We start from the raw sequence: 114,188 nt of genomic DNA on the forward strand, positions 1-114,188 counted from the left end.
CAGTAAATTCCATGGTGGTCTCCGTGTATTTGTTGCTGATGCTGTTCTTGTCATTTGTGCCGGTCAGAGCCGTGCGACGCCGAATGAGTTGGGGCGTAACGGGCGGATCTCGGCTTCGCGGCAGACTGATAGTGCCAGGGCCAGCACTCTGCGGGTGTCGCGGGGATCAATCAGGCCGTCGTCCCACAGCCGGGCGGTGCCAAACAGGGCGGTGGAGCCGTCCTCCAGTTTCTTGGCGGTGGCCTGTTCCAGGAACGCCAGGGTTTTCTCGTCGGGTTCAACACCTGCTCTGCGCTGCTTGTCCTCGGCGACAATGCGCATGACCTTGCCTGCCTGGGCCGGTCCCATAACCGCAGTGCGGCTGTTGGGCCAGGCAAAGATAAAGCGGGGGTCGAGGCCGCGTCCGCACATGGCGTAGTTGCCAGCGCCGTAGGAACCACCGACCACCACCGCAAGCTTGGGTACCCGGCAGTTGGCCACCGCCTGGATCAGCTTGGAGCCGTGTTTGATGATGCCACTCTGCTCGGCATGGGTGCCGACCATGAAGCCCGTGGTGTTATGCAGGAACAGCAGGGGGGTGCCGGCCTGGTCGCAAAGCTGGATGAACTGCGCCGCCTTGACGGCACCTCCGGCGGTGATCGGGCCATTGTTTCCGATGATGCCGACAGCGTGGCCTTCAATACGGATGGTGCCGCACACCGTCTGGTCGTCGAGCTCGTTCTTGAAATCCATAAAGCGGGAGCCGTCAGCAATGCGGGCCAGGATCTCGCGAACGTCGTAGGGCCGCTTGGCATCAGCCGGTACTACGCCGATGAGTTCGTCCGGGGAGTGCAGCGGTTCATCCCAATGGAGTTGCCGGGTGGGCGGGAGCTGATCGTTCCAGGGCAGGGCGGCGAGAATGTTGCGGGCGTAACGAATGCCGTCGGCGTCGTCCTCTGCCAGGTATTCTGCGGTTCCGGCAACCTGGGCGTGCATTTCAGCGCCCCCCAGTTCTTCGTCCGTGGCGACCTCGCCGGTGGCGGCCTTGAGCAGGGGTGGCCCTGCCAGGAACATCTTGGCCTTGTTGCGTACGGCAATCACATAGTCAGACAGGCCGGGCTGATATGCGCCGCCTGCAGTGGCATTGCCGTGTACCACGGTCACCTGAGGGATACCCGCTGCGGACATGCGAGCCTGATTGGCAAAACCGCGGGCGCCCAGTACGAAGATGTCGGTGGCGTAATTGAGGTTGGCGCCGCCACTTTCTGAGAGCGACACCACCGGCAACTTGTTCTCCATGGCGATCTGCTGCAGGCGCAGGGTCTTGTCGAGACCGGCCGGGGTGATGGTGCCACCCTTAATGGCGCTGTTACTGGCGACCACCAGGCAGCGAATGCCGCTGACCATGCCGATCCCGGCTATGATGCCACCGCCGGCCATGGAGCCGTCTTTATCATCGTGCATTTTGTAGCCGGCCAGGGAACACAGCTCCAGAAACGGAGTGCCCTGGTCCAGCAGTCGGTTGATTCGGTCCCGGGGCAGTAACTTACCGCGTTTGGTGAACTTCTCACGTGCCGCCTCGGCCAGATCAAGGACCTTCTGTTCAACCTCGCGCCAGGTCTGGATATGGTTTTCCATCACTTCGCTGTTGGCGCGGAAGTCGTCGGATTGCGGGCTGAGTGTGCTTTCGATTACGTCCATTGGGCGGCTCCTCAGTTATCCTGCAGCACCTTGGGCACGCTGCTGCGATGGAAACCATCGTAAGGTTCGTTGTTTTTGGCGTTGGGCAGCGGCCAGATAGGTGATCCCTGGGATGCGGCCCCGTCAATGCGCAGGGTGTCGCCGCTGATAAACGCTGCGCCGGGGCTGAGCAGGAAACAGATCGCCGAGCTCACTTCGGCTTCGGTCCCCATACGCTTGCGAGGGATGTGGTTGGCGAGGTTGCGAATCCATTCCTTCATGGTTGTCGGGTAGTTGTCCATGCCGCTGGAGGCAATCCAGCCCGGGGCCACTGCGTTCACCCGAACGCCGGAGCCGCCCCATTCGTAAGCGGCGGTCTGGGTAAAGTTGACCATGCCGGCGCGGGCGGCGCCGGAGTGGCCCATGCCGGGCATGCCACCCCACATATCGGCAACAATATTGACGATGGATCCGCCGGTTTTTGACAGCGCCTGGCTGTAAGCCTCGCGGGCCATCAGGAATCCGCCGGTCAGGTTGGTACGAACCACGGTTTCCCAGCCCTTCTGGTTGATGCCGGTCAGGGGCGAAGCGAACTGTCCGCCGGCGTTGTTGACCAGGCCGTGCAGGCCGCCGTGCTCTTCGAGGATGGCCCTGACGGTGGCCTTGACGGCCTCTTCTTCACGAATATCGCAGACATGGGCAGTGGCGGTGCCGCCGTCTTCGGTGATTTCCGCTTTTACCGCCTCGACTTTCTCCACTTTGCGCCCCACCAAGGCCACCCGGGCCCCCAGCGATGCCAGTTCGTGTGCGGTGCAGCGACCGATGCCTGAGCCGCCGCCGGTAACAATAAAGGTCTGACCTTCAAACAGGCCGGGGCGCAGAACGGACTGGTAACTCATGACGTTTTTCCTGATGTTGAGTGGGAGTTGGCAGCAAGGACTGACGACGAAATGGCGATCGGCATGTCCAGCAGTTGTTGGGCGAACGCCTTGCCCTGAGGGTCAATGCGCAGACTGGCGACGCCACCGCCACCGAGACTGTGTGCCAGCAAAAAGTTAAAACCGTGAATGCCGGGCAGCGACCAGCGGGTCACGCGTCCGGTGTTTGGATCGAGGGTGTGAGCCATCCATTGTGCGACGGCGCTCTCGGTCAGGCTTGCGGCCAGATACGGCTCGAACTCCGGCTTACGCGCGATTACCCCAATATTGCTGTGGTCACCCTTATCGCCACTGCGAGCCCAGGCCAGCTCAATCAGCGGGACCGTGGTGTCAGTGGTAAGCGATGGGTTGTCCGGCTTTTCCGCAACCAGGGCCGACGGATCGAATTCACCTTGAGTATTGATCGCCACCGTCTGGCACGCTCCGTCCAGGTCGACGGAGACGGTCACCGCCGTTTTGGGCGCCAGGCAAGAGAACAGCCGGATCTTGGGCCAGACCGTTGGCCGGCCTCCGACGATGCCGGTCAGCCCGGGCGCCATGCCGGTGGCTGCCTGGGCGATCTCGCGGGAGAACAGCACCAGGGCATCCTTCTTCGGGTGTGCAACGCTGATCTTGACCACCACCTCGCGGCAGTCATTACCCCGGCCATGGGGGCCGTAGGTGGCTTCGGTTCCTAGCAGCTCGATGCTGGTTTCGGAGTAGGGCGGCAGGCCCCGCTGATCAAACATTCGGCCGGTTTTGGTCAGAATGGCATTCGCCACGCGGTCGCCTTTGGCTTTGGCATCCCTGCCGGCCAGCAGGAAGGTCACGGTGCACTTGAATCCGTCGGGCCAGGTGCCCGACACCTTATAGCTGTTGGTGGGTTGTTGGCCACGGGCGCCGCGGACCAGCACCTGGTTTGTACCGGTTTCCTCAAGGGTGACCCGGGTAAAGTCGCAGCTGACGTCGGGCAGCAGATAGGCGCGGGGGTCACCGATTTCATAGACCAACTGCTCCGCGACAGTGCCTCGGGTGACCTGGCCGCCGGTCTGTTCCGGCTTCGTGATGAGGAAGTCGCCCGAAGCGCTGACCTCGGCAATGGGGAATCCCATATCGTCATATCCGTCGGCCACGTCCTGCCAGTCGGTGAAATTACCGCCGGTCGATTGAGCGCCGCATTCCAGCAAGTGCCCGGCCAGACTGCCCTGGGCGAGTCGGTCGTAATCGTCCCAGGCCCAGCCGAATTCATGAACCAGCGGCGCCAGCACCAGGGCGCTGTCGGCGACCCGGCCCGTGATCACAATATCTGCACCCTGTTCCAGCGCTGCGACCAGTCCCGGCGCACCCAGGTAGGCATTCATGCTCACCATCAGCGGTGGCATCGAAGCGCCGGTGTCCAGCTCGGTTATGCCGGCTTCAGCCAAGGCTGACTTCTGAGGTAGCAGGTCGTCACCCAGTACCAGGGCAATCTTCAGGTCCACACCGGCTTTTTTACACAGGGCCTGTAAGGCATCGCGGCAGGCCGCAGGATTGACGCCGCCGGCATTGCTCAGCACCCGAACACCGTTGGCTTTTATGTCGGTGAGAAGCGGCGCCATCACGGTCTTGACGAAATCGCTGGCATAGCCGGCGGCAGGGTCTTTCATCTTCTGACCCGCCATGATCGACATGGTGATTTCAGCGAGGTAGTCCGCCACCAGGTAGTCGAGATTGCCTTTGTCGATCAGTTGGCGTGCCGCGGTTTCGGTGTCGCCCCAGAATGCCGCGGAGCATCCAATGCGGATGGCGCGGTGATTGGGTTGTTGGTCTGCCATGACGAATCCTGTTGGTGGTGCGCTGCTTTTTATGGTGAGGGGCAGTCGCGGTTGAGGTCATGAAGTGACGATACCAAGCAAGCGCTTGGTTTGTAAATAGGGGCAAACGGGATAGAATGGGCCATTATTGGCAAACAACCGGAAAATCCAGTGAATCAAGAAGCCATATTGAAGTCTCTTGTTGCCGACCAGTGTGTATCTGATCCGGCCAGCGCCCGCGGCCGATTGCTGAAGGAAGCCGCCCGGCTGTTTCGGGATAAAGGGTACGAACGGACGACGGTGCGGGACCTGGCCGCCGCCGTCGGTATCCAGTCGGGTAGCCTGTTCCACCATTTTCGTTCCAAGGAAAAGATCCTTGAGGCGGTGATGGTTGAAACCATCCTCCTGAACACGGCGATCATGAGGTCGGCGGTTGAGGAAGCGGGCAGCAGCAGGGACAAACTGCGAGCGCTCATCCGGGCGGAGCTGGAGTCTGTCATCGGACAGACGGGCGAAGCGATGGCTGTTCTGGTGTATGAGTGGCGGAGCCTGTCAGAAGAGTCGCAGGCCAAGGTGTTGGCTTTGCGTGATATTTACGAGCAGCTTTGGCTGGACGTTCTGGCCGCCCTTAAAGAGGAAGGGGTGTTGTTGGCGGATCCCTTTATTGTGCGACGATTGCTCACCGGTGCGTTGAGCTGGACGGTGACCTGGTACCGTGAGGGGCGGGGTATGGACTTGAGTGAATTGACCGAGCAGGTTATGGCTACCCTGGGATTAATGGATTGACTGAGGTGACACTTTGTTTGAAACAGATGTACCACCTCTGGCATTTTGTTAATTTCATGTAAATCAATGGACTACCTTCATTTCCGGGCGTCTGCAAGGGACCATTGGCCTGATCGGCATGATTTTCGGGCAATAGAGCCATGTTTGTTTTGCGACGTTCGTCGCATTCTTCGTCTTGAAAAAAGTGAAACCGGAAAGCGGTCGGCAACGTGTCATATATAGACTAAAGTGGCATGCTTCCGTGAAGCATTACGGATTCAATAAAAACAAAAGACTACAGGGCGAATTATGACTTCCTCCTTGTTTAACACGAGCAAAATCCTGCGAAACCTGAAAGGCAAGCTGCTCACCATTTCTGCGTTGGCACTGCTGGCTGGCTGTCAGGCCAACCCTATCTACACCACGACGGGCGTTGTTCTGTCCAATTACGCGGAAGGGGAGGCTACCCCTTACGTCCTGCAAATGACTGATACCCGTATGGCCTGCAGCCTCGGGGAAAGTCTTGATCCCTTGCTGTATTCCTTCTCCCGAGTGACTTCGGCTCCGGATGCCACAGGTGCAATGCTGATGCTGCTGGCGGCTAACTGCAGTGAGCAACAGGCCTGGGAAGAGGAGCTGCGTTACCTGCGTGCCGATCACCAGGGCAATGTCAGTGCTGCAAAAGATGCTCGTGAGAGCATGAAACGTCTCAATGCTGAAGTGGCCAAGCGGCGCTACCTGGCGTTCCAGCGCGCAATGCGGGCTTACGACTACGACCCCAATGAGGCAGATGCGGAATGTCCGTTCCTGTATGAGGATCAGGACGAACTGACCTTTATGGTTGGTCTGGTCACTGGCATGCAGGCCATTGTCAACGATGCCAACTCGGGCTCGATGGCTGGGGTTCCCCGCAATATCGCCCCACAGGCAGAGCGTGCGGCTCAGTGTCTCGACAATGAAAAGTGGGCCGGGCTGCCCAACGCAATCCGTGCCCTTGTGTGGCTGTTGATCCCGGATACCCAGCCGGCACTGGCGCCTGATCCCTGGAGAGTTTTCGACGACAGCGCCCGACTGGGTGTTGAAGGCGGTATTCGTATCTCCATGGCATTGCAGGCAGTTGCCGCTGAGACCTTTGGTCGCCCGGATGTTCTGGAAGCGACTCTCAAGCGCTTCGTCGAGTCTGAAAGCACCTTTGAGGTCGATGAAAATTATCCCTTGGTGGACGCTATCGCCGGTGAGGTGTTGATGTTCTCCTCGGATAAGTACTGGACGGCGAATTATGGCTACCGTACGCCAGCGCGTTTCTTTGGTCAGCTGAGCGAAGAGCGGGCAGGCGAGGATACGCCGGTCATGAGCCTGGACGACCTGCTTTAAAGCAGGTCGCATCCCCTATTACTGAGTTAACAAACATAAAAAATGACCCGGAGGTCTAACATGTTTCGTAAATCCCTTGCAGCGTTGACACTTTCTCTGGCCGCCCCGATGGTAGCTGCCGAACCTGTAAAAATGTGTGTGTTTGACGTTATCGGTGCCAATGGCGACGTCTTCAACATGGTCAAGGACTACGCCCTGGAGATGAAAAGCCACGGTGTCGACTTTGATTTGCGTCCATACACCGACGAAGGTGTAGCGGTCGGTGATTTCAACTCCGGTCAATGTGATGTCGTAGCTGCCACCGACCTGCGTACCCGTCCTTTTAACCGGTTTACCGGCAGTATCAGTGCGGTAGGTGCTATTCCGAACTACGACGACCTGCGTACTGTGCTGGCTACCCTTGCTCAGGAGCGCGCCGCGCCGCTGATGAAGGAAAACGGTTACGAAGTTCTCGGTATTGTTCCGGTCGGTGCTGGTTACCTCTTTGTTAACGATCGTTCGATCGACACGGCGGGTGAATTGGCCGGCAAGCGAATGGCGACTCTGGACTACCAGAAAGATGCGATTCACATGGTGAACTATGTGAAGGCCACGGTTGTACCGTCCGACATCACCAACTTTGCCGGCAAGTTCAACAACGGTTCTGTTGATACCGCCTACGCCCCTGCGTTCGCCTACGAGGCTCTGGAGCTGTACAAGGGCATCGGCGACAACGGTGGTATCGTAGCCTACCCGCTGGCCCAGCTGACGATTCAGATCATCGCCAAGGATGATGTGTTTGACGACGCACTGGCGCAGGCCTCCCGTGAAGTGGCCTGGGGCATGTATGGGCAGGCGATGGACCTGATTAACCGCTTGGAGCAGGCGATTCCGGAGGAGAAGTGGATCCGTATCGCTCCGGCCGAAATCGAGGGCTACCAGGAAATGTTCCGTGAGAACCGTCTGCAGCTGCGTGACGGTACCGGTGGTGCTGAGCAGGTCTACAGCGAGAAGATGATGGGCCTGTTGGCTAACATCCGTTGCGCCAGTAATCCGGGTGCTTCCGAGTGTACTGCTGGTAACCGCGAATAACGCCCTGACCCTCTCAAGGACTGACGCTCATGATTACTCGTGTCTTGTCGTCAGCAAGGACTGTTTCCACCCTATACCCCGTGCATCGTCTGCACGGGGTTGTCCTGCTGATGCTTCTGCTTTTCACTTTGCTTCTCGGAATGGGGAACTCCCTGCACTCGCGCCTGCTTTGGGTGGGGGAGCAAACCTGGCCTAATTACTATCTGCTGGATCCGGCTGCCGTCGCCCCTGACTGTGAGCTATCCATGGATGTGGAGGCCGAAGTTCAGCGCCGTCTGGCGGCTTACCAGCCAGATCCAAACGATCTGTTCAGTACGCCCCCGAATCCGGAAGCCCTGCGTCAGTCCCTGCAGCGGAATCTCGCCATGTGCGAGCAAAAATTCCAGATCTACGAGAACAATCAGAAGCACGCCACTCCGGCGCTGGCTGTCTTCAAAGCTGTTGAGCAGGGCTTCGCCCGCTTCCTGCTCGATAACATTGATCTGATGAAGTTCCTGTTCATGGGCATGTTTGCCATGGCAGCAGCCATTTCGGCTTTGGATGCCGATCATATTTCCCTGCGCCTGCCCCACAACCGCTCCGAGTGGCGTTTGAACCAGGGCGTTCAGTTTGCCGTCAATGGTTTGATGGTGCTGTCGCTGCAATCCTACGTCGGCAAGCTGGCGGTGGCGCCGGACTCTGACGATCTTATTCTGATGCAGAATGCCTGGAGTCTGGTGTTCGGCCTATTCATGCTGATCAATGTCATCCGTTTCCTGTGGATTCCTGAGCGCATCAAACCGGGCAGTCTCAATGCCTCGTCGCCGCTGGTGGTGCCGCTGTATTGCACCATGGGCCTGATCGCGATGAGTTACTTCTTCTTCGTCGATGGCTATAACTCTGGTCTGGCGATCTACTTCGGCATGATGAGTAACCTGTCTTCAATGTTCATCAATATCGGCCTCTATGTGCTGGTGGGGATGGCGTTGAAACAGACTCGGGTACCTGAGCTGCTGATCAATGTGATTAAGCCGTTCCAGCTTCCTGCGCCGATGCTTGCGTCGGTCATGATTTTCGCCACCGCGTTCCCAACCGCCTTTACCGGTGCGTCGGGTATCTTCATCCTTGCGGTCGGTGGCGTGGTGTATGACGAATTGCGCCGGGCTGGTGCGGGGCGTCAGCTGTCGCTGGCGACGACCGCGATGTCGGGCAGCCTGGGTGTGGTGCTTAATCCGTGCCTGCTGATTGTTGTGGTTGCGGCCCTGAACAAGGAAGTAACGACCTCAGAAATGTACGGTTGGGGTATCTGGGTATTCCTGATGTCCGCGACGCTGTTTTCGTTCATTGTCTGCAAGACCGAGGGTAACTGGAAACCGCGTCCGGTACCGGGTGCTTTCCGTGAGGCGGTGGCCCAGCTCAAGCCGCTGATCCCCTACGGCCTTGTTGCCGGTGGTGTAATCTTTGCGGTCTGGCTGATTCTGGGGCTGGGCTTCAATGAATACAGTGCACCGATGATTCTGCCACTGGTCATGCTGGCCCTGGTGTTCCTGGATGCCGGCAAGGATAACCGTGACGAGGGAGTTTCCCGTTCCAAGGCGTTCTGGACTCGCAGCACCTCAGCAGCCAGTGACTCAGCCGTTCACATTGGTGCGCTGCTGGCTCTGATCGGCTTCTCGATTTGCCTTGGTGGTATTCTGGAACGCTCGGATATTATGCATGTTGTCTTCCCGGAGACCCTCGACAGCCCATGGCTGGCGATGCTGGTGGTGGTGTTCATGTTGACCTTCATCGGTATGGTGATGGATCCATTTGGTGCGGTCATCCTGGTGTCGGCAACCATTGCTCAGGCTGCTATCAGCATGGGTATTGATCCGCTGCACTTCTGGATCGTTTGTCTGGTCGCGTTTGAGCTTGGCTACCTGTCACCGCCTGTGGCCCTGAATCACCTGCTCACCCGACAGGTCGTGGGTGAAACAGAGGTGTTGGCCGCCGATCGTACCGGCTCGTTCTGGCAACGTTATGAGCGCCTGTTGCTGCCGCTGGTTGTGATGGCGACGACATTGCTGCTGGTCGCGTTTGTTCCGATGCTGTTCTACGCCCTGTAAGCGCATCGATGTTGACCAAAACCGCCGGTAAGTGGGAACTTTCCGGCGGTTTTTTTATCTTCATTTGCAATGCCTGGCGGATAATGACGCTATTCTTTGATATAGAGTGAAACGTCCTGCCAATGGAATATCGGTTCCGGTAGGCGGCTGATTGCGAGTCCCGGTGCCTGGGTGCCTCCGGGCTAATGGAAGCAGTAGAAGGCTTTGAAATGGGTTTCAGACAGTTAGGATTACGCTTCGGCGTCGCAGTGGTAGCTATGGGTCTTGGGGCCTGCAGTGGTGGCGGTAGTTCCTCCAGTGAGGTCAACAACGATGCGTTGAGTGGCACGATCACCATTGAAAGCCGGACCCGGGTTGATTCCGACACTGCCGACGACAGCCGGGTGGGTGCTGCGGTCTCCAATAATTCTCCAGCAGAAGCGCAGTTATTACCGGAATCGGGTGTCGTCGGGGGTTACCTCAGTGCTTTCTCCGGTACCTATCCCCGTTCAAGTTCCTCTGACCCGGTGTTCAACTTCAGTGCTGATGACACGGATGTCTTTCTGGTTCAGCTCAGCGACGGCGACAGGGTAAGCCTGCAAACCTTCGCCTCGACCGCGGTTGATCCTGTCGTCAGCATGACCATTGCCGAGCCTGGCGGCCTCGATGTTTGTGGCGTGGACTGCCTGGGTACGCCACCGTTCACTCATGTCATGAGTATTGCGGGTTCCGACCCGGTAACCCACCTGATTACGGTGTCCGCTGAAGGCGGTGGTCCTTTTCGGTATGTGTTGACCATTACGGCCCGCAACTCGGCCAGTGTCAGCCATCTGGAGTTTGATCAGCCAGAGCTTGTGCCTGATCAGGCGGTTATTGTGATGGCGGCCGGAACGCAAGGTAGTGAAGCTCAGCTTCGTGGGCTTTCATCCTCCCTTGCCGGCGCCGGATTGAGAAACCTGGGCGGGGGCATGTGGCGGGCGTCTCAAACGCCGGCTGCGATCGCCCGCCCTTACAGTGACCAGGAACGTCCGGAGGCCAGTCGGCAGACCCTGCAATGGATTGAATCCTTGCGCGAGCTACCCGGAGTGGCTTCAGCAGAGCCTGACTGGGTGGTGCGGAGCCTGGCGGTGACCCCGGATGATGACGGTCTATACAGTCTGCAATGGAATCTTCCGCTGATCAGCGTGCCCGTGGCATGGCTGGCAACGCCTGCTGCCGGGGCCGGTGTGGGGGTTGCCGTGATGGATACCGGGATTTTCAGCAGCCAACCGCTTACCTATGGCAACTGGCACCCTGACCTGAATGGCAACGTGCTGTCTTATACCGGACAGATTGTCGATTTTGTCTCCGGAGAGCTGGATAACGATCAGGAAGACGTTGGGCTACGGGATGACAACCCGGCGGACCCAGGCAGCGATTCGATTCAGAGCAGCAGTTTTCATGGCTCTCATGTCGCCGGTATTGCGGCGGCGGTGGATAACACCCAGGGCATCGTAGGCGTGGCTCCGGAAGCGACGGTTTACCCGGTACGGGTGCTCGGGCGCAATGGCGAGGGGTCACTGTCAGACCTGCTTGCAGCGATTAACTGGGCCACTGCGCAGCCAGGTATTGATGTGATCAACCTGAGCCTTGGCGGGCTGCCTCGTAATGACACCCTGGAAAGCGCCATCAATCAGGCGTACGACCAGGGTAAGCTGATTGTCGCAGCGGCAGGAAACGAGGGGACGGACACACTCACCTATCCGGCGGCCTATAATCGTGTCGTCGGTGTGGGAGCCGTGGATGCCGGGCGTGTCCGGGCTTCCTACTCCAATATTGGTGGTTCGGTCGATCTGGTGGCGCCCGGTGGGGATGCCAGTCGCGACGGTAACGGGGATGGCAACTCCGACCTGATTGTCAGTGCCTGGGGGAGCAAAGCCAGTGGCAACTACGTGCCAGCCTATGCGGGCTTGCAGGGAACGTCCATGGCCGCTCCTCACGTATCGGGTGTCTATGCGCTGATGAAAGGCGCTGCTGACCAGGCGGGGCGGAGTCTGGGCCCCGGTGATTTCTTTGCCCTGATGAATGCCGGCTCCATCACTGATGATGTGGGCAACATCACCGAATACGGTGCCGGTCTGATCAACGCAATCAAGGGCGTAGACGCCGCGCTGGATGGCAATGTGCCTACAGTGCTGGCCGCGTCACCATCGGCCCTGCAGTTTTCCGACCTCCAACCCCGGCAAGTGCTTGAGCTGATGACCTATCCTGAGAGCCAGACGGTCACCATCGACAGTGTGGGCAGTCTGCCGTCCTGGCTGAGTCTGAGCCCGATGCCGCAGGCAGGCTCGGCGCCCCCGGCGCAGGTGGCGGTCTCGGTGGACGTCGACCAGCTCGATCTGGAAAGCAGTTATGCCGCTGATATTGTGCTGACTTATACCGGCAGTGCCTCTGGCCAGAAACTGTCTGTTCCGGTCACGGTGCTGCGCCAGGATGAACAGGAGCAGCGTAACGCCGGCCGCCATTATGTCCTGCTGGTGGATCAGCAGAGTAACGATGGCAGTGCTGCTGCCCAGGCTGTTGTGGAGGTCCGTGATGGCTTGTATCACTTTGCGTTCAGCGAGGTAGAGCCAGGGAATTACCTGCTGGTAGCGGGTTCCGATCTGGATAATAACGGCAATATCTGTGAGACCGGCGAAGCCTGTGCTGAATACCCGGTAATCGGGCTGCCAGAGCCCATTTCCCTGGGTATTGCGCCGGTTTCCGGCGTCACTATGACGACCAGTTTCCGACGCCCAACCCTGTCTCAGCTTGGTGGCCCTCGTTATGGTTTCTCGGGCTACCGGGTCAAATCCGAAGGCGATCATGATGTCGACGGCGTTCGCCATTACGCCGGAGAGGCTCAATAATGACTTTACGTATCGTATTCCCCCGGGCCGCGGTCATGGTGTCGCTGGCGACGTTCCTGCTCACCGGTTGCGCCACCCAACGCGAAGCTACTGCAAGCGGCGCTCCGCTGGCTCGTCAGGTGACCGCCTCCGAACACTGCGGGCTGACGGCGCCAGGACTGGTTTACCTGGCGTCTGCCGATGAGGTTCGGGCGCTGTCCGGGTTGCCTGCACAGACGATCAACCTGAGTGCCCTCACGGCGCTCGATTTCAGTCGAGAACATTTGTTGCTTGTGGCGCTTGGTCAGCGCAGCACCGGTGGCCACGGGTTGACCCTGGCGGATTCCGAACAGCAGGGCGGCACACTACAGTTGGAAATGGACGTACATCGTCCCGCCCCCGATGCGATGGTGACTCAGGTGATGACCACACCCTGCACTGCGTTGGCAGTCACGGCCAGCGGTTGGCGCACGGTAACGGTGCATGGCGAGGGTTTGCCAACCCTGAGTCGCAGCCGTTAAATGCCCCGCCAGCTTTCTTGCGGGCGGCAGGCAAAACAACCGTTGATCTTTCCCGTTGATTCCCTAAGCTATGGGGCTTCTGAACAAGTTCTCAAAGCCCTTGGAGCCGTGCCTCTTCTATGAGCCAGAAACAATACAACGCTGATGCCATTGAAGTCCTGAGTGGTTTGGATCCGGTCCGCAAGCGCCCGGGTATGTACACTGAAACCAGTCGCCCTAACCACCTCGCACAGGAAGTCATTGATAACAGTGTCGATGAGGCGTTGGCGGGACATGCTCGGCGTATTGATGTGGTGTTGCACAGTGATGGTTCTCTCAGCGTGGAGGACGATGGTCGCGGCATGCCAGTGGACATTCACGCCGAAGAAGGCGTGCCGGGTGTTGAGCTGATTCTGACGCGCTTGCATGCAGGCGGGAAATTTTCTGAAGGCAACTACAGTTTTTCCGGCGGCCTGCATGGGGTAGGGGTATCGGTGGTCAATGCGTTGTCCACAACTCTGGAAGTGCGTATCAAGCGGGATGGCCAGTTGCACCGTATGACCTTTGCCAATGGCGAGAAGGCTTCGGACCTGGAAGTGATTGATACCGTCGGCAAGCGCAACACGGGCACCCGGGTCCACTTTTTGCCCGACGCGTCCTACTTCGACAGCCCGAAATTTTCTGTCAGCCGGCTACGCCACAACCTGCGGGCCAAGGCGGTGTTGTGCCCAGGTCTGACGGTGACTTTCCTGCAGGAGGCAACCGGCGACAAGGACGAGTGGTTCTACGAGGATGGCCTGCGCGATTACCTGCGCAGCGCACTGGCGGATATTGAAGCGGTGCCTCTGGACCCGTTCACCGGCAATTTCTCCGGCAATACTGAAGAGGTGGACTGGGCGCTGCAGTGGCTGCCTGAAGGGGGCGAGGCGGTCGTTGAGAGCTATGTCAACCTGATTCCCACGGCCCAGGGCGGGACCCATGTGAATGGGTTGCGGACCGGGCTGCTGGAAGCCATGCGCGAATTCTGTGAGTTCCGGAATTTGCTGCCGCGGGGTGTCAAGCTGTCGCCGGAGGATGTCTGGGACCGCTGCAGCTATGTGCTGTCGTTCAAAATGCAGGACCCCCAGTTCTCGGGACAGACCAAGGAACGGCTGTCTTCCAGGGAAGCGGCGGCGTTTGTCTCCGGTGTGGTCAAGGACGCGTTCAGTCTGTGGCTGAACCAGCATACCGATGTGGCCGAAGTCCTGGCAGAACTGTTTATCAGCAACGCCCAGCGCCGTTTGCGGGCCAGTAAGAAAGTGGCCCGCAAAAAGGTGACCTCCGGACCGGCATTGCCGGGCAAGCTGGCGGACTGTTCCGGTGCCGATACCAACCGTTCGGAGCTGTTTCTGGTGGAAGGGGACTCGGCGGGAGGCTCTGCCAAGCAGGCTCGTGACCGGGAGTTCCAGGCGGTGATGCCGCTGCGAGGCAAGATCCTCAACACCTGGGAGGTGGATTCCGGCGAAATCCTGGCTTCTCAGGAAGTCCATGATATTGCGGTGGCCATTGGGGTGGATCCGGCGTCCGATGATCTCGCCGGACTCCGTTACAACAAGATCTGTATCCTCGCCGATGCTGACTCCGACGGGCTGCATATTGCAACTCTGTTGTGCGCCCTGTTCGTCAAGCACTTCCGCCCCCTGGTAGCGGCGGGACATGTATTTGTGGCCATGCCGCCGCTGTACCGGGTGGATCTGGGCAAGGAAACCTTCTATGCCCTGGATGAGCATGAAAAACAGGGCATCCTCGACCGGCTGGAGGCGGAGAAGCGCCGTGGCAAGATTCAAGTGACCCGCTTCAAGGGGCTGGGTGAGATGAATCCGCTGCAGTTGCGCGAAACCACCATGGCGCCCGATACCCGACGTCTGGTCATGCTGACCCTGGAAGAAGGTGATGAGACCGATGAGCGCATGGACATGCTGCTGGGTAAGAAACGCGCGGCCGATCGCAAGGTCTGGCTGGAGAGCAACGGCAACCTGGCGGACCTCACGGTGTAAAGAATAAGCCGCCTGCAAAGGCGGCTTATTCTTTTAAGCGATTTAAAAATTATTCTTTATTCTTTCTAATAATCTGCTGCCTCCGATATTCTTCCGGTTTTAATGGTAGGACCGTCGAATGGATTGGCAGGGCTGGTTTGCACTGAGTCTCGCGGGGCTCGCACTGTTGCTGATGAGTATTGGTCGTTTTGGCCCGCATCTGGTGATGCTGGCCGTGATGGTCATTCTCAGTGCGACCGGCATTATTGATTCCGCTCAGGCGTTGTCCGGCTTCAGCAACAGTGGCTTGATCACTGTGGTTGCCATGTTTGTCGTGGCCGCTGGAATCCACCATTCCGGTGGCGTTGATCTGGTGGTTCATTATCTGCTGCGTAATCCGAAGAGCGTTCGTTCAGCGCAGGCCCGGATTGCTTTACCGGTTTCCCTGCTGAGCGGCTTCCTCAACAACACCCCGGTGGTTGCCACCATGATACCGGCGGTGCACGCCTGGTCCCGAAAGATCGGTATCTCGCCGTCCAAACTGATGATCCCCCTCAGTTACTCCGCTATTCTGGGCGGTACCCTGACGTTGATTGGGACCAGCACCAACCTGGTGGTGAACGGTCAATATCAGACCCTGACCGGGAGTGCGGGCTTTTCTGTGTTTTCCATCACCGCGGTGGGCCTGCCGGTAGCTGTGATAGGTCTGGGCATCATGTTGCTGTTCCTGCCGCGGTTGTTGCCGGAACGCAAGGACCAGCAGAAATTCGGTTCAATGCGGGAGTTTACCCTGGAAGTGGCCGTCGCTTTCGATGGCCCGCTGGTGGGCAAATCGGTGGGTGAGGCTGGCTTGCGGGAACTGGAGCAACTCTATCTGGTGGAGATTGAGCGAGACGGCAGCGTGGTAACCGCGGTGCCGTCGGAAGAACGCCTGCGTGGCGGTGACCGTCTGGTTTTCGCTGGTGACACCCAGGCCATTTCCGACCTGTTGCGGATCAACGGTATCGTGCCGTCGGTGCACGACGATGAACCCAGTCTCAGCCAGGACCGGGCTGAACGCTGCCTGGTGGAGGCGGCACTGTCGCCGCAGTCCGAAGTGTTGGGACTGACCATTCGTGATGCCCGTTTCCGTGACCGCTATGGTGCCGTGGTGCTTGCGGTTGCCCGGGGCGGCGAGCGGGTTTCCGGCAATCTCGGCAATATCCGGCTCAAGCCGGGGGATGTCCTGTTGCTGGAGGCTCGGCCTGCGTTTGTGAGCCGTCAGCGTTACAACAAGGACTTTCTGTTGATCAACGACCTGGATACGGAAACCCCGCGCCATGATCGGGCTTACGTATCCTGGGCGATTCTGTTGGTGCTGGTGGGGGCGGCGGCGCTGGGTGCCCTGAGTATGCTGAATGCGGCGTTGCTGGGGGCGGCGCTGATGATCATCACCGGATGCTGCTCAGTAGGTCAGGCTCAGAAGGCGGTGGATGTGCCGGTGGTACTCACCATTGCCTCGTCGTTCGCGTTGGGGGCGGCGCTGGATGCGACCGGTGCGGCCGGATTCCTGGCAAGAGAGATTCTGGATGTCAGTACCGGTCATCCACTGCTGACCCTGCTGCTGATCTACCTGGTGGTGTCGATCCTCACTGAAGTCATTACCAATAACGCGGCGGCGGTGCTGGTGGTACCGATTGTACTGTCAATGACCGCCTCCATGGGGGTTCCGGCGGAGCCCTTCATCATCGCGGTGATGATGGCTGCGTCAGCCAGTTTTGCAACGCCTCTGGGCTATCAGACGAATATGATGGTGTTCGGCCCTGGTGGCTACCGGTTCATGGATTTTGTGCGCGTGGGGGTTCCGTTCAACCTGATCATCGGTCTGGTGACGGTGGCGGTCATTGGCGTGGTTTACGACATTCCCTTCAACGGCCACTGATAGCCTGGGAATAGGGCTGGCGTGTTCGGTGGAGGAGCGTTCAGGCCGCCGTCAGGCGCGATAAACGTATGCTGATGGCGGCCTGAAGGCAGACTGCCAACCTTGAAGGTTGGCAGTGCTGGGAATCAGTTGTTGCTTGGAACAACGACGCGTTCGTCGAATTCGATTTCCATGGTCACTCCTTGCTTCTGTCTGGTGGGCCGCTAATGGTTGCCTATTCTACTGGTTTCGTTTTTTTCAACTATCCGTATAAGCCGTATGCGACCAAAGCCTAGAAGGCCCGGTGAGCACGTTCGGCCTCTTTTTCTCTTCATCAGAAAATCTGATCTTTCTCTCCAAAACTTTCCGTTTTTAAATTCAGCGGGGCCGGTCTAGACTCGTCGCCAATGTTCAATTTTTCCGCCCCAACGCCCGGGGTTCAGAGTCTGGAGAGTCATGGAACTGCGATCTACCCATTCACGCTACGGGCTTGCCCAGATAGCGATGCACTGGCTGGTGGCCATCACCGTTTTCGGCTTGTTTTTTCTCGGCGATTACATGGTTGACCTGGGTTACTACGACCCCTGGTATCGTAGCGCCCCACATGTGCACAAGAGCATCGGATTGTTGTTGCTGCTGCTGATGGTCGTTCGGCTGGTGTGGCGCTGGCTGAACCCTGCGCCCGCTCCGTTAGCCAGCCATCGGCAATGGGAGGTGAAGCTGGCTCACATTGCTCACGCTGTGCTCTACCTGCTGATCTTTACGGGGCTGGTTAGCGGCTATCTGATCTCAACGGCGGACGGGTCGTCTATTGCAGTCTTTGACTGGTTCGAGGTTCCGTCAGTGACCGGGCAGGTCAAGCAACTGGAAGAGCTTGCAGGTAAGGTTCATCGCTGGTGCGCCTGGTCCCTGGTGGGGCTCGCCGTGCTGCATGCCCTGGCCGCGATCAAACATCATGTTGTTGATCGTGATGAAACTTTGCGGCGGATGCTCGGTCTATCCGCACGCTAACGGAACTATGGGGGAGTTTCCCTCTGCCAAATCGAGCCTTTCAGGCACTACCCGGTAACTAACCAAGGAGATGATCATGAAAAAGCAATTGTTGGCGTCTGCTGTCGCGCTGTCTCTGGCCTCGACCAGCGCCTTCGCCGAGAGCGGCAGCGGTAGCTACAAGTTTGATGACCAGGGTGAACATCAGTTCATCATGTTCAAGATTTCACACCTGGGCTATAGCTGGCTCTACGGCCGCTTCAATGAATTTACCGGCGAGTTCAATTACAACGCTGAGAGTCCCGAAGCCAGCTCCGTGTCGGTGTCTATTGACACCGACAGCGTCGATTCCAATCATGCCGAGCGGGACAAGCATCTGCGCAGTGAAGATTTCCTGTTTGTGGATGAGTTCCCTCAGGCAACCTTTACCAGTAAGCGGATCGTTCTGGACGATGATAACGGCGAAGCCGAGATCATTGGTGATCTGACGCTGCGTGGTGTCACCCGTGAGGTGACCCTGGAGGCTGAACTGCTTGGCCACGGTGATGATCCCTGGGGCGGCTACCGCATGGGATTCGAGGCAGAAACCGAGTTGCGTCTGGCAGACTTTGGTATTCCGATGAATCTGGGGCCCGCCTCAGAAAAGGTGGAAATGATTATCTCCGTTGAAGGTGTTCGCCAGTAAATCGGCGAGGCTCCCCGGCTGGCACAAAGCTGCTGGCCGGGGTCCGAAGTTTGCCCGTAGGCACTCGCTTTACGGGCTCTTGTTCCAACGGGTACTTGTATTTGTGACCACAGTATCGAGCGGGACAATTCACCGGGCCGGTAAGGGCTGGATGATGGTTTGGGTTTAAGGCTTGGAAGGGTTGGTGAGGTCAGTGTTTGCAGGCGCGGCAGAGATGGCGCTGGCGCAGGAACTGGGCGACGAATACCACCAGGCACACCAGCAGCCCGGCCCAAAGGTACGGCTCTGTGATATGCAGGGTGCCGCTCACGCCGAACTCAACCAGCAGCATCAGGGCGAAGGCCAGAACGCCATTGATCAGTGCTGTCAGCAGCGCCTTGGAACAGGCTTTCATGGTTGGGCTCATAGTATCTTCTCGAAATGCCTCGGGGGTCCTTCAGGAGCCGTAGACGGCTGGAATCAGATCCATTGAGGATGTGGAGCGAGAATACGGCCATGGCTGCACGGGCTCCATTCGTGAATTCCGCTATTGGAAATCTGCCGGACGAGGCTTTTTCTCGGGCATGTCAGAGCCAAAACACGGTACAACCCTTGACGCCAGCCGCGTGATCTGAAGTTTTCCCAACAATATATAAGGTTGGTGTAACCGTCACTGCGTCCATATAATGGTCGGCCAAGTGTGCCGCTGCAGGCGGTGAAGGGAAATCATTTCAGTCACAAGAGGCATTCATGCCAGAGTTCCAGACGACGGATGAAGGTTTTGAGCGTGTATCGCTGAAAGAATACACCGAGAAGGCCTACCTCGATTATTCCATGTACGTCATTCTCGACCGGGCCCTGCCCAATGTTGGTGACGGTTTGAAGCCGGTCCAGCGGCGTATTGTTTACGCCATGTCAGAGCTGGGCCTGAAATCAACCGCTAAGTACAAGAAATCTGCACGAACCGTGGGTGATGTGTTGGGTAAGTTCCACCCTCACGGCGACAGTGCCTGCTACGAAGCCATGGTGCTGATGGCTCAGCCGTTCTCGTACCGCTATCCGCTGGTGGACGGCCAGGGCAACTGGGGGTCGCCGGACGATCCCAAGTCCTTCGCGGCCATGCGTTACACCGAATCCCGTCTGACTCCATTTGCCGATGTTCTGCTCAGTGAGTTGGGTCAGGGAACGGTGGACTGGGTGCCCAATTTTGATGGCACGATGGACGAGCCGTCTATTTTGCCGGCCCGCCTCCCTCATGTGCTGCTCAACGGTACTACCGGCATCGCCGTGGGTATGGCGACCGACATTCCTCCCCATAACGTGCGTGAAGTGACGGCTGCCTGCATTCGCCTCCTTGATGCGCCGGAGTCGACCGTTGCCGAGCTCTGTGAACACGTTAAGGGTCCGGACTTCCCGACCCGGGCGGAAATCATTACCCCCCGCCACGATTTGCTCAAGATGTATGAAACCGGGCGAGGTTCGCTGCGTATGCGAGCGCGCTGGATTAATGAATCCGGAGAGATCGTGGTGACCGATTTGCCGCACCAGGTGTCCGGTAACAAGGTGCTTGAGCAGATCGCCCAGCAGATGCAGGCCAAAAAGCTGCCAATGGTGGCTGACCTGCGGGATGAATCTGATCACGAAAACCCGACCCGCCTGGTGATCGTGCCGCGTTCCAATCGGGTGGATCTGGAGGGTCTGATGGCCCACCTGTTTGCCAGTACGGACCTGGAACGGACCTATCGGGTGAACGTGAATGTCATCGGTAATGATGGCCGTCCCGGGGTCAAGGATCTGCGGACTTTGCTGGGTGAGTGGCTGAGCTATCGCCGGGTGACCGTACGTCGGCGCTTGCAGTACCGTCTCGATAAGGTGCTGTCGCGGCTGCATATCCTTGAGGGTCTGTTGATTGCCTACCTCAATATTGACGAGGTGATCGACATTATCCGCAACGAGGACAAGCCGAAAGCGGAACTGATGGCCCGTTTTGGGCTGTCGCCCGATCAGGCCGAGGCGATCCTTGAACTCAAGTTACGTCATCTGGCCAAGCTTGAGGAAATGAAGATCCGTGGCGAGCAGGATGAGCTGGCTCAGGAGCGGGACGAACTGCAATCCATTCTGGGTTCCGAAGAACGTTTGCGTGACCTCATCAAGTCCGAGCTACAGGCCGATGCGGAAACCTATGGCGATGACCGTCGTTCGCCCATTGTGGAGCGAGACGAGGCGCGGGCCTTCAGTGAAGCGGACCTGGTGTCCAATGATCCGGTCACTGTCGTACTGTCGGAAAAGGGGTGGGTTCGGGCCGCAAAAGGTCATGACATCGACCCTGAAGGGCTCAGTTACAAGTCCGGCGACAAGTTTGCCCTGGCGGCACGCGGTCGCAACAGTCAGCCGGCGATCTTCCTTGATTCCACCGGGCGGGCCTATGCCTTGATGGCGCATTCTTTTCCGTCAGCGCGGGGGCAGGGCGAACCGCTCACGGGCCGGATTAATCCGATTTCCGGTGCAACCTTTGCTGGCTTGCTGATGGGTGAGCCTGGCCAGAAGGTCCTGCTGGTGACCGATGGAGGCTATGGTTTTGTTACCTCTCTGGGCGACATGATCAGCAAGAACCGTAACGGTAAGGCGGTGGTTTCCGTACCCAAGGGCGCGTACATCATGCCGCCGGTCTTGGTGCCTGCTGAGTCGGCATCCCAGTACCTTGCCGCCATTTCCAACGAAGGCCGGATGCTGGTGTTCCCGTTGAGCGAATTGCCGGAACTCTCCAAGGGCAAGGGCAACAAGATCATCAGTATCCCTTCGGCCCGGGTGATGAACCGGGAAGAGTTCGTCGTCGCCACCGCCGTGTTCAGTGACCAGGATTATCTGGAGATCAGGGCGGGCAAGCGCAAGATGGGACTCAAGTTCAGTGATCTCGAGCACTATCTGGGCGAACGTGGCCGGCGCGGCCATAAATTACCCCGCGGCCTGCAGCGGGTGGACGGTATAGAAGTTGTCAGAGCAGCCGGCCCTGAGCTGGATGGTGACGATGTGAATGCAGAGGAGCAAGGCAGCGGTGAGTGAGCTTGTCCTGATCAACGTATCCGGGCGCGATAAGCCCGGACTGACCTCGGAAATTACCGGGATCATGGGGCGTTATGATGTCCGGATTCTGGATATTGGCCAGGCTGTGATCCACGATCACCTGACCTGGGGAATTCTTGCCGAGATTCCGGACGAGGCCAATGCGCCCCCGGTGATCCGTGACCTGATGTTCCGCTTGCACTCTCTTGACCTGCAGGTGCGGTTTGCTCCGATCACGGTCGAGGAATACCAGCAGTGGGCTGAGGGTCGCAACCGGGCCCGTTACATCGTTACCCTGCTGTCGCGGGACATCAAGGCTGAGCAGATTGCACGGGTATCGGCCATTACCGCACGCCATGGTCTGAATATTGACAATATTACCCGGCTGTCGGGGCGTCCGTCGCTGGACCCGAGTGCGAACCGGATAGCGTGCCTGGAATTTTCCGTTCGTGGTACGCCGTCTGATTTGGCTCAGCTGCGATCCGATTTTCTCCACATCGCTGCTGAAATGAACGTCGACATCGCCTTCCAGGAAGATTCCATCTATCGCCGGAACCGCCGTCTGGTGGTGTTTGATATGGATTCCACGCTGATTGAGGCCGAGGTGATTGATGAGTTGGCCCGTGAGGCGGGTGTCGGTGATCAAGTGGCTGAAATCACCGAGCGGGCGATGCAGGGCGAGCTCGACTTCGGCCAGAGCTTTGCAGAGCGGCTGGCGCTGCTTAAGGGGCTGGATGAGTCGGTGCTGGAAGGCATTGCGGCTCGCCTGAAGATGACCGAAGGGGCCGAACATCTGATCAGCCGCCTCAAGTCTCTGGGCTATCGCACCGCAATCCTGTCCGGTGGCTTCACCTATTTTGCCCGGCACCTGCAGAACAGGCTGGGTATTGATTATGTCCACGCTAATGAGCTGGAGATCGTTGACGGTAAAGCCACGGGCCAAGTGTCAGGCGCAATCGTGGATGGCAAGCGCAAGGCCCAGCTGTTGCTGGAAATTGCCGAGAAGGAGCATATCTCCCGCGAGCAGGTTATTGCCGTCGGTGATGGCGCTAACGACTTGCCGATGCTGAGTCAGGCCGGTCTTGGCGTTGCGTTTCGTGCCAAGCCACTGGTGAAGGAGTCAGCCCGTCACTCGATCTCGACTCTGGGGCTGGATGCAATTCTGTACTTGATCGGATTCCGCGAAAGCGAAAACCGTTAAGCGGGTTGTTGCGATGCAGACAATAAAAAACGCGGCCTATGGCCGCGTTTTTTATTGTTGATGCCGCTTACTGATCGCCAAAATCGTAGTTCATTTCGGCCACCGGCGCCTGGACATAATAGCCCTGGATGTAATTCACTCCGGCTTGCCAAAGGGTTGACAGCACCATGGCATTCTCGACCATGGGGATGATGGTCAGTTTGCCCGCCTCTTGCAGGCTCTTGACCATCTCTTTGACCTGCTCCTTGGTCTCGTCTTTTTTCTGCAGTTCCTCGGTGAACGAGCCGTCGATTTTGACATAGTCGACGTCGACGTGTTTGAGGGTGTTGAAAGGGTTGATGGCCCCGCCAAACTGGCTGAGTGACACCTTGCAATGCAGCTGGTGGAGGCTCTTGACGAACTCCTTGGCCTGCTTGAGGTGGTTGGTGGTATCGCCTTCGCGCATCTGGAATATCAGCGCGTCACCAGGCAGGCGGGCGGCCTTGAGAGCGACGCTCAGCCAGCTGGTGAAGGTCTTGTCCTGAATGGTCTCTGCGCTGACGTTCAGGAACAGTTTGGTGTCATGGCCCCGCGAGCGGTGAGTGGCCAGCTGCTTGACCGTTTGCAGGATCACCCAGCGATCGATTTTGACGGCCATTTCCGAGGGACCTGCCGGCGGCAGGATGTCGTACGGCGAGACTTCCTCGCCGTCCTTGTCGACCATCCTGACGGTGGCCTCGTAGTGTTCCTCACCTTCTCCGCGGAGATTGATAATGGCCTGGTACAGCATCCGGAAGCGGTCATCGTCCAGGGCTTTCTGAATGGTCTCAGTGGCGTTGCCTTCGCCCAGCCCTTCAATCTCGACCGGATTGTAAGCAACCACGCCATTGCCACCTTCGTGGCCTTCCAGTTTGCGTACTTCTGCCGCGGCGGTATGCCCGCGACCCAGAAGATCGGGGGCCTTTGGTGCATTCTCGGTGATGGCCGCAACGCCAATGCTGACGGTCAGCTGCAGGGTGCGTCCGTCAATCTCGAACAGATGGTCTTCAATGGTCTTGCAGAGCTTGCTGCAGACCTCAACGAGAGCCTTCTCTTCACAACCAGGGGCGAGAATGCCGAAGGCCTCATCGCTGAGGCGGGCAAGCACCATCTCTTCACTGGTCTGGGCCTTGAGGATGGCTGACAGGTCGCCAAGCAGCAGATCTGAGCCGGCAATGCCCAGCTGGCCCTTGATGGCCATGAAGTTGTCGAGCTCGATGTAGGCCAGAGCTGCGGATTCGTTGTGTTCCTTGGCGCGGGTAATGACGCTGCCAAGCTGGTCCATGAAATGCTGTCGGTTGTAGAGTCCGGTTAACAGATCCTGGCTGCTTATCTGGCGGAGCTTTTCTTCCAGCTCAGCGTCGCTGTGCTCGGGCTGGAGGACCAGTTGGGTGCAAGGCTCACTGTCGTAGGTCGCAGAGGACACCGACATGGTAATGCTGAGTTCCTGATCGTCACTGCGTCTGGCAACACAGTTCAGGGTCATGCCATCTTTGCGGGTTTCCGCAAAGCTCTTCATGAACTCTTTGTACTTGCCCTGGCTTTCAGGGGATAGGGTGTCGAGGATCGGGACGCAGATCAGGTCGTCGATATCGTCGTAACCCAGGAATTCCATATATGACTGGTTGGCGTAAATGTGCATGCCATCGTTGATGTAGGCGATGGCATCCTTTGAGCTTTCCAGCAACAGGCGGCAACGTTGTTCGGCTTCCCGCAGGTGAGACTCCAGAGCCCGTCGTTTGCGGCGTTCTTCCAGTGCGGCGAGTTCACGCTTTACCACCAGTACCAACAGATCGGTGTGTTCTGACAGTACGGTATCCTGGGCGCCGGCCTTTAGGAACTGGATGGTGCGGTCGTGATCCTGGCTCTGAGTCAGCAGCACGAACGGCACGTCTTTGTCCATGCGCCGGATCATGGCCAGAGCCTGCCCGGGGCCGAACTCTTCTTCCTGGTCCGTCTCCCGCGCCAGCAGAAGATCCCAGCTTGCTGACTTCAGGGCTTCTTCAAGGTCTTCTTCGGAGGTGATCCGGTGGGCCCGGGTCGCTCTGCCGGAGTTACGTAACAGGCTGACCAGCGCTTCTGCATCATTCTGGGAGGGGTCCAGGATCAGCAGGTGAACCGTCGAATTCTTTTTCTGCATGCTTGGCGAGTCTCGTGAGTACGGCTGGTGCGGACAGTAACGATCAGTTGTCTTTCCATATGAGTCCGTTACTTATAACGCATGATGCAGCGGATGCCGGGTAATGACAACCCTCTTCCCGGCCCACTGCTACCTGATCGGCACTTTTCAGACAATCGGCCAATGCCTAAGGGCGGGCGTGGTGCCGGGACCTGGCCGCGCGTTAAAGCGACGGCCAGAGGGAGTCGAATTCGTCTTCGCTGGTGCCTGACGCTGGCGGTGGGCTGTCAGGCGCAATCGGCGTCGGGTTGCTCAGTTTGAGCTCAAACTGGCTGATACTCCCGGTGGCTGATACCCGGTTGGTCAGGTGTCCCTGATCCTCGCGACCATCGTGTAGCAGCTCAATGCGGCTGCCTGTCTGAAACGGCAGCCGGGGAGTGATCAGGGTGGCGGCCTGGCCAATACCGCTGATTTCCGGAAGCAGCAGGCCACGAAGATATTCGCTGCCGATACCCATTTTCTGGACCAGCTTTACGCCACAGGGTGAGGCGCTGGGGGCAAGCAGTTCGATGCCAATCTGGGTGCCCTGATTTCGTACCTGGCGGATCCAGCGAACGATCGCAATGCTCCAGGGGTGGGTGGACTGTTCACGTACCCCGAGCACCTCGCCGGCCTGCATGGAGGAGGGGACGCTGGTGTTCCAGGATACACAGTATCCACCCGGACTGGTGTTGACCAGAGTGGCCTGATAGGCCGCAGGGCGGTTTTTTTCAGGTTGTACAGAGGCCTGGGCAAAGCTCGGCTCGCGTTGGAAGCTGATGGGCGTGTCGCTGTGGTGAACCCGGTCCTCACTGGGGCCTGCGTCGAAAGCCCCGGCCCAGGCATCTTCTTTCTTTTTGCTCTGGCGGATGAACGGATTGCTTTCCTCGTTATTCGGCGCCTGGGCGGAGACAAACTGGTTGAAGCTTTTTTGCCCGGCGACGTAGAAATGAGCTGCACTCAGGCCGACGCAGATTTCCAGCGTGCCCTGACTGGAAATCCGGTTGAAGTTGCGTTTGGTCAACGCTCCGAGTGCCTGGCTCAGATGGGTCAACAGGGTTTCGTTTATGCCCGCGGGCAGTGGAAAGCCAGGTTTGTAGCTGCGATTGTGCAGGTTCAGGTGCTGGTGCAGGTATTCAGCGATCCGCTCGGACAGGTCGTGGGTGTCAAAACCAAAACCGTCGCCCTTGGTGTCTTCCTTGACCAGGCTGCGGTAAACCGGAGGCGTGTCCTGCTCCATGTGGATCATGAACAGGGCGTCGGAATCCGGGCCTGAATTACAGGTCGTCAGATTGGTCCAGCCTTCAAGCAGGTCATAAACCTGTCCGATTTCAACCTGCCGTAACTGGTTTGGCCGCGCACAACCCAGCAGCAGAAGGCGTTTGTAGCTATCCCCTACGGAGCTTTCAGTGCTGTGGTTGAGCGTCTCATCGGATACCGGCTGGTCGGTGATCTTGTTTCGATGGGCAAAACGGAAAAGCCGGTGGCACTCCAGCCAGGTTTTTGCCGGGGCAGGGCAGTACAGCTGGTAGCTCCTGACAATGGTGCCGGCCAGTTCGGAAATGGCTCGGTGACAGCATTCGGTAATGGCTTTGCGGTTCTTGTCAAAGCCATCCTCTGTGAGCTCTATCACGCAGAGCTTGTAGCCATTGGCCAGATGAATCTGGAGCGCCTGGGAAAGGTTGGCAATCTTGCGCTGTTTCTCAGGCAGTGCGACAGAGTGCCCGAGGTAGTGGCGAGACAATTCGTTGCAGACGAAGTGAATTCTCGGGCGCAGCAGCTCCAGCAACTGAAGCCGGGGCTGGGGTTCGATAAACAGTTGGTTCAACTCAATAATGGCATGGTATAGCTGGCGCGATGTTTCACCAACGTTGGCCATCGGCAGATTATTGGTCCAGTCCCGGACGGCTTTGGGGCTGGCGTCTGCAAACGACAGGCTCGCCAGTTTTTGGTCCGGTGTAGTCAGCTCGGGTGTCAGGGTCATTCGTCAAGGTGCTCACATAAATTGTTATTACGTGTATTCCCGACAACACAGCAAGTTCTGAAAGGAGGCCAAAGATATAAAGTGACGGAAATACAGATCTTTATTTTTCTATTTTACGCCCTCTAAAGTAGCAGGGCATGCCTAAATAGCTACCTCCGTCACGACTTTACAAAGTTTGACACCCTCGCCGCGCGCAGGTGTTGACTACTCGGCGTTGAGGTTCAGCGGGGTTTTGCCTTCCCGTCCGGGTATTTCCCGGACCAGCCGGGGTACCAGAAAGCCGGGCAGCCGGGCGATCATCTCCCGTGCCAGTTGCCGGGCGCGGGCGTCAGGGACGTCGAAGTGATGGGCGCCTTCAACCGGGTCGAAGGCGTGGAGGTAGTACGGCAGGACGCCGGTCGAGAACAAGGCTTCGCTGAGCTCACAGAGTGTGTCGGCATCGTCATTCACACCATGCAGGAGCACGCTCTGGTTCAGCAGGGTTACTCCGGCTGCGGCAAGCCTGGCCAGCGATGAACGGGTGGCCTGGTCCAGTTCATTGGCATGATTGACATGCACCACCATGATGACCTTGAGCCGGGTTTTGCTGACCCAGGACAGCAGTTCATTGTTCACCCGTTGTGGAATGACCACGGGCAGGCGGGTGTGAATGCGAAGTCGGCGCAGCTGTGGCAGGTCGTCGAGAGCCTCAACCCAGCGTGCCAGCAGTCGGTCGTTTACAGCCAGCGGATCGCCGCCACTGAAAATGACCTCGTTGATTTCAGGGGAATCCTTCAGGCTGGTAATGACCTGCTTGCGGTCCTCAGGTGACAACCGATGATCCGCGTACGGGAAGTGGCGGCGAAAGCAGTAGCGGCAGTTGATGGCGCACTGCCCGGTCACCATCAGCAGGGCGCGGCTGCGGTATTTACGGATCAGGCCGGTTGTGGCTGTTGCCGATGCTTCCTGCAATGGGTCCCGTACATACCCCGCCTGAAAACGGGCTTCATCCGCCATTGGAAGGATCTGGCGAAGCAGGGGGTCCGCCGGATTGCCTGGTTCGATGCGTGCCAGGTACGGCAGCGGGACCCGCACCGGAAACAGTGCGTGCCCCTCATGGGCCCCACTGAGCCAGGCGTCAGGGCTGAGACCAAGGGCTTGCAGCAGGGCGTCGGGGCTGGTGATGGAGTCGGCGAGAAGCTGTTGCCAGGTCGGACTTTCGTTATCTTGTTGGCGGGCTTCTATACGGGCAGCGGTTCGCTGTATCATAGCGACCTTTCGACTCTTAACAGCTTTCTTTCAGGTGGTAATAACATGGCTTCCTATTCTACCAACGAATTTCGTAGCGGTCTCAAGGTTTTGTTGGATGGCGACCCCTGCGCCATTCTGGAAAACGAGTTCGTTAAGCCTGGCAAAGGCCAGGCATTTAATCGGGTCAAACTGCGTAACCTGACCAACAACCGTGTCTGGGAACGCACCTTCAAATCCGGTGAATCCCTGGAAGCGGCCGATGTTATTGATCAGGATATGGAATACCTGTACACCGACGGTGAGTTCTGGCATTTCATGATGACGGATGGCTCCTTCGAGCAGCACGCTGCTGACCAGAAGGCGGTGGCCGATGCCCTCAAATGGCTGAAAGAGCAGGATGTCTACACCGTAACGCTATACAACGGTGCTCCGTTGTCCGTAACTCCGCCCAACTTCGTCGAGCTGGAAGTGGTGGAAACCGATCCGGGCATGAAGGGTGATACCGCCCAGGGTGGTTCCAAGCCGGCAACTTTGTCGACCGGTGCGGTGGTGAGCGTTCCACTGTTCATCACCATCGGTGATGTACTGAAGGTTGATACCCGTTCCGGTGAGTACGTCAACCGCGTCAAGAACGGCTGATAACGGATAGCGGTACGACCATGACTCCTGTCGGGCAGTGGCAGCCAACTGCATCTGTTGCCGCCCTTCGGGAGCGGGCCGGTCAGCTGGCCTATCTACGATCCTTTTTCGACCGGCGCGGGGTTCTGGAAACAGAAACCCCGGTTCTGGGCCGGCACGGTGTGACGGACCTCAATCTCGACAGCGTCGGCGCCAGTTTTGAGCCAATCAGTGGCAGTCCGGCGCGATCCGGGTGGTTGCAAACTTCCCCTGAATACCACATGAAACGCCTGCTGGCGGCCGGTTCTGGCCCCATCTTCCAGGTGTTTCGTGCCTTTCGCAGTGGCGAGCGAGGTTCCCGCCATAACCCCGAATTTTCGTTGCTTGAGTGGTATCGTCCAGGGTTTACCGATGTTGAGCTGATGGCCGAAGTGGCTGAGCTGGTGTGTGGCTGGCTGGGTTGTGAGCAGCCTCAGACGCTGACCTACCGCGATGCGATGATGCGCTTTGCGGGGGTTGATCCGTTTGCGGTCAGCGAACAGGAGCTTGAGCAGCGATGCGAGCGTTGGCTTGGCGCGGGACATGCCTTCGGGCTTGGTAGGGACGGCTGGCTTGATGTGCTGATGAGCCATGAGGTGGAAGTGGCGCTGCGGGATCAGCCGCCGACGTTTATCACCGCCTATCCTGCCAGTCAGGCTGCACTGGCTCGTATTTCCGTTCAGGACGGCATCGAGGTGGCTCACCGCTTCGAGCTATATGTGGCCGGAATGGAGTTGTGTAATGGCTACTGGGAGCTGACCGATGCGGATGAGCAACGGCAGCGCTTCCTGGCGGATAATGACGCCAGAAAGCGTGCGGGCAAGCCGGAAATGCCCGTGGATGGCGCGCTGTTGTCTGCGCTGGCGGCCGGGATGCCGGATTGCGCTGGTGTGGCGCTGGGGCTCGACCGCTTGCTGATGCTCCGAATGGGGGTGGCCACCATTGCTGAGGTGGTGGCTTTCCCGCTGGAAATCGCCTGATCAGGAATTGATGCCAAAGGCCTCGCCCATGCGAACGGTCTTGCCGGCAATCATGTCTTGTTTCCATTCGGTGGCACCTTTCGGGGCGACCAGAATGACGGTAGAGCCGAGGCGGAAACGTCCCATTTCCTGTCCCTTCTCAAAGCGGATGGGCGTTTTCAGATGATCGTATCTGGAGACTGACACACCATCGCCGCTGGGGACCACAACGCCCGCCCAGGTTGTTTCGACGCTACCAACAATCATCGCGCCCACCAGCACCATGGCGAGGGGGCCAATGTCGGTGTCGAAGATCGCTACAACCCGCTCGTTACGGGCAAACAGATTGGGGACATTCTCTGCCGTGACCGGGTTTACCGAGAACAGCTTTCCCGGTACGTGAATCATTTCGCGCAGAGTGCCCGATACCGGCATGTGAATACGGTGGTAGTCTTTGGGCGACAGGTAGATCGTGGCGAACTCGCCATTCTCGAACGGCTTGGTCCGTTCGGTGTCGCCCCCGAGCAGTTCCTGGAGGCTGAACGACTGCCCTTTGGCCTGGAATACCCGATCATCGCTGACCTGTCCCAGCTGGCTGATGGCACCATCAACTGGACTGGTCAGTACCTTAGGGTCCGGATCCAATGGGCGGATTCCGGGTTTCAGTTCACGGGTGAAGAATGCGTTGAAGCTGGGGTAGGCTTCGGGGTTGGGTTCGGCGGCTTCGCTCATGTTCACACCGTAGCGGCCGATAAACCATTTGATGACCCGGTTTTTAAGGGCTGGGGTGCGGTCATTGTCGGCGAGCTTTCCTGCCAGCCGGGAAACGGCCAACTGTGGTGTAACGTATTGACCAAGAATAAATAACTTGTCGAACATGAGCGGATTCTCTTGCATTAAGAGCGCGTGATTCTACCAAAGTCTGCCTGGATAGGGAGCCATTGCCTGAAATAAGGCATTTTCTGACCGTCAGGGACGCAGGTATCTTCGCGGAGCGTGGGAGTGATTGCTATGATTGTGACGGCAAACCATTTTTAACAGGTGTATGGCATCCTATGGCATTAATTATTGGTGGGATTATTGTGATTGCCTGCGTGCTGGGCGGATATACGCTCCACGGCGGGAATCTTATGGTGTTGTGGCAGCCCACGGAAGTGCTGATTATCTTTGGCGCAGCGTTGGGCTCGTTCGTGATTGCCAACCCCCCGAGTCTCATCAAGCAGGTTTTTCAGGGCGTTTTGCGGTTGCTGACCGGCTCCCCATTTAACAAGGCGTTTTATCTCGATCTGCTGAGCCTGTTGTACGACATTTTCGACAAGTCGCGAAAGCAGGGGGTCATGTCCATCGAAGAAGATATCGACAACCCGGAATCCAGCCAGATTTTCAGCCGCTATCCGGCGGTTATGAAGTCGAAGGAGTTGTTGGCCTTTATCACGGATTACCTCAGAATTATCAGTTCCGGCAACATGGCACCCCATGAGCTGGAAGGGATGATGGAGAACGAGATCGACAGTCGCCACCATGAGTTGGAAGAGCCGGCCCATGCGGTCAACAAGATCGCGGATGCCCTGCCGGGTCTGGGTATCGTGGCCGCGGTGCTCGGTATTGTCATCACCATGAACTTTCTCAGTGAGGGGCCGGAGCGGATCGGTTTGAGTGTGGCCGCGGCACTGGTCGGGACCTTTCTGGGTATTTTTATGGGCTACGGTTTTGTTGGCCCCACCTCCATTGCTCTGGAGCACTCGGCACAGTACGAACTGAAGGCTTACGAATGTGTCCGGGCCTCCATTGTGGCCACGGTATCGGGGCAGGCCCCCCAGATGGCCATTGAGTTCGGGCGCAAGGCGTTGCCGACCCACAAGCGGCCAGACTTCCAGGAACTGAATGACCACGTTCGCTCCAAATAGCGCTCTCGTAAGAAGCAATATCGTCTCAGGCAGTCAATTCGGGTGAAGGCGTGGAAGAAAGACCGATAATCGTAAAACGAAAAAAGGTGGTCGCCGGTGGCCATCACGGGGGCTCCTGGAAAGTCGCCTTTGCCGATTTCGCCACTGCCATGATGGCGTTCTTTCTGGTGCTTTGGCTGACGGCAACGGCCTCCCCGGAGCAGATTGAAGCTGTGGAGGGCTATTTCAAGGATCCAATCGGCTTTATTGATGGCGGCTCCCCCAATCCGGTGGATCTGGAGGGCAGTGCATCGGTGGTTGAGTCGTCCAGTGCCGATGTTGCTGACAGTCAGATTCAGCTTGAAGACGAGCGCATTGAGGAGCTGGCGGACACGCTGGAGCGACGGCAGATGGAGGAGCTGTTCCAGGATCTGCAACAGCAGATTGAACAGAGCCAGACCCTGCAGGAATTCAAGGATCAGTTGCTGATCGACATCACCGACGAAGGGTTACGGATTCAGATCGTGGATCGGTCCCAGCGACCGATGTTCGATAGCGGCCGGGCCCAGCTGAAGTATTACTCGCAGGATATCCTGTTTGAGCTGGCCAAGCCGCTGAGTATGGTGCCGAACAGGCTGAGTGTTACCGGACATACCGATGCCACACCGTTCAGCGGGCGTCCCGGGTACACCAACTGGGAGTTGTCGGCGGATCGGGCAAACACCGCACGTCGGGCCCTGGTAGCGGGTGGGGTTCGCGAGCAGCAGATTGCCCGGGTGGTGGGGTTGAGCGACTCGGTACTGTTCGATCAGGAAGACCCGACGGCGCCGGTCAATCGCCGTATTGCCATCATCGTGCTTAACAAGAAAGCGGTGCAGGATATTCAGGACAATGCCGGGCGTCAGGATAGCCGTCAGCCGCTGATCGACCTGACGGCACCCAGCGAAGAGCAGCAGCGAGAGGCTCAGCAGTCGCTTGAGAGTGGTGAATGGCTGCAGGAGCGGGAAGAGCCCAACCCCAATGAGTTGAGCTGGTAAGTTCCTAGTCCGCGATCAGTCCCCGGGCCTGCTGCTCCGCCATGTCCTGAAGGATGCGATGGAAACTGTGCATCCGCTCGGGACTGATCTCTCCATTTTTCGCGGCCTCATTGATGGCGCAGCCGGGGTCGTTCTGATGCCGGCAGTTGCGGAACCGGCAGTGGCCAATCAGATTGCGGATCTCCCGGAAACCGAATTCAATTTCATCCCCCGACATGTGCCAGAGGCCGAACTCCCGTATTCCCGGAGAATCGATCAGATCGCCCCCGCATTCCAGGTGAAACAGTCGCGCGGTGGTGGTGGTGTGGGTGCCCTTGCCTGTACTTTCGGAAATGGCGCCCACGCGAATGGACTCTTCCGGCAGCAGGGTCTGGATGATTGATGACTTGCCGACGCCTGATTGGCCGACAAACACGCTGGTCTGGTCGCGCACCAGTTCGGTCACCTGATGTGCCGGCTCACCGTCTTTGGTGCGGGCAGAGGTTCTCACCACCGGGTAGCCCAGCGTCTCGTAGCGTGCCAGCAAGCTGTCGATGGCGTCCCTGTTCCGGTCCGTGACCAGGTCGTCTTTGTTGAGCAGGATGACCGCAGGAATGCCGGTGTTTTCGGCAGCAACCAGGTAGCGGTCAATAAGGTTGTCGTGAGGCTCGGGTTCCGGGGCAATGACCAGGATGATGTGGTCGATATTGGCCGCCACCGGCTTGATCTGCCCAAACTTGTCTGGCCGCTGCAGCAGGGTCCGTCGCTCGGAGCGTGCCACCACAACGCCTACTTCGCCGGCACCCGGTCGCCATACCACCCGGTCTCCGGTGACCAGGCTGTCGATATTGGCCCGCACAAAACAGCGGCAGACAGTGCCTTTGCGATCACCCTCCAGCGCTTCAATGTCGAGTTGCTGACCATAGTGAGCAATGACCAGACCTGCCTGTTCGGCACCCAGTTCGCCGGATTCGAGCTGTTCGTCAATCGCCCGTTCCTTGCGATGTGCACGCTCCGTCCGCTCCTGCTGGATCTTGCGGATGCGCCACTGTTGTTGTTTGTTCAATCGACGTTTGGCCATGGGCAATAGTCTGGTGTCAGTATCAAGGGATAATCTGGTGTAACATCATACTCGAATTGCCCAGCCGCTGCCTGCACGGCGGCGTCTTTCCCAATCCCTTTTCTCAGGAGAGCTGTATGTCCGCATCCGACCGCCTTGTCTGGATAGATCTGGAAATGACCGGACTGGATCCGGAACGCGAGCGCATCATCGAAATCGCCACCATCGTGACCAATTCAGAACTTGAAATTATTGCTGAAGGTCCAGTGATCGCGGTCCATCAGCCTGACAGTCTGCTGGATGCCATGGATGAGTGGTGCACCAGGACCCACGGTGAGAATGGCCTGACCCAGCGGGTCAGGGACAGTAAGGTGTCCGAAGCAGAGGCTGAGCAACAGACCATTGCATTCCTGCAGGAACATTTGGAGTCGGGACAGTCACCGCTGTGCGGCAACAGCATTGGCCAGGATCGTCGCTTCCTGGTGAAGTACATGCCTCGGCTGGAGTCCTTTTTCCATTACCGCAACCTCGATGTCAGCACTGTCAAGGAGCTGGCAAGACGCTGGCGGCCTGACGTACTGGCCGGAGTGAAGAAAAAAGGATCCCACCTGGCGCTGGATGATATCCGGGATTCGATTGCCGAACTGCAGCATTACCGGGAGCAGTTTTTCCGTCTTCAGGACTGAAGTGCCGGCGGCTGGGCGACCGGATCTACGCCGTGCCGGCTCAGTGCCCAGGCCACATGTTCCCTGACCAGCGGGGAAGGGTGGTCTGCCCGCTTCCTGAGTGCTTCTATCACCGGGATGGTGGAGGGTGCATTGCCCAGCCCCACGGCCAGGTTACGCAACCAGCCTTCATAACCTGTCCGGCGAATGGCCGAGCCTTCGGTGCGCTTGAGGAATTCTTCCTCGTTCCATAAAAACAGTTGTGCCAGCTCGGTGTTGTCCAGGTGGTGCCGGGGCTTGAAGTCATCTTCCTTTGAAGCCTTGGCAAACCGATTCCAGGGACACACCAGCTGACAGTCATCGCAGCCAAACACGCGGTTGCCCATCAACGGGCGCAGCTCCTCCGGAATCGCTCCCTTCAGCTCAATGGTGAGGTAGCTGATGCAGCGGCGGGCATCCAGCACATGGGGCGCAGGGAATGCCTGGGTCGGACACAGGTCGAGGCAGGCGGTGCAGCGCCCACAGTGGTCCTTGTCGTATGGGGTGTCGACAGGGAGGGGCGCACTGGTGAATATCTCGCCGAGGAAGAAGAACGATCCCGCCTGGCGGGTAATGAGCATGGTGTTTTTGCCCTGCCAGCCCAGTCCGGCCTGAGTGCCGAGCGCCCGTTCCAGCACCGGCGCGCTGTCCACAAAGGCGCGATAATTGAAGCCTGACACTGCGTCGTCAATGCGTTTGGCCAGTGTCGACAGACGCTTGCGGATCAGCTTGTGGTAGTCCCTGCCCAGGGTATAGCGGGAGATATAGGCCTTTTCCGGGTTTGCCAGAACGTCTCGCGGGCTGTCCGGGGCCGACAGGTAATCCATTCTTACTGAGATGACCCGCTCGGTTCCCGGCACCAGCGACGCGGGGGTGTAACGCATGTCGCCGTGGTCGGCCATATAGCCCATCTCGCCGTGCAGGCCCTCGGCCAGCCAGCGTTTCAGGTGGTCGCCATGGCTTCCGGTGTCGGCGTGGGTGATGCCGATATCGGCGAAACCAAGCTCTTTGGCCCAGCGGCGAATGGTGTCTGGCAGGGTGTCCAGGGAATGATGCATAGTGGGCTTGAAAATGTTTAACAAAACGGCAACTGTTTAAGTTATGACCTTTTTGGCTGTTTTGCTATTCTTTACAGACATCTGGCCTCATAACTTCAACCGGTTTCTTTGTCAGGGCGTGACAGCATGAATCCAGCGGATAGCGCTAGCTTACCAGAATCCCTGTATTCCGCCGATTCGGTGCGGGCGATGGACCGTTATCTGATCAGTCAGTGTCAGGTGCCCGGGTTTGAACTGATGCAGCGAGCGGCAGCAAGCGCCTTCCGTAATCTGATCAGAACGTGGCCTGAGCCCGGCCGGTTACTGGTGCTTTGTGGGGCAGGGAATAATGGTGGCGATGGCTATCTGGTTGCAGCCAGCGCCGCACGCCATGGACTTGATGTGGACTGCGTGGCTGTCGTCGATCCGCAGAGTCTGCAGGGCGATGCCAGCAAAGCCTGCCAGGTCGCGCGCAATGACGGCGTTGAGATCCTGCTGTGGCGGGAGCTCGATGATGGTGGGCGCTCGGTATTGTTTGCCACGGCCGGACTCATTGTCGACGCCCTGTTGGGCACCGGCGTTGCTGGTGCTCCGCGGGATCCCTTTGGCGATGTGATCCGCCGCTGCAATGCCAGTCCGGCGCCGGTGCTGGCGATTGATCTCCCTTCGGGACTTGATGCCACGACCGGCCATGCCGCCGGTGACGTGGTTCAGGCGTCGTTGACGGTGACCTTTATCGGTCTCAAGACCGGACTGCTCACCGGGCAGGGAGCAAACTGTGCCGGAGAGGTCGTGTTTGAGTCGCTGGATACTGGCGATCAGCTCCCTGCGTGCGGGGAAGCTCCGATGGCCCGGCGTGTGGACTGGTGGGGGCTGCGGGAACTGCTGCCGGTCAGGGCCGCTGCGGCACACAAAGGTTATTTTGGGCACATGCTGATTGTAGCGGGGGACCGCGGATATGGCGGCGCTGCGTTATTGGCCGCCGAGGCCGCCATACGCAGTGGTGCCGGACTGGTCACCCTGGCAACGCGGCCGGAACATGTGATGCCCGCGCTGGCGCGGTGTCCGTCGGTGATGGCTCAGGGCGTGATTCATGGTTCGGAGCTGGCGCCGCTGCTGGCGAGAGCGTCGCTGGTCGTCTGTGGTCCCGGGCTTGGGCAATCGTCCTGGGGGCAGCAAATGCTGCAGCAGGTCGTATCCAGCGGCAAGCCGCAGGTGCTGGACGCAGATGCGCTGAATTTATTGTCGCAGCGGGTTCCGGTTACGGCCAGCAACCACATCCTGACGCCCCACCCGGGTGAGGCTGCGCGGCTGTTGGGGCTGACTGCGGCGGAAGTCGAAGCGGACAGGCTCGCTGCGGCCGCACGAATCCAGCAGGAGTATGGCGGGACTGTATTGCTCAAAGGGGCGGGTACCGTGGTGACCGATGGCACGGAATTCGTCATCGTTGATGGTCGTAATCCGGGTATGGCGACCGGTGGTATGGGTGATGTGCTGTCGGGTATGATTGGCAGCTTGCTGGCCCAGCTGGATTCGCCGCTACAGGCAGCGACCATGGCTGCAGCACTGCACCTGGCGAGTGCTGATCGGGCCTCGCAGGTGAAAGGCTACATGGGGCTGATCCCCAATGATGTGATTGATACGCTGCCGCGGATGCTGGCCGATGCCGAAAGGCTGGCGGCCCGACGCTTACGGGCGGGTTTAAAGGGAATCGATGATGCCGTTGACGGCGAGTGATACGGTCAGCTGCACAGTAGTGCTGGCCGATGAACAGGCAACCGAGGCTTTGGGTTCGGCGATTGCCGGACAGGTGCGTGCCAGCGGCGAAGGTCTCACGGTGTTTCTCGAAGGTAATCTGGGGATGGGCAAGACCACCCTCAGTCGTGGGCTGTTGCGGGGGCTGGGTCATAACGGCTCGGTCAAAAGCCCAACCTACACCTTGGTTGAGCCCTACGAGCATTTAACGCCAGCGGCGTACCATTTCGATCTTTATCGGCTGGGCGATCCGGAAGAGCTGGAGTACATGGGGATCCGCGATTATTTCCTGGGTCACGATGTCTGTCTTATCGAATGGGCAGAACGAGGGCAGGGAGTGCTGCCCGAGCCGGACCTGATTGTTCGGCTGGAGCCTCATGGGCGAGGTCGGGTCGCCCACCTCAACGGCGGGAGCCCTCGCGGCCGTGGGGTGGTGCAGGCGATTGGGGCCGGACATGTGGTCTGAACGAATCATTAGGGTGTGATTGGGAAATCAGGATGGGAAAGTACCTCAACGGATCATTCTGCCATCGGGCCTCCCGGAAGCTGCGGGGCGCTGCGCTGCTGCTGGTTTGCTGGCCGCTCTGGATCAGCTCGGCCATGGCCGGCTCCTCCATCGAGGGTGCCCGGATCTGGCCGGCGCCGGATCATACCCGCCTGGTGTTCGATACCTCGACTCCGGTGGAGCACAACATTTTTGCCCTGGAAAACCCGGCCCGGCTGGTGATCGACATCAGTAATGCGAATCTGGCGGCTGATTTTTCGACGCTGGACCTGTCAGGCACGCCTATTCAGCGCATTCGCAGTGCAGCCAGGAATGGCTCCGACTTGCGGGTTGTGCTTGATCTGAGAAGCGATGTGCAGCCTCGCAGTTTTCAGTTGGACCCCAACCAGTCCTACGGTCACCGGCTGGTGCTGGACCTGCTTGGCAGCGGTGCCGGAACTCGCACCAGTGAGCCGGTACAGCCGACGTTGTCCGATAACGGCTCTGGCAGGCGGGACATCATCGTCGTAGTCGATGCGGGTCACGGCGGCGAGGATCCTGGCGCAATCGGGCCGTCAGGCACTCGAGAAAAGGATGTGGTTCTGCGTCTGGCCCGGGCCCTGGCTGAGAAGATTGAAAGTCAGCCAGGCTACACGGCGCGTTTAACCCGTGATGGCGACTACTATGTTGATTTGCGCAGCCGAACCCTGCTGGCCCGTCGCCACAATGCCGACCTGTTTGTGTCGGTTCACGCGGATGCCTTCCGTACCTCGCAACCCCGCGGCGCGTCGGTCTTTGCTCTGTCCCAGCGCGGAGCGACCAGTGAAACGGCTCGCTGGCTGGCGCGCAGTGAAAATCGTTCTGACCTGATTGGTGGTTCCGGTGGTGTCTCACTGGACGGCAAGGATGATACGCTTGCTGGTGTCCTCCTTGATCTGTCGATGACCGCCAGTATCAACGCCAGCATCGGAGTGGGTGATTATGTGCTTCGGAATCTGGAGCAGGTCACCCGGTTGCACAAATCTGGGGTAGAACAGGCGGCTTTCGTGGTGCTCAAGTCTCCGGATATCCCGTCCATTCTTGTGGAGGCCGGTTTTATCTCCAACCCTCAGGAGGAGCGTAACCTCGGTAGTGCGAATTATCGGGAGCGACTGGCAAATGCTGTCTTTAAGGGGGTTGAGGATTACTTCAACCAAACGCCGCCGCCGGGAACCCTGGTGGCCTGGCAGAAGCGTCAGTCGACCGGCGGCACGAGTCATTATCAGATCCGGCGCGGTGATACGCTGTCTGCTGTTGCGCGGGATAATCGCACCACCGTGCGGGAATTGATGCAATACAACGGCCTCTCCGACGATCGCGTGGTGGTGGGCCAAACCATTCGCATTCCGGCGTCCTGATCCCTGCTCCAGTAAGGCGTTGTCACACCCGGCCGGGGCGGATTTCGAGTCTGCCCCGACTCCCACCTTCTGTTATCATTCCGGCCAAGAAGCCGATACACCCGCTGTCAGTTTAAAGAGGCCCATCCGGACCATGTCTGTGATCAAACTGTTGTCCCCCCGACTTGCCAACCAGATCGCCGCCGGTGAGGTCGTCGAACGCCCGGCCTCGGTGCTCAAAGAGTTGGTGGAGAACGCCCTGGATGCGGGGGCCGGTAATATTGATGTGGATGTCGAACAGGGCGGGGTAAAACTGATCCGGGTGCGTGACAACGGATCCGGGATCAGCGAGGGCGATCTGCCGCTGGCCCTCAGTCGCCATGCCACCAGCAAGATTTCCAGTCTGGAAGATCTGGAGGCTGTGGGGTCGCTGGGGTTTCGCGGTGAGGCCCTGGCCAGTATCAGTTCAGTCTCACGGCTGGCGCTGACCTCGCGCACGGAGGAGCAGGAGGCGGCCTCCAGGGTTGAGGTTGAGGGGCGTGATATGGATGCCCGGTTGTCTCCGGCGGCCCATCCGGTTGGTACAACGGTCGAGGTTCGCGACCTGTTCTTCAACACCCCCGCGCGACGCAAGTTCCTGCGCACTGAAAAAACCGAGTTCGGTCATCTCGAAGAGTGCCTGCGGCGTCAGGCGCTTGGCCGGTTTGATACCGGGTTTACCCTCCGTCATAACCAGAAAGTGGTTCAGAGCTTGCGCCCGGCGCCCACCCAGCTGGACCGGGAACGGAGAATTGGCGCGCTGTGCGGGCAGAAATTCATAGATAATGCCGTGGTGATTGATGCCGAAGCCATTGGTTTGCGGTTGTGGGGCTGGGTGGCGCTTCCCACGTTTTCACGCAGCCAGGCTGATCTGCAGTATTTCTTCGTCAACAACCGGGTAATCCGTGACCGCCTGGTGGCCCACGCCGTTCGGCAGGCCTATCGCGATGTGCTGTACAACAATCGCCATCCGGCTTTTGTGCTTTATCTGGAGGTTGACCCGGCAACGGTGGATGTCAATGTGCATCCCACCAAGCATGAAGTCCGCTTCCGCGATGGTCGCCTGGTGCATGACTTTATTTTCCGGACCCTGCACAAGGCGCTGGCGGATGTTCGCCCGGATGATCATCTGCGCGGTGCTGTCGCTCAGTCCTTGGGGCGTGATACCGGTGCGGTGGAAGGTGCGAATGCTGAAGTCGGGCGGTTGGCGGAGGCTGCCATCGCGGCACCTGCGCAGAGCGCCTTTGCCGGATCTCACGCGCAGCCTCCCCAGAAAACCTGGGAAGCCCGCGACCAGATGGCCTTCTACCAGTCATTGAATCAAGGTGGCGGAGTGGCCGCCCGGTCCTCTGCGGAGCCCATGCAATCAGCCGCGCCCGTGTCTGATGGTGAACCATTCCGGGGGCAGGTCATGCCAACGCCGCCGCAGACTGATGGTGACGAGCCGCCGTTGGGGTATGCGATTGCCCAGTTGCACGGTATCTATATTCTGGCCCAGACCCGCCAGGGCATGATCGTGGTGGACATGCATGCCGCCCACGAGCGAATCACCTACGAGCGAATGAAACTGGCGCTGGATGCCGAAAACCTTAAAAGCCAGCCGTTACTGGTGCCCCTGTCTATGGCGGTCAGCCAGAAGGAGGCGGCTCTGGCGGAAAGTCATGGTGACGAGTTGCAGCGTCTTGGACTGTTGATTGAGCGGATTGGTCCTGAAACCGTTGCGGTACGTCAGGTGCCAACCCTGCTTCGCAATGCCGATACCGAGCAGCTGGTCCGCGATGTACTGGCCGACCTGATCGAGAATGGCCAGAGCGACCGAATTGAGGCGGTGACGCACGAACTGTTGGGAACCATGGCCTGTCATGGTGCCGTCAGGGCGAATCGGCAGCTGACCATCCCGGAAATGAACGCTCTGCTGCGGGATATGGAAGCCACCGAGCGGAGTGGTCAGTGTAATCACGGCCGGCCCACCTGGACTCTGGTTACCATGTCCGAACTGGACAAACTGTTCCTGAGGGGGCGCTGATGCAGGTGGAAGGGGAGCGCACAGAGTCCCGGTCCCTGCCTCCGGCGATTTTCCTGATGGGACCGACGGCTTCGGGCAAGACCGATCTGGCCATGGCGCTGTGTCAGCATCTGCCCTGCGAGCTGATCAGTGTGGACTCGGCGTTGATCTATCGGGAGATGGATATCGGCACCGCCAAGCCGACCGCGGAGGAACTGGTGCGGGCACCGCACCGGCTGATTGATATCTGTGATCCGGCTGAAACCTATTCGGCTGCGGATTTCCGTCGGGATGCCCTGCGGGAGATGGCGGAGATTACCGCTAAAGGTCGTATTCCGCTTTTGGTGGGCGGGACTATGATGTACTTCAAGGCATTACTGCAGGGTATGTCGGATTTGCCGTCGGCGAACCCGGAGCTGCGGCGTGAGCTGGAGCAGGAGGCCGAACAGCGGGGGTGGCCGGCCCTGCACGACGAGTTGGCTCGGCTTGATCCGATTGCCGCCGGGTTGATTCACCCCAATAATCGCCAGCGACTGCTGCGGGCATTGGAGGTGATCCGGTTGAGCGGCCAGCCGATTTCTGCGTTGTGGCGGGCCGACAAAGACGGTGCAGGCCAAAATTCGGGGGAGATTACGAATTACCCCTATTTCACGCAGTGGCAGGCAGACGAATCGTCAACACTGCCGTATACTGTTATTCAGCTTGCGATTGCTCCTTCCGAAAGACGCGTGCTCCATGAAAGAATCCAGCTCCGTTTCCAGAAAATGCTGGAAGGCGGGTTTCTGGATGAGGTTCGGGCGCTGATGGCGCGAGGCGATTTGTCTGCGGACTTGCCCTCTATGCGCTGTGTTGGTTATCGCCAGGCCTGGGCCTATTTGGCCGGAGAGTATGACCAGCAAGAGATGATTGCGAAGTCGGTCGCTGCCACCCGACAACTGGCCAAACGTCAGTTAACCTGGTTGCGGAAATGGCCGGATGTAAGCTGGCTCGACTCCGAGTCTGGGCAAAATGTCGAGGCGGCCTTGAAAATTATCGGGTTACCCACCACATTTAACTGAATTAATGACGATCTGAATTACTTCAATAACAGGAGAAAATAACATGTCAAAAGGGCACTCTCTACAAGACCCTTACCTTAACGCACTGCGCAAGGAACGTATTCCGGTATCCATCTTCCTGGTCAATGGAATCAAGCTTCAGGGCCAGATCGAATCTTTTGATCAGTTCGTGATCCTGCTGAAAAATACGGTAAGCCAGATGGTTTACAAGCACGCTATTTCTACCGTTGTGCCAGCCCGCAATGTCCGGATTCCTCAACAGAACCCGGCTGGAGAAGACGCTGAAGGCTGATTTTATTCTTTCGGCAACCCGGCGTTCTAGCCAGTTTTCACCCGCTCTTTCTGGGCCCGTCGTGTGCGGTTTTCAGGGAAGCGGGTGTTTGCATTTCTATGACTTGAGATTTTGGAGTTGATAGCCCTTGTTTGAGCGTCCTGATGTTGGTGAACGGGCGGTCCTGGTTCATATCGATTTCTCTTCCCACAATGAGGGGGAGGATCTGGGCGAATTCGCCGAACTGGTCGCTTCCGCCGGCGTAGAGGCTGTGGCCACCGTAACCGGTTCCCGCAACCAGCCCAGTTCCCGCCTGTTTGTGGGGGAAGGTAAGCTGGAAGAAATCGAGCAGGCCGTAGAGCTCTCCGAAGCGGATGTGGTGCTGTTCAATCACGCCCTCAGTCCAAGCCAGGAACGAAACCTGGAAAGGCAGCTGAAGTGTCGTGTACTCGACCGCACCGGTGTAATCCTCGATATTTTTGCCCAACGCGCGCGTACCCATGAAGGCAAGCTGCAGGTAGAGCTGGCCCAGCTCGAACATATGTCCACACGGCTGGTGCGGGGGTGGACACACCTGGAGCGCCAGAAAGGGGGGATTGGTCTGCGTGGTCCCGGTGAGACCCAGCTTGAAACCGATCGCCGCCTGCTGCGGGAGCGGATCAAATCGATTCACCGTCGCCTGGCCCGGGTTCGCCGGCAGCGTGATCAGGGGCGTCGTGCAAGGCAGCGGGCGGACATCCCCACGGTGTCCCTGGTGGGTTACACCAATGCGGGCAAGTCGACTCTGTTCAATCGCCTGACGTCCTCGTCGGTCTATGCTGCCAATCAGCTCTTTGCGACCCTGGATCCCACCCTCCGGCGGCTGGAGCTGCCGGATATAGGAGCGGTGGTGTTTGCCGATACGGTGGGTTTCATCCGCCATTTGCCACACAAACTGGTTGAGGCGTTTCGGGCGACGCTCGAGGAAACCACCGATGCGACCCTTTTGCTGCATGTGATTGACTGCAGTGACGAGCGCCGCGACGACAATATTGATCAGGTCGAGCAGGTTCTGATGGAAATCGGAGCCGATGAAGTGCCAGTGCTCCAGGTATTCAACAAGATTGATTTGCTGGAAGACTTTCAGCCGCGAATTGATCGCAATGAAGACGGCGTGCCGGTCCGGGTTTGGGTGTCGGCGATTACCGGAGCCGGAATGGATGAGCTCCAGGACGCTGTGGTAGAGCGGCTGGCAGAGGATGTGGTTCATCACTTTGTGGTGCTTGAGCCCGCTGACGGCAGGTTCCGCTCGCTGTTGCATCAGGCCGGAGCGGTGCTGTCTGAACAGCATCTGGATAATGGCGATGGGGTCGTCGAAGTTCGCCTTCAGGAGCGGGACTGGTTACAGTTGATCAGACGGGCGGGCAAAGATCCCGCCACCATACGCTACGCTCAGTCAGGGGGAGCGGAGCAAGGGTAAGCTACTGGCTATTGCCGTAGCTCTTATAACCCCCTAGTATTTGCAGCCATCAGACTAGATTGGAACGGAGAGCAATATGGCCTGGAACGAACCGGGTGGAAATCGCAACGACAATGATCCATGGGGATCAGGCGGTCGTCGTGGCGGTGATGATCAGGGACCACCAGATTTGGATGAGGCGCTGAAAAGAGGTCTCGACCGTCTGAACAAGCTGCTGGGCGGTAAGGGCGGAAAAGCCGGAGGTCCTGGTAGTACGGGCGATAACAAAGGGGGTAGCGGGTTTGGCGCGATGTTTGCGCTGGCCGCGATCCTGTTGGTTGGTTACATCACTTTTCAGTCCTTCTACACCGTCGACGAACAGGAGCGCGCCGTTGTTTTGCGCTTCGGTGAGTACCACAAGACCGAGAACCCGGGTCTGCGTTTCAAGGTGCCGTTGATTGACGACGTGACCAAGGTTCGGGTGACTAACGTTCGTAATGCCGAATCCCGTGGCCAGATGCTGACCCAGGACGAAAACCTGGTTACCGTCGAGCTTCAGGTTCAGTACCGGGTGTCCAGTGCCAGGGATTATGTCCTCAATGTCCGTGATTCAAACGAGGCCCTGGCCTACGCTACTGACAGCGCCCTGCGTCACGAAGTCGGCAGTTCGCAGCTGGATGGTGTTCTGACCGAAGGACGGGCTGAACTCGCGGTGCGGGTTGAGCAGCGGCTGCAGAGCTTCCTGGAAGACTATGGAACGGGCCTGGAAATTGTTCGGGTCAACGTCGAAAGCACACAGCCGCCGGCACCGGTACAGGACTCGTTCCGCGAAGTTCAGCGGGCGCGGGAAGACGAGCAGCGCCTGAAGGAAGAAGCGGAAACCTATCGCAACAAGGTGGTTCCAGAGGCTCGTGGTCAGGCGCAGCGTATGGTTGAGGAAGCCTCAGCCTACCGGGCCGAAGTGATCGAGCGTGCCAACGGTGAAACCTCCCGCTTCCTCGCCATGCTGGAAGTCTATCAGCAGGCTCCGGGGGTGACCCGCGAGCGGATGTATCTGCAGGCGCTGGAAACGGTGATGTCCAACACCAGCAAGATCCTGATCGATACCGAGGGTGGCAACAACATGATGTACCTGCCGCTGGACCAGCTGGTGAATCGTTCGGGCGCAGCAGCGCGCAGCGAGAGCACTCTGGGTAACCCCCAGTCCTCAATGACCGAAAGCGATATTCGCTCCCTGACTGACCGTGTCATGCAGGAGCTCCAGGATCGCCAGTCCAGTACCGTACGGAGGGGGAGATAATCATGGGACCTAAAGGTATTGTGGGTCTTGCAGGCACCCTGATTGTCGTCCTGCTGGTGTTATCGAGCGTCTATATCATTCCGGAAACTCACCGTGGCGTGTTACTGCGCTTTGGAGAGCTGATTGAGACTGATATCAAGGCGGGTATTCATTTCAAGGTGCCGGTGATTGATCAGGTGCGGCGGTTTGATGTGCGGGTGCTGACCAGCGATCTGCCCTCCAAACAATATCTGACCATCGAGAAGAAGCCCCTCGACGTGGATTCGTACATTGCCTGGCGTATCAGCAATGTGGATGAGTTCTATCGGGCGACCGGTGGTGATGAACTGCGGGCTCAGTCCCTGCTGTCTTCACGGGTCGACAATGGGCTGCGGGATGAATTCGGTGTTCGCACCATGCACGAGGTCGTTTCCGGTCAGCGTGATGAGTTGATGCACACTCTGCGTGACCGCGTTAACGAGACGTCTGTTACCGAATTCGGCATTGAGGTGCTGGATATCCGGGTCAAGGCCATTGAGCTGCCGGGGCAGGTAAGTGACAACGTCTATCGCCGGATGGCCACCGAACGGGAAAAGCTGGCGCAGGAATTCCGCTCCCGGGGTCGTGAGGCTGCCGAAGGCATTCGTGCCGATGCCGATCGCCAGCGTACCGTGATTCTGGCGGAAGCGTTTGCGAAGGCCGAGGAACTGCGCGGTGAGGGTGATGGTCAGGCAGCTTCAATCTATGCCGACGCCTACAGTTCCAACGAAGAGTTCTACAGCTTCTACCGGAGTCTGGAGGCCTATCAGAACACCTTTGCCAATCCGGAAGACCTGATGGTTATTGACGCTCAGAGTGAGTTTCTTCGCTTCCTGAAGAACCCCATGGGCACCAATTAATCTCTGGTTGACCACAGAAACCGGAATGTCCCTGGCATTCCGGTTTTTTTGTGTGCGCTAACGGTGTAAAATTCCGCCGGTTTGGGAGTCGCTGGCGATTCCTGGGTCGCCTCTGGTTTTGTTCCGCTTCGGGCCTGGCCCTCAATTCTTTGAAATCCTGTGACCTCGACGTGTTGGTGCGGGATAACGACGGACACTAGAAACACATGACAGTATCTGATCGCTGGTTGCTTCCGGATGGCGTGGAAGACATTCTGCCGCCCCTGGCTGGACGCATCGAGTCTCTCCGCAGGGACGTGATGGACACCTGCCAACGTTGGGGTTATCAGCTCGTAATCCCTCCTCTGATTGAATATCTGGAATCGCTGTTTACCGGAACCGGGCATGACCTGGAACTGCAGACCTTCAAGCTGACTGATCAGCTGACCGGACGCATGATGGGTGTGCGGGCCGATATGACACCGCAGGCGGCGCGGATTGACGCCCATACCTTGCGTCAGGAAGGGGTGACCCGGTTGTGTTATGCCGGGCACGTGCTCAATACCCGCCCTCAGCACATGCTGACTGGTCGCACGCCGATCCAGGCAGGCTGTGAACTGTTTGGCAGTCGTTCTGAGTCTGCTGATCTCGAGGTCATCAGCCTGATGCTGGCAGCGCTCAGAGTGGCTGGATTGCCTCGTATCCATCTGGATCTTGCCCATGTCGCCATTTACCAGGCGTTGATTGCGGAAGCCGGTTTTGATGCGGATACCGAAGCCACCATTTTTGACGCCATGCAGCGTAAATCGGTCCCTGAGCTGAACGAACTGCTGGGGGGGTGTCCCGCAGACAGCGCCGGTGGCCAGTTGCGAGGCCTGGTTGCGGTCAGCGGCGGCATCGAGGCGCTCGATCAGGCGCGGGTGATACTCAAAGGCGCATCGGATAACGTTGTCCAGGCACTGGACCAGCTTGCCCGCGTTGCCGATATGCTGAAGCGTGATTTCCCTGAAGTCGGGCTGGGTTTCGATTTCTGCGAACTGCGTGGGTACAACTACCACACCGGTCTGGTGTTTGCTGCCTATGCGCCGGGTCATGGCGATGCGGTCGCCAAGGGTGGTCGCTACGACGCCATTGGCAGTGATTTTGGCCGGGCCCGTCCTGCGACCGGATTCAGCCTGGATGTGCGGGCGTTGGTCGCGTTGGGCGATCGTGCTTCGATCCGTAGTGGCGCCATCTGGGCGCCTGTCAGTGACGACCCTGCGCTGGCAGGCGTGGTCGCCGGCCTGCGCCTGACAGAGACGGTGGTACAGGCTCTGCCGGATGAGACCGGGGTTGATCCTGTGTCCCGAGGCTGTGACCGCGTGCTGTCCCTGCGCGATGGTCAGTGGGTCGTGGAATCTTTGTAGACATTGTTCAGGCCGGTTGGCGCCGAATCCATACATTTTACCGTTGCCGCACCCCTGGGTGCCGGAACATCGAGAGAGAATCATGGGCAAGAATGTTGTAGTGCTGGGCACCCAATGGGGTGATGAAGGAAAGGGCAAAATTGTTGACCTGCTGACTGAACAGGTTGCTGCAGTGGTGCGTTTCCAGGGGGGGCATAACGCCGGACACACCCTGGTGATTGAAGGCAAAAAAACCGCGCTCCACCTGATCCCGTCGGGTATTCTGCGTTCCAACGTCAACTGCCTGATCGGTAACGGTGTGGTGTTGTCTGCGGAAGCGCTGCTGAAGGAAGTTCGCGAGCTCGAAGAGCGCGGTGTGGCCGTGCGTGATCGTCTCCGTATCAGCTTGGCCTGCCCGTTGATTCTGCCCAGCCATATCCGTATCGACCAGGCTCGCGAGCGTGCCCGTGGCAACGACAAGATCGGTACCACCGGACGCGGTATCGGCCCTGCCTATGAAGATAAAGTCTCCCGCCGTGGCCTGCGGGTGGGCGACCTGCTCGATTCCGCCAGCTTTGAGACCAAGCTGCGGGAAATCATGTCCTTCCACAACTTCGTGCTGACGGAGTACTTCAAGGAAGAGGCAGTTGATGTGGATCAGGCGCTGGCTGAGCTGCTGGCCATGGGTGAAGAGATCATCCCGATGGCGGCGGACGTAACCGATCTGCTGCACGACTACCGCAAGAAGGGTGAACATATCCTGTTTGAAGGTGCTCAGGGCTCCCTGCTGGATATTGACCTCGGTACCTATCCGTTTGTGACCTCCTCCAACACCACAGCCGGTGGTACAGCGACCGGTTCCGGTTTTGGTCCGATGTATCTGGACTATGTTCTGGGTATCACCAAGGCCTACACCACCCGTGTTGGCTCCGGTCCGTTCCCCACCGAACTGTTTGACGACGTGGGTGAGCACCTGGCGGTCAAGGGTAACGAAGTGGGTACCACCACGGGCCGTGGTCGCCGCTGTGGCTGGTTCGATGCGGTCGCCCTGCGTCACGCCATTCAGATCAACAGCGTGTCCGGTATCTGCCTGACCAAGCTGGACGTGCTGGACGGCCTTGATACGGTCAAGGTCTGTGTCGGTTATCGTACACCGAACGGAGAGATTCAGCGTCCGCCCATTGGCTGTGACAGCTACGCTGATATCGAGCCGATTTACGAAGAACTGCCGGGCTGGAAGGAAAGCACCTTTGGTCTGACCACTCTTGAGCAGCTGCCGGAGAACGCCAAGGCCTATATCCGTTTCCTGGAGGAGCAGATTGAAGCCCCGATCGATATCATCTCCACCGGTCCGGACCGGGTGGAAACGATCATCATGCGGCATCCGTTCGGTCAGTAAGCCTTAGTCAGGTTTCCTGAACCCGAATTAAAAAAGGCCAGCATCTGCTGGCCTTTTTCGTTCCTGCGGTACGTTTACGGCTTTTCGGCGATGACGGTGGCCCGTTTCGGCCCCGGATAGCCTTCGATGGTTTTGTCGGGGTCCTCGGGATCGAGGAAGTCGGCCAGTGACTGGAAACGCATCCAGTCGGTCGACCTTTGCTCGTCCGTGGTGGTGTCGGTGACATCAACGACGCGAGCGTTGCGGTAGCCGGCGCGGTCAAGCCAGCGCAGCAACGTGTCACAACTCGGCAGGAACCAGACATTGCGCATCTGGCCGTAGCGGTCTTCGGGCATCAGGCTGTAGCCTTCGGGGCCATCCACCACCAGGGTTTCCAGCACCAGCTCGCCGCCCCTGCGCAGGGTATCCTTGAGCTCCAGTAGGTGATCCAGTGGTGAGCGCCGATGGTACAGCACCCCCATGGAGAACGTCGTGTCGAAACATTCCAGCTTTGGCGGGAGATCCTCCATACGCACGGGAAGCAAGTCGATGGGCGCAGTGCTCAGGTAGCGTTTCACACTCAGGAACTGGAACAGGAAAAGCAAGCCGGGATCAATGCCGACTACCCGTTGGGCTCCCGCTCCGAGCATTCGCCAGCAGTGGTATCCGGAGCCGCAACCCACATCCAGTACCTGCCGTCCAGAGAGGTCTGACAGGTAGGGGGATACCCGGTCCCATTTCCAGTCGGAGCGCCACTCGGTATCAATGGCAACGCCGAAGAAGTCGAAGGGGCCCTTGCGCCAGGGCATCAGGCCGCGAAGTGCAGCCTCGGTCTGGCGCTGGTTGGCATCGCTGCAGTCCGGTGAGCTCAGAGCGACCGCGGAGCTTGTCAGGTCTGCGCTGACGTTGGCAAACTCCGGCAGTTGTTGCCAGGCCTGCTGCCAGCGTTGGATATCACCATGAGGGTTGGTATCGAAGCGTTTTGTCAGCTGCTGTTTTAACAGGCAGCTCCAGCTTTCCAGCCCTTCACTGTCCAGATGCTGGAACAGGGCGCCGTAACAGGCCTGCCAGTCAAACCCGCTCATTGGCTGTTCCTTGTGGATTTGATGGCCAACAGCGAGACGAAGTTGAAGCATTGGTACCACAAGATAACCTGGTCAAATCCGGCGTTCAGCAAGCGTTCCCGGTGTTGCTGCAACGTTTCCGGCAGCAGTACCCGTTCGATGGCAGCGCGTTTCTGACTGATTTCCAGGTCGGAATAGCCGTTGGCACGCTTGAATTCGTGATGCAGTCGGGTTTGGGTGTCCTGTTCCTGCTCTGACTCAAAGCGGATCTTTTCTGACAGAATCAGTACGCCACCGGGCCGGGTGGCCTCGGCGATGCGGGTCAGCAGACCCTGACGTTGCTCAGGGGCAACAAATTGCAGGGTAAAGTTAAGCGTGGTCACCGAGGCATTTTCAAACCGGGATTCGATAATGTCTTCACAGCGCAGGGTTACCGGCAGTGAGTGGTCATCCAGGGCGACGTAGTGCTCGCAGCGCTCCAGCATGTCGGCGGAATTGTCGATACCGGTCAGGGTGACGTCGTTGTAGTGGATGCCATGTCGCATTGCGAGCGTCGAGGCGCCCAGGGAGCAACCCAGGTCGTAGCAATGACTGCCAGGCTGAACATATTGCTCGGTAATCACTTCGATCATCGGGATGATCGTGGTGTAGCCAGGTACCGAGCGCCGGATCATGTCCGGGAACACCCGTGCCACTGAGGCGTCGAAGCGAAAATCCGAGTGTGGCTGTTCGTGGGCAAACAGCCGATCGGTACCGCTGTCGCCAGGCTTGCGGTCTGTCATTACTGACCCTCCGCCGCCTGCGGGGCGGTCATGTCGTCCGGGGCGACAAAGGTGTGAATCTCGCCGCAGCGAACGCCGCGATTTTTGTAGTCGAGCAGAACCGCGCGAAAGGCCGCGTCCGTATCCGAGGCGATGGCAAGGTAGCCTTGTTCGCAGACGGCATGGAGTTCGGAAGATTTCGGGGACATCCGGACCCCCTCTTCGCCGGGGATCAGGTGGAGTGCTGTGAACTCGCCCACGGCCATGTCGTCCTTGTTCTCGTTGTGAAGGATGCGGCCATTAATCTCCAATGTCATGACCGTCACAACGATGGTGACCAGCGCAGTAAGAAGGAGTGTGCGAATGCTAAAGCGGGCCTCGGATTGGCTCATGGTATGGGCTCCTGGGAATGTAGTATGTCGGATTAGAACTGGCCGGGAATGCTGAGTGGCGGTGCCTGTAAGGCCCCCAGTTGCTCACGCAGGGCCAGAATCTGGTCAGACCAGTAGCGGGGTTGGCTGAACCAGGGGAAATAACGGGGGAACGCCGGATCATCCCAGCGCCGGGCAAGCCAGGCGCTGTGGGCAATTTGGCGATAGCAGCGCAGAGGTTCGATCAAAAAGCGTTCACGGCGATCGAAATCCCGGAACATCTCGTAGCCCTCCAGCAATTCGGCGAATTGCGCGCCCTGGTCCTTGTCCTCGCCATTGAGTAACAGCCAGAGATCCTGAATCGCCGGTCCGCTGCGGCAGTCGTCGAGATCGACAAACAGCATTTGTTCGTCACGGACCAGAATGTTGCCGGCATGGCAGTCGCCATGAAGGCGCAGGGTCGACACCGGGCCTGCTTCATCGATACGACGGGCACAATGATCGATCAGGTCGGGGATCAGGCTGTCCCAGGCCGGGCGCAGGTCGTCGGGAACCCAGCCGTGGTCGGTCAGGTAACGGCTGAACTCGGTAATGCCGGACAGGATGGAAAGGCTGGGGCGGCTCTCGAACGGTTTGCATGCGCCGACATTATGAAGCTGTCCGAGCCATTGGCCGAGACGGTATAGGGTATCGGTGATGCTGGTATCCGGTGCCTGGCCACCCCGTTGCGGGAACAGGGCGTAGAGGAAATCGCCATGACGGCCGAGGGTGTCGCCGGACGGCATCGTCAGCGGGGCGACCACTGGCACGTCGGCTTTGGCCAGTTCCAGGGAGAAGGCGTGCTCCTCGCGAATTTGCGCTTCGCTCCAGCGGCCCGGTCGGTAGAACTTGGCAATGATGGATGGGCTGTCTTCGATGCCGATCTGGTAGACGCGGTTCTCGTAGCTATTGAGGGCAAAGAGCCGGCCGTTGACGATAAAGCCTTCGGCCTCAACGGCATCCAGAACATTGTCCGGTGTCAGGTGATCATAAGGGTGGGTGCTGTTATCGGTCATGCCCGCTCAGTCAGTAGCGCCTGTCGTTTTGGTTTTGCATGGCGGTGAGGTGATACCAGTTGCTGTCCAGTTCCCAGCGAATTCTGGAAATGCCTGGAAACTGCAGCACGATGTCGCCGGCCTTGGCCTGGACCCGGGCCAGTTCGCGCTCGGCCCGTTGCCAGTCGCGATGGTTGTCACTCAGATTGCGCATACTGGGAAAAATGGTAATCAGTGCTTCACGGGTTCCTACGTTCTGAGAGCGGAGCGAACTCATGATGGCGGTCTGGCCTTCCACCCTCAGCACCCTGTGCTGGTATGGGTAGTTGCCCACGGTTTCATCATCTTTCAGGGACTGGTTGAGAGAGATGACTTCAGCGCCTCGCCAGCCTAACCAGCCAACAAAAATGGCGGCAACAATCATCACGATTATGAACTGCTTCCTGTCAGACATCGCTTCCCGGCTCCCTGCGCCTGCACTGTTTTATCCGGCGCTAAGTATATCCTGTTCACCCGGTGAACACGAAGGGGTGGGGCAATTGTCGGGGTTGCTGCGTTTCCCTCGACGGTGGGCTTTGCCATACTTGCCGACGAAAGCGCGGGGAGGTGTCGGGTAGAGGGATGGTAACGAACTTGGGAAGCAGGGCACTGGAAACGCTGTCGGTGGATGCCGTGGTCATCGGGGCTGGCGTGGTCGGGCTCGCGGTCGCACGGGCGCTGGCGCTGGCCGGCCACGATGTGTTTGTGCTTGAGGCTGGGGAGCGGTTTGGTGAAGGGGTGTCGTCGCGAAACAGTGAAGTGATCCATGCCGGCATCTATTACCCGAAGGATTCCCTCAAGGCGCACCTGTGTGTCCAGGGGCGTCAGCGGCTATACGAATACTGTGAGCACCGTCACGTCGCCCACCGAAAATGTGGCAAATGGATTGTCGCGGTCGGTGCCAATCAGATGGAAGAGCTTGAGCGTATTCGCGGGCGGGCCGCGGCCAATGGTGTTGAGCTTGAGCTGCTGGGGCGCGATGAGGCGTGTTGCAGGCTACCGGACCTTCAGATATCCGGGGCGCTGCATTCTCCGGAAACCGGAATCATCGACAGCCACCAGCTGATGCTGTCGCTGCTGGCGGACCTTGAGACTGCAGGCGGTCAGTTGATCTGTCAGGCGCCGGTACTGTCGGCGGTGAGCCGGGATGGCGCGCATCTGCTCACCGTTGGCGGTACCGTACCCTGTCAGCTGGAAGCCCGCTATGTCGTAAACTCCGCCGGGCTTGAGGCTATTCCGTTGGCAACCCGCTGGCAAGGTTACCCTCAGTCCCTGTGTCCAACCCCGTATTATGCGCGCGGCGTCTATTTCAGCTACAACGGTGATCATCCTTTCCGGGAGCTGATTTACCCATTGCCTGAGCCTGGTGGCCTGGGTATCCATCTGACTCTCGATCTCGCGAACCAGGCCCGTTTTGGGCCGGATGTGGAGTGGATTGAGCGGCCCGACTATACCGTTGACCGGGCGCGGTCAGAGGCGTTCGTAACGTCAGTAAAACCATGGTGGCCGGGGCTGAACCCGCAGCGTTTGCAGCCGGCCTACGCTGGCGTGCGGCCGAAACTGTCCGGGCCTGGGGAGCCCGCGGCGGATTTTGATATTCAAGGCCCCTTTCACCACGGAGTGCATGGCTTGGTTCACCTCTTCGGCATAGAGTCTCCGGGGTTAACGTCCTGCCTTTCCATCGCAGACTATGTGGTCACCTGTATCAGCTAACGTTCCGCAGAGAGAGCGTTTGTCCCTTTCGCTTCACAGCGGCGTCCGCGCCAGCACCCAGACCTGAACGTCTTCCGCGCCTGCCAAACGCAGCGCCTGAGCCAGGGCGCGGGCGGTGGCTCCGGTGGTCATGACGTCATCGATCAGCGCGACTTTCCTGGGCAGGGGGCGGTTGACTTGAAGGATGCCCCTGAGGTTGTTTGCCCGCTGTTCCCGATTAAGGTTGGACTGCCGCGGGACTGCCCGGGTTCGTTCAAGCGTATTGGCCGACCAGGGGATAGCCAGTCGCTGGCTCAACTGTTCGGTGATGGCATCGGCTTGATTGAAGCCCCGCTGGCGCCGCCGTCGTTTGTGCATGGGGCTCGGAATCAGAAGCTCCGGTTCATGCTCCGGGCAGGCTTGCAGGCGGTCGGCCAGGTGCTCTCCCAGGTCGCGGATCACCGGCTGTGCCATTGCCAGCTGGCTGTGGTATTTGTAGCGGCCAATCATGCGGTCCAGCGGAAACCGGTAAACCCAAGGGGCAATAACCCGCGTGAACGGGGGAGGGTCGGACTGACAATCGCCGCAGCGTAGCACCTCCGTTGCCTCACCAGACACGGGCAGGGGAAGGGCGCACTGGCAACAATGCCTAGAGTTTTCAGTCAGTTGATTTCGACACTGTGGGCATAGCCCGTCATGCTCTCCCCGAGCAAGGCAAGTAACGCAGGTCGCAGGCGAACGCAAAAGGTTGTTAACCTTTGGTTTGATATGGGTTGACAGAGATAATAGTCCCTTTATCATTTGCACAATCCTTAAACCCTGGAAAGACGCAAAGTTAACAGGACCTGCACATGACCGCCACTGCGATACGCCACGACTGGACCGTTAAGGAAGTTCGAGCCCTGCTGGAACTGCCGTTCAATGACCTGATGTTCAAGGCTCAGAGCGTCCATCGGGAACATTTTGATCCCAATGAGGTTCAGGTCAGCACGCTGCTGTCGATCAAGACCGGCGCCTGTCCGGAAGACTGTAAATACTGCCCTCAGAGCGGTCATTACAACACCGGTCTGGAAAAGGAAAAGCTGCTGGAAATCGAGCGCGTCGTTGCCGAAGCCCGCGCAGCCCGTGAAAAGGGGGCGTCCCGCTTCTGCATGGGAGCCGCCTGGCGCAGTCCCGCCAAGAAAGACATGCCCTACGTGCTCGATATGGTCAAGCAGGTCAAGTCTCTGGGCCTGGAAACCTGCATGACTCTCGGGATGTTGAAGGAAGAGCAAGCCCAGGAGCTGGCTGATGCCGGTCTGGACTACTACAACCACAACCTCGACACCTCCGAGAAGTACTACAACCACATTATCACCACGCGTACCTACCAGGATCGCCTCGATACTCTGGACAATGTCCGCAAGGCCGGCATGAAGGTCTGCTGTGGCGGCATCATGGGTATGGGTGAAGACCTGGACGACCGGGCCGGGCTGCTGGCTCAGCTGGCCAATCTGCCTCACCATCCTGAGAGTGTGCCGGTTAACATGCTGGTGAAAGTGGAAGGCACGCCGCTGGATCAGGTCGATGATCTCGATCCGTTCGATTTCATTCGCACCATTGCCGTAGCCCGCATCATGATGCCCGAGTCTCACGTCAGACTCTCTGCCGGTCGTGAAAACATGAACGAGCAGATGCAGGCGATGTGTTTCCTGGCCGGTGCCAACTCGATTTTCTACGGTGAGAAACTACTCACTACGGCAAACCCCGAAGCCGATCGTGACCGTGAGCTGTTCCGTCGTCTGGGCATTCGTCCCGAGCAACGGGAGCAGGCCCATACTGAGGAAGAGCAGGTCGAGGCGTTGAGCGAGGCGGTCGAATACGAACGTACCCGTCACATGTTCTACGACGCCACTCGCGAGTCTGCCTGAGGTCAATCTCCCTTGCGTGATTTTGCCGCTGAACTGGACGCGCGGAAGAGCGCCGGCCTCTATCGCAGCCGGCGCCTCATCAGCGGGCCTCAGCAGCCCGCGCTGACAGCGGACGATCAGTCCGTTCTGGCCTTCTGCAGCAACGACTACCTGGGGCTGGCAAGCCACCCCTCCGTGTCCGGGGCCCTGTTGGCTGCGGTGCCGGAGGTCGGTGTTGGGGGCGGCTCTTCCCATCTGATCTGCGGTCATCACGATGCGCACCATCGTCTTGAGCTTGCCCTCGCCGGCTTGACCCGGCGTTCATCGGCGTTGTTCTTCTCCACCGGATACATGGCCAATCTCGGCGTGATCAGCGCTTTGGCGGGCCGTGGCGACACCATTTTTTCCGATCGACTCAATCACGCCTCCATCATTGACGGCTGTCTGCTCAGCCGTGCCCGTGTTCGTCGTTATCCCCACAACGACATGTCGGCCCTTGCCGACATGCTGGCGGGAACGTCCGGCCACAAGCTGGTGGTCACCGACGGCGTGTTCAGTATGGACGGAGATCTTGCGCCATTGCGGGAAATGGCGAGGTTGTGCCGTGAGCATGACGCCTTGCTGGTGGTCGATGATGCCCATGGAATTGGCGTCTTGGGGGAGCACGGTGGCGGCACGCTGGAGCAGCTCGGGTTGTCTGAGCAGGAGGTGCCGGTACTCATAGGAACCCTCGGGAAAGCCATTGGTACCAGCGGCGCGTTTGCCGCGGGGCCCGCGTTGCTCATGGACTACCTGGTGCAGAAGGCGCGTACCTATATCTATACCACTGCAATGCCGCCTGCCGTAGCCATGGCCACCTGTGCCGCCCTTGAGGTGATTCGTGATGAGCCGGAACGTCGGAATCATCTGCGTCATCTGGTTGAGCGGTTTCGTACCGAAGCCTCGGCTCTTGGTTACCGTCTGATGCCCTCGCATACCCCGATTCAGCCGATCATGGTGGGTGATAACTGGGCTGCTCTGACCCTGAGCCGGGAGCTGGAAGCGAGGGGGCTGTTGGTGACCGCGATTCGTCCGCCCACTGTGCCCGAAGGGGAAGCCCGACTGCGGGTGACCTTCAGCGCGGCGCACACCGACGCCGACCTGGACCGACTGATCGCGGGCCTGGCGGACTGTCGATGCCATTACCCCGGATGATTCCATGGCCTCGTTGAGCTCGTATCCGGCCATTGTCGTGGTTGGCGGCTGGGGTGTCCCGGCCACCATGCTACAGCCGCTGGTCGCGGACTGGCCCGGCGTGGTTCACCTCGCGACCCTGGATTCCGGACTGGTAGCGGGTGCCTGTGGCATCGATGATGTGGCTGCCCGGCTGCTCAATCGCCTGCCTGAAGCTGCGGTCTGGCTGGGCTGGTCCCAGGGTGGGCAGGTGGTGATGTCTGCAGCCCGGCAGGCGCCGGACCAACTGCAGGGAGCGATTACTCTTTGCAGCTTTCCCCGCTTTGTCGCCTCGAATGACTGGAATCATGGCATGGCGGCTGACACGTTCCGGCAATTTCATGACGGGCTCAGAACGGATCCGATGCGCGCCTGGAAGCGCTTTCTGGCATTGCAGGTGATGGGCGGGAGCAATGAAAAGGACGGTCGGCGTTCCCTGGCCCCCTGGCTGGCCTCCGGGCCCCCGCTGGGCATAGAAGAACTGGAAACCTCTCTGGAATGGCTTGCTGCAACCGATCAGCGGGCGGACTGGCAGCACCCTGCTGTACCGTCGCTTCATATCTGGGGTGACCAGGATTATCTGGTGGATGGCCATGTGGCGGACCAGGTCTCTGGTTGGGGGGCAGAAGTGAGTCGGGTGTCGGGTATGGGGCATTGGCCCCGTGGCTCTGCGATCGCCTGCTGCCAGGATGAAATCCGCCGCTTCGTGGCTTCATTGGGAATCGTGTAATGAGTGTGCCGATTGCAGATAAAGCGACCGTTGCCCGGGATTTCGGTGTTGCGTCGTCCTCATACGATGAGGCGGCGAGATTGCAGCGCCATATGGGAAATCGCCTGCTGGAACTGCTCACTGAGGCAGATGCCGGCAAACGGGTTGTGGATCTTGGTTGTGGAACCGGTCAGTTTGCCTCTGCTCTGGCAGAGCGGCTGCCGGGCTGCTCTCTGACGGCAGTGGATCTGTCTGAAGCCATGATCCGGCATGCCCGCCTTATTCGTGGCCTGGCGGTGCAATGGGTGGTGGCGGACGCTGAATCGCTCCCGTTTGCCGACGGCAGTGCTGATGTGATCTTCAGTAACCTGATGATTCAGTGGTGTGCAGATCCACGTCCGGTACTGCGGGAGTGTTCAAGAATCTTGCGTCCGGGGGGGTACCTGGTGTGTTCGACCCTCCTGGACGGAACCCTGGCCGAACTGGCGGAAGCCTGGCAAATGGTGGATCCGGGGGTGGCGCACGTCAACCGATTTGAGGCGTACGACGTGGTTGAGCAGCGGCTTAGGGATGTGTTCCCCGACGGCAGGCTGGAGTGTGAGTCGATCTGCCTGCCATATGCGTCTCCTTTGGCGCTGCTCGGTGAACTCAAGTCGCTGGGGGCTCAATATAAGGGTGCGGGACGACGGCAGACCCTGACGGCACCGGGGCGGGTGCGGCGTTTGGGTGACGCCTACCCGCGGCAGGGAGGGCAGGTTGTGGCGACGTATAAGGCAGGCTATCTGGTCTGCCGCAAACCGCTGCTATAAGCCCGGGACCGTGCGACGCATACCGAATAGTCACTTTTAGAAGTGCCTGAATTTTCTTGGAAAGGCTGAAACCATGGCAAAGCATACGTTTTTCGTGACAGGTACTGATACCGGTGTTGGCAAAACTCTGGTGTCGGCGGCAATTCTTCACGCAGGCGGACGGGCCGGGCTCCGGACCCTGGGTATGAAGCCCATCGCCTCTGGCTGTGAGGAGAGCGGGGAAGGGCTCAGGAATGAAGATGCCTTGCTGTTGCAGGCAAGCATGACGGAAAACCTTGGTTATGAGCAGATCAATCCCATCGCACTGAAACCGGCCATTGCGCCCCATGTAGCGGCGGCTCAGGAGGGGAAGACGATCACTGCCCAGCGTTTGGTTGGCTTCTGTCGGGGAATGCAGATGCAGCCCGGTGACCTGCTGCTGATTGAGGGAGCAGGGGGCTGGAGGGTGCCACTTAATGAGCGGGAAACCTACGCGCGGGTTCCCCAGGCGCTGGATGTGCCGGTTATCCTGGTGGTGCCGTTGCAGCTGGGCTGCATCAATCATGCCCTGCTCACGGCAGAGGCTATCCGATCTGACGGCCTTCGTATTGCTGGTTGGGTGGCCAACCGGCCGCAGCAGCAAGTCATGAGTTGTGAAAGCGACACCCTGGAATACCTGCAATCCCATCTGCCGGCTCCCTGCCTGGGCGTGCTGCCGTGGCTGCCCGACGCGGATCTCTCGGCCATGGCCGATGAGTTGAATCTTGGCCTTTTGCTGGGCTGATGGGGTCAGGGAGAAGGACTGGTTACGCGCCTCTGGTTGAAAATTAGCCAGAGGTGTGCGTTAATTGGGCTATCTTTTGGCTGTTATGTGGTCGCCAACATGATTCAGAACACACTCGGTATCGGGATTCAGGGTATTCAGGATGGCCTCCTGGGTATGGAGAGTGCCGCACGAAAAATCGCCCGCGCGGGCGTTGATGGTCCGCAGGGCTCTGCCTCCGGTAACGGCGATTTGCTAGAGCCAATTGTCGACCTGAAACTGTATCAGCGAAGCGTCGAAGCTTCTGCTCAAGTGGTCAAGACGGCCGATGAAACCCTCGGTACCCTGCTCGATATCATGGCCTGACAAGGCCTGTTTCAGCCTTCTTCTGCACTGTCTTTCTACCTGTTTGATGTCCAGCTCGGCGCAAACCAGGTGATCCTATGATCATTTCCTCCCAGCCTTATTTGCCACCGTCCACGGGAACGGGTGCGGCCATCGGCCGTGACCCGGCTTCTGGGGCTGGTGCTGCGCAGTCACCAAAAAGCGGGCCCTCAGAGGTGGAATCTTCACTGGCGCTGAGTGAATCCGAGCGTCGTCAATTGGACAAGCTCAAGGCGAGGGATCGTGAAGTCCGAGCGCATGAGGCGGCCCACCAGGGTGTTGGTGGGCAGTATGCCGGTGCGGCCAGTTTCAGCTATCAGCGTGGTCCGGATGGTGTCCAGTACGCCATTGGCGGCGAAGTGCCCATTGAGTTGTCTGCAGTTGAGGGTAACCCTCAGGCGACTGTTGAGAAAATGCGGATTATTCAGGCCGCGGCGATGGCGCCAGCTCAGCCCTCAGCGCAGGATCGGGCGGTTGCTGCGGAAGCTGCCCAGATCCAGCGACAGGCTCAGGCCGAAATGGCCCAGAATGCCAGATCTTCTCAGGAGCGCACGCAGGAAGGCGCCAGAACCGAAGGCCGTGCCGCGGTTGAAACCTATCGTTCCATTTCCGGAATGTCTCCCCGCGCCAACTCCGATGAGAGCGCTCGCCTCGATTTAAGCATCTGATATTCCAAATTATTTTATTCCTTGGCAACCTGGGGCAGGGTTGCGTCGGGTGAGCAGTATGGTGGGCGCAGTACATAAATTTGCTATCTCATACTTGACATCTTCTTGCCAACAAACGTATGTTTCAAACACTTGTTTAACTTATGTCGATGACACTCCTGTTACGGCATATGAACAAAACCCATGGCAACGTACTGCGCACTTAGATGCAGACCTAACCGACAGATGAGGTGAAAGCCCATGCCAGAATATAAAGCGCCCCTGCGTGACATCAAATTCGTAATGAGTGAGCTGCTGAACAGTGAGCAGCACTACGCCAGTCTGGAAGGCGCAGAAGATGCAACCCCGGATATGGTCGATGCGATCATCCAGGAAGGTGCCAAGTTCGCTGAGCAGGTACTTTCTCCTCTGAATTCTGTAGGTGACCTGGAAGGTTGTACCTGGAGCGAAGACGGCGTAACCACGCCAAAGGGCTTCAAAGAAGCTTACCAGCAGTACGTTGAAGGCGGCTGGCCTTCCATGACTGCCGATCCCAACTACGGTGGCCAGGGCCTGCCTGCTTCCATCGGTATCGTGATGAGTGAAATGGTCGGTACAGCCAACTGGTCCTGGGGTATGTACCCGGGCCTGAGCCACGGCGCCACCAACACCGTTGAAGCCCACGGCACTGAAGAGCAGAAGCAAACCTATCTGACCAAGCTGATCAGTGGTGAGTGGACCGGTACCATGTGTCTGACCGAGCCGCACTGTGGCTCTGATCTGGGTATCCTGCGTGCCAAAGCTGAGCCTAACGCTGATGGTTCCTACAGCATCACCGGCACCAAGATCTTTATCTCTGCCGGTGACCACGACATGGCCGAGAACATTGTGCACATTGTTCTGGCTCGCCTGCCGGGCGCACCGGAAGGCACCAAGGGTATCTCCCTGTTTATTGTTCCCAAGCGTCTGCCGAACGAAGACGGCTCCGCTGGCGAAGCCAACGCTGTTTCCTGTGGCTCCCTGGAGCACAAGATGGGCATCCACGGCAACGCCACCTGCGTTATGAACTTCGATGGCGCCAAAGGTTGGTTGATCGGGCCTGAGAACAAAGGTCTGAACTGCATGTTCACCTTTATGAACACCGCTCGTATCGGTACTGCCATCCAGGGTCTGGGTGCTTCCGAACTGGGCTTCCAGGGCTCTCTGGCCTATGCCAAGGATCGTCTGGCCATGCGTGCCCTGACGGGTCCGAAGAACCCGGATGGTCCGGCTGACCCGATCATTGTTCACCCGGACGTACGTCGCATGCTGTTGACCCAGAAGTCTGTGGCTGAAGCTGCTCGTGCACTGGTTTACCTGGCCGCTCAGCAGGCGGACGTGGTTCACCAGGGCAAGACCGAGGAAGAAAAGAAGGCCGCTGACGCGATGCTGGGCTTCCTGACTCCGATCGCCAAGGCGTTCCTCACCGAGATCGGCTATGAGTCCGCTAACCTGGGTATGCAGGTATTTGGTGGTCACGGCTTCATCACTGAGTGGGGCATGGAGCAGAACGTTCGTGATGCCCGTATCGGTATGATCTACGAAGGTACTACCGGCATCCAGGCACTCGACCTGCTGGGCCGTAAGGTACTGATGACCCAAGGCGAAGCTCTGAAGCAGTTCACCAAGCTGGTTCATGTGTTCTGCAAGGAAAATGCTGACAACGAGCAGATGAAAGAGTTCGTTGAGCCGCTGCAGGCGATGAACAAGGAGTGGGGCGATCTGACCATGAAGATCGGCATGAACGCCATGAAGAACCGTGACGAAGTGGGCGCCGCCTCTGTGGACTACCTCATGTACTCCGGATACGCCGTATTCGGTTACCTGTGGGCCCGCATGGCCAAGGTTGCTCTGGACGCCATGGCTGAAGGTACTTCTGAAGAGGCCTTCTACAGTGCCAAGGTTCAGACTGCGCGCTTCTTCTTCAAGCGCCTGATGCCGCGCGCCAAGGGTCACGCTGAAATGATGCTGGCGGGTGCCGACACCCTGATGGACATGCCGGAAGATTCCTTCGCATTCTAAGGTGATCGTTCGGTAAGTCTGTAAAAAACCCGCCTCCTGTTATAGGGACGCGGGTTTTTTATTGTTGATGTGTGATGCCTGGCGCTGATGTCGCGGGATGTAGGTGATAACCGTGAGTGCCGACGAAAAATTGGGTAGAATACCAAGCCGGACACTGACCACGGACAAGGGGCGTGAACACTTTGGGGAAAACAAGAAGACCCTGCCTGTTGTGAGTGTAACGAAATAACTATTGGAGAGTGATAGATGGCTGATTATCAAGCGCCCCTGCGCGACATGCGCTTTGTCCTGAACGAAGTATTTGATGCCCCGACTTTGTGGAGCAGCATGCCGAAGCTGGCAGAAAATGTTGATCCGGACACGGCTGATGCCATCCTGGAAGAAGCAGGAAAGATTGCCGGAGGTGTGCTGGCGCCCCTGAATCGAGAAGCTGACGAGCAGGGCAGCAAGTGGAATGATGGTGAAGTCACCTCACCGGAGGGCTTTAAGGAAGCTTACCAGACCATCGTTGAAGGTGGTTGGAACGGTCTTGGTGGTAACCCTGAATTTGGTGGCATGGGTATGCCGAAAATGCTGGTGGCCCAGTTTGAAGAAATGATGCAGGGTGCCAACATGTCTTTCGGTCTCGCGCCGATGTTGACCGCTGGCGCCTGCCTGTCGCTGAATGCCCATGGCAGTCAGGAACTGAAAGAAAAATACCTGCCCAACATGTACTCCGGCGTCTGGTCCGGTGCGATGGATCTGACCGAGCCCCATGCCGGAACCGATCTGGGGATTATTCGCACCAAGGCCGAGCCTAACGGCGACGATTCTTACAGCATCACCGGCACCAAGATCTTTATCACTTGGGGCGAGCACGACATGGCTGAGAACATCATCCATCTGGTGCTGGCCAAGCTGCCCGACGCTCCTGCCGGTCCCAAGGGCATCTCCCTGTTCCTGGTGCCGAAGTTCTTTGTGAACGACGACGGTTCTCTGGGCGAGCGTAACAGCTTCAGCTGTGGCTCCATCGAGAAGAAGATGGGGATCAAGGCTTCCGCCACTTGTGTGATGAACTTCGACGGCGCCAAGGGCTGGCTGGTCGGTGAGCCTAACAAGGGCCTGGCGGCCATGTTCACCATGATGAACTACGAGCGACTGGGTGTGGGTATCCAGGGTATCGGTGCTGCCGAGGCGTCCCTGCAGAATGCCCGTGAGTACGCTCTGGACCGTATCCAGAGCCGGGCTCCGACTGGCGCGCAGCAGAAAGACAAGGCTGCTGACCCGATCATCGTTCATCCGGACGTACGTCGTATGCTGCTGACCATGAAGAGCTACGTTGAAGGTGGTCGTGCCTTCTCAACCTACGTGGCTCAGTGGCTGGATATTTCCAAGTTCTCTGATGACGAAGAGCAGCGCAAGCACGCCGAAGGTATGGTGGCCCTGCTGACGCCGGTCGCGAAGGCATTCCTGACAGACCGCGGCCTGGATACCTGTATCATGGGACAGCAGGTGTTCGGTGGCCACGGCTTCATCCGTGAGTGGGGGCAGGAGCAGCTGGTTCGCGACTGCCGGATCACCCAGATCTATGAAGGTACCAATGGTATCCAGGCTCTGGATCTGATGGGCCGCAAGGTTGTTGCCAGCAAGGGCAAACTCTTCGAGCTGTTCGCTGCAGACGTTGCCAAGTTCATCCAGGAGAACAGCGACGATGCGACTCTGCGTCCTTACCTGGAGTCCCTGTCAGCAGCGCTTGAGCGACTCGATGATGTAACTGATGCGGTGCTCAAGCAGGCGGAAGAAACCCCGAATGCCATTGGTGCTGCGTCTGTGGACTACCTGGATCTGTTCGGTCTGACTGCGCTGGCTTACGTGTGGGCCCGTATGGTCAAGGCTGCCGCTCCGAAGGCGGAAGGTGATACTTCTGGCTTCTATACCGGCAAGCTGAAGACTGCGCGATTCTACTTCGACCGCCTGCTGCCGAAGACTGTGTCTCTGGCCGAGGGTATTCGTAGTGGTAGTGATTCCATGATGGCGTTGTCTGACGAAGAGTTCTGACGCAACGTTAGTATGGGCTAGGGTGGCGATCTGAATGGGTCGCTGCCCGGCAATAAAAAACCGGGCTCAGGCCCGGTTTTTTATTGCCGGGCGGAACAGAGTGTGAGGTTCTGAGCCGCTTACAGCTGCTCCATGCGCCGGGGATCCAGCACGAACGGGTTGTCATTGCCCTGGATGCCCACAATGCGGTTGTGGCGAGCCCGCTCATTGGCATCCGGCGGGTCCAGTTCGCTCCAGTTCCGCAAGACCGATGGGGCGCCAATCCAAGGCAGGTCATAGGTGGTGACCATGTAGGCGACAGCCCGGGCGACATTGCCCTTGATCCGCGCTGGCGGTTCAATGAACTGGGTTTGTTCGCGTATCCCGCACTCGCCGAGCGGTGCGGCGGCGGTCAGTTGTTCGTATTTGGCATTTCTTCGTCGCATTTCGACCCGACTCCGAACCGGTACAATGTTGTGTAGGTCAGAGGCAATCTGGCGATAACGCTCATCTTTCTCGCATTGCCGGGGGGTGCCGCAGTGCAGGGCGTTACGGACGTGGATGAGGGGGTAAATGTAGCCCTCACTGACCAGGAAGCCCTTGCTGGTAAAGGGGGTGTCACAGAAGAAGGTTGTTCCTCCTTCGCTATAGAGTGTTCCCCAAAACTGTTCACGGATGGTGGTATCCGGGTCGCTGAAGCGAGTGTTCTGCCCGGTGGCCAGAGCTGGAGTCAGGCCGATTGCGATGATCAGGGCCAGTTGTGCTGGTTTCATGGTCTGTCTATCCCCCCCACTACTTGGCTGCGGCGCTGGTCAACAGGGTGCCGGTTTCCAAGGGAACCGGGCGGATAGGTTCAGCGGCAGCCGGGTCTTTCTATGTCCTCCTTGACCGAATCGATAAATGACGGCTATTTCAAGTTTAGTATGGCACAACAAAGCCACCCGGGTCTGACCGGATGGCTTTGTCAGTTTGCAACGTGTGCGGTAGGTCTACTTAAGGCGATCCCGGAGTTTCTGGTAACGGTCTTGCAGGTTTGTCGCCAGTTTATGGGCGGATTCCCTGGCTTCCTTGGTGGCGTCGTTAGCATCGTGAAGGAGTTCGTCAACGCGATGCTTGAACTGGTCCCATTCCTCTTCGAGATCGTCCCATTCGTCCTTGATGTCCTCCTGAGCCAGGTGGAGCTGAACCTTGGCCTCATCCCGGTACTGCTTGATCTTTTCGTTAACCTTTTTCAGTTCCTCTTGAAGCTTCATCGTTATCTCCCTTAACCAGGTGGGTTAGAGTCCAAACATGCACCCGCGTGGGAAAACTTGTCAAGAGGTTGTGCGGGGAGGCTTAACGGGAGGCCATGAGTGAGGCCAGATCCTGAAGGTGATGCCAGGGAGGGAGATCGCCAAATCCTTTCGCTGCCCGATCGGTTTCGCTACAGAGACGCAAGGCCTCGTAGAGGGTAGGGCGGGACAGGCGGCGGGCGGCAGTTTCAAGGGCCCGGGCCCTCTGGGGCTGGCGAATACCGCGTTGTTTGAGAAACTGGGCAGAAGGCTCCCGTTTGGCGAGGGCTTTCTGTAGCTCAAGTGTCAGATTGAGGTCGCGGCTGAGGATGCTGAGCAGGCCAAGGGGGCTGTCACCTTCCTGCTGCACGAAGTTGATGATGCGTCGTGCGTTGGCCGTATTGCCGGTGAGAAGTTCCGTGATTAGCTCAAAGACGTTGAAGCGGGCGCTGTCCTGCACTGCCCGTTCCACGGCGTCGGCATCAATGGTGCCGTCTTTGCAGAACAGGGCCAGCCGTTCAAGTTCCTGGGCTGCAGCCAGCAGGTTGCCCTCAAGCCGTTCGCTGAGCATGGTGAGGGCTTCGCTGGTGACGTGCAGTCCCTGGTTACGGGCGCGCTGTTGTAACCAAGCCGGAAATTTGTCGGTATCCACTGGCCAGACCGTGACATGAAGTCCCTTGTCCTGCAGCAGTTTGTACCATTTCCGGCGAAGCTCGGCAGCGTCCAGTCTGGCGCTGATGAGAATCAGTAATATGTCTTCCGGGGGATCGGGAAGCACGCGCTCAAGGATCTTGCGACCGTCACCAAGCTTTCCGGTGGGCAGATGAATCTCAATCCGGCGGCGTTCGGCGAACAGTGACAGGGCACCAAACTCTTCTCCGACACTGTTCCAGTCGAGCTGCTGGTCGGCGTGGTAAGTCACGCGGTCCTCGAATCCGGCTTCCCGGGCTGCTTTGCGAATTTGGTCGCAGCATTCCTGTACCAGCAGAGGCTCGTCTCCGGACACCAGGTATACCGGGTGTAACCCCTTTTTGAGTTGCTGAGGCAGTTGCGCTGGCTGGGCCTTCATCGGAGGGGCGCTTGCTCTGAGGTTTCCGGTGCGGTGGGGGGCGGAGTCTGGGCCTGTGCCTCAATTGCCCGAATGCGGGCTTCGGTCATGGGGGTCAGGCGGAAGATGATCTGCTGTGCCAGTCGTTGATAGAGCGCAGACTCTATTTCCTGCTGTTCCCGCTGTTTGGCCAGAACCTGGTCTTCGTCGTAACGATAGGACTCGCTGCTGTTGAGTTCAGACTCTGCAATCAACGGCAGGCCCTGGCGGTTTTGCAGGTCCATCCATACCCGCTGTCGCAGATCGTATTCCGCAGCAGATCCCTGCAAGGTAATGGCGCTGGTGCGTCGGGTCTGTTCAAACCGGGTCAGCCGCAGCCGGTACGCCGCCTGGGCTGGCTCGGTAAGCGCGACTTCGCCGAGGGTGAGTTGCTCGGTGACAGCGTTGCACAATGCCACCGGTACATTGCCGGCGCATTGAACCGACAGCGGTTGCAGAGCCGAGGAGACGGGGGCTGCTCCCCGCAGTTGGAAGCCACAGGCGGAGATGGCGAGCACGGCGGCCAGCAAGGTGAGTCTTGCGGTGACCGCTGCATATGCTGGCGACGGGTTCCTGCTGCTTCCCAAGGTCATCAGTTGGCCACGATGTTGACGAGCTTGCCGGGCACGACAATCACTTTACGAACGGTCTTGCCTTCAGTGAAGCGGATAACGTTCTCGTTTTCCAGGGCAAGCTGCTCCAGGGCGGCCTTATCGATGTTTGCCGGCACGTCCGCCTTGGCCCGGACCTTGCCATTGACCTGCAGTACGACCTGGATCTCGGTCTTGACCATGGCTTCCTTGTCTGCTTTCGGCCAGTCGGTGTCGACCACCGGCTGGGTATGGCCGAGCGCCTGCCACAGGCTATGACAGATGTGCGGTGCAATCGGCGCGAGCATCAGGACGGCAGCTTCCAGGGCTTCCTGGGTAACGGCCAGATCCTGGGGTTCGGTGCCGCCGAGTTTGCCAACCTCGTTCATCAGCTCCATGACAGCAGCGATGGAGGTGTTGAACGTCAGTCGCCGGCTGATGTCGTCGCTGACCTTGGTGATGGTCTCATGGGTTTTGCGGCGCAGTGCCTTCTGGCTGCCATTGAGGCTGCTGATGTCCAGAGTGGGGACATCGCCAGCGGTCCGGTGCTCGCCCACGGCCCGCCACAGTCGCTTGAGGAAGCGATGTGCGCCTTCAACACCGCTGTCGGACCATTCCAGGGATTGTTCCGGCGGTGCTGCGAACATCATGAACAGTCGGACAGTATCGGCGCCATATTCGTCGATAATGGCTTGCGGATCGATGCCGTTGTTCTTGGACTTCGACATTTTGGTCATGCCGCCTGGGATCACCGGCTGGCCATCGTCCTGATGAACGGCGCCGACCACCTGGCCTTTGTCGTCTTTTTCGACCTGAACATCAGCCGGCGAGATCCAGATCTTGCCGCCGTTGTCATCTTCCCGGTAGAACGTCTCCGCCAGAACCATGCCCTGACACAACAGGCGGTTGAATGGTTCGGAAGAGGTGACCAGGCCGACATCGCGCAGCAGCTTATGGAAGAAGCGGGCATACAGCAGATGGAGAATGGCGTGCTCAATACCGCCAATGTACTGGTCTACTGGTAGCCAGTAGTTGGCCGCAGCCGGGTCGAGCATGCCCTTGTCGTAATTGGGGCTGCAGAACCGGGCGTAGTACCAGGATGACTCCATAAAGGTGTCAAAGGTATCGGTTTCCAGTGTTGCCGACTGTCCTTCAAAGGTGGTTTTCGCCCATTCAGGATCGGCCTTGATCGGAGATTTGACGCCGTCCATCTCGACATCTTCAGGCAATGCGACCGGCAGCTGATCGTCCGGCACCGGACGCTCGCTACCGTCGGCCAGGGTCATCATCGGAATAGGGGCACCCCAGTAACGCTGACGGGAAACACCCCAGTCGCGCAGGCGGTAGTTCACTGTCCGCTTTCCGATGCCCTGTTGCTCGAGGTCCTCGGCAATGGCGTCGAAGCCCTGTTCGCTGCTCAGGCCGGTGTACTTGCCGGATGAAACCAGTGTGCCCTTTTCAGTGAAGGCTTTTTCCTGGACATCAATTTCACGGTTGTCCGTGGCAGTGATGACCTGTTTGATCGGCAAGCGGTACTTGAGGGCAAACTCGTGGTCGCGTTCATCATGGCCGGGAACGGCCATCAGCGCGCCGGTGCCATAGTCTGTCAGCACGAAGTTGGCGATCCAGACCGGAATGAGTTCCTGAGTCAGCGGGTGAACGGCCCGGAACCCGGTATCGATGCCCAGCTTCTCCATGGTGGCCATTTCCGCTTCGGCCACCTTGTGGTTGCGGCACTGCTCGACAAACTCAGCGACCTCGGCGTTGCGCTCGGCTGCCGCCTTGGCCAGAGGGTGCTCGGCGGCAACGGCCATGTAGCTGACGCCCATCAGGGTGTCCGGGCGAGTGGTGTATACGGTCAGGCCATCGTCCTGGTTCTCCAGGCCAAAGGTCAGCTCCACACCGACGGATTTGCCAATCCAGTTACGCTGCATGGTTTTGACCTGTTCTGGCCAGTCTTCCAACTGGTCCAGGTCATTCAGCAGTTCTTCGGCGTAGTCAGTGATGCGGATAAACCACTGGGGAATCTTCTTCTGCTCAACCAGGGCGCCTGAGCGCCAGCCGCGGCCATCCACTACCTGCTCGTTGGCCAGTACGGTCTGGTCCACCGGATCCCAGTTAACGGTGGCCATTTTCTTGTAAACCAGTCCCTTTTCGTAAAGACGGGCAAAGAACCACTGCTCCCAGCGGTAGTAGTCAGGCTTGCAGGTAGCCAGTTCGCGATTCCAGTCGTAGCCGAAACCCAGCTGCTTGAGCTGGTTTTTCATGTACTCGATGTTGGCGTAGGTCCACTTGGCGGGCGCGGTGTTGTTATTGATGGCAGCGTTTTCTGCCGGCAGGCCGAAGGCGTCCCAGCCCATGGGCTGCATGACGTTCTTGCCCTGCATGCGCTGGTAACGGGAGATGACGTCGCCGATGGTGTAGTTGCGGACGTGTCCCATGTGCAGCTTGCCGCTGGGGTAGGGGAACATGGACAGGCAGTAGTACTTGGGCTTACCCGGCTCTTCCTTCACGGTGAAGGTGTCGTTGTGTTCCCAAAAGTTACGGGCGTTCTGTTCAACGTCGCTGGGTTTGTATTGCTCGTCCATTCCTGCCATTACCTAGATTACCCTGTTAAAAGATTTGCTGAGCGGCCGCACATTCTAACGTACCGCGGGCGTTACAGGTAGTCTGCCAAAAGGCGAAACCTGTGCCAGAATCACAGTAAGGGCGCCGGGATCGTCCGGAGGAGTTTTCGTTGCGGCTCCGCAGGTTGGAGTCACCGGGAAAAATGCAAGATCTCATGGGGTATCGCTATGACAGAGCCAGAACGTCATCACCTTTCCGGCCAGGCATTAAAGGTTTATGACCGAATGCTGGAACGGGTTCAACGCGGGCTAGCGGAGGCGGGCGATGTAACCGTCGACGGAGTTCGTGCAGAAATAGCCAAGGCGATTGAAGTCGAGTATGCACTCGAAGAGATGACCCGGGAGGAGGCCGATCTGTTAGGCGCTTACCTGACGCGGGATCTGGGGCATCTGCTGCACTTTATCGATGAAACCGGCGAAGGTCTGGAAGAATGGTTACAGCTGGATATCTCACTGATGGAACATCAGTTGGCCAACATGCTGTTTTCCATTGCCGACAAGACTCGGCTCGACACCCTTGAGCTGAACCAGAAGCTGGCCAATGAGGATGTCAGTCACTACATCAGTGGCGAGGTGGCGACGGCTGGCATGTTCAAGTGCCTGAATTGCGGGCACATGACGTGCCTCACGGCGACCAGCCACATTGCGCCCTGTGAGGCCTGCAACTCTCATTACTTTGAGCGGGTGACCAGCCGCTGGCCAAAAGAAGCCTGATGCCTAATGCCCCACCATGGGTGGGGCATTGTTGTCTGCAAGAGTCTGTCTCGGGAACATCCCTAGCTGATCGCCGGGATTTCCCGTTCCCGTACAAACACGATCAGAATGGCAGCCAGTGTCAGCACCGGCCAGGAGCCTGTCGCCATATAGGGCGTGGAGCCTGTCGCCGCACGGGCTTCCCCGCGCAGAGTGGTCGCAGTGAATTGCGGCACGCTGGTGGCAATCTGCCCTTTTTCGTCGATGATCGCAGTTAGCCCGTTGTTGGTGCCGCGGATCATGTAGCGCCCGGTTTCAAGCGCCCGCATACGGGCGATCTGAAGGTGCTGGAGCGGACCGATGGAATCACCGAACCAGCCATCGTTGCTGATGGTGACCAGCAAATCCGCAGCACGGGCGTTCATGGCTACGAAGTCCGGATAGGCTACCTCGTAGCAGATGTACGGCATGATCCGGATAGCCCCTGCCACCAGGGGCGACTGGTGTTGCGGGCCGCGGGAAAAGTCCGACATGGGCAGGTCGAAGAAGCCAATCAGTCCCCGCAGCCACTGTTGCAGTGGCACATACTCTCCGAATGGCACCAACTTCTGTTTGTGGTACATGCCTTCCCCATTGCCCAGCGCCATGATGCTGTTGTGGAAGGTGAAGTCTTCAAGGCGATCGCTGAATCCATACCATGGAATGCCGGTGATCAGGGTGCTGTCTGGCCCAAGGCGGGATTCAATGTGGTCGAAAATCGGGCCGGCCTGGTCCTGGGTGAGCGGAATGGCGGTTTCGGGCCACAGGATGAGATCCTGTTGCCAGTCGTCTTCGGTCAGCCCCAGGTAGGTGACGATCTGTTGTTTCAGGTGATCCGGATCCCATTTGATCAGCTGAGGAACATTGCCTTGCATGGTCGCAACGGAGATCGGAGTCGCCGACACCTGCGTCCACGATGTGGCGTTCAGGGCTGGGCCCGCAAGCCAGGGCAGAAATCCGGCGGCGAGGGTGGCGAGGGACACTTTCGGTCGTTTCTGCTGGAGCAGCCAGGCGGCGGCGTAGAGCGACAGGCCAAGGGCGACCACCCAAAGGGTTGCGCCGTGGACGCCAAGCACGGGTGCCCAGCCAGCCAGCGGGCCATCGACCTGTGCCGTGCCGAGGTAGAGCCAGGGGAAACCGGTAAGAAGCCAGCCCCGAACCCAGTCCCCCAGTATCCAGATGGCGGGGAACAGCAGCAGGCGTCGGGTCTTGCTGACCTGGGCCAGTTTGCCCCAGGCCCAGAAGGCAATCCCATGAAAGAGCGCGAGCCCGGCAACAAAAAACGCCGTCATCAGAATGGATGCCGGGATGGAGGTGTTGCCGAATTGGCTGATACTGATATATACCCAGGAAGCGCCGCTGCCAAACAGTCCCAGGCCAACCAGCCAGCCGGCCCTGAACAGCCGCTCTGCGGGTAGTGTGACGGTGCAGAGCAGAATCAGTGCGACGGACACCGGCCCCAGCCACCACCAGTGGAAGGGCGCAAAGGTAAGTGTCTGGGTTGCGCCAGCTAACAGCAGAAGGGCGGTTGACAGCCAGCGGTTAGCGACAGGGATGCTGTCACGCCCCACTGCGAGTCACCTGCAGCAGCCGGATCACGCGGTTGTCGGCGTTGGCAATGGTAAACGTCAGGTTGCCCACCTTCACCGACTCGCCGCGTCGCGGAAGGTGACCGAACTCCTTGAGGATAACGCCGCCGATGGTGTCGAACTCCTGCTCGTCGAGATCGGTGCTGAAGAATTCGTTGAAGTCTTCAATCGGGGTGACGGCTTTGACCGCGAAGACGCCGTTACCGCGAGTCTTGATGTGGGTCTCTTCGTCAAAGTCGTGTTCGTCCTCGATCTCGCCGACGATCTGCTCCAGCACGTCCTCGATGGTGATCAGGCCGGCAGTGCCGCCATACTCATCCACCACAATGGCCATGTGGTTGCGGTTTTCCTTGAATTCCTTGAGCAGCTGATTCAGCCGCTTGCTTTCAGGGATGAAGGTCGGCGGCCGGAGCAATTCACGGATACGGGGCCAGGAAAGCTCGTTGGCGAGTGCCAGTGGCAGCAGGTCCTTTGCCAGCAGGATGCCAACAACGTCATCCGGGCTGTCGCCAATGACCGGAAAGCGGCTGTGGGCGGACTCGATGATTTCAGTGAGGGCGGACTTGGGATCCAGCGAGTCCTTGACGGTGACCATCTGGGAGCGGGGGATCATGATCTCCTCAACCCGCATGTCGATGACCTGCATAGCGCCTTCAATGATGCTCATGGCATCGGCATCAATGATGTGCTCGGCCTCGGCGTCCCGTAATATTTCCAGTATGTCCTCTGCGGACTCGGGCTCACTGGAGAAAGCCTGTGAAATTCGTTCCAGCCAGGACTTGTGGCCCTGACTGCGACTCGACTGATCGTCGCTCATGAGTCTGTTTCCGTATCCTTTTGTTTTTGAGGACTAGGCCTCGTAAGGGTTGGCATATCCAAGCTGCGTCAGCAGCTGGATCTCAAGGTTTTCCATAACCTCGGCGTCCTCATCATTTATATGGTCGTAGCCCTGCAGGTGCAAGAGGCCGTGAATCACCATGTGTGCCCAGTGGGATTCCAGAGACTTGTTTTGCTCTTGCGCTTCCCGCACAACGACGTCGGCGGCGATCACCAGATCACCCGCCAATGGCACTGTTATACCGGCCGGTGCCTCAAATGGAAAGGACAGCACGTTGGTCGGCCCGGATTTGCCCCGGTACTGGTCGTTGAGGCTGGCGCTTTCGTCACAGTCGACGATCCGGATGGTGACTTCGGAATCGTGTTCCTGTTGCCAGGCGGCATTGGCCCAGGCGGTCAGTGACTGGTCATCCGGAACGCCAGAAGCCTCATAGGCTCGCTGTATATCCACGGTCAGTTCGCTCATTCGCGGGCTCCACTGCCATCATCAAACGCGTCATAAGCCTCGACAATGCGCTGAACCAGCGGGTGTCGCACGACGTCTTTCGATTCAAAGCGGGTAAAACCGATACCGGCTACCTTGCTAAGCACCCCGGCGGCGTGGATGAGGCCAGAGTTCTGGCCTCGGGGCAAATCCACCTGGGTGGTGTCGCCAGTAATGACCGCGGTTGAGCCAAAGCCGATTCGGGTCAGGAACATCTTCATCTGTTCCCGTGTCGTATTCTGACTTTCGTCGAGAATGATGAAGGCATTATTAAGGGTGCGTCCCCGCATGAAGGCCAATGGAGCAATTTCAATCACATTTTTCTCGATCAGCTTGGTGACCTGGTCAAAACCAAGCATCTCGTAAAGTGCGTCATAGAGCGGGCGCAGGTAGGGGTCTACCTTCTGGGCCAGATCGCCAGGAAGGAAGCCCAGCTTTTCACCAGCCTCGACGGCAGGGCGCACCAGCAGGATGCGTTTGACCTGTTCGTCCTTGAGAGCTTCCACGGCGCAGGCGACGGCCAGCCAGGTTTTTCCGGTCCCCGCCGGCCCAATGCCGAAGTTGATGTCGTGGTTACGGATGTTGTGCACGTACTTCTGCTGGTTACCGCCCCGAGGCCTGGCTTGCAGTCTGGGGGTCTTGATCACCACCATACTGCCATCGAACTGGACGTCATCAGGCAGGCGCTCCAGGCCGGATTCGCGGATGAACAGGTGTACGGTGTCCGGTGCAATGTCGTCGCTGGCCTCGGTTTCACGAAACAGGTGGCGCACAACCTCTGCAGCGGCGGCGACATGATCGCTGTCGCCTTCAATACGGAAATGATGGCCGCGCCGGCCAATCCTGACTTCCAGTCGTTTCTCGATCTGCTTCAGATGCTCATCGAACTGGCCACACAGGGTGGCCAGACGGCGCTGGTCGACAGGGTGAAGGTCGAATTGTTTGATGTCGTTGGTTTTCAATCAGTCCTCGGTGTTTGTCGGTCGGCTTGCTATCAATATAACCGGTCGTCGACCGGGATGCCCCGCAGGGAGTTGGGGAGTGCCTCACAGATTTCAACGTCAACGAACTTGCCGATGACTCCGGGGTTGTCGTGACGGAAGTTGACAACCCGGTTGTTCTCCGTGCGCCCGGCATACTGGCCCGGATCCTTCTTGGACAGACCGGTTACCAGGATGCGCTGGGTAGTGCCGACCATCTTGCGGCTGATGTCCATGGCTTGCTGATTGATACGTTGCTGGAGGATGTTGAGGCGCTGCTTCTTGACCTCCATGGCGGTATCGTCCGGCAAGTCCGAGGCCGGAGTGCCGGGGCGGGCGCTGTAAATGAAGCTGAACGACGCATCGAAGCCAATGTCGTTGATCAGTTTCATGGTGTCCTCGAAATCCCGCTCGCTTTCGCCCGGGAAGCCGATGATGAAATCCGACGAGAAGCTGATGTCCGGGCGGATCTTGCGCAAACGACGGAGTTTAGACTTGTACTCCAGGGCGGTATGGCCCCGTTTCATGGCCGCGAGAATGCGGTCAGAGCCGCTTTGCACCGGCAGGTGAAGGTGGCTGACCAGCTCCGGTACCTGTTCGTAGACGTCGATCAGGGCATCGGAGAACTCCACCGGGTGGGAGGTGGTGTAACGAATACGGTCAATGCCGTCGATCGTGGCGATCAGGGAAATCAGTTCGGCCAGATCCATGGTGTCGCCGTCGTGGGTGTCGCCACGGTAGGCGTTGACGTTCTGGCCCAGCAGGTTGATTTCCCGGACACCCTGCTCGGAAAGGTGAGCGATCTCCGCGATGACGTCGTCCACCGGGCGGCTAACTTCCTCGCCCCGGGTGTAGGGGACCACGCAGAAAGTGCAGTACTTGCTGCAGCCTTCCATGATGGATACGAAGGCAGAAGGGCCGTCAGCGCCAGGGGAGGGCAGGTTGTCGAACTTTTCGATTTCCGGGAAGCTGACATCCACCACGCCAACGCCGCCCTTGGTACGGACTTCTGTGATCATGTCCGGCAGGCGGTGCAGGGTTTGTGGTCCGAATACCATGTCCACATAGGGTGCCCGGTCGATGATGGCCTGGCCTTCCTGGCTGGCAACGCAGCCACCTACGCCAATGATCAGGTCCGGCTTGCTGTTTTTCAGGGATTTCCAGCGCCCCAGCTGGTGAAAGACCTTTTCCTGGGCTTTCTCCCTGATGGAGCAGGTATTCAGCAGCAGGATGTCTGCGTCTTCCGGGGTATCGGTCATTTCGACGGCTTCGCCGGTTTTGAGCAGGTCAGCCATGCGAGACGAATCGTATTCGTTCATCTGGCAGCCGTGGGTCTTGATGTAGAGCTTCTTGGCCATGGTTCTCAAATTGCGTAGGTGAATGGTCGCGGTACCGGCTTGTTCCGGGGGCGATCGGCCAGCTGCCGCAATGGCAGGCAGGCTAAAACGAACGGGCTATTATAGCGGTCTGCTCAAACCTCAACCAGTATTTCATCGGTCGGGTTGCGGTAACCCCCCCGTGGGGGCTGTGGTATGATCTGCCGCGTCCTGAAGTGAATGAGAGTCGCCATGACCCCAGAACGTCTTGTCCGTATCAAGGAGATACTTGACCGCCGCCAGCCCGACCTGACGGTGCTGACCGATCAGGTTCACAAGCCCCGAAACCTGTCGGCGATTATCCGTTCCTGCGATGCCTTCGGGCTGTCCTCCATGCATGCGGTATGGCCAAAAGAAGGCTATCGGGCGTTCCGTAAGACCGCAGGCGGCAGTTTTAACTGGGTAACGACCCATACCCACCCCACCATGACCGCGGCAGTAGAGTCCCTGAAGTCCCGGGGGCACAAGCTCTATGCCGCACAGCTGTCTGATCGGGCTGTGGATTACCGGGAGGTGGACTTCACTGTGCCCTGCGCGGTCATTATGGGTAATGAGGTGGAGGGGGTCAGTCCCGCGGCGGCTGACGAAGCCGACGAGCACATTGTCATTCCAATGATGGGTATGGTGGAGTCTCTTAATGTCTCCTCCGCCTGTGCGATTATTCTGGCGGAAGCCCAACGCCAGCGGAAAGCGGCAGGAATGTACGATCAGCGGCGGTTGCCGGACGACGAATACCTGCATTTGCTGTTCTGCTGGTGCCAACCGACGGTCAAACGCTACTGTGACGACCGCAATCTGCCTTACCCACCATTTGATCCGGAAACCGGCGACCTGATTGACGGTGTTGGGTGGATGGAGGCGGTGCGGAAACTGCGGCATCCGCATTTGGTGGAAGAGTCCTAGGCCGGGGACAAATTTGACCTCTGTCCCCTTGAGCGTGTGCTATTCCCGTCCTTCCAGGTATGTCTGTAATTGCTCTCGCAGTGCCTTAGGCAAACGGGTGATGGTCAGGGCATCGGTGTCGCGGTCGTAGTAGACCGCCTGGTTCACCAGGTCGGACGAAAACGACAGGCTCATGCCGCCGCCGGAGCCGGCAATTCGCACCAGCTTTTTGACCTTGCGGTGATCAGGGTGCAATACGCCGCTTTCCGGCAGCTCCGCAGACTGGCTGGCAAACTCTTTGAAGCGCTCTGGCTGGGCCTCGTCGAGAAACTCTGACAGGGCATCAATGGCCACCGGTTCGCCGAGGGCATGCTGTTCCTTGCAGAACTCATAGGCCCGGTTACGGACTTTTCCTGCGTCCTGGGGTTCGCTGTTCTTGGCAAAGGCCTCCACGGCATCCAGGAAGGTCAGGGTTTCTTTCTCGACATCAATCTGGTTGGTAAAACCGCAGAGTTTGATAAACAGTTCCCCGGCATCGCCAGTGCCACGGCCGTGGATCAGGGTGAGGAAATTTTCGCCCTGATTGTCACCCAGCCAGTCATTCAGCTCGATGCGCACTGCCAGGTTCAGTCGTGACAAGCTGAGGATGTCCGTGGCATCCAGCTGCTGCTGCGCGTCAAGGCGCAGGGCGCTGTCACTTTCCAGAATCAGCAGGTAGACCACTTCGCTGTCCGCAAGGGCCTCGTGGACAATCATAAGGTGACCCTGATGCTCTTCCTGGGTGCCGTTGAGCAGTTCCTGCCACTGGCCAAATAACCGGTCGGTGAGGGACTCGAATGACTGTTTTTCTTCCACGTAGTCCTTGAGCCAGCCCCCGAACGGGCATTCGCCGATATCATCGGAAAAGCGTCCGTATTTCTTGCCGGGCTTGCTGTTGAACAGCCGCTTCATTTGTTTGTGCAGCGCCTCGTAGTCGCCACCGGGCTCTTTCAGGGGGGCTCCGCTGCGCAGGCTGGCTGGCTGCCCTGGCTGGAGTTGGCTGGCGTAGGCGGTGCGAAGGTACTTGATGGCCATGAAAGGATTCCCTGTTTGGTAAGACTGAAAAAGCCCCGGCCTCAGGAGATGAATTTCCTGTGGCCGGGGCTTTCTATCATAGCGGCTGAGGCTTGGGAAGGCTGGGGGCCTAGATCTGCTGCCCCTGGACCAGTCCCTCCAGCAGCTTGCTGACGGCTGTCGGAATCTCTTCGTCAGAATTTGCTTCTGCATGGGCAGTGGCAACATCGGTGCCGAGATTGACAGCGATGGCGATCAGACCGTGGGCAGTCAGCAGCTGGGCCGTGCGGCGACGGTCATCGGCGTTACCTGCATTGTCTTCGTCCAGAACAACGGAGGTCTTGCCCTGGTCAAACAGGGCCCGTTCGACGGCCAAAGCCAGTGCGGGCGCCTGTGTGCCGTTACAGGCAATGATGGCCGGGCGCTGGGCCAGGCGGCGGCTACGTTCTTCGCCGGTAACCGGATCCAGAGATTCTGCGCCGCCAGCATTGCCGGCAATCATGCCTGCGCCGATGGTCACATTAGTCAGGCGATCAATGACAATAAAGCTGCCCGTAGCGTGATTGCGCGGGTAGCACTCAAACGCAATCGGTTGGCTCAGGGTCAGTTCACACAGGCCAATTTCGTTGAGCTGCAACGCTGAGGGATTGAGTTGCTGCTCCAGGGTGTTGACGTCTGTCTGGTGGTGAATTTTCTTCACCGTACCTGAGGTAAACGTCGGTCCCAGTTTGATGTCGTACAGGCGACCGGTTTCCAGCGGAGCGTCGGTCATCCAAACGATGTTGGCATTAAAGCGGTTGCCCACCTCCGGCTCGTCGCCGGCCTTGACCAGCATGTCGCCGCGGCTGATGTCAATTTCATCGGTCAGGGTCAGGGTGACCGCCTGATCGATATAGGCCGCCTCAAGGTTACCGTCGAACGTGACAATTTCCTTGACGGTACTGGTGCGCCGTGAAGGCAGCGCCATGACCTGGTCGCCCGGACGGATGGTGCCGGATGCGACGGTGCCACAGAAACCACGGAAGTTCAGGTTCGGGCGGTTGACGTACTGAACCGGGAAGCGGAAATGCTCAAGGTTCTTGTCGCGGGACACTTCCACGGTTTCGAGGATTTCCATCAGCGACTGGCCGGTAAACCACGGCGTGTTTTCGCTGCGGTTAACCACATTGTCGCCTTCGAGTGCCGACATCGGCACGAAACGGATATCCGCCAGGCCGAGCTGGCTTGCGAAGGTGAGGTATTCGCGCTTGATTTCCTCAAAGCGCTCTTCGCTAAAATCAACGAGGTCCATCTTGTTGATGGCCACGACGATATGACGGATGCCGAGCAGAGAGGCAATGAAAGAGTGGCGCCGGGTCTGGGTCATGACACCGTGACGGGCATCGATCATCAGGATCGCCAGTTGTGCTGTGGACGCGCCAGTGGCCATGTTGCGGGTGTACTGCTCGTGGCCCGGGGTGTCTGCGATGATGAACTTGCGCTTGTCGGTGGAGAAGTAGCGGTAGGCAACATCAATGGTGATGCCTTGCTCACGCTCCGCCTGCAGGCCGTCCACCAGCAGGGCCAGGTCCAGCTTCTCGCCGGTGGTGCCCATTTTGGCGCTGTCGGTTTTGAGGCTGGCCATATGATCTTCATAGATCATTTTGGTGTCGTGAAGCAGGCGCCCGATCAGGGTGCTCTTGCCGTCATCCACGCTGCCGCAGGTCAGCAGGCGCAGCAGTTCCTTATTCTCGTGTTGCTTCAGGTAGGCCTGAATATCTTCAGCGATGAGGTCTGATTGATGTGACATGTATAAGAATCCTTAGAAATAACCTTCACGCTTTTTCTGTTCCATGGAACCGGCGGAGTCGTGGTCGATGACCCGGCCCTGTCGTTCGGAACTGGTGGCCAGCAACATTTCCTGGATGATGTCCGGCAGAGTCTTGGCTTCTGACTCAATGGCGCCGGTCAGGGGGTAGCAACCCAGGGTACGGAAGCGCACTGACTTCATTTCTGGCACTTCGCCTTCTTTCAGCGGCATGCGGTCATCATCCACCATGATCAGGGTGCCGTCACGCTCGACCACCGGACGTTCGGCGGCGAAGTACAGCGGCACGATATCGATGTTTTCGAGGTAGATGTACTGCCAGATATCCAGTTCAGTCCAGTTGGACAGAGGGAACACCCGGATGCTTTCACCCTTATTGATCTTGCCGTTGTAAATATTCCACAGCTCGGGACGCTGGTTCTTGGGGTCCCAGCGATGGTATTCGTCACGGAAGGAGTACACCCGTTCCTTGGCGCGGGACTTTTCCTCATCCCGGCGAGCGCCACCGAACGCGGCGTCGAACTTGTACTTGTCCAGCGCCTGTTTCAGGGACTGGGTCTTCATCACGTCGGTGTGCTTGGCACTGCCGTGAGTGAAGGGGCCGATGCCCTGCTTAACGCCGTCTTCGTTGATGTGAACGATCAGGTCGAGGCCGTATTTGCTCACCTGCTTGTCCCGGAAGTCGATCATGTCGCGGAACTTCCAGGTGGTGTCCACGTGCATGAGCGGGAAGGGAGGCTTGCCGGGGTAGAAGGCCTTGAGCGCCAGGTGCAGCATAACCGCAGAGTCCTTGCCGATTGAGTAGAGCATGACAGGGTTGTCAAACTCTGCGGCGACTTCACGGATGATGTGGATGCTTTCCGCTTCCAGCTGCTTGAGGTGAGTCAGATTGTAACTGGTCATCTTGAAATGGTACCGATTGCCGTTGGCTATGAATGCGGCAACTATACCAGATCGGGCGTGGGTATAAGAAGGCGAACAACTAGAGTTTACGGGTATAACAATATAGCTTCCGGTTGTGTCCCGGGCGCGTGTTTTCAGTTGTTATGTTGCTGAAAGCAAACGACTTACGTATTGATCCAGGTAGTCAAAACCGTTGTCTTCAAAGTCGGTGAAGTGGACGCCAACGTGGAACTCATTCCGGGATACCCGGCGCAGGTGAACAATGTGGCCTTCCGCCCGGACCGAGACGGTCTGGCTGGCAACAATAGGCACGGCGAATCGGGTGGATACCTGGATCCATTGTCCGGGAGCGGGGGAGGTTTTGCTGGGGAGCAGTTTCTGGACGGTGTCGCTGTCGCAGCTGATCATTACGCCGGCCCGTGACAGGTTGGCGGCCTTGCAGCTTAGCTCTTCGCCTGAGGACTGCTTGACGCAAACCTCCAGAGCAACGTCTACACGCTGTTGTTCGCGAAGATTGGGTTTGGCTGGCACTGGCTTCATGGTAACCCTTCCGGCCATGGCTGGCTGACGTTGGGCGGCTTCTTTCATACTGCTGAATTCCGGCTGCAAATTGAACGCATAACCTGCTGATAGTTTGGTAGAAAGTCTAGTAGTTTAATTTGTGAACAGCAAGGGGCCTGTCGTCTTGGTGGTCAGGTTTGTGAACCGCTTCCTGAACGGTGCGTCACTTTGTGCGCGGGTGGCTTTCTGTCAGGGGTGCTCTGGTTAAAATCTGATCTGCGTTTTGTTTGTTGATTGGGTATAATCCGCCGGATTCCAATCTTCAACCAAGCCGATGCAGAGAGCGCATGACCGTCAGCAATTTTGATCCGAAACAGTCCATGAAGTCTGATACACCCTCCGAGCAGGTCCAGAGTGGCGCCGCCAGTGCCCAGGGCCGGGCTCCATCCGGCAAGGTCGGCTTTGTCAGCCTTGGCTGCCCCAAGGCGCTGGTGGATTCAGAGCGGATTCTGACCCAGTTGCGGCTGGACGGTTATGATGTTGTGCCGACCTATGACGATGCAGACGTGGTCGTCGTCAATACCTGCGGTTTCATTGATGCGGCCAAGCAGGAGTCTCTGGACGCCATTGGCGAGGCCATCAGTGCGAACGGCAAGGTCATCGTAACCGGCTGCATGGGGGTGGAGGAAAACCGGATTCGGGAAACCCATCCGGGTGTTCTGGCGGTTTCCGGTCCGCATGCTTATGAAGAGGTGGTCGGTGCGGTGCATGAGCATGTGCCGCCAGTGAAAGATCACGATCCGTTTGTTGATCTCGTTCCCCCGCAGGGCGTCAAACTGACGCCTCGCCACTACGCCTACCTGAAGATCTCCGAGGGCTGTAATCATCGCTGTACGTTCTGCATTATCCCGTCCATGCGCGGTGATCTGGTCAGTCGCCCCATCGGCGATGTGATGGATGAGGCCCAGCGTTTGGTGGATGCCGGTGTGAAGGAATTGCTGGTAATCTCCCAGGACACCAGCGCCTACGGTGTTGATACCAAGTACCGTACCGGCTTCTGGCAGGGCCGTCCGTTGAAGACAAAGATGATGGCGTTGTGTGAGGCGCTGGGTGAGCTTGGGGTGTGGGTGCGTTTGCACTATGTTTACCCCTATCCTCATGTTGATGAGGTGATCCCGCTGATGGCGGACGGCAAAATTCTGCCTTACCTCGATATTCCGTTCCAGCATGCCAGTCCGAAGGTGCTCAAGGCGATGAAGCGCCCGGCCCACGACAGCAAGACACTGGAGAGGATTCGCAAATGGCGGGAGATCTGCCCGGAGCTGACGATCCGGTCGACCTTTATTGTCGGTTTCCCAGGTGAGACGGAAGAAGATTTCCAGTACCTGCTGGACTGGCTGGATGAGGCCCAGTTGGATCGGGTAGGGGCGTTCACCTACAGCGCGGTTGAGGGCGCCAAGGCCAACGAAATTGAGGGCGCGGTTCCGGAAGCGGTGAAAGAGGAGCGGCTGGCGCGGTTCATGGCCAAGCAGGCGGAAATATCCGCGGCACGGCTGCAGGCCAAGATCGGCAAGACCATTGAGGTGTTGATCGATGAGGTCGACGAGGAGGGCGCTATTGGTCGGTCGAAGGCGGATGCGCCGGAGATCGACGGTATGGTTTATCTCAATGATGAGGTGAATCTTCAGCCCGGGCAGGTGGTAACGGCTGTGGTCGAACATGCGGACGAGCATGATCTTTGGGCTGTTTTGGCCTGATTTTGTCGGCAGACTGCCGGTTTGGGTGGGGAGCCCCGGAGATATCTCGGAGTCGATGGGGCTTGGTGGGTACTTGCTCCCAAAAATGTCGGAGGCCATGGATGGCCGGAGCCAAGTGCACATGGATGTGCTTGTAGCGGTTTTTGGGAGCAAGTACCCATCAAGGCCCTGCTGGAGGCCTTCAGGCTAGGGGAGGCGGACAGCCTCTCCCCAACCCGGTTGCCTGATCAGCTGTCCAGCTTCTTCTTCAGAATCTCCGTAAACAGTTTCGGATTGCCCTGACCTTTTGAGGCTTTCATCAGAGGCCCCATAAAACCGCCCATCATCTTCTTGCGCTTCTTCTCGTCGGCTTCCTTGTACTGGGCAATCTGCTCGGGCATGCCGGCCAGCACCTCGTCCACCATGGCCTCCAGAGCGCCGGTATCGGATACCTGTTTCAGGCCCCTGGCTTCTATGATGGCATCGACGTTGTCGCCTTCGCCGGTCCAAAGGGCATCGAACACCTTCTTGGCACCAGCGGAAGAGATGGAGTCATCGGCAATCCGCACGATCAGGTCGCCCAGCTGGGCTCCGCTGATCGGAGAGTCCGAAATCAGCCTGTCCTCGGCATTCAGACGCGCCGACAGCTCGCCTTGCACCCAGTTGGCAGTCAGCTTCGCATCTTTGCTGTGGCTGACCGCTTCCTCAAAGAAAGTAGCCAGGCTGGCATCGCCGCCCAGCAGGCCTGCGTCATAGTCGTTGAGTCCGTATTGCTCCTTGAAACGGGCCTTGCGGGCGTCAGGCAATTCCGGCAGCCGGCTGCGGCAGTCATCAATGAACGTGTCGTCGATTTCAACCGGCAGCAGGTCAGGGCAGGGGAAGTAGCGGTAATCGTTGGCTTCTTCCTTGGTGCGCATGGAGCGGGATTCATCCCGGTCGCCGTTGTACAGGCGGGTTTCCTGAACAATGACGCCGCCGTCCTCAAGAATGTCCATCTGACGCTCGACTTCATGGGCAATGGCCTGCTCCATGAAGCGGAAGGAGTTCAGGTTCTTGGTTTCGGTACGGGTGCCGAATGCTTCCTGCCCCTTTGGCTTCAGGGAAATGTTAACGTCGAACCGCATGGAGCCCTGAGACATATCACCGTCACAAATGCCCAGCGAGGTGACAAGGCTGTGCAGCTTCTTGGCAAAGGCCACGGCCTCCTCGGCACTGCGCATGTCCGGTTCTGTCACTACCTCGATCAGCGGTGTGCCGGCGCGGTTCAGGTCGATGCCGGACATTCCATGGAAGTCCTCGTGGAGCGATTTTCCGGCATCTTCTTCCAGGTGGGCGTGGTGGATGCGAATGCGCTTGCTGCTGCCATCCGCAAGGTCGATGTCCACATGGCCCGGCCCGACGATGGGCTGCTCCAGCTGAGTGGTCTGGTAGCCCTTGGGCAGATCCGGGTAAAAGTAGTTCTTGCGCTCGAACACCGAACGGCGGCCAATGTCGGCGTCGATAGCAAGGCCAAACATCACGGCATAGCGGAAGGCCTGCTCATTGGGCACTGGCAGAGTGCCGGGCATGGCCAGGTCAACGGCATTGGCCTGCGTGTTGGGCTCAGCGCCAAAGGCGGTGCTGGAGCCGGAAAAGATTTTGGTTCTGGTAGCAAGCTGGACGTGGATTTCCAGCCCGATGACGACATCCCATTGCATGGTTACTGTTCTCCTGTTCGCCCAATTACGCGGGTTTGCGCTGATGCCAGTCGGTCGCCAGCTGGAACTGGTGAGCGGCGTTCAGCAACCGTGCTTCGGAAAAATAATCACCGATGATCTGGAGTCCGACGGGCAGCCCATTGACCATGCCGGCGGGGACCGACATGGCGGGCAGGCCCGCGAGGTTGATGGCTATGGTGAAAATGTCTTCCAGGTACATGGTGACCGGATCGCTGGTTTTTTCGCCCTGGACAAAGGCCGGGGACGGACAGGTCGGGCTCATCAACACATCGACTTCCTTGAGCGCGTTGACAAAGTCCTGCTGGACCAGGCGGCGAACTTTTTGTGCCTTGAGGAAATACGCATCGAAGTAGCCGGCTGACAGTGCGTAGGTGCCGATCATGATGCGGCGTTTTACTTCCTCGCCGAAGCCCTCTTCCCGGGTGCGGGTGTAAAGGTCCATCAGATCCTTGGGGTCTGAGCAGCGGTGGCCGTAACGAACACCGTCAAAGCGCGACAGGTTGGCGGATGCTTCCGCCGGTGCAATCACGTAGTAGGCTGCAATCGCCAGGTGGGCGTTTGGTAGTGACACCTCTTTTACCGTGGCGCCCAGCTTTTCGTATTCCGCGACCGCCGTGCGGATGGTCTGGGCCATGGCCGGATCGAGCTGGTCGGTAAAGTACTCTTTCGGCAGGCCAATTTTCAGGCCTTTGAGTGGCTCGCCCAGCGTCGCGGTATAGTCTGGGACTTCCCGGTCAATGGAGGTGGAGTCCTTGGGGTCAAAGCCAGCCATGATATTCAGCATCATGGCGTTATCTTCTGCACTTCGTGCCAGGGTGCCGCCCTGGTCGAGGCTGGACGCGTACGCGATCATGCCGTAGCGGGACACCCGGCCATAAGTCGGCTTGAGTCCGGTAATGCCGCAGAACGAGGCCGGCTGACGGATCGAGCCGCCGGTGTCTGTTGCTGTGGCGGCAGGCGTCAGGCCCGCGGCAACCGCAGCGGCGGAACCGCCGGAGGAACCGCCGGGAACCCGGTTTTCACCCCAGGGGTTGGTGGTGGCGCCGAAATGGCTGGACTCGTTGGAGGAGCCCATGGCGAACTCGTCCAGGTTGGTCTTGCCCAGGCACACGGCACCGGCATCGCGAAAACGGGCTGTCACGGTAGCGTCGTACGGCGGGATGAAGTTCTCCAGCATTCTGGAGCCGCAGGTTGTACGTACACCGTTGGTGCAGAAAATATCCTTCTGGGCGAACGGGATGCCGGTCCAGGGGGTGGCGTTGCCCTGGCTGCGGCGCTCGTCGGCCAGGCGGGCTTCGTCCAGCGCACTGTCTTCGCAGACCGTGATGAAACTGTTGTACTTGCCGTCTTCCTGTTTGATGCGATCCAGGAAATGCTGGGTCAGCTCGACGCTGGAGACCTCGCCTGATGCCAGAGCGCGGGAAAGTTCGGCTACGGATTTGTTATGCATTGCAGATTCCTGAGCAGGCTGAACTGTTTAATCAATCACTTTGGGAACCAGGTACAGTCCCGCTTCAGTAGCAGGAGCAATTGCCTGGAAAGCTTCGCGCTGGTTGCTCTCGGTGACTTCATCCGGGCGCAGGCGCTGAATGGCATCCAGTGGGTGGGCCATGGGCTTGACGTTCTCGGTGTCAGCGGACTGAAGCTGGTCCACCAGGTTCAGGATGTTTCCGAGATCCTTTTCCAGTTCGGTCACTTGCTGGTCGTTTACCCGGATTCGGGCCAGCAGGGCAACTTTCTCTATGTCTTCGCGGGAAATGGTCACGCATTGCCTCCCAGATAAATGAAATGTCTGTAACGTCCGGTACTTGGGCGCGATTGGCCGGGATTTTGGTGTCAGCCCCGATGATCAGGGGTGGCAGGCCGGACAAGCTGGCTATGTTAACAGATTCGAGCGGCAGCGTTAGGGGCGGTTGGCCCGCAAAATGCCTAGTCGCGCCCGTTTCACGCCTTGCCTGCATGGGTGCTCGCTGCTAAAGTTGCCGCATCATTTCTGCGACAGCACATCTCAGGTTGAAAAAACACGAATGTTGATCAAAAAAATCCGAGGTCTATTTTCCAGCGATCTGTCCATCGACCTGGGCACCGCCAACACCCTTATCTTTGTCCGTGACCGGGGCATTGTCCTTGATGAGCCTTCTGTCGTGGCCATCCGAACGAACAATGCCCAGAAAATGGTCGCAGCGGTGGGCACCGAGGCCAAGCGGATGCTGGGGCGTACCCCGGGCAATATTACCGCTATCCGCCCACTGAAGGACGGGGTTATTGCTGACTTCGTGGTGACTGAAAAGATGCTGCAGCACTTCATTCACAAGGTTCACGAAAACAGCTTTATCACGCCAAGCCCGCGGGTTCTGGTCTGCGTGCCGAGCAAGTCCACCCAGGTGGAGCGCAAGGCTATCCGTGAATCCGCATTGGGCGCGGGTGCCCGTGAAGTGTTCCTGATTGAGGAGCCGATGGCGGCAGCGATTGGTGCCGGTCTGCCGGTGGAAGAAGCCAGTGGTTCGATGATTGTTGATATTGGTGGTGGCACCACTGAAATTGCCATCATCTCGCTGAACGGTATTGTTTATGCCGAGTCAGTACGGGTAGGTGGTGACAAGTTCGATGAGGCCATTGTGACCTATGTCCGTCGCAACTACGGCAGCCTGATTGGTGACACCACGGCCGAGCGCATCAAGCACGAGATCGGTTGTGCCTATGAAGGCCTGGAAATCCGCGAAATCGACGTTCGCGGTCGCAACCTGGCTGAAGGTGTTCCCCGCGCGTTTACCCTCAACAGTGAGGAAATTCTCGACGCCTTGCAGGAATCTCTGGCCCAAATCGTTCAAACCGTCAAAAGTGCCCTGGAACAGTCGCCTCCTGAACTGGCGTCGGATATCGCCGAGCGCGGTATTGTGCTGACTGGCGGTGGCGCCTTGCTGCGTGGCCTCGACAAGTTGCTCAGCGAGGAAACCGGGCTGCCGGTGATCATCGCTGAAGATCCGCTCACCTGCGTTGCGCGGGGTGGTGGTAAAGCGCTTGAGGTCATCGACAAGGGCGGCATTGGAATGTTTTCCCAGGAGGGTTAATCGTGGCCTTGGCGCTTAGCCGGATGCCTTCCTGCTCCCGACCGCCGCTTGTGCGACAGCACAGCGGCGGTCGTCGTATATGCTGTGGCCGCTCCAACGGGAGACTCAGCCATTAAAACGATTTTTGTCGCGGGTCCGATTCCTGGATTCCGTCTCTTTCTCGCCCTTGTCACGTCGGCGGCACTGATTGTTGCCGATGTCCGCTTTGACACCCTGCAGACTGCTCGCAGTGCGATTGCGACCGGTTTGTCGCCGGTCTATTGGTTCGGAAACGCCCCTTCGCAGCTCAGTGACTGGGTCTCGGGGCTGTTCACAACCCGTGACGATCTGCTGGAAGAAAATGACGCTCTTAAGGCCCGCTTGCTGATTCTGGAGCGCCGTGCCCTGAGATATGCCGCCCTCGCCGCAGAAAATAACGAGCTCCGGCGCCTGCTGAACTCGGGTGAAGTGCTGGATGATCGGGTGATCGTCGCCGAAGTGGTCAGTGTGTCCCCAGATCCGTTTTCCCATGAGGTTGTTATCAATAAAGGCAGTCGGGATGGCGTTCGGGTAGGGCAGGCGATACTGGACTCGACTGGGCTGATGGGGCAGGTGCTGACGACGAGCAGCTTTACCTCGCGGGTGCTGCTCATTTCCGACAGCAGTCATGCCGTGCCCGTAGAGGTTGTGCGCAATGGGTTAAGGGCGATTTTGCTGGGTAATGGCGACATTTCGGCGCTGGAGCTGGTTCATGTGCCCGATACGGCTGACATTCGCGAAGGCGATCTGCTGGTCAGTTCCGGTCTCGGTGGCCGCTTCCCGAAGGGCTATCCGGTGGCAGAGGTCAAGCGCATCCATAAGGATCCCGGCGAACCCTTCGTACAGATTGAGGCTACCCCGAAGGCCCAGCTCAACAGGAGCGAGATGGTATTGGTGGTGTTCAGTGAGAATCAGGAGCTTGCCAGGCCCACCCAGGATGATGGCAGTATGTCTCCAGAAGGTGATGCCAGCGTGACTGAAGGGGGAGCGGACTGATGCTGTCAGTGATCAGTTATCCCGTGTTCGCCATCAGCATCCTGCTCGGGCTGATACTGAGTATTTCCCTGTTTCCCCTCGGTTGGTTCGAGTTTCGCCCGGAGTGGCTTGCGCTGCTGGTGTTCTACTGGACCTTTCGGGCACCCGCCCAGTTCGGTGTCCTGTGGGCCTGGTGTCTTGGCTTGTTGCTGGATGTTCTGGAAGCCACCCCGCTGGGCGTCAACGCGTCTGCAATGGCGCTGACGGCCTTCCTGGTGTTGACGGTTCACCAGCGCTTGCGAATGTTTCCGTTGATTCAGCAGTGCCTGATGGTATTCCTGTTGTTGGGAATCAATCAGATGTACGTGCACTTTATCAAGCAGATCCTGGGTGGGGGGGATGCCGGGTTCAGCTACCTGTGGCCCGCCCTGACCAGCGCACTGCTGTGGCCGCCTGTCTGTGTCATTCTGGACGGACTTAACCGAAAACTGGGATAGGATGTTCCTGTGCCTCCCATTGTGCTTGCCTCTGCTTCGCCCCGACGGGCCGAACTTCTGACCCAGTTAGGGGTCACGTATACCGTTGCACCTGCCGATATCGACGAGACTCCGCGCAATGGCGAATCGCCAGCGGATTACGTTGTCCGTATGGCGCAGGAGAAGGCCCAGGCCTGCAGTCAGTCCCGTGGTTTTCTGGGTGACGGAGAGCTGGTACTGGGGTCCGATACCTCGGTTGTTCTCGGCGACCAGATCCTCGGAAAGCCGGCGGATACTGACGATGCTGTCGCCATGCTGAAGCGTCTTTCTGGGCGCTCCCACCGGGTCATGACCGCGGTTGCCCTGCTTGGCAGGAATCAGAGCTGGCACACCCTGGTTACCACCGAGGTTCATTTCCGGACGTTGGCGGATGAGGAAATTCACGCCTACGTTCAAACCGGAGAACCGTTGGACAAGGCTGGCGGTTATGGTATTCAGGGTAAGGGCGGCGTCTTCGTCGATGAGATTCATGGCAGTTATAGTGCGGTCGTCGGGTTGCCGTTGACCGAAACGGCCGGATTGCTGTCCGACGCGGGCTATCCTGTCTGGCGCCTGTGGTCGGGCGCTGGCTGTTAATGTTTGCTGTCCCGGCAAGCCCCTCAACATCAATAATAATGGAGAGCACTCAATGAGTGAGGAAATCCTGATCAACGTCACACCGGTGGAAACGCGGGTTGCGCTGGTGGAAAACGGAATGCTTCAGGAAGTCTACATTGAGCGCACCAGTCGCAAGGGTATTGTTGGCAATATCTACCGCGGCAAGGTTGTCCGGGTATTGCCTGGCATGGAAGCGGCTTTTGTGGATATCGGACTGGAGCGCGCAGCCTTCATTCACGCCTCCGATGTGGTCAGCGGGCAGAATGGCGAAGATGCCGCCGAGGCTCCGAAGTCGGTGCCGGATATCCGTTCGTTGTTGCGCGAAGGCCAGTCACTGGTCGTTCAGGTGACCAAGGACCCGATTGGCACCAAGGGCGCACGGCTGACTACCCAGTTGTCGATTCCGTCCCGGTACCTGGTGTTTATGCCAGGGGTGAACCACATTGGCATTTCCCAGCGCATTGAGGACGATGGTGAGCGGGCGCGGCTGAAAGCCATTGTCGAGGAAGGCGCAGCCGAGCAAACAGAAGTGCCCGGCGGCTACATCATCCGCACTGCCGCAGAGCTGGCCGCAGCGGAAGACCTGATTGCCGATATGACTTACCTGCACCGGCTCAGCCAGTCGATCCATGAACGTATCAATCGTGTACAGGCGCCCGCGGTGGTCTATCAGGACCTGCCACTGTTTATTCGTACGATCCGTGACCTCATCCGTCCGCAGACCGAGAAGGTCCGGATTGACAGCCGCGAGAGTCACCAGCGCGTGGTGGAGTTTGTTGAAGAGTTTGTCTCGGAGTTTGCCAACAAGGTTGAGTATTACCCCGGTGAACGGCCGATCTTTGATCTTTACAGTGTTGAGGACGAGATTCAGAAGGCCCTGAGTCGCAAGGTCCAGCTCAAGTCCGGGGGGTATGTCATCATCGACCAGACCGAGGCGATGACCACCATTGATATTAATACCGGTGCCTTTGTGGGTCACCGAAACCTCGAAGAAACCATCTTCAAAACCAACCTGGAAGCTGCCCGCGCCATCAGTCGGCAGCTGCGCCTGCGTAATCTGGGTGGGATCATCATTATTGACTTTATCGACATGGAAGATCCGGAGCATCAGCGCCAGGTGCATCGCATGCTGGAGAAAATGCTCGAGCGGGACCATGCCAAGACCAAGATCACCGGAGTGTCGGAACTTGGCCTGGTGGAAATGACCCGCAAGCGCACGACCGAAAGTCTGGGCCAGGTTTTGTGTGAGTCCTGTCCGATCTGTGATGGTCGTGGCTTCCTGAAGACCAGCGAAACTGTCTGCTATGAGATCTTCCGCGAGATCCTGCGTGTTAACCGCGCCTACGAGGCAGAAAGCTATCTGGTGATGGCTTCCCAGAGTGTGGTAGACCGCCTGCTGGATGAGGAGTCCGACAATGTGGCCGATCTTGAAACGTTTATAACCAAGAGCATCCGCTTCCAGGTTGAGCCTTTTTATAGCCAGGAACAGTACGATGTGGTGTTGCTGTAGTTCGGCCTTGAACGTAACCACAACAGCTTTGACCGCTGCAATAATGACGCTGGCGGCTGCGACACAAGCGCCTGAACGGCGCTGGCGGGTTGCATGACGGGACTTGATCAGCGCCTCGCTGAGGAGACCATGCCCGGGCAGGTTGCCCGTCGGCTGACGAATGTGTTCTGGTCCCTCGTGGTGGTGGTCCTGGTAGTGTCTGCGATCTTTGTCGGGGTTGGTCGGCAGCTCACAGACAACATCGACGCGTTCCGTTCCGACCTTGAGAACTTGTTGACTGACAGCCTCGGCTACCGGGTCGAAATTGACGAGCTCAGGGCCCGATGGCACTGGCTGGATCCGGTAGTGCAGGCGTCGGGCGTGCGCCTGCTGACCGATTCCGCTGAGCCCTATCCGTTGGGTTCCGTCAGCTCGCTGCGGATCCGCCTCGATACCCTGAAGTCGCTGCTTCGCCAACGCGTCGTGTTTGAGAACTTCGAGGCTGATGGCCTCGATCTGACCGTGGTTCAGTCGAGTGATGGTCGTCTGATGATCGACGGACTGCGATTACCCGAGGCCACCGCTGAGTCAGGGCCGGATGGCACAACCGATACTTCCGGGAACCTGGTCGCCATCGCGGGGCGCTGGTTGTCGGACCCCTCTGTACGAATTACCCGCGTGGGTATCAGGATTCGTACCCGCGATAACCAGACCCGCCTGATTGACATTCCGCAACTCGATCTCGAATACGACGGCGGATTGTTCTCCGCTTCCGGTCGCGCAATGCAGGGCGGTACCACCCACCAGTTAGCCGGCTTCCGCCTGATCGGATTGCACTTCTTTCGGGGTGACTTTACTGGCCAGATTTATCTGAATCTCAACTCCGGCCGCCTGTTTGATGAGCTTGTGAGCGGTTACCGCTGGCGGGAGCTGGGGGTGGATGGCTTTGATATCGGTGGGGAGGCCTGGCTGACGTTTCGCAGCGGCGCGCTGGAGCAGGTCAACGGACAGTTGATGGCACCCTACCTGCAGGTTCGGGCGGCGGAGGAGTCGCTGGCCCCGATGGAGGACCTGGCGCTCAAGTTCGGTTGGCGGGGCAGTGTGGTACCGGGACGGGATAGCCTGTTGTCAGGGGAGTGGCATCTGAGCGATATCCGCTGGCGTTGGCTGGGTGAGTCGGTTTCCGGGTTCAGTCTGTTTTTACGTCAGCGTAATGATCGTTTCGATGTTCGGGCTAACGGGGTACCCGTAGGTCCGCTGGCACATATAGCGCTCGGGGTGCGGCTGTTGCCGGAGGCGGCGGTGGTCGCGCTCGAAGGTTATCGGCCGGAAGGCCAGCTCGATAATCTGACATTGATCATTCCGTCGTCAGATCAGGGGCCAGCGTTTTCATTGGCTACTGACTTCCAGAAACTGAAGGTGTCAGCGTTCCATGGTGCACCTGAGTTGGTGGGCGCCCGTGGCACGCTGGAGCTGGGTCGCAGTCACGGCACGGTCAGGGTGGTGGGTGAGGATGTCACCATTGGCTTTCCCCGGTTGTTCCGCTCAAGCTGGCCCATGTCTTATGCGGATGTCAGGGTGAGCTGGGACCTCAATGGCCCCATCACCCGGGTTTACTCTAGCGATATCCATCTGCTGTACCGGGATAAAACGGAATTCAGCGGTGGCTTCGATCTCAGGCTCGACCGCGAAGGCGAAGATAATCTTGGACTCCAGGTGGCGTTACGTCACGGGGAAGCGGATCTGCTGGCGGAGTTTGTGCCGGACAAAGTTGTCGCACCTGCCTTGTACGATTGGCTGACGACTGCGGTTTCGTCGGCGAGTATCGATGAAGGGGCGTTTTACGGCTTTGGTCAGATTGACCGAGGTGCTCCACGGCACTCCTTTACCTCGTCGATGTGGTATCGCTTCAGTCAAGGTCAGATAACGTACGACCCGGCATGGCCTGAGGTACGGGGCGCCCGTGGCAGGGTATCCGTACATGATGGCCGGACACTGGTGACCCTCGAGTCTGCAGAGACCGGTGGGCTCAGTCTGAGCGACGCCCAGGTCCGGTTGGCGCCCACCGACGCGGGCTTGACGTTGTTGGTCGATGCTGAGACCGCAGTTCCGGGGAGCGTATTGCCCTATTGGCTTGAAAACAGCCCTCTTGGCGAGATGTCGGGGCTCGCCGCTGACGCCCTTGACGTTGGGGGGCGCTATGCGCTCGATCTGGGATTGCAGATTCCTCTGGATAAGCAACGCGCCCCGGTAGTGGATATTGCCGTTGTCAGTGATGGCGGTGCTGTTCGCTACCCGGGGGCTGGGCTGGACTGGCGTGACATAACCGGAAAGCTGACGTTCAATAGCCAGACCGGCTTTTCAGCTGACCCGGTCAGCGCGACGTTCCTGGGTAAACCCGTCGAAGTGGGCTTCGAATATCGCCCTGACCAGAACGCTTTGAGCCTGTCGCAAACGGGTCGCCTGACGATCCCCGAAGCGCAGGTTGCGTTGGGGCTCTCTGCCAGCGACGAGCTCGGTCTGAGCGGGGCGTTTGTCTACACTGCCCGATTGGACGTCGCGAAAGAGTCTTCACCCGGCCTTTCTCTGTACAGCAGCCTGCGCGGGGTTACCGTCGACTGGCCCGAACCGCTGGCCAAACCCGCAGATGAGCTGCGGCCATTGTCGACAACGCTGAGTTGGGAGCCGGGTAAATCCATGGTGCTTGCGGGTCAGTGGCAGGAGGCGTTGGGTTTACGCTTTCGGTGGGATGAAGACGGATTCGAGCGTGGTGCGATTGCCTTTGGCCGACGTGATGCGCAATTGCCTGAAACTGCGGGTATCGCATTTAATGGCCACCTTGAGCGGCTGAATGTAGAGGCCTGGGCCGACCGTATCAGCCGGATCTCGTTGGCCCGTGATGAAGGCGCATCAGCTGCGGCTGTGAATGCGGATGCCCTGATTGAACAGTGGCTCAGTGGCATCAATCTGTCGATTGGTGAACTTGAGGTGCTTGGTCAGGTGTTCCCTGAAGTGGAGGTTCGCGCTGATTACGGGAATGGCCGCTGGCGGGTCGATTCTGCATCCGATTGGCTGGCTGGTCGACTCGACATTCCGATGGATACAGCTCAGACCGTGCAGGTTGATATGCAGATTCTCCACCTGACTGGCACAGGAGAAGAGGCTAACGTCGCGGAGGATAACGAAACCCCTGAGCGGTCGCCGGCTGAGCAGGTCGCCGACTTCCGGGCGCTGAAACTGGAAAACTGGCCCAGGGTACATGTGTCGGTCGATGGCCTGATGGTGGATGACCGCCCGATGGGAAGCTGGTCCTTCCAGTTGCAACCGGGCGCGGATGCGCTGGATATTCGGGAGCTTCAGGGCACGCTCGATTCGCTGACCTTTAACGGCGGTATGGTGTGGGATATCCGCGATGGTCGTCAGACTTCGCGGCTGATGGGCACCCTGGCGGGTGAAGATCTGGGTGATTTGGCACAACTGGTTGGTGAACAGGCGCCCTTGCGGAATGCGCAAAGCCGGATAGAGCTGAATGTGGCATGGCCCGGACGGCCTGATGAGATGAAATTGCGTCGTCTGGAAGGCGAAGTCGGGATCCGACTGGACGATGGCGTGATCCTTGAAAACAACTATACCGCGCAGCTGTTCCGGCTCTTTAACGTCCTCAATGCAGACAACCTCTGGCGACGATTGCAGCTGGACTTCTCCGACCTGTATGAGGCCGGGGTGGCGTTCGATGCTATATCGGGCACCGCGGTTCTGAATGCGGGGGTACTGACCTGGAATCCCGAGCTACAGATCGTTGGGCCCTCAGGGGCATTCAAGCTGTCCGGCAGCGCCAACATGATGGACGAAAGTCTGGATATGCGGCTGGTGGTGGTGCTGCCTTTGACTCAGAACCTGCCGCTGGCAGCGATTCTGTTGGGGGCGTCTGCGCCCATCGGCGGCGCCTTGTTTGTGCTCGACAAGGTGTTGGGAGACCCATTGAGCAGGCTGACCAGTGCGACCTATAGTGTTCAGGGTAACTGGAGTGAGCCTGAGGTCAGCCTCAGGAATGTCTTTGATACCGGAAACTGATGGCCCGGCAAGCCTGGGCTGCGCGAGGGACTCATGAAACACAGTGATGCAGATCGAGGTGTGAGTGTCGCCGCTATCCAGATGGTCAGTGGGGAATCTCTTCAGGATAACCTTACTGAGGCCAAAGCTTTGCTTGAAGGGGCTGCGGCCGCTGGTGCTCGTGTCGCGGTGCTGCCCGAGAACTTTGCGATCCTGAAAACCGCGCAGATGTTGGCTCAGGGGCGCCGTGAGGGCCAGGGTGATGGGGAAATCCGGGCGTTCCTGGCTCTGCAGGCGAGGCGGCTTGGCTTATGGATTGTAGGGGGCTCTCTCCCTTACGCTCGGCCTTCGACCGAGGCGCCGGAGCGGGTTCGCGCCAGCTGTTTTGTGCTGGATGACAGCGGCCGGGAAGTTGCCCGTTACGACAAAATTCACCTGTTTGATGCCACCGTCAACGATGCCCAGGGGCAGTACCGGGAGTCGGATACCTTTGAACCTGGCGACCAGGTGGTCACCGTGGCAACGCCGGCGGGGGTTTTGGGGCTGGCTATCTGCTACGACCTTCGTTTTCCGGAGCTGTTTCGCGGTTTGCGGGAACGGGGGGCGGACTGGGTGGCCCTGCCCAGTGCTTTTACCTATATGACCGGGGAGGCTCACTGGTCGCCATTGATTCGTGCCCGGGCTATCGAGAACCAGATGTGGATGGTGGCCGCAGGGCAGGGTGGACTGAACAGCCCCAGGCGCCGGACCTATGGGCATTCCATGGTGGTTGATCCCTGGGGGAGTGTGTTGGCGGAGAAAGACGACGAAGGCCGTGGTTGGGTCAGTGCGACGCTGGACCCGACTCGTCTGGACGAGGTCCGTCAGCGGATGCCGGTCTGGGAGCACCGGCGGCTGTGACGGTTCGGTCGTTGCAGGCCGTGCGGTGAGGAGCGCAGAAGCGCTCCCTGCCGGAGGCGTGAAGGCCTAGTCCGTTGAGCCCGCCTGTTCGCCCTCATCAATGCATTCCCGTAGGTAACGGAAGAGCTTCTTGCTCTGGCCGGTGTTCTTTTCTTTCTGCACGTCCCTGCGGGCATTGCGAGCCAGGTTCCGAAGGTGTTGCACATCGGCAACCGGGCAATACTCGATAAACTCGCCCAGTGCACTGTCACCCTCGTTGATCAGACGGTCGCGCCAGCGTTCGGCAAGGTGCAGGCGGCGGGTATGCTCTTCGCTGCCGGCATGGAAGGCTTCAATGGCGCGCCGGATGGTGTCGATATCCTCTTCCTGACGGATGACCTTGCCAATGTACTGCAGATGACGACGGCGTGCCTCGTGCTGGCGGATCCGATGTGATTCGCTAATGGCCCGTTGCAGGGTGTCCGTGATCGGCAGGGTCTTCAGCTGCTCGGTGCTTAGCTCCAGCATCTTTTTGCCAAGCTCCTGGAGTTCCTGCATTTCCCGCTTGAGCTGGGACTTACTTTTCCCCCATTCGAGTTCTGAGTCGTCTTGATGGTCGTGCTCGGACATAAGCTAGGCCTTAAGGTCAGGTATCAGGCGTAAAAGACAGTCGCAAGGCCGAGGAAGGCCATGAAACCGACCACATCGGTGACGGTGGTCAGAATAACGCCCCCGGCCAGAGCGGGGTCGATGTTGCGCGACTTGAGAAACAGAGGCAGTACGGTCCCCACGAGGGCCGCTGCCAGCAGATTAATAATCAGAGCGGCACCGATTACGCCGCCAATCAGCGGGTCCTTGAACCAGATGACAGCAGCCGCTGCGACCACGACGGCCCATAACAGCCCGTTCAGGACACTGGTGAAGAACTCCCGGTTAAGCAGCCATCCGACGTTGTCCTGGGTGATCTGGCCCACGGCCATACCGCGAATGACCAGGGTCAGGGTTTGACTGCCCGCAATCCCGCCCATACTGGCGACGATGGGCATCAATACAGCCAGCGCAACGACCTTTTCAATGGTGTCCTCAAAAAGGCCGATGACCGCAGAGGCAATAAAGGCGGTAACCAGGTTTATCCCCAGCCAGACTGCACGGCGGCGAGAGGTCTTGAGCACCGGTGCGAAGGTGTCTTCATCTTCATCCAGACCGGCCATGCTCATCAGCGAGTGATCGGCATCTTCACGAATAACGTCAACCACGTCATCGATGGTGATACGGCCAAGGAGGTTGCCATCGTCATCCACCACCGGTGCTGAAATCAGGTCGTAACGTTCAAACAGGGTGGCCACCTGGGTGTCGGACAGGCTCACCGGAATGGGCTCGACGTCTGTATCCATCACCTCCCGCACAGTCGTGGCGGGGTTGGAGACCAACATCTTGGTGATGGGCAGCGTGCCAACAAACTGATCCCGCCGGCTCACCACGATCAGGCTGTCGGTCATCGGCGGCAGGGAGCGGTGGCGGCGCAGATAACGGAGTACAACGTCGATGCTGATGTCGGGGCGCACCGTGATGGTGTCCGTGTTCATCAGGCCACCGGCGGTGTCCTCCGGGTAAGCAAGGACTTCCTCTACCCGCTGCCGGTCCTGCTCATCCATGGTGTCCAGGACTTCCTGGATGACCGTATCCGGCAGTTGTTGCAGCAAGTCAGCCAGGTCATCCGATTCGAAGTCTTCGATGACTTCGGCCAGTTCCTGGGCATTGAGCTGGCTGAGGAAATAGCCACGGATGTCGTCGCTCAGGTACTGAAGGACTTCACCTTCCAGACTTTTGTCGACGAGGTTCCACAAGAGGGCCCGCTGGCGCGGAGGTGAAGATTCCAGCAGGTGAGCAATATCGCTGGGACTGAGACCGCCATTGAGGATCCTTGACACCTGTTTCAGGGCGCCACTGTCCAGCGCTTCCCCGAGTGAACGGAGGCGTTGGCGAGCCTGGCTTTGTTCCAGAATATCCGACATTGGTCACCCTAGTGTCCAGCCCATCCTGCTCATGGGCGTGAGGTGGCAGAAACTGCCGCATTATAGCGGACTTAGGGAGCCTCTGGACAGCTCTTGAAAGCGCCCTTGCGGGCTTGCTGAGGTGATCCGGGAGCTGAGGGTAGCTGCCGTTATTCCCCTTCACCGAAATAATCATTGATCAGGGCCACCAGGTCGTCCCGGGCAGCGGCTTCATCCGGCCCGTTGATATGCAGCTCCAGCTCGGTGCCCTTGCTCGCGGCCAGCATCATCACGGGCATGATGCTCTTGGCATTCACCTTCTGGCTACCTTTCACAATTTCGATGGTGCTTTCAAACTCTGATGCAGTGGCAACCAGCTTCGCAGCGGCACGGGCATGCAGTCCTAGTTTGTTGATGATGGTTACGGGGTGCTGGATCATATCAGGATCAGGGCGTTACGGGTTTCAGATGGGGAAGTTCGGTGTGGCGTACCTGCACGTTGTCGTAGTGGTTGGCAAAGTACTCCCCAACCTGTTCGCAAACGTAGACCGAGCGGTGCTGTCCTCCGGTACAACCGATGGAAATGGTCATATAGCTGCGGTTGCTCTTTCCGAAGGACGGTAGCCAGGTATCCACGAATTTGATGACATCACTGACCATCTGAGCGGTGAGAGGATCCTTTTCCAGGAATTCGATAACCGGCTGGTCCACACCGGTGTACTTGCGCAGACTGGTATCCCAGTAGGGGTTAGGCAGGCAGCGCACGTCGAATACGTAGTCAGAGTCCACGGGCACGCCGTGCTTGAAGCCGAATGACTGGACCAGCAGCGCCATTTCCTGTTCCCGGCGACCGATAATCCGTTGCTTCACCATGTCCCGCAGTTCGTAGATGGACAGCTCTGTGGTATCTACAAACAGGTCGGCCAGACTGGCGATGGGCTCGAGCAAGTGCTTTTCGCTGTGAATGGCTTCTTTCAGGGACGTGTGATCGTTGCTCAGTGGATGCTTGCGGCGGGTGGCATGAAATCGTTGCAGCAGGGCCTGGTCAGTGGCATCGAGAAAGATGATTTCGAGGGTGGCGCCAGTCTGGGTAAGCTGGTGGTGTATATCCTCGAAATTGGCGATTTCGTCTGACAGGTTGCGGGCATCGATGCTGACGGCGATCCGTTGCAAGCGACCGGACTGGTGGTTAGTGGCTTCCCGGGTCAGCGGGGACAGCAGGCCAATAGGCAGGTTGTCGATGCAATAGAATCCCAGATCTTCCAGGACATGCAGGGCGGTACTTTTGCCTGAGCCGGAACGACCACTGACGATGATCAGTTTCATAACCCGCAACTCCGAGACTCGGTTGGACTAGGGCGTGCCTGTCATTCGATTGTACAACGCGGCGTTGTCAGTGCACTGACGAAGTTCAGTGCAGAAATTATGGTCGTTGAACTTTTCGGCGAGCTGGCTCAGCAGCTCCAGGTGCTCGCTGGTGGCTTCCTTGGGAACGATCAGAGCAAACAGCAGGTCTACTGGCTGATTGTCGATGGCGTCAAAGGCAACGCCTTCTTCCAGAGTGATCAGGACGCCAACCACCTTATCACAGCCTTCCAGCCGACAGTGGGGAATGGCAATTCCCTGGCCAATGCCAGTACTGCCCAGGCGCTCCCTGGCGACCAGATTGTTGAAAATCTGAGCCTCGCTCAGGTCCTCAGCGGATTGATGAACCTGCTCGGCAATGTATTCCAGGGCCCGTTTTTTACTGGACAGGGCGACCCGGCAGAGGGTCAGCCCGGGGGCCAGGATGCTTTGTATGGTGAGAGTTGTTTCCGTCATGGATCGACAGTGTTTCCGTAAAAAAAGGCTGCGGTACGTTTGGCGTACCGCAGCTCAACCTAATCATAGGCTGGCAAGGCTACCGTTTAGCGGGCGCCGTTTCCATGCATACGATCAACATTTTTTTCCTTGTGCTTGAGGATCTGTCGATCCAGCTTGTCCACAAGGGCGTCAATGGCGGCGTACATATCATCATCTTCCGCCTTTGCGTGAATTTCGCCGCCAATTACATGCAACGTGGCTTCTGCCATTTGGCGTACTTTTTCAATTCCCAGGGTCACCTGACAGTTACTGATGTGGTCAAAATGGCGTTCAAGCTTTTCAAATTTGCCAGATACATACTCTTTTAGGGGGGGCGTCAGTTCGACATGATGACCTGAAATGTTGAGTTGCATAGGCGTCTCCTATAGTTAGCTTGCCAGCGAACTTCCGTCGCTGGCGGGGCTGTTGCGATGTGTCATCGCAACGTGATTTCCCTTGATGCCAGAGTACGGGCTCACGCAGTTTCCGCTGACTCTGACCTACACCAATCGTTTCCGTTCATTTGACGGGGGAATGTGCATGGCCTCACGGTACTTGGCGACAGTACGGCGGGCAACTTTTATTCCCTGTTCTCCTAGCATGGCTGCAATTTTGCTATCGCTCAACGGCTTTTTCGGAGTTTCTGCTGCAATCAGCTTCTTGATCATGGCGCGGATGGCGGTAGAGGAACACTCCCCGCCCTCATCGGTGCTGACATGACTGGAGAAAAAGTACTTCAGTTCAAAGATGCCGCGGGGGGTATGCATGTACTTCTGGGTGGTTACCCTGGAAATCGTCGACTCATGCATTTCAACCGCTTGTGCGATGTCTGAGAGGATCAGCGGCTTCATGGCCTCTTCGCCATGATCAAGGAAACCTTGCTGATGCTCAACGATCCGCGTCGCCACCTTGAGCAGGGTTTCGTTTCGGCTCTGCAGGCTCTTGATGAACCACTTGGCTTCCTGCAGCTGGTCCCGCAGATAGGTGTTGTCTGCACTGCTGTCGGCCCGCCGGATGAGGGAGGCGTAGCCGGCATTGACGCGAATACGGGGCGCAATTTCAGGGTTCAGCTCCACCCGCCAGCGTCCGTTGTTCTTGCGCACGATGACATCAGGAATGACGTAGTCCGGCTCGGCCTGATCAATGGCGTCGCCTGGTCGCGGGGTGAGCTGGGTGATCAGCGCCAGAACTTCTTTGAGCTGATCCTCCTTGAGCCGACTCCGTCGCAGCAGCTGGGCATAATCCCGGTTGCCCAGCAAATTGATGTAATGAGTGATGACCAGGCGCGCCTGCGGCAGCCAAGGGGTATCTGCAGGCAGCTGATTAAGCTGGATCAGCAGGCATTCCTGCAGGTTGCGGGCAAAGACTCCGGGGGGATCGAAGTGTTGAAGGCGGCGCAGGACCGCTTCAACTTCATCCATTTCCACCGGATCTTCGTCGGTCTCGTCGAGCAGGCCAGAATGAATTTCTTCCAGGTCAGACGTCAGATAGCCGCGTTCGTCCACAGCGTCCAGCAAGGAGGTGGCAACAGCCCTGTCGCGGTCACTCATAGGGGTCAGGTTAAGCTGCCACTCCAAATGATCCTGGAGGGTTTCCGCGGCAGAGTTGCGGGTCTCGAAATCGCTGTCGTTCTCGTCGTCGCCACGCGATACCGGCGCTGTTGCCGGCTGGTAGATGTCGTCCCAGGCGGTATCAACCGGTAAGTCGTCCGGAATGCTGTCGTTGGCGTTATTGTCGGCTTCCCATTCCTGCGAGGGTTCTTCATCCCAGGAGTTGTCTTCCGCATCTGTTTCCGAGGCGGATACGTTCTCTTCACGGGGATCGTTATTGTCGCCGTCTTCGGATTCAGACCGGTCGTCGTCTTCCTGGGTTTCCAGCATGGGATTGGAATCAAGGGCCTGCTGGATTTCCTGTTGCAGGTCCAGGGTCGACAGCTGCAGTAGCCGGATCGCCTGTTGTAACTGGGGCGTCATTGTCAGACTTTGACCCAGTTTTAACTGCAAGGAGGCTTTCATGACCATGATGTAAGTTCCGTCGCCCGTGTACTTCAGGTGCCTTTCAGGCTTCGTTGTGGCTCACGGCATTGAGAAAAAAGTCTTTTATGCTCGTGACTTGTCAATACAAGCAAGTTTTCTGCCGAGTGTACTTGCTTGGGACTGCCAAAACAATCTGACAGTCGTATGACGATAGTCGGCAATCGCTCCGTATTAATCAACGGATTTACAGTCTGAATTCGTTACCAAGGTAGACATCCTTGACCTGCTGATTGGCCAGAATCTCCTCGGAGTGCCCGGAGGCAATGATGTGTCCGCCACTGACAATGTAGGCGTTCTCGCAGATGTCCAGGGTTTCACGCACGTTGTGATCGGTAATCAGCACACCGATACCCTTGTCCCGCAGGTGGCGGATAATCTGCTTGATATCGCTGACCGAAATCGGGTCAACACCAGCGAATGGCTCGTCCAGCAGGATGAACGCTGGCTCCATAGCGAGCGCCCGGGCGATCTCGACCCGGCGGCGCTCGCCCCCGGACAGGGCCATGCCAACGCTGTCACGGATATGGGTAATGTGGAATTCCTCAAGCAGTTCATCCAGCTTCTGTTCCCGCTCACTGCGTTTAAGCTCCTTGCGGGTTTCCAGGATGGCCATGATGTTGTCGCGCACGGTCAGTTTGCGGAACACCGACGCTTCCTGGGGCAGGTAGCCAATACCCTTGCGGGCGCGACCGTGCATGGGCAGGGGCGTAATGTCGGCTTCATCGATGGTAATGCGCCCATGATCCGCCGGAACCAGGCCCACGATCATATAGAAACAGGTCGTTTTGCCCGCCCCGTTGGGGCCCAGCAATCCGACAATCTCACCGCTACGGATTTCGAGGGAGACATCAAGGACGACTTTTTTCTGCTTGTAGCTTTTTGCCAGGTTGCTGGCTCTGAGGACTGCCATTCGGACCCTTGATCAGTTGCCTTGTTGTGTTTGGTTGCGGGGCTGGATCACCATTTCCACCCGACCGCCATCGTCGCCGTTAGCGCCGGAGCCTTCCGCGGTGACGACCCGGTTCTGGGTATCATAGTGAATCAGCTGGCCGCGAAACAGGTTGTTGCCCTGAGTGATGACAGCGTCTTGCTCAAAGGTCAGCCGGTTGTCCGGGGCAGAATAAGTGATGTTCTTCGCTTCTGCATCCGTGGCCTCGCCCTGACGGCTGGTCGGCTGGGTGTAGCGGGCCGGTGAGCCGCTGGCTTCGATGCGGTTGAGGCCGTTTTCATCCCGGTAGAGGATGACTCTGTCGGCCTGCAGGCGTGTGTTGAGCTGTGTAATGATCACGTCGCCGGTATAGGTGGCAATGCCGCGGCTGTCGTCCAGCCGTGCGTTGTCAGCGCTGACCTTGATCGGTGCGTCCGAATTCAGGTCAAAAGCCTGGGCCGGGTTACCGGCAAGGGCAAGCAGTGCCAGGGCGACAGAGGCGATGCCGGATTTGCGGTTATTGAGGCTTGGAATTTGCAGGCTCATACAGTCCTATTACCTGTGACTTGAGTTCCAGGATGCGGTCATCGATCCAGGCGGTCATGCCGGTGGCCCGGGTGGTGCTGCGGCCGTCTGTCATGGTGACCGGGGCATCCGTATAAACGGTTCGGTTGGCGTTATCCAGGGTCAGCTGTTCGGTTTCCAGGGTGCCCTGGCGATCTTCGCCGAGCTGGCGGGTAACAATAACATTCCCCTGCAGTTCAACCAGATTTTTCTGTTCGTGAAAGGTGCCGGTTTCAGCGGTCAGGGTCCAGGGTGACCCGGTATTCTTGTCAACGAGGGTGGCGTTGGGGTTGACCATGGTGGCCAGCTGAGTCGATTCAAACTGCTCAATCCGGGGGCTGCTGATCATGGTGTTGAGCTGGCCGCTGGCGTCAAACGAGCGATACAGTCCGTTAATGACGAAACCGTCCGGCTCGGACGGGCCGCGCAGGGATTCCGCTTCCAGCGGAGGTACCCGTTCGTCGGATTGCCACAGCAACGAAACCAGCACGGCGATGCTGACGAGCAGGGCGAGAGTTCGCACCCAGGGCCGGGTCAGCTGATCAGAGATACTCATCAACGGGGCTCCAGGAAGCCTGTCAGTGCGTTGTCGAGTTTACCCTGTGCGGTAAGGATCAGGTCGCAGATTTCACGAACGGCGCCGCGGCCACCCGTGGTGGTGGTGCAGTAGTCTGCATGCTGCTGGACGAACCAGTGGGCATTGGGCACGGTGATACCGAAGCCTGCGTACTGAATGGCTGCCAGGTCTGGAAGGTCATCCCCCATATAGGCAATGGCGCCGGGCTCCAATGACAGGGCTGATGTCAGCTCCAGCAGGGCGGTGCGCTTGTCTTCGCGCCCTTGCATCAAGTGGGGAATGCCAAGGTCGTTCATGCGCTTTTCGGTCAGCGGCGAGCTGCGGCCGGTGATGACTGCGACTTCAATGCCGGCGTTCATCAGCAGCTTGATGCCCAGGCCATCGAGAATATTGAAGGCCTTCAGTTCGTCGCCGCTGGCGCTGAACAACAGGGTGCCATCGGACATGACGCCATCCACATCCAGGGCCAGGAGCCTGATGTTACGGGCCTTTTCGAGAGCGCTTTGGGGCCAGACAGGCATAGTGCTGGTCATCAGATTACTCCGGCTTTAAGCAGGTCGTGCATGTTGATGGCGCCGGTCAGTTCGCCGTCGCGGTTGATCACTGGCAACGCGTTTATCTTGAGTTCGTCCATCAGCTTGAGCGCTTCTGCGGCCAGCTGATCCTCAAAGATGGTCTTGCCGTTGCGGGTCATGACCTCCTGGATCGGCGTGGCGTGGATGTCCAGTGGGTGGTCGAGCGTGCGGCGCAAGTCACCATCGGTGAAAATGCCCACCATGTTACCAGCCCTGTTGACGACAGTGGTCATGCCCAGGCCCTTGAGGGAAATCTCCAGCAGTGCATTGTTCAGGGTGGTGTCCTCCGCGACTTTGGGGATGCGGTCACCACTGTGCATGATATCGGAAACCCTAAGTAGCAGACGTCGACCCAGGCTGCCGCCAGGGTGGGAAAAAGCAAAATCCTCGGCACTGAAGCCGCGATCATCCAGCAATGCCACGGCAAGGGCGTCGCCCATGACCAGGGTGGCGGTAGTGCTGGATGTTGGTGCCAGCCCAAGGGGGCAGGCTTCCTGGGCAACACTGACATCCAGGTTGGCCGCCGCCTCTCTCGCCAGCACAGAGTCCGGGTTGCCTGTCATGCTGATGAGGGGGGCGCCCATGCGCTTAATCAAAGGCAGTATGGTCAGTACTTCGCTGGTACTGCCGGAATTGGAAATGGCCAGAACCACATCCTGGCCGGTAATCATGCCAAGGTCGCCATGGCTTGCCTCGCCCGGGTGTACATAGAAAGACGGCGTGCCGGTGCTGGCCAGCGTGGCGGCGATCTTTTTGCCGATGTGCCCGGATTTGCCCATACCGGTCACAACCACACGACCCTGGCAGGCCATGATGACTTCACAGGCCTTGATGAAATGGTCGTCGATGCGCTCGTTCAGGGCGTCGATGGCATCCCGCTCAATGGCGATAGCGCGCAGGGCGGCGTCCTTGAAGTGTGTGGTCATATTTTTACGGGTCCGGAGTCGTTCGGGTGCGAGTGAATTTGCCGGAGTATACCACTTTCGTTGCGGCCGGGGTCTGGTGATGGTGTCGGCTTTCCGGGGGTGCCGGGGTCACTCATTAACGCTGCATGTCATATATTTTAGGTGGTATCCGTTGAGGTTACGATGGAGTTCTACTACTGTAGCCGGCAACCTGTTGGGGGGGCTCGGTCTGTTCGTTGCCCCGCACACCAATCCTGGAACGATCATGGCGTCAGACCCGTACATTACGCTTGAGGATGTTGTTTTTTCCCGCAACGGACGGCCGATTTTTGATGGCGTCAGCCTGTCGATTCCAAAGGGAAAGATAACCGCAATCATGGGCCCCAGTGGCACCGGTAAGACAACGCTGCTGCGACTGATCGGGGGGCAGTTGAAACCGGATCGGGGGCGGGTCGTTGTGGCCGGTGAGTCGGTACCTGAGCTGGGTCGATCGGCACTTTACCGATTGCGCGAGAAAATGGGGATGCTTTTCCAGAGTGGCGCCCTGTTTACCGATCTTAGCGTCTTTGAAAATGTGGCATTCCCCCTGCGGATTCACACCCGGTTGCCGGAGGATATGATTCGCGACGTCGTGCTCATGAAGCTTGAGGCGGTTGGGCTTCGCGGTGCCCGGGAACTGATGCCCGCCCAGCTGTCTGGTGGCATGACGCGTCGGGTTGCGTTGGCCCGAAGCATTGCCCTTGATCCGGAACTGATCATGTACGATGAGCCCTTCGCCGGCCAGGACCCCATTGCCATGGGAGTGCTGGTGAAGCTGATTCGGGATTTGAACGGTGCCATGGGGTTGACCAGCGTCCTGGTGTCCCACGATGTGCCTGAGTCGCTCAGTATCTGCCACTACGCCTGTATAGTCGCGGATGGGCGTGTCATCGGCGAGGGCTCTCCGGAGCAGTTGCGGCAACACCCGTCGGAGCAGGTTCAGCAGTTTCTGCACGGTTATCCTGATGGCCCGGTTCCGTTCCATTATCCGGCACCGGCTGCGCGAGCGGACTGGGATATTTGTGAGGTTTCGTCGTGATTGATCGCATTGCCCGGATTGGGCGCTCAGGTCTGGAAGTGGCTCGCTCGTTCGGACGCTCGGGTCTGTTTCTGGCAGGCGTTCTCGCAGGTTTTCCACGGACCTCGGCGGGGTTTGCCCTGTTGGTGCGGCAACTCTACGCGATCGGCGTTCTGTCTCTGGCGATCATCGTGGTGTCGGGCTTGTTCATTGGTATGGTGCTCGCACTGCAGGGCTATACCATCCTCAGTGATTATGGCAGTGAAGATGCCATCGGCCAGATGATTGCCCTGACCCTGGTTCGGGAGCTGGGTCCGGTGGTAACCGCCTTGCTGTTCGCCGGTCGGGCGGGCTCGGCGCTGACGGCTGAGATTGGTCTGATGAAGGCCACGGAGCAGTTGTCGAGTATGGAAATGATGGGGGTGGATCCTCTGCGTCAGGTGGTGGCGCCCCGGCTGTGGGGTGGCTTCCTGGCCATGCCGCTGTTGGCGATGATTTTTTCGTCAGTCGGGATCTGGGGCGGTAAGCTGGTAGGAGTAGACTGGCTGGGGGTGTTTGAAGGTTCGTTCTGGGGCAACATGCAAGCGTCGGTTGAGTTTCTCGACGATGTCATGAACGGCGTCATTAAAAGTATTGTGTTCGGCTTTGTCTGCACCTGGATCGCGGTCTTTCAGGGCTACGATTGCGTACCGACCTCTGCGGGCATAAGCTCGGCCACCACAAAAACGGTGGTTTACTCATCGCTGGCAGTGCTGGGGCTGGATTTTGTGCTCACAGCAGTCATGTTCGGAAGTTTTTGAGGGGGAGTGATGGCGCGAAGGACGATGGAAGTCACTGTAGGTGTGTTCATGCTGCTGGGGGGTCTTGCCCTGGTATTTCTGGCCCTGCAGGTCAGCGGGCTGACTCCGGGAAGCAACGGCGAGACCTATGAGGTTCAGGCCCGCTTCAACGATGCCGGAGGCCTCACGCCGCGGGGGCGGGTGTCGATGGCTGGCGTGACGATTGGCCGGATTCGTTCCATTGAGCTGGACCGGAATACATTTCAGGCCCGTGTCACCATGGATATTGATACGGCAGTTGATAACATTCCGACCGACAGTTCAGCGATAATACGTACATCGGGATTGCTGGGTGAGCAGTACATTGATATCTCAGTGGGTGTCGATGAAACCCTGATGGCGGATGGCGATGTCTTCTATTCCACGCAGTCGGCCATGAATCTTGAGCGGTTGATCGGTAATTTCGCCAGCGGACGCTGAGCGAGGGTAATTCAAAAGTAGCGTCTGCGGGAGCCGCATGATGCGCAGTTAGGGAGTGATTATGACGTCTGTCAGCAAGTATCTGGTTATATTGTTTGTTCTGGTGCAGGCGCTTGCCGTCTCCATGGTGGCGCGCGCCAGTGAGGACCTGCTGCAGTATGTGAATGAAAGCACTCAGGAGCTGGTGACCAAGCTCAACGAAGAACGGGGGCTCTATTCGGAAAACCCGGAAGCGTTTTACCGCAGCATGGATGAAACACTGCAGGATTTTGTCGATTTTCGGCGTATTGCAGCCCGGGTGATGGGGCGTTATGCGCGCCAGACGACGCCTGAGCAGCGCGATGCCTTTGTTGAAAAGTTCAAGCGCAGCCTGTTCGACAGTTACGCCCAGGCGCTGGTGGAGTCCCAGGATTTTACCATCGAGGTTAAAGAGGCACAGGTGAATCCGGATAACGACACCCGGGCCTCCGTGCAGATGGAGGTCATTTCAGCCTCCGGCAATCGTTACCCGGTCAGCTACTCAATGTACCGCAAGGACGGCAGCGCCGACTGGCGAATGGAAAACGTGATTGTTGAAGGTATCAATATAGGCCTCGCCTTCCGGGACCGCTTTGCTCAGGAGATGGAATCCAGCGGGGGTAATATCCAGGCGGTAATTGATGGCTGGAGTGGTGCTGTTGAAGGGCTCGACTCAGACGGTGAGGTCGAAGGGCAGTAATGGCACTGGCGGCGGCAGCGACGGCTGAGGTCATTCAGGACGGTCCGGTCCTCAGGGTACGCGGGGTGCTGGATGTGGCGGGAGCCATGGCCGTCAGGGCGTCGGGCGAAGCGTTGATTCGCGCAGGCTCCGGTCCGCTGACCATTGACCTTGGTGAATCCCCGGTTGCCCATAGCGCCGCGCTTTCGCTTTTCCTTTGCTGGCAACGCTGCGCGCAATCACAGCAGCGCCCACTGAATTTTGTTGAAGTCGGGGAATCGCTGCGTTCCCTGGCGTCTCTCAGCGGTGTGGATCACTACCTCAGCGGGTTTACTGCTGAGTCGCACTGACGGCTTTGTCACGGAAGCTGACCCGCCACCCAGAATTGGTTACAATTCCGCTCCTGAATTAACTTCTCCCCGAGGACTGTTGTTATGGAAGCCCGCGAAGTTGCTGAGCTGGTAAAGAATGCTCTGCCGGACTGTGAAATTGAAGTGCAAAGCGAAGGCAACCACTATCTGGTAGTGGCCGTAGGTGAGCGCTTTGAAGGTATGTCTCCGGTGAAGAAGCAGCAACTGATCTATGGTGCACTTAACCAGCAGCTCAGTGATGGCTCCATCCATGCCCTGACAATCAAGGCATTTACTCCGGCCCAATGGGCTGCGCGCCAGGGCTAAGCCCCTGCCCACGACAAACAGGATAACTATTGTGGACAAACTACTGATTCGTGGCCGCAAGCCGCTTGATGGGGAAATCCGGATTTCCGGCGCCAAGAACTCCGCTTTGCCGATTCTTGCCGCGACCTTGCTGGCCGATGAGCCGGTCACCGTGGGTAACCTGCCACACCTCAACGACATCACCACCATGATCGAGCTGATCGGTCGCATGGGGGTGGAGTTGATGATTGATGAAAAAATGAGTGTGGAAGTCCACGCCAATACCATCAAGCATTTTCACGCTCCTTACGAGCTGGTGAAGACCATGCGTGCGTCCATCCTGGTGCTGGGGCCGCTGGTCGCTCACTTTGGTGAGGCCGAAGTGTCGTTGCCGGGTGGTTGTGCTATTGGCAGCCGGCCGGTCAATCTCCATATTCATGGCCTGGAAATGATGGGGGCCGAAGTGAAGGTTGAGAACGGTTACATCAAGGCCCGTTCCAACGGACGCCTGAAAGGTGCCCACATCTTCCTCGACACGGTGACTGTGACCGGCACTGAAAACCTGATGATGGCGGCTGCGCTGGCCGATGGTAAGACCATTCTCGAGAACGCCGCACGGGAGCCGGAAGTGGTTGACCTTGCGGAGTGTCTGATCGCGATGGGCGCGGATATCAAGGGCCATGGCAGTGCCACCATTGAGATCAACGGTGTTGAACGTCTGCACGGCTGTCATTATGACGTTCTGCCAGACCGTGTGGAAACCGGTACTTACCTGGTTGCCGCAGCGGCTACCGGTGGTCGCGTCAAGCTCAAGGACACCCGTGAAGAGTTGCTGGAATCGGTTTTGCTCAAGCTGGACGAGGCCGGGGCCACCATCAACTGTGGCAAGGACTGGATCGAGCTCGATATGAAGGGTAATCGTCCCAAGGCCGTGAGCCTGCGGACTGCGCCGTATCCTGCGTTTCCAACCGACATGCAGGCCCAGTTTGCGGCCATGAACACCGTTGCCGAAGGCACCGGAACCATTGTCGAGACCGTATTTGAAAACCGTTTCATGCACCTGCAGGAGCTGATCCGCATGGGTGCCGATGTGACCCTGGAAGGCAACGCAGCGATTATCAAGGGTGTCGATCACCTGACCGGTGCACCTGTCATGGCTACTGACCTGCGGGCGTCGGCCAGTCTGGTTATCGCCGGCCTGGTTGCTGACGGGGACACCATCGTCGATCGCATTTACCACATCGATCGCGGCTACGAGTGTATCGAAGAGAAACTTCAGCTGCTGGGTGGCAGTATTCGCCGCCTGCCGGCTTGAACTAGTGACCGGAAGGAATAATGACTGACACCATAACGATCGCGCTGTCGAAAGGGCGGATTCTCAAGGAGACGCTGCCACTGCTGGCGGAAGCCGGTATCGAGCTTCTCGATGATATCGACAAGTCCCGCAAACTGGTTTTCCCGACAACCGACCCGAACGTGAGGGTGCTGATCATTCGTGCCACCGATGTGCCGACCTATGTGCAGTACGGTGGCGCGGACCTCGGCGTTGCTGGCAAGGACGTATTGATGGAGCACGGTGGCGAAGGCCTGTACGAGCCGCTGGATCTCAATATTTCCCGTTGCCGGCTGATGACGGCCGGGCCAAAAGGGGTGGCGCCGCCTCAGGGGCGCCTCCGGGTTGCCACCAAATTCGTCAACCTGGCCCGTCGTTATTACGCCGCCAAAGGACTCCAGGCAGACATCATCAAGTTGTATGGTGCGATGGAACTGGCGCCGATTCTGGGGTTGGCTGATGAGATTGTCGATATCGTTGATACCGGCAACACCCTGAAAGCCAACGGCCTGGAAGCGCGGGAACTGATCGCCAACATCAGTACCCGGTTGGTGGCCAACCGGGCATCCATGAAAATCAAGCACCAGAAGCTTCACCCCATCATTGAAAAGATGGGCGCAGCCGTTGAACGCTGCAAAGTGGCGGATCCCGCCTGAACCAACCTCCTTTCCTGTATGCAGGGGATACTATGACTGACGTTTCCATTACCCGGTTGTCAGCCGCCCAGGCTGATTTTGATGATGCGCTGTCCAGGCTCCTGGCCTGGGACGATAGCGTTGACCATCAAGTCAATGAGTCGGTCCGTCATATCCTGCATGAGGTGCGTACTCGCGGCGATCAGGCCGTGCTGGAATTTACCGCTCGCTTTGATCAGGTTGACGCGGCTGCCGTTAGCGAACTGGAGGTTTCCCAGGAGCGTTTGCAGCAGGCACTGGCCGCAATCCCGGTGGATCAGCGGGACGCGCTTGAGAAGGCTGCGGACCGGGTACGGGATTATCATCAGCGCCAGATGCAGTCCTCGTGGCAGTATGAAGAGGCCGATGGCACCGTGCTGGGCCAGAAAGTGACGCCGTTGGATCGGGCTGGGCTTTACGTGCCTGGCGGTAAGGCCGCGTACCCGTCTTCGGTGCTGATGAATGCCATTCCGGCCAAGGTTGCCGGAGTCGCAGAAGTCATCATGGTGGTTCCGACACCAGGGGGGACTGTCAACGAGATGGTGTTGGCCGCCGCGGCGATTGCTGGCGTAGACCGCGTGTTTACCATCGGTGGTGCCCAGGCCGTGGCCGCACTGGCCTACGGTACGGATACCATTCCCCATGTCGACAAAATTGTCGGCCCCGGCAATATCTATGTGGCGACTGCAAAGCGTGAGGTGTTTGGCACCGTAGGGATCGATATGATCGCAGGGCCTTCGGAGATTCTGGTCATCTGTGACGGTGAAACCGATCCCGACTGGATTGCGATGGACCTGTTTTCCCAGGCTGAGCACGATGAGCAGGCTCAGTCGATCCTGATCTGTCCCAATGCTGAGTATCTGGACCGTGTCGAGAACAGCATTCGCAACTTGCTGCCTACGATGGAGCGGGCGGAAATTATTGCCACGTCCCTGAACAGCCGCGCCGCGCTGATTGACGTCGCAGATCTGTCGGAAGCGGCCCGGGTGAGTAACCGGATTGCCCCGGAACACCTGGAATTGTCGGTGGCGGATCCCCAGGCTCTGGTTGAGGAAATTCGCCACGCGGGCGCGATCTTCATGGGTCGATACACCGCAGAGGCGCTGGGCGACTACTGTGCCGGTCCAAACCATGTGTTGCCAACCTCCGGTACTGCCCGTTTTTCATCACCGCTGGGGGTCTATGACTTCCAGAAGCGTTCCTCGATCATTGGTTTTTCAGCTCATGGTGCGAGTGAGATGGGTAAGATCGCCTCGGTGCTGGCTCGTGGTGAAGGTCTCACCGCCCACGCCCGTTCCGCTGAATACCGTATTGAGGGCAGCGCTGAGCAGGGCGGAGTTGAGTGATGAGCAAGTACTGGAGTCCGGTCGTCAAAGACTTGGTGCCCTATGTTCCCGGTGAGCAGCCGAAGCTGGATAATCTGGTCAAACTGAACACCAACGAGAACCCTTACGGGCCGTCACCGCGAGCGTTGGTGGCCATGCAGGCGGCGCTCGATGACAGCCTGAAGCTGTATCCGGATCCCGAATCAGTCGAGCTCAAACAAACCATCGCCAGTTACTATGGGGTGAGGGGCGATCAGGTGTTTGTGGGTAATGGTTCCGATGAGGTGCTGGCCCATGTCTTTTTCGGCTTGTTCCAGCAGGACGAGCCAATCCTGTTTCCGGATATTTCCTACAGTTTCTACCCGGTCTACTGCGGCCTTTATGGAATTGCCAGTCGGGTGGTGCCCCTGAACGACCGTTTCGAGATTGACCCTGCGGACTATGAGCAGGCGAACGGTGGCGTGATTTTCCCTAACCCCAATGCCCCAACCGGTCGTTTCCTGCCTCTCGATCAAGTGGAACGGGTCGTCTCGGCCAATCCGGATCGTGTGGTGGTTATTGATGAGGCGTACGTTGACTTTGGCGGCGAAAGCGCCGTTGCTCTGGTTGATCGCCATCCCAACCTGCTGGTCATCCAGACGCTATCCAAATCCCGCTCCCTGGCGGGAATGCGTGTCGGGTTTGCCATTGGCGACAGCGAGCTGATTGAGGCCCTGCAACGGGTCAAGAACAGCTTCAACTCCTACCCTCTGGATCGTGTTGCGCAGGCTGGCGCGCAGGCTGCGTTTGAGGATGAGACGTACTTCCGTCAAAGCTGCGATGGGGTCATAGCCGAGCGTGACCGGGTCACGGCAGAGCTCGAGGCACTGGGGTTTGACGTGTTGCCATCCCGGGCGAACTTTGTTTTCGCCCGTCATCCCCTGCATCGGGGTGACGTTTTGATGACCGGTCTCAGAGAGCAGGGCGTGATCGTGCGCCATTTCAACAAGCCGCGGATTTCCGAATTTTTGCGGATTACCATTGGTATGCCGGAGCAGAACGACGCCTTGTTGTGTGCTCTTGGGAAGATGGTGTAAGCCATGGCCTCGCGCAACGAAATACTGGCTGCGGTTTCGCAATGGCTGACCCCGGACAACTTTCAGGACTACTGCCCGAACGGTCTCCAGGTTGAAGGGTGTGACGACGTAACCCGGATTGTCTCCGGGGTCACGGCATCTCAGGCGCTGGTGGATGCAGCTATTGCGCAGAAAGCCCAGATGTTGCTGGTTCACCATGGGTATTTCTGGAAGGGTGAGGACGCAACCATTCGCGGGATGAAGCGCGCGCGGCTAAAGGCGTTGCTGGAGCATGATATCAATCTGGTGGCTTACCATCTGCCGCTGGATGATCACGAGCGGTTTGGCAATAACATCCAGTTGGCGCGGATATTGGGTATTCAGAATCCTCGGGTGCTTGATGGGCTGGTGTGGCAAGGGGAGCTTCCGCAGCCGATGACCGTGGAGCAACTGGCTCGTCATCTGGAGTCCTGTCTGGGCCGGGTGCCCTTGCATGTGGGGCAGGGAGTGGCGGAAATTTCCACCCTGGGTTGGTGCACGGGGGCTGCTCAGGGCTATATTGCCAAAGCCGTGGATGCTGGACTGGATGCCTT

General features: G+C 58.5%; 105 protein-coding genes (2 of these 105 only partly in view). 59 read left to right on the forward strand and 46 right to left on the reverse strand.

Going from position 1 to position 114,188, the window contains the following annotated elements:
• The 4 genes in view from atuD to BLV11_RS04130 are tightly spaced (at most 50 nt apart) and all read right to left on the reverse strand, a layout consistent with a single transcriptional unit that may run on beyond the window.
• Positions 1–13, reverse strand: the 5' end (the start) of a protein-coding gene (gene atuD, locus BLV11_RS04115) for a citronellyl-CoA dehydrogenase (protein WP_091811684.1). It extends 1,145 nt beyond the left edge of the window; 13 of the gene's 1,158 nt are visible here — the first part of the coding sequence; the start codon lies at positions 11–13; the stop codon falls past the left edge of the window.
• A gap of 50 nt (positions 14–63) precedes the next feature.
• Positions 64–1,680 carry an acyl-CoA carboxylase subunit beta gene (locus BLV11_RS04120; protein ID WP_091811685.1) on the reverse strand — a complete coding sequence of 539 codons (1,617 nt, stop codon included), beginning with the start codon at positions 1,678–1,680 and terminating at the stop codon, positions 64–66.
• 11 nt (positions 1,681–1,691) lie between these two features.
• Positions 1,692–2,558: an SDR family oxidoreductase gene (locus BLV11_RS04125; RefSeq protein ID WP_091811686.1), complete on the reverse strand. Its 867-nt coding sequence runs from the start codon at positions 2,556–2,558 to the stop codon at positions 1,692–1,694.
• The gene (locus BLV11_RS04130; protein ID WP_091811687.1) at positions 2,555–4,390 is read right to left on the reverse strand and encodes an acyclic terpene utilization AtuA family protein; all 1,836 of its coding nucleotides are present in this window, start codon (positions 4,388–4,390) and stop codon (positions 2,555–2,557) included. Before BLV11_RS04130 ends, BLV11_RS04125 begins: the two co-directional genes overlap by 4 nt.
• 150 nt (positions 4,391–4,540) lie before the next feature.
• On the opposite strand from BLV11_RS04130, the gene BLV11_RS04135 reads away from it, so the two are divergent.
• From BLV11_RS04135 to BLV11_RS04180, 10 genes are all read left to right on the forward strand, one after another.
• Positions 4,541–5,155 (forward strand): TetR/AcrR family transcriptional regulator, encoded by a 615-nt coding sequence (locus tag BLV11_RS04135; RefSeq protein WP_091811688.1) that lies wholly within the window; start codon positions 4,541–4,543, stop codon positions 5,153–5,155.
• Positions 5,156–5,443: 288 nt separating this feature from the next.
• Positions 5,444–6,508: a hypothetical protein gene (locus tag BLV11_RS04140; RefSeq protein ID WP_091811689.1), complete on the forward strand. Its 1,065-nt coding sequence runs from the start codon at positions 5,444–5,446 to the stop codon at positions 6,506–6,508.
• Positions 6,509–6,568: 60 nt separating this feature from the next.
• A complete protein-coding gene (locus tag BLV11_RS04145) occupies positions 6,569–7,579 on the forward strand; it encodes a putative solute-binding protein (RefSeq protein ID WP_091811690.1) in 1,011 nt (336 codons plus the stop codon).
• A 29-nt stretch (positions 7,580–7,608) separates the two neighbouring features.
• On the forward strand, positions 7,609–9,663 hold the full coding sequence (locus tag BLV11_RS04150; RefSeq protein WP_091811691.1) for a TRAP transporter large permease subunit: 2,055 nt from the start codon (positions 7,609–7,611) through the stop codon (positions 9,661–9,663).
• Between the two features lie 185 nt (positions 9,664–9,848).
• Positions 9,849–12,530, forward strand: coding sequence for a S8 family serine peptidase (locus BLV11_RS04155; protein WP_091811692.1), 2,682 nt, complete (start codon positions 9,849–9,851; stop codon positions 12,528–12,530).
• Entirely contained in the window at positions 12,530–13,030 is a 501-nt protein-coding gene (locus BLV11_RS04160) for a protease complex subunit PrcB family protein (protein ID WP_091811693.1), read from the forward strand. The genes BLV11_RS04155 and BLV11_RS04160 overlap by 1 nt, the downstream gene beginning before the upstream one ends.
• A gap of 119 nt (positions 13,031–13,149) precedes the next feature.
• Positions 13,150–15,045, forward strand: coding sequence for a DNA topoisomerase IV subunit B (parE, locus tag BLV11_RS04165; RefSeq protein ID WP_091811694.1), 1,896 nt, complete (start codon positions 13,150–13,152; stop codon positions 15,043–15,045).
• A gap of 118 nt (positions 15,046–15,163) precedes the next feature.
• Positions 15,164–16,945 carry an SLC13 family permease gene (locus BLV11_RS04170; protein WP_091811695.1) on the forward strand — a complete coding sequence of 594 codons (1,782 nt, stop codon included), beginning with the start codon at positions 15,164–15,166 and terminating at the stop codon, positions 16,943–16,945.
• Between the two features lie 435 nt (positions 16,946–17,380).
• A complete protein-coding gene (locus BLV11_RS04175; protein ID WP_091811696.1) occupies positions 17,381–17,935 on the forward strand; it encodes a cytochrome b in 555 nt (184 codons plus the stop codon).
• A gap of 76 nt (positions 17,936–18,011) precedes the next feature.
• A complete protein-coding gene (locus BLV11_RS04180; RefSeq protein WP_091811697.1) occupies positions 18,012–18,599 on the forward strand; it encodes a YceI family protein in 588 nt (195 codons plus the stop codon).
• 190 nt (positions 18,600–18,789) lie between these two features.
• Here BLV11_RS04180 and BLV11_RS04185 read toward each other — a convergent pair whose 3' ends face one another.
• Positions 18,790–18,993 carry a hypothetical protein gene (locus tag BLV11_RS04185; RefSeq protein ID WP_245725908.1) on the reverse strand — a complete coding sequence of 68 codons (204 nt, stop codon included), beginning with the start codon at positions 18,991–18,993 and terminating at the stop codon, positions 18,790–18,792.
• Between the two features lie 335 nt (positions 18,994–19,328).
• Between BLV11_RS04185 and parC the strand changes: the two genes are divergently transcribed.
• Together parC and serB are read left to right on the forward strand one after the other, a co-directional pair.
• The gene (gene parC, locus BLV11_RS04190) at positions 19,329–21,641 is read left to right on the forward strand and encodes a DNA topoisomerase IV subunit A (RefSeq protein WP_091811699.1); all 2,313 of its coding nucleotides are present in this window, start codon (positions 19,329–19,331) and stop codon (positions 21,639–21,641) included.
• Entirely contained in the window at positions 21,634–22,842 is a 1,209-nt protein-coding gene (gene serB, locus BLV11_RS04195; RefSeq protein WP_091811838.1) for a phosphoserine phosphatase SerB, read from the forward strand. The genes parC and serB overlap by 8 nt, the downstream gene beginning before the upstream one ends.
• A gap of 67 nt (positions 22,843–22,909) precedes the next feature.
• On the opposite strand, the gene BLV11_RS04200 is transcribed toward serB, so the two are convergent.
• From BLV11_RS04200 to epmB, 3 genes are all read right to left on the reverse strand, one after another.
• Positions 22,910–25,000 (reverse strand): EAL domain-containing response regulator, encoded by a 2,091-nt coding sequence (locus BLV11_RS04200; RefSeq protein ID WP_091811700.1) that lies wholly within the window; start codon positions 24,998–25,000, stop codon positions 22,910–22,912.
• A 202-nt stretch (positions 25,001–25,202) separates the two neighbouring features.
• The gene (locus BLV11_RS04205; protein ID WP_091811701.1) at positions 25,203–27,002 is read right to left on the reverse strand and encodes a GTPase; all 1,800 of its coding nucleotides are present in this window, start codon (positions 27,000–27,002) and stop codon (positions 25,203–25,205) included.
• Between the two features lie 204 nt (positions 27,003–27,206).
• Positions 27,207–28,250 carry an EF-P beta-lysylation protein EpmB gene (epmB, locus tag BLV11_RS04210; RefSeq protein WP_091811702.1) on the reverse strand — a complete coding sequence of 348 codons (1,044 nt, stop codon included), beginning with the start codon at positions 28,248–28,250 and terminating at the stop codon, positions 27,207–27,209.
• A 45-nt stretch (positions 28,251–28,295) separates the two neighbouring features.
• Between epmB and efp the strand changes: the two genes are divergently transcribed.
• Together efp and epmA are read left to right on the forward strand one after the other, a co-directional pair.
• Positions 28,296–28,871 (forward strand): elongation factor P, encoded by a 576-nt coding sequence (gene efp / locus BLV11_RS04215; protein ID WP_091811703.1) that lies wholly within the window; start codon positions 28,296–28,298, stop codon positions 28,869–28,871.
• 20 nt (positions 28,872–28,891) lie between these two features.
• Positions 28,892–29,869 (forward strand): EF-P lysine aminoacylase EpmA, encoded by a 978-nt coding sequence (epmA, locus tag BLV11_RS04220; RefSeq protein WP_091811704.1) that lies wholly within the window; start codon positions 28,892–28,894, stop codon positions 29,867–29,869.
• Here the strand turns inward: epmA and asd are convergent, their stop codons facing one another.
• The gene (gene asd, locus BLV11_RS04225) at positions 29,870–30,727 is read right to left on the reverse strand and encodes an archaetidylserine decarboxylase (RefSeq protein ID WP_091811705.1); all 858 of its coding nucleotides are present in this window, start codon (positions 30,725–30,727) and stop codon (positions 29,870–29,872) included. It abuts the gene before it with no gap.
• Between the two features lie 176 nt (positions 30,728–30,903).
• On the opposite strand from asd, the gene motA reads away from it, so the two are divergent.
• Positions 30,904–31,755 (forward strand): flagellar motor stator protein MotA, encoded by an 852-nt coding sequence (gene motA / locus BLV11_RS04230; protein WP_091811706.1) that lies wholly within the window; start codon positions 30,904–30,906, stop codon positions 31,753–31,755.
• Between the two features lie 50 nt (positions 31,756–31,805).
• Entirely contained in the window at positions 31,806–32,771 is a 966-nt protein-coding gene (gene motB, locus BLV11_RS04235) for a flagellar motor protein MotB (RefSeq protein ID WP_091811707.1), read from the forward strand.
• Between the two features lie 4 nt (positions 32,772–32,775).
• Here motB and rsgA read toward each other — a convergent pair whose 3' ends face one another.
• On the reverse strand, positions 32,776–33,831 hold the full coding sequence (rsgA, locus tag BLV11_RS04240; protein ID WP_091811708.1) for a small ribosomal subunit biogenesis GTPase RsgA: 1,056 nt from the start codon (positions 33,829–33,831) through the stop codon (positions 32,776–32,778).
• 116 nt (positions 33,832–33,947) lie between these two features.
• Between rsgA and orn the strand changes: the two genes are divergently transcribed.
• Positions 33,948–34,496: an oligoribonuclease gene (gene orn, locus BLV11_RS04245; RefSeq protein WP_091811709.1), complete on the forward strand. Its 549-nt coding sequence runs from the start codon at positions 33,948–33,950 to the stop codon at positions 34,494–34,496.
• On the opposite strand, the gene queG is transcribed toward orn, so the two are convergent.
• On the reverse strand, positions 34,487–35,572 hold the full coding sequence (gene queG, locus BLV11_RS04250; protein ID WP_091811710.1) for a tRNA epoxyqueuosine(34) reductase QueG: 1,086 nt from the start codon (positions 35,570–35,572) through the stop codon (positions 34,487–34,489). The genes orn and queG overlap by 10 nt on opposite strands.
• A 126-nt stretch (positions 35,573–35,698) precedes the next feature.
• On the opposite strand from queG, the gene BLV11_RS04255 reads away from it, so the two are divergent.
• The 11 genes from BLV11_RS04255 to BLV11_RS04305 all read left to right on the forward strand — a co-directional run bounded on the left by BLV11_RS04255 (position 35,699) and on the right by BLV11_RS04305 (position 48,918).
• Positions 35,699–37,288, forward strand: coding sequence for an NAD(P)H-hydrate dehydratase (locus BLV11_RS04255; protein ID WP_175528281.1), 1,590 nt, complete (start codon positions 35,699–35,701; stop codon positions 37,286–37,288).
• Positions 37,269–37,772 carry a tRNA (adenosine(37)-N6)-threonylcarbamoyltransferase complex ATPase subunit type 1 TsaE gene (gene tsaE, locus BLV11_RS04260; protein WP_091811711.1) on the forward strand — a complete coding sequence of 168 codons (504 nt, stop codon included), beginning with the start codon at positions 37,269–37,271 and terminating at the stop codon, positions 37,770–37,772. The genes BLV11_RS04255 and tsaE overlap by 20 nt, the downstream gene beginning before the upstream one ends.
• A gap of 134 nt (positions 37,773–37,906) precedes the next feature.
• Positions 37,907–39,187 carry an N-acetylmuramoyl-L-alanine amidase gene (locus tag BLV11_RS04265; protein WP_245725917.1) on the forward strand — a complete coding sequence of 427 codons (1,281 nt, stop codon included), beginning with the start codon at positions 37,907–37,909 and terminating at the stop codon, positions 39,185–39,187.
• A 133-nt stretch (positions 39,188–39,320) separates the two neighbouring features.
• A complete protein-coding gene (mutL, locus tag BLV11_RS04270) occupies positions 39,321–41,231 on the forward strand; it encodes a DNA mismatch repair endonuclease MutL (RefSeq protein WP_091811713.1) in 1,911 nt (636 codons plus the stop codon).
• Positions 41,231–42,268 (forward strand): tRNA (adenosine(37)-N6)-dimethylallyltransferase MiaA, encoded by a 1,038-nt coding sequence (miaA, locus tag BLV11_RS04275; protein ID WP_091811714.1) that lies wholly within the window; start codon positions 41,231–41,233, stop codon positions 42,266–42,268. Before mutL ends, miaA begins: the two co-directional genes overlap by 1 nt.
• Before the next feature lie 43 nt (positions 42,269–42,311).
• Positions 42,312–42,560 (forward strand): RNA chaperone Hfq, encoded by a 249-nt coding sequence (hfq, locus tag BLV11_RS04280; protein WP_091811715.1) that lies wholly within the window; start codon positions 42,312–42,314, stop codon positions 42,558–42,560.
• 127 nt (positions 42,561–42,687) lie between these two features.
• Entirely contained in the window at positions 42,688–43,998 is a 1,311-nt protein-coding gene (gene hflX / locus BLV11_RS04285; RefSeq protein WP_091811716.1) for a ribosome rescue GTPase HflX, read from the forward strand.
• Between the two features lie 76 nt (positions 43,999–44,074).
• Complete coding sequence (gene hflK, locus BLV11_RS04290) at positions 44,075–45,277, forward strand: FtsH protease activity modulator HflK (protein ID WP_091811717.1); 1,203 nt, start codon at positions 44,075–44,077, stop codon at positions 45,275–45,277.
• Between the two features lie 2 nt (positions 45,278–45,279).
• Positions 45,280–46,155, forward strand: a complete 876-nt coding sequence (gene hflC / locus BLV11_RS04295) for a protease modulator HflC (protein WP_091811718.1) — start codon at positions 45,280–45,282, stop codon at positions 46,153–46,155.
• Positions 46,156–46,361: 206 nt separating this feature from the next.
• The gene (locus tag BLV11_RS04300) at positions 46,362–47,540 is read left to right on the forward strand and encodes an ATP phosphoribosyltransferase regulatory subunit (protein WP_091811719.1); all 1,179 of its coding nucleotides are present in this window, start codon (positions 46,362–46,364) and stop codon (positions 47,538–47,540) included.
• Between the two features lie 82 nt (positions 47,541–47,622).
• Entirely contained in the window at positions 47,623–48,918 is a 1,296-nt protein-coding gene (locus BLV11_RS04305) for an adenylosuccinate synthase (RefSeq protein WP_091811720.1), read from the forward strand.
• Positions 48,919–48,992: 74 nt separating this feature from the next.
• Here the strand turns inward: BLV11_RS04305 and cmoB are convergent, their stop codons facing one another.
• From cmoB to BLV11_RS04330, 5 genes are read right to left on the reverse strand one after another with little or no spacing between them, the layout of a single operon-like run.
• On the reverse strand, positions 48,993–49,982 hold the full coding sequence (gene cmoB, locus BLV11_RS04310; RefSeq protein ID WP_091811721.1) for a tRNA 5-methoxyuridine(34)/uridine 5-oxyacetic acid(34) synthase CmoB: 990 nt from the start codon (positions 49,980–49,982) through the stop codon (positions 48,993–48,995).
• A complete protein-coding gene (gene cmoA / locus BLV11_RS04315; RefSeq protein ID WP_091811722.1) occupies positions 49,979–50,743 on the reverse strand; it encodes a carboxy-S-adenosyl-L-methionine synthase CmoA in 765 nt (254 codons plus the stop codon). Before cmoA ends, cmoB begins: the two co-directional genes overlap by 4 nt.
• Positions 50,743–51,114 carry a PA3694 family proteiin gene (locus BLV11_RS04320; RefSeq protein WP_175528282.1) on the reverse strand — a complete coding sequence of 124 codons (372 nt, stop codon included), beginning with the start codon at positions 51,112–51,114 and terminating at the stop codon, positions 50,743–50,745. Before BLV11_RS04320 ends, cmoA begins: the two co-directional genes overlap by 1 nt.
• A gap of 32 nt (positions 51,115–51,146) precedes the next feature.
• Complete coding sequence (locus BLV11_RS04325) at positions 51,147–52,148, reverse strand: serine/threonine protein kinase (RefSeq protein WP_091811723.1); 1,002 nt, start codon at positions 52,146–52,148, stop codon at positions 51,147–51,149.
• 10 nt (positions 52,149–52,158) lie between these two features.
• On the reverse strand, positions 52,159–52,581 hold the full coding sequence (locus BLV11_RS04330) for a hypothetical protein (protein WP_091811724.1): 423 nt from the start codon (positions 52,579–52,581) through the stop codon (positions 52,159–52,161).
• Between the two features lie 167 nt (positions 52,582–52,748).
• On the opposite strand from BLV11_RS04330, the gene BLV11_RS04335 reads away from it, so the two are divergent.
• Entirely contained in the window at positions 52,749–53,879 is a 1,131-nt protein-coding gene (locus tag BLV11_RS04335) for an NAD(P)/FAD-dependent oxidoreductase (protein ID WP_091811725.1), read from the forward strand.
• Between the two features lie 33 nt (positions 53,880–53,912).
• On the opposite strand, the gene BLV11_RS18475 is transcribed toward BLV11_RS04335, so the two are convergent.
• Positions 53,913–54,368, reverse strand: coding sequence for a ComF family protein (locus tag BLV11_RS18475; protein WP_245725909.1), 456 nt, complete (start codon positions 54,366–54,368; stop codon positions 53,913–53,915).
• Positions 54,369–54,709: 341 nt separating this feature from the next.
• Here BLV11_RS18475 and bioB point away from each other — a divergent pair, with 341 nt between their 5' ends.
• From bioB to BLV11_RS04385, 9 genes are all read left to right on the forward strand, one after another.
• Positions 54,710–55,768: a biotin synthase BioB gene (gene bioB / locus BLV11_RS04345; protein WP_091811727.1), complete on the forward strand. Its 1,059-nt coding sequence runs from the start codon at positions 54,710–54,712 to the stop codon at positions 55,766–55,768.
• A 12-nt stretch (positions 55,769–55,780) separates the two neighbouring features.
• Entirely contained in the window at positions 55,781–56,941 is a 1,161-nt protein-coding gene (gene bioF, locus BLV11_RS04350) for an 8-amino-7-oxononanoate synthase (RefSeq protein WP_091811728.1), read from the forward strand.
• Positions 56,942–56,945: 4 nt separating this feature from the next.
• Positions 56,946–57,689 carry an alpha/beta fold hydrolase gene (locus BLV11_RS04355; RefSeq protein ID WP_091811729.1) on the forward strand — a complete coding sequence of 248 codons (744 nt, stop codon included), beginning with the start codon at positions 56,946–56,948 and terminating at the stop codon, positions 57,687–57,689.
• Positions 57,689–58,477 carry a malonyl-ACP O-methyltransferase BioC gene (gene bioC, locus BLV11_RS04360; protein ID WP_091811730.1) on the forward strand — a complete coding sequence of 263 codons (789 nt, stop codon included), beginning with the start codon at positions 57,689–57,691 and terminating at the stop codon, positions 58,475–58,477. The genes BLV11_RS04355 and bioC overlap by 1 nt, the downstream gene beginning before the upstream one ends.
• Positions 58,478–58,550: 73 nt before the next feature.
• Positions 58,551–59,240: a dethiobiotin synthase gene (bioD, locus tag BLV11_RS04365; protein WP_091811731.1), complete on the forward strand. Its 690-nt coding sequence runs from the start codon at positions 58,551–58,553 to the stop codon at positions 59,238–59,240.
• Positions 59,241–59,339: 99 nt separating this feature from the next.
• Entirely contained in the window at positions 59,340–59,585 is a 246-nt protein-coding gene (locus BLV11_RS04370; protein ID WP_091811840.1) for a flagellar basal body rod C-terminal domain-containing protein, read from the forward strand.
• A 77-nt stretch (positions 59,586–59,662) separates the two neighbouring features.
• A complete protein-coding gene (locus tag BLV11_RS04375; protein ID WP_091811732.1) occupies positions 59,663–60,271 on the forward strand; it encodes a putative metalloprotease CJM1_0395 family protein in 609 nt (202 codons plus the stop codon).
• Between the two features lie 240 nt (positions 60,272–60,511).
• Complete coding sequence (locus tag BLV11_RS04380; RefSeq protein WP_091811733.1) at positions 60,512–62,311, forward strand: acyl-CoA dehydrogenase C-terminal domain-containing protein; 1,800 nt, start codon at positions 60,512–60,514, stop codon at positions 62,309–62,311.
• A gap of 246 nt (positions 62,312–62,557) precedes the next feature.
• Positions 62,558–64,348: an acyl-CoA dehydrogenase C-terminal domain-containing protein gene (locus BLV11_RS04385; protein ID WP_091811734.1), complete on the forward strand. Its 1,791-nt coding sequence runs from the start codon at positions 62,558–62,560 to the stop codon at positions 64,346–64,348.
• Between the two features lie 119 nt (positions 64,349–64,467).
• Here BLV11_RS04385 and BLV11_RS04390 read toward each other — a convergent pair whose 3' ends face one another.
• The 5 genes from BLV11_RS04390 to leuS form a co-directional block, all read right to left on the reverse strand.
• Complete coding sequence (locus tag BLV11_RS04390) at positions 64,468–65,100, reverse strand: endonuclease (protein WP_091811735.1); 633 nt, start codon at positions 65,098–65,100, stop codon at positions 64,468–64,470.
• Between the two features lie 216 nt (positions 65,101–65,316).
• The gene (locus BLV11_RS04395) at positions 65,317–65,580 is read right to left on the reverse strand and encodes a hypothetical protein (protein WP_091811736.1); all 264 of its coding nucleotides are present in this window, start codon (positions 65,578–65,580) and stop codon (positions 65,317–65,319) included.
• An 82-nt stretch (positions 65,581–65,662) separates the two neighbouring features.
• Positions 65,663–66,667 carry a DNA polymerase III subunit delta gene (gene holA / locus BLV11_RS04400; RefSeq protein ID WP_091811737.1) on the reverse strand — a complete coding sequence of 335 codons (1,005 nt, stop codon included), beginning with the start codon at positions 66,665–66,667 and terminating at the stop codon, positions 65,663–65,665.
• Positions 66,664–67,278, reverse strand: a complete 615-nt coding sequence (locus tag BLV11_RS04405; protein WP_091811738.1) for an LPS-assembly lipoprotein LptE — start codon at positions 67,276–67,278, stop codon at positions 66,664–66,666. The genes holA and BLV11_RS04405 overlap by 4 nt, the downstream gene beginning before the upstream one ends.
• The gene (gene leuS, locus BLV11_RS04410; RefSeq protein WP_091811841.1) at positions 67,278–69,863 is read right to left on the reverse strand and encodes a leucine--tRNA ligase; all 2,586 of its coding nucleotides are present in this window, start codon (positions 69,861–69,863) and stop codon (positions 67,278–67,280) included. The genes BLV11_RS04405 and leuS overlap by 1 nt, the downstream gene beginning before the upstream one ends.
• 207 nt (positions 69,864–70,070) lie before the next feature.
• Between leuS and BLV11_RS04415 the strand changes: the two genes are divergently transcribed.
• The gene (locus BLV11_RS04415) at positions 70,071–70,616 is read left to right on the forward strand and encodes a zinc ribbon-containing protein (protein WP_091811739.1); all 546 of its coding nucleotides are present in this window, start codon (positions 70,071–70,073) and stop codon (positions 70,614–70,616) included.
• A 62-nt stretch (positions 70,617–70,678) separates the two neighbouring features.
• Here the strand turns inward: BLV11_RS04415 and lnt are convergent, their stop codons facing one another.
• The 5 genes from lnt to miaB are packed head-to-tail and all read right to left on the reverse strand — an operon-like array spanning position 70,679 to position 75,882.
• Positions 70,679–72,205, reverse strand: a complete 1,527-nt coding sequence (gene lnt, locus BLV11_RS04420; protein ID WP_091811740.1) for an apolipoprotein N-acyltransferase — start codon at positions 72,203–72,205, stop codon at positions 70,679–70,681.
• Complete coding sequence (locus BLV11_RS04425; RefSeq protein WP_091811741.1) at positions 72,195–73,040, reverse strand: CorC family transporter; 846 nt, start codon at positions 73,038–73,040, stop codon at positions 72,195–72,197. Before BLV11_RS04425 ends, lnt begins: the two co-directional genes overlap by 11 nt.
• A gap of 33 nt (positions 73,041–73,073) precedes the next feature.
• Positions 73,074–73,526, reverse strand: a complete 453-nt coding sequence (ybeY, locus tag BLV11_RS04430) for an rRNA maturation RNase YbeY (RefSeq protein WP_091811742.1) — start codon at positions 73,524–73,526, stop codon at positions 73,074–73,076.
• On the reverse strand, positions 73,523–74,506 hold the full coding sequence (locus BLV11_RS04435; protein WP_091811743.1) for a PhoH family protein: 984 nt from the start codon (positions 74,504–74,506) through the stop codon (positions 73,523–73,525). Before BLV11_RS04435 ends, ybeY begins: the two co-directional genes overlap by 4 nt.
• Positions 74,507–74,538: 32 nt before the next feature.
• A complete protein-coding gene (gene miaB, locus BLV11_RS04440; protein ID WP_091811744.1) occupies positions 74,539–75,882 on the reverse strand; it encodes a tRNA (N6-isopentenyl adenosine(37)-C2)-methylthiotransferase MiaB in 1,344 nt (447 codons plus the stop codon).
• Between the two features lie 210 nt (positions 75,883–76,092).
• Here miaB and trmH point away from each other — a divergent pair, with 210 nt between their 5' ends.
• Complete coding sequence (gene trmH, locus BLV11_RS04445) at positions 76,093–76,803, forward strand: tRNA (guanosine(18)-2'-O)-methyltransferase TrmH (protein ID WP_091811745.1); 711 nt, start codon at positions 76,093–76,095, stop codon at positions 76,801–76,803.
• Between the two features lie 39 nt (positions 76,804–76,842).
• On the opposite strand, the gene BLV11_RS04450 is transcribed toward trmH, so the two are convergent.
• The 4 genes from BLV11_RS04450 to BLV11_RS04465 all read right to left on the reverse strand — a co-directional run bounded on the left by BLV11_RS04450 (position 76,843) and on the right by BLV11_RS04465 (position 81,133).
• Positions 76,843–77,856, reverse strand: coding sequence for a nucleoid-associated protein (locus BLV11_RS04450; protein ID WP_091811746.1), 1,014 nt, complete (start codon positions 77,854–77,856; stop codon positions 76,843–76,845).
• A 109-nt stretch (positions 77,857–77,965) separates the two neighbouring features.
• Complete coding sequence (gene cysN / locus BLV11_RS04455) at positions 77,966–79,624, reverse strand: sulfate adenylyltransferase subunit CysN (protein ID WP_091811747.1); 1,659 nt, start codon at positions 79,622–79,624, stop codon at positions 77,966–77,968.
• A gap of 12 nt (positions 79,625–79,636) precedes the next feature.
• Entirely contained in the window at positions 79,637–80,545 is a 909-nt protein-coding gene (gene cysD, locus BLV11_RS04460) for a sulfate adenylyltransferase subunit CysD (RefSeq protein ID WP_091811748.1), read from the reverse strand.
• Between the two features lie 141 nt (positions 80,546–80,686).
• Positions 80,687–81,133 (reverse strand): PilZ domain-containing protein, encoded by a 447-nt coding sequence (locus BLV11_RS04465; protein WP_245725910.1) that lies wholly within the window; start codon positions 81,131–81,133, stop codon positions 80,687–80,689.
• Positions 81,134–81,426: 293 nt separating this feature from the next.
• On the opposite strand from BLV11_RS04465, the gene rimO reads away from it, so the two are divergent.
• On the forward strand, positions 81,427–82,803 hold the full coding sequence (rimO, locus tag BLV11_RS04470) for a 30S ribosomal protein S12 methylthiotransferase RimO (RefSeq protein WP_245725918.1): 1,377 nt from the start codon (positions 81,427–81,429) through the stop codon (positions 82,801–82,803).
• Positions 82,804–83,030: 227 nt separating this feature from the next.
• Here the strand turns inward: rimO and gatB are convergent, their stop codons facing one another.
• The 3 genes from gatB to gatC are packed head-to-tail and all read right to left on the reverse strand — an operon-like array spanning position 83,031 to position 86,265.
• On the reverse strand, positions 83,031–84,479 hold the full coding sequence (gatB, locus tag BLV11_RS04475) for an Asp-tRNA(Asn)/Glu-tRNA(Gln) amidotransferase subunit GatB (RefSeq protein ID WP_091811750.1): 1,449 nt from the start codon (positions 84,477–84,479) through the stop codon (positions 83,031–83,033).
• A 25-nt stretch (positions 84,480–84,504) separates the two neighbouring features.
• The gene (gatA, locus tag BLV11_RS04480; RefSeq protein ID WP_091811751.1) at positions 84,505–85,950 is read right to left on the reverse strand and encodes an Asp-tRNA(Asn)/Glu-tRNA(Gln) amidotransferase subunit GatA; all 1,446 of its coding nucleotides are present in this window, start codon (positions 85,948–85,950) and stop codon (positions 84,505–84,507) included.
• Positions 85,951–85,977: 27 nt separating this feature from the next.
• Positions 85,978–86,265 (reverse strand): Asp-tRNA(Asn)/Glu-tRNA(Gln) amidotransferase subunit GatC, encoded by a 288-nt coding sequence (gatC, locus tag BLV11_RS04485; protein ID WP_091811752.1) that lies wholly within the window; start codon positions 86,263–86,265, stop codon positions 85,978–85,980.
• Positions 86,266–86,530: 265 nt separating this feature from the next.
• On the opposite strand from gatC, the gene BLV11_RS04490 reads away from it, so the two are divergent.
• The 7 genes from BLV11_RS04490 to BLV11_RS04520 all read left to right on the forward strand — a co-directional run bounded on the left by BLV11_RS04490 (position 86,531) and on the right by BLV11_RS04520 (position 96,139).
• On the forward strand, positions 86,531–87,571 hold the full coding sequence (locus tag BLV11_RS04490; RefSeq protein WP_091811843.1) for a rod shape-determining protein: 1,041 nt from the start codon (positions 86,531–86,533) through the stop codon (positions 87,569–87,571).
• Positions 87,572–87,757: 186 nt separating this feature from the next.
• Complete coding sequence (gene mreC / locus BLV11_RS04495) at positions 87,758–88,585, forward strand: rod shape-determining protein MreC (RefSeq protein ID WP_245725919.1); 828 nt, start codon at positions 87,758–87,760, stop codon at positions 88,583–88,585.
• Complete coding sequence (gene mreD, locus BLV11_RS04500) at positions 88,585–89,061, forward strand: rod shape-determining protein MreD (protein WP_091811753.1); 477 nt, start codon at positions 88,585–88,587, stop codon at positions 89,059–89,061. The genes mreC and mreD overlap by 1 nt, the downstream gene beginning before the upstream one ends.
• 9 nt (positions 89,062–89,070) lie before the next feature.
• Positions 89,071–89,676 (forward strand): Maf family protein, encoded by a 606-nt coding sequence (locus tag BLV11_RS04505; protein ID WP_091811754.1) that lies wholly within the window; start codon positions 89,071–89,073, stop codon positions 89,674–89,676.
• Positions 89,677–89,728: 52 nt separating this feature from the next.
• Positions 89,729–91,207, forward strand: a complete 1,479-nt coding sequence (gene rng / locus BLV11_RS04510; RefSeq protein ID WP_091811755.1) for a ribonuclease G — start codon at positions 89,729–89,731, stop codon at positions 91,205–91,207.
• Positions 91,208–91,300: 93 nt separating this feature from the next.
• Positions 91,301–95,260, forward strand: a complete 3,960-nt coding sequence (locus BLV11_RS04515) for a YhdP family protein (protein ID WP_091811756.1) — start codon at positions 91,301–91,303, stop codon at positions 95,258–95,260.
• Between the two features lie 33 nt (positions 95,261–95,293).
• A complete protein-coding gene (locus BLV11_RS04520) occupies positions 95,294–96,139 on the forward strand; it encodes a carbon-nitrogen hydrolase family protein (protein ID WP_091811757.1) in 846 nt (281 codons plus the stop codon).
• A 66-nt stretch (positions 96,140–96,205) separates the two neighbouring features.
• Here BLV11_RS04520 and yjgA read toward each other — a convergent pair whose 3' ends face one another.
• The 12 genes from yjgA to BLV11_RS04580 all read right to left on the reverse strand — a co-directional run bounded on the left by yjgA (position 96,206) and on the right by BLV11_RS04580 (position 105,560).
• Positions 96,206–96,748, reverse strand: coding sequence for a ribosome biogenesis factor YjgA (yjgA, locus tag BLV11_RS04525; protein ID WP_091811758.1), 543 nt, complete (start codon positions 96,746–96,748; stop codon positions 96,206–96,208).
• Between the two features lie 23 nt (positions 96,749–96,771).
• Complete coding sequence (gene mgtE, locus BLV11_RS04530) at positions 96,772–98,133, reverse strand: magnesium transporter (protein WP_091811759.1); 1,362 nt, start codon at positions 98,131–98,133, stop codon at positions 96,772–96,774.
• Between the two features lie 149 nt (positions 98,134–98,282).
• A complete protein-coding gene (locus tag BLV11_RS04535; RefSeq protein ID WP_091811760.1) occupies positions 98,283–98,552 on the reverse strand; it encodes an HPr family phosphocarrier protein in 270 nt (89 codons plus the stop codon).
• 7 nt (positions 98,553–98,559) lie between these two features.
• Positions 98,560–99,438 carry an RNase adapter RapZ gene (gene rapZ / locus BLV11_RS04540; RefSeq protein ID WP_091811761.1) on the reverse strand — a complete coding sequence of 293 codons (879 nt, stop codon included), beginning with the start codon at positions 99,436–99,438 and terminating at the stop codon, positions 98,560–98,562.
• Between the two features lie 27 nt (positions 99,439–99,465).
• The gene (gene ptsN / locus BLV11_RS04545) at positions 99,466–99,933 is read right to left on the reverse strand and encodes a PTS IIA-like nitrogen regulatory protein PtsN (protein WP_091811762.1); all 468 of its coding nucleotides are present in this window, start codon (positions 99,931–99,933) and stop codon (positions 99,466–99,468) included.
• Between the two features lie 86 nt (positions 99,934–100,019).
• Entirely contained in the window at positions 100,020–100,328 is a 309-nt protein-coding gene (gene hpf / locus BLV11_RS04550) for a ribosome hibernation promoting factor (RefSeq protein WP_091811763.1), read from the reverse strand.
• A 126-nt stretch (positions 100,329–100,454) separates the two neighbouring features.
• Complete coding sequence (locus BLV11_RS04555) at positions 100,455–101,969, reverse strand: RNA polymerase factor sigma-54 (RefSeq protein ID WP_091811845.1); 1,515 nt, start codon at positions 101,967–101,969, stop codon at positions 100,455–100,457.
• A gap of 205 nt (positions 101,970–102,174) precedes the next feature.
• Positions 102,175–102,900 (reverse strand): LPS export ABC transporter ATP-binding protein, encoded by a 726-nt coding sequence (gene lptB, locus BLV11_RS04560; RefSeq protein ID WP_091811764.1) that lies wholly within the window; start codon positions 102,898–102,900, stop codon positions 102,175–102,177.
• 12 nt (positions 102,901–102,912) lie between these two features.
• A complete protein-coding gene (gene lptA, locus BLV11_RS04565; RefSeq protein WP_091811765.1) occupies positions 102,913–103,464 on the reverse strand; it encodes a lipopolysaccharide transport periplasmic protein LptA in 552 nt (183 codons plus the stop codon).
• Positions 103,436–104,038, reverse strand: coding sequence for an LPS export ABC transporter periplasmic protein LptC (gene lptC, locus BLV11_RS04570; protein ID WP_175528284.1), 603 nt, complete (start codon positions 104,036–104,038; stop codon positions 103,436–103,438). Before lptC ends, lptA begins: the two co-directional genes overlap by 29 nt.
• Complete coding sequence (gene kdsC / locus BLV11_RS04575; protein WP_091811766.1) at positions 104,038–104,592, reverse strand: 3-deoxy-manno-octulosonate-8-phosphatase KdsC; 555 nt, start codon at positions 104,590–104,592, stop codon at positions 104,038–104,040. Before kdsC ends, lptC begins: the two co-directional genes overlap by 1 nt.
• Positions 104,592–105,560, reverse strand: coding sequence for a KpsF/GutQ family sugar-phosphate isomerase (locus BLV11_RS04580; RefSeq protein WP_091811767.1), 969 nt, complete (start codon positions 105,558–105,560; stop codon positions 104,592–104,594). The genes kdsC and BLV11_RS04580 overlap by 1 nt, the downstream gene beginning before the upstream one ends.
• A gap of 244 nt (positions 105,561–105,804) precedes the next feature.
• Here BLV11_RS04580 and BLV11_RS04585 point away from each other — a divergent pair, with 244 nt between their 5' ends.
• The 11 genes from BLV11_RS04585 to BLV11_RS04635 all read left to right on the forward strand — a co-directional run.
• Entirely contained in the window at positions 105,805–106,617 is an 813-nt protein-coding gene (locus tag BLV11_RS04585) for an ABC transporter ATP-binding protein (RefSeq protein ID WP_091811768.1), read from the forward strand.
• A complete protein-coding gene (mlaE, locus tag BLV11_RS04590) occupies positions 106,614–107,396 on the forward strand; it encodes a lipid asymmetry maintenance ABC transporter permease subunit MlaE (RefSeq protein ID WP_091811769.1) in 783 nt (260 codons plus the stop codon). Before BLV11_RS04585 ends, mlaE begins: the two co-directional genes overlap by 4 nt.
• Before the next feature lie 9 nt (positions 107,397–107,405).
• On the forward strand, positions 107,406–107,855 hold the full coding sequence (gene mlaD / locus BLV11_RS04595) for an outer membrane lipid asymmetry maintenance protein MlaD (protein WP_091811770.1): 450 nt from the start codon (positions 107,406–107,408) through the stop codon (positions 107,853–107,855).
• A 61-nt stretch (positions 107,856–107,916) separates the two neighbouring features.
• The gene (locus BLV11_RS04600; protein ID WP_091811771.1) at positions 107,917–108,573 is read left to right on the forward strand and encodes an MlaC/ttg2D family ABC transporter substrate-binding protein; all 657 of its coding nucleotides are present in this window, start codon (positions 107,917–107,919) and stop codon (positions 108,571–108,573) included.
• Entirely contained in the window at positions 108,573–108,902 is a 330-nt protein-coding gene (locus BLV11_RS04605; protein ID WP_091811772.1) for an STAS domain-containing protein, read from the forward strand. Before BLV11_RS04600 ends, BLV11_RS04605 begins: the two co-directional genes overlap by 1 nt.
• A gap of 84 nt (positions 108,903–108,986) precedes the next feature.
• Positions 108,987–109,229 carry a BolA family protein gene (locus BLV11_RS04610; protein WP_091811773.1) on the forward strand — a complete coding sequence of 81 codons (243 nt, stop codon included), beginning with the start codon at positions 108,987–108,989 and terminating at the stop codon, positions 109,227–109,229.
• A 31-nt stretch (positions 109,230–109,260) separates the two neighbouring features.
• A complete protein-coding gene (gene murA / locus BLV11_RS04615; protein WP_091811774.1) occupies positions 109,261–110,523 on the forward strand; it encodes a UDP-N-acetylglucosamine 1-carboxyvinyltransferase in 1,263 nt (420 codons plus the stop codon).
• A gap of 20 nt (positions 110,524–110,543) precedes the next feature.
• Positions 110,544–111,197: an ATP phosphoribosyltransferase gene (hisG, locus tag BLV11_RS04620; RefSeq protein ID WP_091811775.1), complete on the forward strand. Its 654-nt coding sequence runs from the start codon at positions 110,544–110,546 to the stop codon at positions 111,195–111,197.
• A gap of 32 nt (positions 111,198–111,229) precedes the next feature.
• On the forward strand, positions 111,230–112,561 hold the full coding sequence (gene hisD, locus BLV11_RS04625; protein WP_091811776.1) for a histidinol dehydrogenase: 1,332 nt from the start codon (positions 111,230–111,232) through the stop codon (positions 112,559–112,561).
• Complete coding sequence (gene hisC / locus BLV11_RS04630) at positions 112,561–113,616, forward strand: histidinol-phosphate transaminase (RefSeq protein ID WP_091811777.1); 1,056 nt, start codon at positions 112,561–112,563, stop codon at positions 113,614–113,616. Before hisD ends, hisC begins: the two co-directional genes overlap by 1 nt.
• A 3-nt stretch (positions 113,617–113,619) precedes the next feature.
• A protein-coding gene (locus BLV11_RS04635) for a Nif3-like dinuclear metal center hexameric protein (protein WP_091811778.1) crosses the window boundary here: on the forward strand, positions 113,620–114,188 show its 5' portion. It continues 175 nt past the right edge of the window; 569 of the gene's 744 nt are visible here — the first part of the coding sequence; its start codon is at positions 113,620–113,622; its stop codon lies off the right edge, out of view.

Source organism: Marinobacter mobilis, assembly GCF_900106945.1.
GTDB lineage: Bacteria > Pseudomonadota > Gammaproteobacteria > Pseudomonadales > Oleiphilaceae > Marinobacter > Marinobacter mobilis.

What these genes read in the sequence shown, in the direction of transcription:
- BLV11_RS04130 (WP_091811687.1), bottom strand. Translation starts at nt 4,390, where the DNA reads ATGGCAGACCAACAACCCAATCACCGCGCCATCCGCATTGGATGCTCC.
- BLV11_RS04520 (WP_091811757.1), top strand. Translation starts at nt 95,294, where the DNA reads ATGAAACACAGTGATGCAGATCGAGGTGTGAGTGTCGCCGCTATCCAG.
- tsaE (WP_091811711.1), top strand. Translation starts at nt 37,269, where the DNA reads ATGCCGTTGACGGCGAGTGATACGGTCAGCTGCACAGTAGTGCTGGCC.
- BLV11_RS04415 (WP_091811739.1), top strand. Translation starts at nt 70,071, where the DNA reads ATGACAGAGCCAGAACGTCATCACCTTTCCGGCCAGGCATTAAAGGTT.
- hflC (WP_091811718.1), top strand. Translation starts at nt 45,280, where the DNA reads ATGGGACCTAAAGGTATTGTGGGTCTTGCAGGCACCCTGATTGTCGTC.
- gatA (WP_091811751.1), bottom strand. Translation starts at nt 85,950, where the DNA reads ATGCATAACAAATCCGTAGCCGAACTTTCCCGCGCTCTGGCATCAGGC.
- BLV11_RS04170 (WP_091811695.1), top strand. Translation starts at nt 15,164, where the DNA reads ATGGATTGGCAGGGCTGGTTTGCACTGAGTCTCGCGGGGCTCGCACTG.
- BLV11_RS04555 (WP_091811845.1), bottom strand. Translation starts at nt 101,969, where the DNA reads ATGAAAGCCTCCTTGCAGTTAAAACTGGGTCAAAGTCTGACAATGACG.
- parE (WP_091811694.1), top strand. Translation starts at nt 13,150, where the DNA reads ATGAGCCAGAAACAATACAACGCTGATGCCATTGAAGTCCTGAGTGGT.
- BLV11_RS04325 (WP_091811723.1), bottom strand. Translation starts at nt 52,148, where the DNA reads ATGACCGATAACAGCACCCACCCTTATGATCACCTGACACCGGACAAT.
- gatB (WP_091811750.1), bottom strand. Translation starts at nt 84,479, where the DNA reads ATGCAATGGGATGTCGTCATCGGGCTGGAAATCCACGTCCAGCTTGCT.
- hisD (WP_091811776.1), top strand. Translation starts at nt 111,230, where the DNA reads ATGACTGACGTTTCCATTACCCGGTTGTCAGCCGCCCAGGCTGATTTT.
- queG (WP_091811710.1), bottom strand. Translation starts at nt 35,572, where the DNA reads ATGCATCATTCCCTGGACACCCTGCCAGACACCATTCGCCGCTGGGCC.
- BLV11_RS04145 (WP_091811690.1), top strand. Translation starts at nt 6,569, where the DNA reads ATGTTTCGTAAATCCCTTGCAGCGTTGACACTTTCTCTGGCCGCCCCG.
- BLV11_RS04605 (WP_091811772.1), top strand. Translation starts at nt 108,573, where the DNA reads ATGGCACTGGCGGCGGCAGCGACGGCTGAGGTCATTCAGGACGGTCCG.
- BLV11_RS04355 (WP_091811729.1), top strand. Translation starts at nt 56,946, where the DNA reads ATGGCCTCGTTGAGCTCGTATCCGGCCATTGTCGTGGTTGGCGGCTGG.
- BLV11_RS04120 (WP_091811685.1), bottom strand. Translation starts at nt 1,680, where the DNA reads ATGGACGTAATCGAAAGCACACTCAGCCCGCAATCCGACGACTTCCGC.
- BLV11_RS04305 (WP_091811720.1), top strand. Translation starts at nt 47,623, where the DNA reads ATGGGCAAGAATGTTGTAGTGCTGGGCACCCAATGGGGTGATGAAGGA.
- trmH (WP_091811745.1), top strand. Translation starts at nt 76,093, where the DNA reads ATGACCCCAGAACGTCTTGTCCGTATCAAGGAGATACTTGACCGCCGC.
- epmB (WP_091811702.1), bottom strand. Translation starts at nt 28,250, where the DNA reads ATGATACAGCGAACCGCTGCCCGTATAGAAGCCCGCCAACAAGATAAC.
- hflK (WP_091811717.1), top strand. Translation starts at nt 44,075, where the DNA reads ATGGCCTGGAACGAACCGGGTGGAAATCGCAACGACAATGATCCATGG.
- BLV11_RS04385 (WP_091811734.1), top strand. Translation starts at nt 62,558, where the DNA reads ATGGCTGATTATCAAGCGCCCCTGCGCGACATGCGCTTTGTCCTGAAC.
- BLV11_RS04450 (WP_091811746.1), bottom strand. Translation starts at nt 77,856, where the DNA reads ATGGCCATCAAGTACCTTCGCACCGCCTACGCCAGCCAACTCCAGCCA.
- motA (WP_091811706.1), top strand. Translation starts at nt 30,904, where the DNA reads ATGGCATTAATTATTGGTGGGATTATTGTGATTGCCTGCGTGCTGGGC.
- BLV11_RS04335 (WP_091811725.1), top strand. Translation starts at nt 52,749, where the DNA reads ATGGTAACGAACTTGGGAAGCAGGGCACTGGAAACGCTGTCGGTGGAT.
- BLV11_RS04585 (WP_091811768.1), top strand. Translation starts at nt 105,805, where the DNA reads ATGGCGTCAGACCCGTACATTACGCTTGAGGATGTTGTTTTTTCCCGC.
- lptA (WP_091811765.1), bottom strand. Translation starts at nt 103,464, where the DNA reads ATGAGCCTGCAAATTCCAAGCCTCAATAACCGCAAATCCGGCATCGCC.
- asd (WP_091811705.1), bottom strand. Translation starts at nt 30,727, where the DNA reads ATGTTCGACAAGTTATTTATTCTTGGTCAATACGTTACACCACAGTTG.
- parC (WP_091811699.1), top strand. Translation starts at nt 19,329, where the DNA reads ATGCCAGAGTTCCAGACGACGGATGAAGGTTTTGAGCGTGTATCGCTG.
- mgtE (WP_091811759.1), bottom strand. Translation starts at nt 98,133, where the DNA reads ATGTCGGATATTCTGGAACAAAGCCAGGCTCGCCAACGCCTCCGTTCA.
- BLV11_RS04320 (WP_175528282.1), bottom strand. Translation starts at nt 51,114, where the DNA reads ATGAGCCAATCCGAGGCCCGCTTTAGCATTCGCACACTCCTTCTTACT.
- BLV11_RS04580 (WP_091811767.1), bottom strand. Translation starts at nt 105,560, where the DNA reads ATGACCACACACTTCAAGGACGCCGCCCTGCGCGCTATCGCCATTGAG.
- miaB (WP_091811744.1), bottom strand. Translation starts at nt 75,882, where the DNA reads ATGGCCAAGAAGCTCTACATCAAGACCCACGGCTGCCAGATGAACGAA.
- BLV11_RS04185 (WP_245725908.1), bottom strand. Translation starts at nt 18,993, where the DNA reads ATGAAAGCCTGTTCCAAGGCGCTGCTGACAGCACTGATCAATGGCGTT.
- BLV11_RS04370 (WP_091811840.1), top strand. Translation starts at nt 59,340, where the DNA reads ATGATTCAGAACACACTCGGTATCGGGATTCAGGGTATTCAGGATGGC.
- BLV11_RS04255 (WP_175528281.1), top strand. Translation starts at nt 35,699, where the DNA reads ATGAATCCAGCGGATAGCGCTAGCTTACCAGAATCCCTGTATTCCGCC.
- BLV11_RS04380 (WP_091811733.1), top strand. Translation starts at nt 60,512, where the DNA reads ATGCCAGAATATAAAGCGCCCCTGCGTGACATCAAATTCGTAATGAGT.
- BLV11_RS04600 (WP_091811771.1), top strand. Translation starts at nt 107,917, where the DNA reads ATGACGTCTGTCAGCAAGTATCTGGTTATATTGTTTGTTCTGGTGCAG.
- kdsC (WP_091811766.1), bottom strand. Translation starts at nt 104,592, where the DNA reads ATGACCAGCACTATGCCTGTCTGGCCCCAAAGCGCTCTCGAAAAGGCC.
- orn (WP_091811709.1), top strand. Translation starts at nt 33,948, where the DNA reads ATGTCCGCATCCGACCGCCTTGTCTGGATAGATCTGGAAATGACCGGA.
- hisG (WP_091811775.1), top strand. Translation starts at nt 110,544, where the DNA reads ATGACTGACACCATAACGATCGCGCTGTCGAAAGGGCGGATTCTCAAG.
- BLV11_RS04140 (WP_091811689.1), top strand. Translation starts at nt 5,444, where the DNA reads ATGACTTCCTCCTTGTTTAACACGAGCAAAATCCTGCGAAACCTGAAA.
- ptsN (WP_091811762.1), bottom strand. Translation starts at nt 99,933, where the DNA reads ATGACGGAAACAACTCTCACCATACAAAGCATCCTGGCCCCCGGGCTG.
- lptC (WP_175528284.1), bottom strand. Translation starts at nt 104,038, where the DNA reads ATGAGTATCTCTGATCAGCTGACCCGGCCCTGGGTGCGAACTCTCGCC.
- rsgA (WP_091811708.1), bottom strand. Translation starts at nt 33,831, where the DNA reads ATGGCCAAACGTCGATTGAACAAACAACAACAGTGGCGCATCCGCAAG.
- BLV11_RS04425 (WP_091811741.1), bottom strand. Translation starts at nt 73,040, where the DNA reads ATGAGCGACGATCAGTCGAGTCGCAGTCAGGGCCACAAGTCCTGGCTG.
- BLV11_RS04535 (WP_091811760.1), bottom strand. Translation starts at nt 98,552, where the DNA reads ATGATCCAGCACCCCGTAACCATCATCAACAAACTAGGACTGCATGCC.
- BLV11_RS04300 (WP_091811719.1), top strand. Translation starts at nt 46,362, where the DNA reads ATGACAGTATCTGATCGCTGGTTGCTTCCGGATGGCGTGGAAGACATT.
- hfq (WP_091811715.1), top strand. Translation starts at nt 42,312, where the DNA reads ATGTCAAAAGGGCACTCTCTACAAGACCCTTACCTTAACGCACTGCGC.
- hpf (WP_091811763.1), bottom strand. Translation starts at nt 100,328, where the DNA reads ATGCAACTCAACATTTCAGGTCATCATGTCGAACTGACGCCCCCCCTA.
- bioD (WP_091811731.1), top strand. Translation starts at nt 58,551, where the DNA reads ATGGCAAAGCATACGTTTTTCGTGACAGGTACTGATACCGGTGTTGGC.
- BLV11_RS04465 (WP_245725910.1), bottom strand. Translation starts at nt 81,133, where the DNA reads ATGAAAGAAGCCGCCCAACGTCAGCCAGCCATGGCCGGAAGGGTTACC.
- BLV11_RS18475 (WP_245725909.1), bottom strand. Translation starts at nt 54,368, where the DNA reads ATGATTGGCCGCTACAAATACCACAGCCAGCTGGCAATGGCACAGCCG.
- BLV11_RS04330 (WP_091811724.1), bottom strand. Translation starts at nt 52,581, where the DNA reads ATGTCTGACAGGAAGCAGTTCATAATCGTGATGATTGTTGCCGCCATT.
- cysD (WP_091811748.1), bottom strand. Translation starts at nt 80,545, where the DNA reads ATGACCAGTTACAATCTGACTCACCTCAAGCAGCTGGAAGCGGAAAGC.
- mlaD (WP_091811770.1), top strand. Translation starts at nt 107,406, where the DNA reads ATGGCGCGAAGGACGATGGAAGTCACTGTAGGTGTGTTCATGCTGCTG.
- BLV11_RS04405 (WP_091811738.1), bottom strand. Translation starts at nt 67,278, where the DNA reads ATGACCTTGGGAAGCAGCAGGAACCCGTCGCCAGCATATGCAGCGGTC.
- bioB (WP_091811727.1), top strand. Translation starts at nt 54,710, where the DNA reads ATGACCGCCACTGCGATACGCCACGACTGGACCGTTAAGGAAGTTCGA.
- BLV11_RS04390 (WP_091811735.1), bottom strand. Translation starts at nt 65,100, where the DNA reads ATGAAACCAGCACAACTGGCCCTGATCATCGCAATCGGCCTGACTCCA.
- BLV11_RS04515 (WP_091811756.1), top strand. Translation starts at nt 91,301, where the DNA reads ATGACGGGACTTGATCAGCGCCTCGCTGAGGAGACCATGCCCGGGCAG.
- mutL (WP_091811713.1), top strand. Translation starts at nt 39,321, where the DNA reads ATGTCTGTGATCAAACTGTTGTCCCCCCGACTTGCCAACCAGATCGCC.
- efp (WP_091811703.1), top strand. Translation starts at nt 28,296, where the DNA reads ATGGCTTCCTATTCTACCAACGAATTTCGTAGCGGTCTCAAGGTTTTG.
- rapZ (WP_091811761.1), bottom strand. Translation starts at nt 99,438, where the DNA reads ATGAAACTGATCATCGTCAGTGGTCGTTCCGGCTCAGGCAAAAGTACC.
- BLV11_RS04180 (WP_091811697.1), top strand. Translation starts at nt 18,012, where the DNA reads ATGAAAAAGCAATTGTTGGCGTCTGCTGTCGCGCTGTCTCTGGCCTCG.
- BLV11_RS04375 (WP_091811732.1), top strand. Translation starts at nt 59,663, where the DNA reads ATGATCATTTCCTCCCAGCCTTATTTGCCACCGTCCACGGGAACGGGT.
- ybeY (WP_091811742.1), bottom strand. Translation starts at nt 73,526, where the DNA reads ATGAGCGAACTGACCGTGGATATACAGCGAGCCTATGAGGCTTCTGGC.
- BLV11_RS04395 (WP_091811736.1), bottom strand. Translation starts at nt 65,580, where the DNA reads ATGAAGCTTCAAGAGGAACTGAAAAAGGTTAACGAAAAGATCAAGCAG.
- mreD (WP_091811753.1), top strand. Translation starts at nt 88,585, where the DNA reads ATGCTGTCAGTGATCAGTTATCCCGTGTTCGCCATCAGCATCCTGCTC.
- BLV11_RS04150 (WP_091811691.1), top strand. Translation starts at nt 7,609, where the DNA reads ATGATTACTCGTGTCTTGTCGTCAGCAAGGACTGTTTCCACCCTATAC.
- epmA (WP_091811704.1), top strand. Translation starts at nt 28,892, where the DNA reads ATGACTCCTGTCGGGCAGTGGCAGCCAACTGCATCTGTTGCCGCCCTT.
- bioC (WP_091811730.1), top strand. Translation starts at nt 57,689, where the DNA reads ATGAGTGTGCCGATTGCAGATAAAGCGACCGTTGCCCGGGATTTCGGT.
- BLV11_RS04200 (WP_091811700.1), bottom strand. Translation starts at nt 25,000, where the DNA reads ATGCAGAAAAAGAATTCGACGGTTCACCTGCTGATCCTGGACCCCTCC.
- rng (WP_091811755.1), top strand. Translation starts at nt 89,729, where the DNA reads ATGAGTGAGGAAATCCTGATCAACGTCACACCGGTGGAAACGCGGGTT.
- BLV11_RS04205 (WP_091811701.1), bottom strand. Translation starts at nt 27,002, where the DNA reads ATGACCCTGACACCCGAGCTGACTACACCGGACCAAAAACTGGCGAGC.
- cmoB (WP_091811721.1), bottom strand. Translation starts at nt 49,982, where the DNA reads ATGAGCGGGTTTGACTGGCAGGCCTGTTACGGCGCCCTGTTCCAGCAT.
- rimO (WP_245725918.1), top strand. Translation starts at nt 81,427, where the DNA reads ATGAAGTCTGATACACCCTCCGAGCAGGTCCAGAGTGGCGCCGCCAGT.
- yjgA (WP_091811758.1), bottom strand. Translation starts at nt 96,748, where the DNA reads ATGTCCGAGCACGACCATCAAGACGACTCAGAACTCGAATGGGGGAAA.
- BLV11_RS04155 (WP_091811692.1), top strand. Translation starts at nt 9,849, where the DNA reads ATGGAAGCAGTAGAAGGCTTTGAAATGGGTTTCAGACAGTTAGGATTA.
- lptB (WP_091811764.1), bottom strand. Translation starts at nt 102,900, where the DNA reads ATGGCAGTCCTCAGAGCCAGCAACCTGGCAAAAAGCTACAAGCAGAAA.
- BLV11_RS04610 (WP_091811773.1), top strand. Translation starts at nt 108,987, where the DNA reads ATGGAAGCCCGCGAAGTTGCTGAGCTGGTAAAGAATGCTCTGCCGGAC.
- hisC (WP_091811777.1), top strand. Translation starts at nt 112,561, where the DNA reads ATGAGCAAGTACTGGAGTCCGGTCGTCAAAGACTTGGTGCCCTATGTT.
- leuS (WP_091811841.1), bottom strand. Translation starts at nt 69,863, where the DNA reads ATGGACGAGCAATACAAACCCAGCGACGTTGAACAGAACGCCCGTAAC.
- BLV11_RS04160 (WP_091811693.1), top strand. Translation starts at nt 12,530, where the DNA reads ATGACTTTACGTATCGTATTCCCCCGGGCCGCGGTCATGGTGTCGCTG.
- holA (WP_091811737.1), bottom strand. Translation starts at nt 66,667, where the DNA reads ATGAAGGCCCAGCCAGCGCAACTGCCTCAGCAACTCAAAAAGGGGTTA.
- BLV11_RS04175 (WP_091811696.1), top strand. Translation starts at nt 17,381, where the DNA reads ATGGAACTGCGATCTACCCATTCACGCTACGGGCTTGCCCAGATAGCG.
- BLV11_RS04125 (WP_091811686.1), bottom strand. Translation starts at nt 2,558, where the DNA reads ATGAGTTACCAGTCCGTTCTGCGCCCCGGCCTGTTTGAAGGTCAGACC.
- cmoA (WP_091811722.1), bottom strand. Translation starts at nt 50,743, where the DNA reads ATGACAGACCGCAAGCCTGGCGACAGCGGTACCGATCGGCTGTTTGCC.
- miaA (WP_091811714.1), top strand. Translation starts at nt 41,231, where the DNA reads ATGCAGGTGGAAGGGGAGCGCACAGAGTCCCGGTCCCTGCCTCCGGCG.
- cysN (WP_091811747.1), bottom strand. Translation starts at nt 79,624, where the DNA reads ATGTCACATCAATCAGACCTCATCGCTGAAGATATTCAGGCCTACCTG.
- BLV11_RS04265 (WP_245725917.1), top strand. Translation starts at nt 37,907, where the DNA reads ATGGCCGGCTCCTCCATCGAGGGTGCCCGGATCTGGCCGGCGCCGGAT.